We start from the raw sequence: 112,989 nt of genomic DNA on the forward strand, positions 1-112,989 counted from the left end.
CCTCGATGTGGTGTACCCCTGCCGGGGTTCCGCCGAAGGCCGCTGCGATGCAGCGGCCTTCGTCTTCACTGTGTCCGGAGGGGGACTTGAACCCCCACGCCCTAATACGGGCACTAGCACCTCAAGCTAGCGCGTCTGCCATTCCGCCACCCGGACCGGTGGTGCTCAGCAAGGTTATCGGATCGGGCCGCGCGGACCAAATCGGTCGATGTAGTGCGTGTTTGCCGAGCGAGAGGAGGCGGTGGGAGTGGTTGCCGCCGGGCCGGATGCCGGCCCGGCAGGCCACCCCCCGATCTCAAGCCTTCAGCGCCTCCAGCAGCGCGGCGCGCTGCCGGGAGCCCAGGCCGCCGATGCGGCGGTCGGCGGGGATCTCGGCCTCGTCCATCAGCTTGGCCGCCTTGACGGGGCCGATACCCGGCAGCGCCTTGATGACCGCCGCCACCTTCGTCTTCTTGACCAAGTCCTCCGCGTCGGCGCGCTTGAGCACCTCGGCGAGACTGACAGACCCCTTCTTGACCTGCGCGATGAGTTCCGAGCGGGCCTTACGAACCGCCGCGGCCTTCGCCAGCGCCTCGGAGCGTTGTTCGGGGGTCATGGTGGGCAGAGCCATATGTCCTTACCTTTCACTCGTTCGCTGGTATTTCGCCGACGATTCAACAGGACAGTGGGCCCTCCGCAAGTACGACACACCGCGTGGACGTGGCCGACACGTCGACCGACCGGCGAAATTTGGACACGGGAGGCCCGTCTCGAGCCTCCCACGACACCGGTCGACTGACCAGAAGTTTGCTGGCAGACGTAGCTGGCAAATACTCGACCCCACGCCGGGCATCGGTACTACGGTGGGCGCGAACATCACCGGGCACCGGCGAAGGGCGGGGCAGATGCAGGGGTCGTATCCGTACGCCGAACCGGCCGCGACCGTGCCGTCCCTGGCCGATCGATACGCCAGCGCGCACCCCGTGACCTGGAACGGAGCGCAGGTCTACCCGCTGCACTCGGAGACTCTCGGGGACTCCCTCGCCACCGTCCGGCTGACCCTGCGCGCGGCCGTCGCGCGGGCGGGGGTGCGCAGCCTCGGCATCGGGCTCGCCGTCGACCGGGGGAATGTGTTGCTGGGCGGCCGCCAGATCAGGGGGGTTGACGTCTGGAGTGACGCGATGGACGGCGGGATCGACCTCGAGGTGTGCCCCACCGACACCGACGCCGCGATCACTCTGACCCCCGTCTGGGTCGACGACAGCGGCGCGACCGTCTCGTGGGTCGGCAACTACGGGATGCTCATCACCCGCGAACCGACCATGACCGTCCTGCACTGTTCCACCGGCGTCGGACCGCCCGATTTCGGAGAACTCGTCGTCGAGCTCACCACTGCCAGGAAACTGCCGCGTCCCGATCTGCCCGCCGAGGCCAGTCGCTACCAGAACGCGCTCTACGAGCTGGGTGTGGCGATGCAGAGCCGCGGCGACGAGGAGCAGGCCTGCCAACTATGGGCGCAGGCAGCCGAATTCGGGCATGTGGGTGCGGCCTACGACCTGGGTGTGGTCCGCTACCGCCGCGGCGACTACTCCGAGGCCGAACACTGGTGGCGCACGGCCGCCACCCACGGCGACCCGCGCGCGATGGCGGGCCTGGCCGAGTTGCTCGGTCGCCGCGGCGGTGGCGGCGAGGCGCGGGTCTGGCGCACGGCCGGCGCCACCGACTACCGCTGAGGACCCCCGACGCGCGCTATGACGCAAGTCACCCGACCCGGAGTTGAATCTCCGGGTCCGCCCCCGATTGCGGGGCGGTCGCGCCCATCTACAGTGGCGGTCGATCGCGCGGCCGCCTCGGCCCCGCGCACGACCCACGAGGAACGCATGATGAACACCGCGCGATGGACGGCCGTGGCGGCCGCCGCACTGGCCGTAACCCTGCTCTCGGGTTGCTCGGATGTCGAGAAGGCGCTCAATCAGGGCGGCGACACCAAGTGCAGCGACTACCTGATCCAGAGCGGCGACACCCAGCGCATCACCATCACCAAGTTCATCAAGCAGCAGTCCGGCACCCAGAACGAGCCGTCCGGCACCCAGGTCGACCTCTCCATGGCGGCAGTCCAGAGCCTCTGCCAGATCCAGGCCAACAAGGACACCCCCATCAAGAACGCCAATCTCCTCGGCATCCTCCACTAGCCCCAAACCCTCCCCCGCGCACCCCATTTCGCCTGGCCCAGCCCCGATTTCCGTTTCCGCCAACCCCTCCGCTAATCTTGTCCAGCATCACCGGTCCGGGTGGCGGAATGGCAGACGCGCTAGCTTGAGGTGCTAGTGCCCGTATTAGGGCGTGGGGGTTCAAGTCCCCCTCCGGACACAGTTCGATCGAACGCCGTTGCCTACGCAGCGGCGTTCGTCGTTTCCAGGGTCTCTTTCGTCGCCGTGGGCCAGAAAAGCGGCCGACTACCAAGCGGGCAGTCGGTACCATGTCGCGTTGAAGGGCGTTGGCTGCTGACAAGGTGCGAGGGGCCTTGTGGCGGAACGGCCTTGGGGAGGACGTGGCTGCGGTGACGACGCGGGAGGGGTTCGAGCGGGCGGCTGACGGAGGGGACCCCCGGGCGATGTACGAACTCGGGGTGCTGTCGGAGACAGCGGATCCGCCGGACTACCCCGCGGCCCGCCGATGGTTCGAGAAGGCTGCCGCGGCAGGCGAATCCGCCGCGTCCTTCCGGCTCGGATCGCTGCTGTCGGAGAAGGTGAAACCGCGCGACTACGACGCGGCGGTGTCGTGGTACGAGAAGGCCGCCGACAGCGGCACGCCGGAGGCCATGCACAAACTGGGGTTCCACTACCTGTATCGGATGTATCCCCCAGATCGCGAGCGGGCACGGTACTGGTACGAGAAGGACGCGAACCAAGGTTGCGCCCTGGCCGACTTCGAGGTCGGTCTACTCGATGCGGCCGACGGGAACCTCGGCGACGCGATGCTGCGGTACGAGAAGGCCGCGGCCGGAGGACAGGCCGGGGCCATGAACAACCTGGGCCTCATGCTCGAGCGGACCATGACGGTGCCGAACCTGGTCGCGGCCGCCGAATGGTACGAGCGCGCTATCGCGTTCGGCGACCCGAACGCCCAGGCGAACCTGGAACGTCTCCGCGGAGCCGCCGAGCCGCGACTCGAACTGCTGAGAACCGTTCTGCCCGAGACTGTTCCACTCGCGGCGGAGCCGCCATCCGTGCCGGAGACCACCGCGTCGACGGGCGTGACCGCGGCATTGGACGCGGTGCTCGACGACTCCCCCTACCTGCGCAACCCATTCCGGCTCGCCGGATTGCGCACCGACGCGGACTCGCGCCGATTTCGTGCGCGGGTAACCGAACTCGAAGCGAGCGAGCGGCTCGGTGCGCCGGTGGCGAGCCCGGGCGTATTGCCGGTGTCCCCGGCCCCCGAAACCGCCGATGTCCGGGCCGCCCTCAACCATCTGCGCGACCCGGTGAATCGCCTGGTGCACGAGCTGTTCTGGATCTGGCCGGCGGACGACGCCGATCCCGCGTGGGACGCACTGGCCGCGGGCGACCTCAGCGGTGCGGAACAGATCTGGCTGAGTCAGCTCGAAGAGAACGGTATCGCGGCACACAATCTGGCCGTCGTGCGGTCCATCCAGGGTCTGGAGTCGCGCCGCGGGCGCGCACCGGAAACCTGGCTGGACGCGCTCACCGCCTGGGATGTCGCGCTCGCCGGCCCGGCGCTGTGGGAACGATTGCGAGCCCGGGCCCGCCGCATCGACGAGCGCAGGCTGAACGACTCGGCGCTGGCCGAACTGCGACGTGCGCTGCCGGCCGCGGTCCTGCGTCTCCACGCCGCGCAACTCGTGCACGCCGCCAAGGACGACGATGCCGCGACCACGATGCTGCACATCGACGTGCTCACGCGATTCGGCGAGCAAGTATCCCGGGCGCCGAGTTCCTTCGGCACCGCCGTCTTCGACGAGATGCGGCGTTCGACCGTCGGGATCCTCGCCTCCCACATCAGAACCATCGCCGGGGATGTAACCGACATCGAGGGGCGCGAGGCGTTGGCGGCGGCACATCGCATGCTCGACCGCGCGCGAGTGTCGTTGCTGGCGATGGACCGGCTCCGCGAGCCGACCGACCTGGAGGGCTTGGGCGCGCACGACGAACTCGTGTGGACCGCGGTCAATCTCGACATCAGATATCTGAACGAGACCGATGATTGGGCGGCGAGCGCAGCTCTGCTCGAGCGGCTCGCCGTCCCCGGGGCCGACTCGATGCGGCGGCGGCTCGCCGAGATCTGGGCCTACACCGCGCGCCGCCACCTCGCGGAACTGCTCGAACACGCGCGGACCAGCACCGCGGCCGATCGGCGCGCCGGTGCGGACGTGGCGCGATACCTGCTGGACCGTGCCCAGTTCATGCTCCCCAGGATGCGGGCCTACCTGGGGCCGGACGATGAGCTACTGGTGGAGTTTCAGGACGCGGTCGCCACCCGGGCCACCTACTGCCTGGCGGACTATTTCAATCAGACCGGTGATCTGGACGCCGTCGAGCCGTTGCACGCGAGGATCCAGCCCCTGCCCCTCGGCATCGTCGCGAAGAAGTATGTGGCCGACCAGACCGCCAATCTGGCGCGACTCCGCGGGCGGCGCGACGACACCGGCTCGCTGGAGAACATCTGCTGGTTCTGCCGGAAGGAACCCAAGGACGCCGGATCCTCCCTGGGGCTCGATCTGCATCGAGACATGAGCGACCAGCTAGGCGGCACGAGCAATTGGCGCTTTCGCACCGTTGCGGTTCCGAGGTGCGCGAAGTGCTGGGAGGCGCATCAGCCGGCGGCACGGCGGGAGAGACGCGCCGCCTCGGCCGCTCGGCTGGGCGGTATGACGACAATCGTCGGCTTCTTCGTCGGGCTGGTCATCCACCCGGCGTTCATCGTGGGCGGGGTCGGACTGCTGGTGGCGATTGTCGCCAGCAGTGCGGATTACGGCCGTGAGATCAAGGCCCACGCCTACACGTTTCCCACCGTCGTCGAACTGATGGCCAAGGGATGGATCAAAGGCAAGCGGTCCCTCCAGCAGTCTCCCGACAAGTGAGGTGTCATGGACGGCAAGGATTTTCGGCCGGTGCTGGTGGAAATGGCGACAATGGTGTGGCGGTTGCAGAGCAAGCTCGCCGCCAATTCCGCCGCTGACGGGGACGACTCGGCACGACTGCTGAATTCCCTGTCCCGCCAGGTCGATTCGATGGCGCACGCACTGGCGGATGCGGGCGTGCAGGTGCAGTCGCATACCGGTGAGGCGTTCGATCCGGGCCAATCGGTGGAGGTGATCGCCTTCGCGCCCACGGATTCGGCGGACCGCGAGACGGTCCTGGAAACGATCACGCCGACGGTGTATCTCGACGGCCGGCTCGTGCAGCGCGGCCAGATCATCGTCGCCACTCCCGAACTCGCGCAACAACTCTCGGAGGACCCCCATGGACAGATCGACCGTTGATTTCGGGATCGATCTCGGCACCACCAACAGCGCCGTCGCCGTGCTGCGCGGCGTCGAGGCCGACATCGTCAAGAACAACGAGGACGCCGACACTACCCCGTCGGCGATCTGGATCGATCGCCGCGAGCAGTTGCGGGTGGGCCGCGCGGCCAAGGAACGCAGTGAATCCGACCCGGACAACACCGCCGTGGAATTCAAGCTGCGCATGGGAACCGCGGGTGAATCGGTGCGATTCACCTCCAGTGGACGCGATCTCACTCCTCCGCAGCTGTCCGCCGAGGTGCTCAAATCGCTGCGCGCCGATGTGCAGCAGCGGCTCGGCGAGGAGATCGAGGCCGCGGTGGTGACGGTGCCCGCCGCCTTCGACATGGCGGCCTGCGACGCCACCCGCGCCGCCGCCGAGGCCGCGGGCCTGCGTTTCTCGCCGCTCTTGCAGGAACCGACCGCGGCCGCGCTGACCTACGGATTCCAGTCCGCGGACGAGGACGCGCGCTGGTTGGTGTACGACCTCGGGGGCGGCACCTTCGACGCCGCCGTCATCCAGTTGCGCGAAGGCGAATTCACGGTGCTCAACCACCGCGGCGACAACTATCTCGGCGGCAAGCTGATCGACTGGCGAATCGTCGAGGAACTGCTGCTGCCCGCTGTGCGTGCCGAATTCGGGCTGCCCGATCTGGCCCGCGGCACGGTGCGGTGGCGTTCGGCGGTCAACAAGCTCAAGCTCCATGCCGAGAAGGCGAAGATCCAGCTGTCGCGCTCACCGTCGGCCGATATCGAGGTCGAACTCGACGACGGCGCCGGGCGCAGATTCGAGTTCTATTACGAATTACGGCGTTCCGAGGTGGAGCGCCTGTCCGAGCCGCTGATCACCCGGTCGGTGAACCTGTGCCGCAAGGCGCTCGAGGAAGCGCATCTGACGCCCGGCGATATCGGCAAGATGATCCTGGTCGGCGGTCCGACTCTGTCGCCTTACCTGCGCGAGTTCCTCGGCGACGACCGGCACGGCCTCGGCATCCCGCTCGACCACAGCCAGGATCCGTTGACCGTCGTGGCCCGGGGCGCCGCGATATTCGCCGGGACGCAACGGATTCCGCAGACCGCCGCGCCCGTGGCCGCACCCGGCGGGTTCACCGCCCAGCTCGAATACTCGCCTGTCGGCCCGGACCGGGAGCCGCTCGTGGTCGGACGGATCGCCGCCGCCGATGGCGAGGTACCAGACGGTCTCACCATCGAGGTGGTCAATGCGGAGTCCCAGCCGCCCTGGCGCAGCGGCAAGATCGCCGTCGCGGACACGGGGGTGTTCTCCACTACGCTGTGGGCGGATACGGGCCGCGCCAACACCTTCGAGCTCGAGCTCACCGATGCCGCCGGTCGCCGCCGCGAACTCGTGCCGGATCACCTGACCTACACCTTCGGGGCGGTCGAGACCCAACCGCTGCTGACCCACCGGATCGGTCTCGGCCTGGCCGACAACACCACCGAAGAGCTGATCGAACGCAATACTCCGCTGCCCACCCGCGCCCGTAAGCGGCTGCGCACCTCGGTCGGGGTGCTGCGCGGCATCGCGAAGTCCGGGTTGATCCGAATCCCGGTGGTGGAGGGCGAGCACGCGCGCGCCGACCGCAACCGTGTCATCGGCCGGCTGGACATCACCGCCGAGGAGATCGAGCGCTCCGTGCCCGCGGGCAGCGAGATCGAGGTGACCGTCGAAATCGACGCCTCGCGCATCCTGGTCGCTCGCGCCTACCTGCCCTACCTCGACGCCGAATTCGAGAACGTCATCGACCTGCGCACCGAAACCCTGCCCGACGCAGACCAATTGCGCCGCGACACCGAGGCGGAGCTGCAGCGCCTCGCCGAGGTTCGCGAGCGCGCCGCCGGCTTCGGGAATCCGACCTCGGGGATGCTGCTGGAGCGTCTCGACCAGGAGAAGACGGTGAGCGACACCCAGCACCTGGTCGAGGCCGCCGCCACCGACCCGGACGCCGCGGTGGCGGGCGCCCAGCGCCTGCGCGACCTGCGCGCCGCCATCGACGAGGCCGAGGACGAACTCATCTGGCCGAGCCTCGTCGCCGAAGCCAAGGAGATGGTCGGCTATACCCGGGCCCGCGTCGGGGACGTCGGCCACGAGCTGTTCCGCCACGAGTTCGACCAGCTCGAGGAGGCGGTGTACAAGGCCATCGACAACCGTGCCCCCGATCTGCTCCGCCAGCGCGTCTCCGACCTCCGCAAGCTGTGGAGCCGACTGCTCGACCACACGGGGGAACTCCAGATCATCATCTTCGAGGAGCTCTGCGAGAACCACGCCACGATGACCGACGTCGCGCTGGCCGACACCCTGATCGCGCAGGGGCACCGCATGATCCGTGACGATGACCTGGCGCAGCTGCGCTTGGTCAACGCACGCCTGCGTCACCTGCTGGACGAGCCGCCCGCCGACCCCGACCCCTTCAGCACCATCCGCAAAGCATGATCGCCGAATCCCTGTCCGGTCAGGGAATTCGCGCGGATCGGCTGCCAGGGGTACTCAGTGAGTCGAGTCCGGGCTCGGGAGGTCGAGTCGGTTGCCGGCGAGTCGGTCGGCCAGTCCGGCGGCGAGGGCGGTGGCCGCGGGGCTGTGCGGTTTGCGGGCGGCTTGGTCGGTGAAGCAGCGCGTGAATTCTTCGGCCAGTCCCGCGCGCGGCCAGCGGGTGAGGACCTGATGGCGCAGTTGCGGGCTCAGCGTGTCGATTTCGCGGCCGGAGATGTCGATGCCGGTGGAACGTTCCAGCAGATGTCCTTCGGGGTCGAGGGACAGGTCGACCGACGGCCACATGTGGCGGACGATGATCTCCAGCAGGCGGGTGCGGCGGTGGGCGGACCAGCCCAGGCCCGCGGCGAAGACCTTGGCCAGGTGTCCGCCGGCCTCGTCGAAGGGCAGGTGGTGGTTGTCGAAGGCGGTGACCAGTCCCAAGTCGTGGAACATCGCCGCGACCCACAGCAGTTCGGCGTCGAAATCGATCTGTTCCTGGCGGGCCAGCGCCGCCGCCCACAGGTAGGCGCGCACCGAATGATGCAGCAGCGCTGTCGAACTGTATTCCGCCGCGATCTCGACAGCGCGTGCGGTCGCCGCCGACTCGGGGATCACCAGTTGCGCCATGTCGGTGACCACCGCGGCGGTGTCGCCCGGTGTCGCCGCGGCGGTGTCGCGCGGGGTCACTGCGGCCACGCCGAGTTCTTGATGACCTCGACGAAGTCGTCTCGGACGAATCCGGGCAGGTAGTGGGCGAGCACGTCGGCCTTGACGTTGCCGAACGTGGTGCCGGGACGGTGGGCGATGCCCTCGGTGAACGCTGCCAGGATCTGGTTCTTGAAGTCCGGGCGCGGATGCGCGGCAACGATCTGCTCGCGTTCGGCGGCGCTGATCGCGTCGTAGCCGATGCCGAGCACGTCCAGCTCCACGCCGTGCGTCACCAGCGCGATCTCGGCGCCCATGTGCAGCGGGATCTCGGGGGTGGTGTGCAGGGCGATCGCCGTCCAGACCCGTTGGGCGGCTTCACCGTTCACGCCGTGCGCGTGCAGGAACCGGCGTGCTTCGTCGGCCCCGTCGACCTCGAAACGCTGGTCGTCGCGCCGATAGGTCTCGGTCAGTCCCAGGTCGTGGAACATCGCGCCGATGTACAGCAGCTCCGGGTCGAAATCCACGTCCAGCTCACGCCCACGCAAGGCCGCGAACAGGAACACCCGTCGGGAGTGGTCGTACACCAGCGGGGTGGCGGCGTCGCGCACCAGCTGTTCGGCCTCGCGGGCCATGGCGCTGTCGGGGATCGGTACCCCCGCGATCGTCGTGCTCATGGAAGTTCGGCTCCTTCTCGGTCGGGTTCGCTCCTTGTTCACTGTGTCAGCGGGCGATAGCCTGCTGCCATGACAATTTCGACCGGGGAACCACAGATATGGACATGAGGCGTCGGGTGGCGATCCTGGTGTTCGACGGGGTCACGCTGCTCGATGTCAGCGGCCCGTCCGAGGTGCTGTCCGAGGCCACCACCCTCGGACACCCCTACGACGTCGAGGTCGTCTCCCCCGCCGGTGGCCTGGTGCGAACGTCGGGCGGCCTGGGACTGGCGAGCATCGCGGTGGGCGACGCCGCTCCCGCGCACACCGTGATCGTGGCGGGCGGCGACCGGCTCGCCGACGGGCGCATCGATCCGGCCGTGCTCGCGGCGGCCGCACGGCTCACCGATGGTGCGGTCCGGGTGGCCGCGGTGTGCACGGGTGCGTTCGTGCTCGCCGAACTCGGACTGCTCGACAGCCATCGAGCCACCACGCACTGGCGTCATGCCGCGGCGCTCGCACGTCGCTATCCGCGCGTCGATGTGGACGTCGACGCGCTGCACATCCGGCACGGCCGCTATCTCACCTCGGCCGGGATCAGCGCCGGTATCGACATGACCCTGGCCCTGGTGGAGGACGACCACGGTTCGGCCGCGGCCCGGGCGGTCGCCCAGGAACTGGTCATGTTCCTGCAGCGTCCGGGCGGCCAATCGCAGTTCTCGCACGCGATGAGCACCCCGCCCGCCCGAAACGTGGAGCTGCGCACCGTCATCGACGCCGTCCTCGCCGACCGCGCCGGCCCGCACACCACCGCCACCATGGCCGCCGCCGCGGGACTCAGTCCCCGCCACTTCACCCGAATCTTCCAGTCCGACATCGGAACCACCCCTGCCCAGTGGCTCGAGCGCCTGCGCGTCGAGAACGCGCAACAGCTGCTGCTGCAGGGCCACACCGTCACCGCCGCCGCGCACCGCAGCGGGCTCGGCAGCGACGAGACGCTGCGCCGCGCCTTCGCCCGCCACCTGGCCACCACGCCCACCGACTACCGCAACCGATTCACCAGCACACGCCCGACAAGGTAGGACGACGCCGAACCGGCCACACCGCAGACGCGGGCCCTGCCGGCCCGACACGCAACGAGCTGGCGAATCCCGTTCGGACAGACCGCTCTCCGACGAAGGTCTGGACACAACACCTCCGCCATGCGTTATGGTTAGGCTAACCTAGCCTAAAAGGAGATCTGCTCATGATTCGCAAGTTCGTCGTGGCCTCGATGCTGTCCGCCAGCTTGTTGGCGCCGGCCGTCGCCGTCGTCGCGACCGCTCCGGCCGCCGTGGCCGCGCCGGCCACGCCGTCCGCGGGTGAGCTGCAGGGCAAGCTGCAGGCGGCGCTGAACGGCTCGGCCGCCGAGTTGGAGTCCGGCGACGCGAGCCAGATCGCCAACGTGAGTCAGGTGATTCAGCGGATTCCGGGGTACAGCTGGGACGTGTCGGGGCCGATCTCGGTCGACGGTGACGTCCTGTCCGCCACGCTGAACAGCCGGCTGGGATCCTATGCCTTCCCGTTCTCGGTGACCTGGAAGGACGTCGGCGGCACCTGGAAGCTCTCGCGCGAGAGCGAGGAAATGCTCGCGAGCTACGCCAACATGGCCTGGTGACAGCGCGCAGCCTCGACTGAGGAAGGAAGTGGCCCGGCGTTCGGCGGGTGACGCCTCACACGCGAGCGCGCATGCGGTGCCGCCCTCCGGTGGCGGCACCGGTGTCGCGCATGGCGGGCAACTCGATCGTGGGTTCGTCGAGCGCGCGATGCAGTCGCGCGAGAAACTCGTCCAAACTGCCGTACCGGCATCGGATCTCGCTCAGCAGGTTCATGGTCACGTCCATCACCGGGCTCACTTCCCACCAGTGCCAGGTTCGCGCCAATCCGCGCGTCCTGGCAAACTGAACAGACAAGCGGCATGGTAATCAGACAGCAAACCGAAAGACCCAGTTTGCCTATGACAAATTGCGCCATTCTCATCATCAGCTAACTCCCTGCAGGGCAAAGCCGAGATGGTCCAGCGTCGGGAAGTGCCGCCGGCGGCGATAGCAGGGGTTCTCCGCGAGTGATTCCGAGGTCGCGGCCACGACGAAAGCCGCTGCGGCGCAGCGGCTTTCTCGACCGGGGGTGGGGGTCAGGCGGGTGGGGTGGTGGTGTTGCGGGCGAGGTCGGAGAGTTCGGCGAGGAAGTCGGCGGTGGGGACGGGTTTGCCTTCCTTGCCGATGGGTGAGGGTTCCAGGGGGACGAGGAGATCGTCGGTCGGCGAGTGGAGCCACAACGCCATCACGTAGAGGGCGGGGATGCGGAGGAGGCGGAGTTCGTAGCCCTTCTTCTCCAGCTGGGGCAGTTTGCGGAGGGTTTTGACGGCTTTGTCGGTGCCGAGGACGAAGGGGCCCTCGGTGAACTGGGAGACTTCCTGCGTGCCGTCGGGGGCCGGCACGGTTTCGGCGCTGGCGATGATCTGGGTGCCGTCGGTGACGAGGTAGCGCCAGCCGACGGGCTGGGCGTGGTCGAGGCCGGCGCCGGCGGCGAGGTCGTCGAGGCCCATGGTGAAAACCTCGTGGGGCGTGGACAAGTCGAGGTTCTCCTTGCGGGCGCCCTTGAGCGCTTTGGTGGAGAACTTGCCGCTGTCGGCGAAGGCGTGGAGGCGGCCTTTCACCTTGTCGGGGACCTCGGCGGGCGGTTCGGGCAGGTGCAACGGCATGACGGTCTCCTCAGCGCTTGGTCTTGTAGGAATGGGTCCAGGTGCCGGAGCCCTGGTAGGCGTTGCGGTAGGTGGCGTCGGTGACGTCGGAGTCGCCGTACCAGGGGTCGGCGACGCTCACATACTCGACGCCGTTGGACATGAAGCGGCCGCGCAACACCATGAAGTGCCCGCCGCCGCCCGCCCAGCCGACGCGCGTCCCGACCGGCAGTGTGGCAGCGAGTTCGAGGCCCAGTTGGGCGGTGGTCAGCTGGGCTCCGACGATCGTGTTGTAGTGCCCGACCCGCTGCAGCGCTCGATCCAGCCACCACGGCTGATTGCAGGGCGCGACCGATCCCGCGCCCCCGCAACAGTCGTTGCGGCCCACCTCGGCGTTCACCACCGTGCACTGCGTCCATGGGGTCCCGGGCTCGTAGTAGACCGCCACGCTCGTCGATGTCGCGGCCCAGCACCACTGCGTCTGCTGCTGATGCTGCATCTGGAAGTCCAGGCGCTGGTCGGCCAGTTCGAGGAAGAACTTCTCGTGCACGCCGCCGTCGGCGGCGAACTGGCAGTTGACCACGCCTCCCCCACTGCCGTTGAACGCGGTGACCCCGGTGCCGTTCAGTCGCAGGTACACCTTCGGGAACCCGATCGACTCGAAGGAGAACGAGCCGTCGGACTGCGGGCTCAGGTGGAACTTCTCGTACGGTCCCGGACCGCCGGTGCTGTACTGGCAGTTCACGGTTCCGCCCCCGGACCCGGTCTGCGAGGTCACCCCGCTGCCGTCCATCCGCAGAAAGACGTTCGGGAAGGTGGCCGACTCGAGGGCGTACGAGCCGTCAGCCATCGCGCGCGCCCGGAACCTCTCGTACTGCCCGGCGGTGTACTGGCAATTGACCGTCCCGCTCCCGTTGTCGGCGGTGCTGGTCGAGGCATACCCGTCCAAGCGTAGGTACACGTTCGCGAAGGCCGTCGATCGCAGCGTGATCGGTGTGTTCCCCAGGCTGGCGAGCTCGGCTGCTGACAATGGCATGGTGAGCCTTCTTCCGTCCGGCTTATCCCCTGCCCGGCCCGGAATCCGTTCCGCTGGTGGCGATTTCGTCCGAGCCGGTGAATTCAGTGGACGGCATCGGGTCCGGCTCGGAAAAGGGTCTTTGGTCCCGAATCGCGCGCGCCGGAATCCGCGAAACCGGTTGGCTTGCAAAGAAACTCGGGATCGCGAACGGGACCGATATCGCGGTTCCGGAGTGTCTGATCATGGTCGCCCGGACAATGGGGCCCAGAGCCGGCGCTCGCTGCCGAACTCGATGTCGAGCTCCCGGTAGCCGGCGGGGTGGGTTCCCGCTGACAGGAAAGTAGTGACCTGGGGTAATAAAAGTCAGTAGTCGACCGCTCCCCTTCCCGAAATTCGAGTACGCCACTACTCGATACGTGGAAATTCTCCGGCGAGACACTCGATGGGTGTTCAAAGAATCGGCGGCGAAGAACATCGTCATCTGTCTCGACGGGACAGGCAATCAACTCCGGGCCACCGGCAGCACGAATGTCGTCCGTCTGTTCGAGATGCTCGATCTGAGTGATTCCACCCGGCAGATCGCGTTCTACGATCCGGGCGTCGGCACCTTCAGCGCCCGGGGCGCGTGGTCGCCGCCCGCGCGCTGGGTGTCGCGCATGCTCGGCCTGGCCGTGGGCAGCGGACTGCGCTCGAATCTCGCTGAGGCCTATACCTATCTGATCGAACACTGGCGTCCGGGCGACCGGGTGTTCGTCTTCGGTTTCAGCCGCGGCGCCTATACCGCGCGGGCGCTGGCGGGGCTATTGCACGAGCCTGGCCTGCTGCGGCCCGGCAGCGAGAATCTCGTCCAATACGTCGTCAGCGCCTATACCCGCAAGACGACGGATTGGCCCGAACTGCGCCGCTATGCCCGCGCCTTCTGCTCGAAGACGCCCGAGGGCGAATTCTCGATACCCATCGAATATCTGGGGGTCTGGGACACGGTGAAGGCGGCCGGCTTGTTCCGCTGGAATCTGCACTGGCCATTCACCCGCCAGATCCCGAATGTCGAACGCGTCCGGCACGCCGTTTCCATCGACGAGAAGCGACGCCCCTACGAGCAGTACCTGGTCGTCCCGAAGGGTGAGCGGCCCGTCCTCACCGAGGCCTGGTTCGCCGGGGTCCATTCCGATGTCGGCGGCACCTTCGAGGACGATCCGCGCCTGGCCGGGATCGCGCTGAAATGGATAGCCGACGGCGCGATCGAGGCCGGACTGACCATCAAGCCCAAGGCCTATCGCGATGTCTGCGCCCTGACCGAGAACCATGCGAGCGGCCGAGTGCACCGCATGGGCTGGATCTGGGCACTGCTCACCTACCGTCACCGCCGCATTCCCGCGGATGCCCTGCTGCACGCGAGCGTGCGGACCCGGTGCGAGACGGATACGAACTACGGCAAGCGAATCCCGCGAGCAGTCCGGTGGGAGGACGAGCAATGGACGAAACCGCACCTGTAGTCGCCTACAGCATGGGCGGCATCTGCCCGCCCGCGCGCCGTCGACTCCGGACCTTCGCCTTCGACCCCATGTCGACGCGCCTGACCGGACGTTTCCTCACCCTGGACATCCCGTTCGAGAAGTTCAAGGGCCCCGGCCCGGACGGCGGACTCGTGCAGGTCGTCGACTACGACGCCAGCCGCGAGACGTGGTACGCCCCGATCGACCTCGACGACCCGTATCTGTTGGCGCAGGACGGAATTCGCCCGACCGAGAGCGATCCGCGGGCCCACCAGCAGGTCGTCTACGCCGTCGCGATGAGCGTCCTGGAACGGTTCGAGCGTTTCATGGGCCGCCGTTTCCGCTGGCACCGCGAGCAGGTCCTGCGCCTGGTTCCGCACGCCTTCGAAGGCGAGAACGCCTATTTCGATCCGAAGCGCCGCGCGGTCCTGTTCGGCTACTACCGGGCCGATGCGGAGAACCCGGGCGCGAATCTGCCCAGTCAGATCATCTTCACCTGCCTGTCGAGCGATATCGTCGCCCACGAGGTGACGCACGCGATCGTGCACCGAATCCGCCGTCTCTACAGCGAATCCACGCATCGCGACGTCTTCGCCTGGCATGAGGCGGTCGCCGATCTGATGGCGTTGTTCCAGCATTTCACCCACCGCGACGTCGTCGTCGACGCCATCACCAAGACCTCGGGCGAGCTCGGCAAGAGCGGCGGACTCCTGGATCTGGCACGGGAATTCGGCGAATCCACCGGCCGCGGCGCGGCCCTGCGGTCGGCGATCCGCAGCCCGGACCGGACCCCCAATCAGTTTCTGGCCGCGCAGGAGCCGCACGAACTGGGTGCGTGCTTCGTGGCCGCGGTCTTCGACGCCTACCTCGACTCCTATCAGAGCGCCATCGCGGATCTGCTGCGGATCTCGACCGGCGGCACCGGCGTGCTGCCGCCCGGCCACCTGCACCCGGATCTGGTGTCCCGCATCGCCGACGAGGCGGTCAAGACCGCGGACCGCTTGCTCGGCATGGTGGTGCGCGCCTTCGATTATCTGCCGGTGGTGGATGTCCGATTCGGCGATGTGGTGCGCGCGATCGTCACCGCCGACCGCGGCCTCTACCCCGAGGACCGCAGGCACCTGCGCGCCACCTTGGTGGAGGCGCTGCGCCGGCGCGGCATCTGGCCGACCAGCGTCGCCTCGCTGACCGATGAGGCGCTGGTCTGGCATCAGCCCGACACCGGTCTGAACCTCAGCCGGGGCAAGCACGCGGTGGATCTGTCGAAGGTCATCCTGTCGGCCTCCCGTGATCTGGATCCGGGCGGCGCGGCGGGCGAACTGCGTACGCCGCCGGTCCCGGACGGCAATGGCAGTCCCCGCGCCCTGGAGCTGCCGACGACGAGTTCGGTCTTCCGTGAGGTCGCCATCGGCATCACCGCGTGGGCGCGCGTGAACGCCCTGCAGCTCGGGCTCGATCCGACGTTGCCGATCAGCTGCGAGGGCATCCACGTCTCCTACCGGCAGGCGGGCGACCGGCTGCCGCGCCCCGAACTGGCCATCCAGCTGCTGCAGCGCCGCACCGATCTCGAGGACCGGAAGCAGTACAAGCCACCGGCGGTCCGCGCGGGCACCGCCCTGGTCGTCCGGGCCGACGGCAGCGTCGAATACATCATCGCCAAGCCACTGCCGCTGAGCGACCCGGCGCTGGCGACCGACGACAACGCCAGACAGTTCCACGAAGCCGGTAAACAACGGCTCGCCGAAATGACCCAATGGTTCGAGTCCCTCGAGGCCGCCGATCCGTTGAGCGCCTGGACGGCCGAGCACGCGATCCACCGTCTCGGCTTCGCCACGATCCATTCCGAGACCGGGGAGTAGGTGCGAGATGGCCACCCGGACAACGATTTCGGTCCGCATGTACAACGTGGGCTTCGGTGACGCGTTCACGGTGACCGTCCGCCGCGGCGACGACGCCTGGCGGATGCTGGTCGACTGCGGTGTCCACAGTCAGGGCCGGGCCCGGCCGATCCGCGACTCGGTGCGCGCCATCATCGCCGATCTCACCGAGGCCGCTCCCGACCACCGTCCGCACCTCGATGTCGTGGTCGCCACCCACCATCACGCCGACCACATCACCGGATTCGCCTGCGAGGAATGGGAGCAGGTGCTGGTGGACGAGGTGTGGGTGCCGTTCGTCGAGGATCCCGACGACGCGGACGCGCGTCGCATCCGCGGCGGTCAGGCCGAGGCCGCCAACGGCCTGCTGGCGCTGAGCCAACGGCGCGTCGCCGAACTCGACGGCCGCCTGCCCGCCGGTGTCGAACAGGCCCGCATGTTCGCGCTCAACGCCCAGGGCAATGCCGCCGCGACCGATCGTCTGCTGGGCCGTAATCAACGGGGGTTCGCCGCTCCGCACCGGGTGCGGTTCCTGCCCAGCCGGACCGAGGCCGAGAACCGGATCGCCGTGGACCGTGTGGGCGTGGTCGCCCACATTCTCGGGCCCTCCCGCGACATCAAGTTCCTCAAGCGCATGGATCCGCCCGCCCAGCAGACGTGGCCGCTGGTCCGCGCGGGCGCCGGCGCCGACTCCGCCGGACCGCTCACGCCGCTGTTCCACGCGCGCTACATCACCTCCGGTCAGCTGCCGGGCCGGCTTCCGGAGGCGAAAACGGATCTGGCGCTGGAGAATCTGGTGCACGATGACGACCGATTGCTGCGCGCCGCGGCGATTCTGGAGAACGCCGTGAACAACACCAGTGTCTTCTTCGTCCTCGATGTGTCCGGAACGCGGCTGCTGTTCCCCGGGGACGCGCAGCAGGGGGCGTGGGAGTACGTGTTCTCCGACGCCCGCAATGTCGACCTGCTGACCGACCTGGCGCTGTACAAGGTCGGCCATCACGGGTCGCACAACGCCACTCCTCGTCGATTCGTCGAAAAGGACTGGCAGACATCGGGATACGCGATGGTCCCGTTCGGGCCGGTGCAGCGATGGGTGAAGACCATACCCAAGAAGTCGCTGGTCGAGTCGCTCGAACAGCACCATCACACGGTGGTCCGAGCGGACCAGCCGCCCGAGGCCGTACCCGGTCACCTGGCCGTGCACGGCGACCTCTGGACCGAGGTCACCCTCACCGCAACGAATCACCATCAGGAGTGAAAGACATGTCCACCGGAGACGCCATCATCGTGTGCACGCCGCGCAGCCTGCCCGGCGACACCCTGTTCGCGGCCGCCAAGACGGCCGTGGAGATCAATCCCGCGAACCGCCCGTACCTGCGCCCGGTCACCGGATTGGTCGCCCCGGGGACGGTGAACAAGGCGTTCATCTCCGCCCTCACCACCAAGTACTGGCGCAGCGGCGGCGTCCACCTCGCCGTCCGGTTCCTCGACACCGACGACGCCGACCTCAAGAAGCGCATCGTCAGCCACATGAACGCGTGGTCGCCGGGCGCGAACATCAAGTTCTCCGAAAGCCGCAGCAAGGACGCGGAAGTGCGGATCGCCCGCACCCCCGGCGACGGCTACTGGTCGTATCTGGGCACCGACATCCTGCACATCGCCGCCGACCAGCCGACCATGAACCTGGACTCCTTCTCCATGGACACCCCCGAGAGCGAGTACAAGCGGGTCGTGCGCCACGAGACCGGCCACACCCTGGGCTTCCCGCACGAGCACCTGCGCCGCGAGGTCGTCGATGACATCGACCCCAAGAAGGCGATCAAGTACTTCCAGGCGACCGACGGCTGGAGCCCGGACACCACCCGCGCCCAGGTGCTGACCCCGCTCGAGGACGTCAGCCTCATCGCCACACCGACCGACACCCTGTCGATCATGTGCTACCAGCTGCCGGGCTCGATCATGCGCGACGGCAAGCCCGTTCCGGGCGGCCTGGACATCGACGCCCAGGACCGCAAGTTCGCCCAAACGCTCTACCCGGCGACCCTGGTGGGCACACCCCACCCGGCCGCGAAGGCCACCGCGCACGCACGGTGACCGCTTCGATAAGAGGGGACGGCCGAAGCCGTTGCATCGCAACGGCTTCGGCCGATCGAAGTCGGTGAGCGCTGGGAACGTCACGCACTCGTGCGCTCGATCAGCGCACGCAGTGCGGCGAGATCGCGATCGAGATTGCGCTGCAGCATGCGGGCCAGTAGCGCGCCGAACGGCCGCTGCAGGCCATGCGGAGTGACCCGCAGTTCCAAGCGAATCCGGGATCGATCCGTACCGTGCGGGGTCACGGTGCGTGCGCCGTCGGCATCGGCTCCCGAGGTGGTGTGCCAGGTCATCCGGGTGCCGGGGTCGACCGTGAGGACTTCGCCGGCATTGCGCCAGGTGCGTCCGGCGAATCGGAGTTCCTCGGCGGTGCGGGTGCCGGGCGCGACGAGGCCGGGCGGGTTGGCGGTCATGGCGACGACGCCGGTGCGCCAGGCGGTGTCGTTGGCGTAATCGGCGAGGATCGCCCAGCCCTTCGAGGCCGGGCAATCGACGGTGGTCTCGGCGGACAGGTCGAAGGTGGTCACCGGTTCACCGTCGCCGAAGGGTGTTTCAAATCCGCTACAACGGCTTCCCGGCGGCATCGTGGACGAGATCGACCATGTCCGTCCAGCTCATCCGCTTCCCGGCCTGTTCGGCGGCCGCCGCGTCCGCCTCGGGCAGCAGCCGGTTCATCCGCTCGATCAACGCCGGATGCGCGAACTGCGCATAGCGGCGCGGGTCGGCTCCGACACGCTCGGAGTGGTGCAGCGCGGCCGCCCGCAGCTGAAGTGCCGCTCGGGGTTCGGAGGTCACCATGAGCGCGTGCGCGGCCGCGTAGATCGCGCCGAGGGCATCGGAGACGTTCGACTGCTCGGCGAACACGCCCAAGGCCCGGTCGAGCGCGGTCAGCGCCTCTGCGGCGGCGTCCCTGTCGTCACCCGGCGAGAGCACCGACCAAGCGACCACCACGTCGGCCATGCCCTCGCACCACAGGTGACCGCAGTCGGCGCTGAGCTCCCGCGCACCGCGCAGCCATCGGAGGGCCGCTGCCCCGTCGCCCTCCAGCAGCAGGGTGATGCCGTGGCCGAACTGCGCGCAGCCACGAATCCACTCGGGGGTGGGCAAGCGCTCGACCTCCGCGATCAGGCGGTCGACGGCCTCCCGGGTGGTTCTCGGGTCGCCGAGCGCGGTCAGCGCCAATGCCCGAAACATCAACGCGTGCAATACCAGATCACGCTCGGACTCCGGGGCGGTCAGGAGATCCAGGGCGGCGTTCGCGTGCGCGAGCGCCTCGGCGGGATCCCCGGCGTGGAACGACACGATGGACAGGGCGGCCAGCCCGCGCGCCCGATCCATGCGGTCCGCCGGTGCGGCGCGGTCCAATGCTGTCCGCAGCCGGTGGCGACCGTCCGCCAGCACCCCGAGGGTCGTCCACGCGAATTGCAGTGCGGCAGTGGACCGCAGCGCGCGCACGGGATCGTGATCGAGGTCGTGGTCGATGCCGGTGCGAATGTTGGGCAGCTCCCCCGCCAAGGCGCGGTAGGCGGGCCCGGCGCCGTGCCCGGTCAGCATCGCGGCCTGCGCTGTCACGAAGTCGTGCACCCACGCGGCGTGGGCGGCGCGACTGGCCTGCGGATCGGGATCGATGTCGCGGCAGTAGCGGCGAATGGTCTCGAGCATCCGATAGCGGGTCGGGCCGGTGGTGGTGGTGTCCGCGCTGATGACCGACCGATCCAGCAGCGACGCCACGGTGGCTAGCACCGCGGTTCCGGCGGCCGCGGGCCGGACCGCCTCGGCGGCCTGCCAGGTGAATCCGCCCTCGAACGGCCACAGCCGCAACAGCATCGCGCGATCGGCGTCCGCGAGATGCTCGACGCTCCATCCGATGGCGGCTTCGAGTCCCGCATGCGGTGAAAGCGATCCCCGCGGTGTCGGTCCGAGCACGTCGAGCCGATCGCGAATGTGGGAGGCGATGTCGCGCAGCCCGAACGCACGCTCCCGGGCGGCGGCCAATTCGATCGCCAGTGGCAGCCCGTCCAGGGTCGCGCAGATCTCCCGCGCGCACGCCCGATCATCCTCGGCCGGTTGCCAATTCGATCGTCCAGCCCGAACCCGGTCGATCAGCAGCTGCACCGCGTCGCCATCGGTGCCGTCCGGGCCGGTCACGGGCAGGGGTTCGACCGCCAGCACCTGCTCACCGTCGATGCCCAACGGCTGGCGGCTGGTCGCGAGAATCCGCAATCCAGGGCAGCCGGCGAGCAGCAGCACGCTCAGCTCGGCGACGGGCTCGATCAGGTGCTCGCAATTGTCGAGCATCAGCAGCCCCGGTCGCGCCGTGAGCGCGCGCCGCACCAAGGCGGCGGGGTCTCCGGCGTGATGGATGAGCCCGAGCGCGGATGCGACCGCCATTGGGACCGCATCGCCACGGCGGACATCGCCCAGCCGCACGATCCAGCGGTCGTCCGCAGCGTCCCGCGCTGCGCAGTATTCGACCGCCAGCCTGGTCTTGCCGACTCCGGCGGGCCCGATGAGGCTGACCATGCGGTGCTCCGCCATCAGTTCGGTCAGCAGCCGTAGTTCCCGGTCACGGCCGACGAAAGACGTGAGCAGCCTCGAAACGGGCTGCGGCACAGCGCGAACCACGCCGTCGACCGGTGTCCGAGGACGTGCCGTGGTCGCGGCCAGCAGTGCGGGATCGTGCGCGAGCATCCGCTGCTCGAGCAGGCGTAGCGCGGGCCCGGGTTCGACGCCGAGCTCCTCGACCAGTAGTTCCCGCACCCGCCGTAGCTCGGCCAGCGCCTGCGCCTGCCGCCCGCTGCGATACAGCCCCAGCGCCAGCAGCTCCCATCGCCGTTCCCGGAACGGTGCTCGAGTCACCGCCTCGCTCAATTCCGCGACTGCCGCCGCGGTCTGCCCGCAGGCCAGCCGCGCCGCCTGCAACTCTTCGACCGCGACATCGCGCAGCTCGGCGAGACGCGTCCGCTCGGCGGGCAACGCGGGCGCATGATCCAGCTCAGGCCACGGTTCTCCGCGCCACAACGCCAGCCCGTCCGTCAGGAGCCGCTCGGCGCTCGCCGTCTCACCGGCCGCCAGCGCCCGGACTCCTTCGGTGACCGATGCCGCGAAGCGCCCACTGTCGGTCCACTCCGGCGGTACGTCCAGGCGATACCCGGATACGCTGCGCTGCAGGAGATCCCGGGCGGCCGGACCGAATGCCGACCGCAGCCGTGAAGCCACCACCCGCAGCGCGCCGCCCACCTGCTGCGGCCGATCGGCGCTCCAGATCAGCTCACCGAGCGCTTCGTCGGACATCGCGGAGCCGAGCGTGGTCGACAGGGCCGCGAGGAACCGCCGGGGAACGGGCCCGCCGATGTCGGCGAGCCGACCGTCCACCTCGACCTCGATCGGGCCGAGCACCCGGAGGAACAGCACCCGGAAGAGCCTAGTCGTGCCCCGGGGTGCCGGTCACGGGGTCGGGAAGGGCTGGCACGCGATCAAGGTCGTGTAGTCGATGCCGGACTCCCGGTGCCGGTGGATCTCCTCGTATTCCGGTGCCGTCACCATGTCCAGAAACGCTTGGCGACTGGGGTATTCGACAAGGGCGACATAGTCCCAGTCCGCGTCGCCGATCAGCGTCTGCTGGGGTTCGCCGTGCCAGAGCAGGCGGCCCCCCTGCTTCTCGACCATGGCCAGCACGGCTGCGCCATAGCTCGCGTATTCGGCGCGATCCCGGAATTTGATGAGGTTGAGCATTGCGATCGGCCCCTCGCCGGCGGTTTCGGTGAAGCGGGTGAACTGATCGGCGTCGGGCACGATGGCCATGGCGATGTTCCTTCTTGACGGCTCAGGTGAGCATGCGGGTCAGGACCGCGGTCACGGCCGCGCGGGCGGCATCGACCGGGAGGGCTTGATGGCGGCGCAGGACGTCCCAGGTCTCCCAGGAACACATCGCGAAGACGGCCTCGCGGGAGGCCGGTTCCAGCGCGTCGAGTTCGGGCAGATTGGTGCGCAGATGGGCGCGTAGCGCCGCGCGGCTCTCGTTCAAACGTTCGGAGAGGACCACGGATTCGTGTTCGCGCAGCAGCGCGGCCCGGCGGGTGCTGGTGACGTTCTCGAACAGGTCGGAGCGCAGGGCGACGAGGGTCTCCATGCGCTGCTCCAGGTCGCCGGTCACCGGTTCCAGGAGTGCGATCCAATGCCGGGCGATCTGGGTCTGCGCCGCGTCGAGGTACAGCGTCTCCAGGTCCTGGAAGTGGTGGTACACCGACCGTGTGGCGACGCCCGCCCGCTCGGCGACCGCCTGCGCGGTCGGTTGCAGATTGCCCTCGTCGATCAGCGCCAGGGCGGCCTCCAGAACCGCCTGGCGGTTCTTCGCTGCTCGTGCGGTACGTCCGTCCATCACGGTCAACCCTACACAGGAAAATTGATTGTTGCACTCCACGTGCAAATAGTTTTAGGGTCGCAGCATGCACGCACACCGGACACCGGACGACCGGTTCGCCGATCTGCCGGACTACGACTTCGAACCCCACTACGCCGACGTGGCCGCCGGGGACGGCAGCGCGACCCGGCTACGGCTGCACTACCTCGACGAGGGCCCCCGCGACGGGGACGTCGTCCTGCTGCTGCACGGCGAGCCGTCGTGGAGCTTCCTGTACCGGACCATGATCCCCCTGCTGGTGAAAGCCGGATTGCGTTGCATCGCACCGGATCTCATCGGCTTCGGCCGCAGCGACAAACCCGCCGATCGCGCCGACTACACCTACGCCCGCCACGTCGAGTGGCTCCGCGAGGCCCTGTTCGACCACCTGGACCTGACCGGCATCACGCTGGTCTGCCAGGACTGGGGCGGCCTCATCGGCCTGCGGCTGGTCGCCGAACACTCCGACCGGTTCGCCCGCGTGGTGGTCGCCAACACCGGATTGCCCACCGGCGACGCGAAACTCACCGACGCCTTCGCCGCCTGGCAGCGCTTCTCCCAGGAGACGCCGACCTTCCCCGTCGGCGGGATCATCGCGGGCGGCTGCCGCACCACCCTGTCCCCCGACGTGGTGGCCGCCTACGACGCGCCCTTCCCGGACGAGACCTTCAAGGCGGGCGCGCGAGCGTTCCCGCTCCTGGTCCCGACCCGCCCCGACGATCCGGCCGCACCGGCCAACCGGGCCGCGTGGGAACAGCTGGCGCGGTTCGAGAAACCGGTACTGACCGCCTTCTCCGACGGCGACCCGATCACCGCCGGCGGTCACCGGCCCTTCCAGGAGAAGGTGCCCGGCGCTGCCGGTCAGGCCCACACCACCATCACCGACGCCGGTCACTTCCTCCAGGAGGACCGCGGCCCCGAACTCGCCGCCGTGGTGAGCGCGTTCATCGCCGCCACCGGCACCACCACAGGAGCGATCGAATGATCAGCAGGAGAGGGTTTTTCGGCACCGGCGCCATGGCCGGCGCCACCGCGGCCGCGGCCGCGGTCGCGGGCCCGGCCGTCGCGGAACCCGACCGCCGGGACAACGATCCGGGCAAGCCGAACATCCTGGTCGTCATCGTCGACGAGATGCGGGCCCCGATCTGGTTCCCCGAGCAGTCCGTCCTCGACACGATCCTGCCGAATATCGCCGCGCTGCGGAACAAGTCGGTCTCGTTCGAACAGCACTACACCGCCGCCAACGACTGCACCCCCTCCCGCGGCGCCCTGGTGACGGGCCTGTACGCCCACCAGACCGGCTGCCTGTCGACCTCCCAGTCCGAGCTGGCGGCGGGCTTCCCCACCTGGGGTTCGATGCTGCGCGAACAGGGCTACCGCACCGCCTGGTGGGGCAAATGGCATCTGGGCCACTACGCCGACACCACCCCGGGGGGCCTGGACCGCTACGGATTCGACGGCGGCACCTACCCCTCCCCCAACGGCGCGCCCGAACAGGGCCTGCAGATGGACGGCCGCATCGTCGACGAATTCGTCCAGTGGCTCGACACCGATGCGGCGCAAGGCCCGTGGTGCACGACGGTGTCGCTGGTCAATCCGCACGACATCCAATGGTGGCCGCGCTGGACGCGACGTACGTTGGCCAACAACAACATTCCACGCTGGATCAACGACCTGCCCGGAAATTTCGAGACCCTCGACCAGCTCTCCCGTAAGCCGCGACTGCAGATGGCGCTGGTCGAGGTGTCGGCGGCGACCTTCGGCCTGGCCCCCTACGGCACGCCGGGCGCCGACCAGGAGTGGATCGACCTGCGCAACCTCTACCTGTGGTTCCAGCAGCAGGTGGACATCCAGATCGGCCGCGCGATCGCCGCGGTCGAGTCCCGGCCCGAGGTCGCCGCGAACACGGTGGTGGTCTTCACCTCCGACCACGGCGACTACGCGGGCTCCCACGGCCTGCACGGCAAGGGCGGCGGGGCGTACGACGAGGCCCTCCGGGTACCGCTCTACATTCACGACCCGCGCGGGCTGCTGACCCCGTCCCCCGGGGTGCGCGACCAACTCACCTCCAGCGTCGACCTGGCAGCCCTGCTGCTGACCATCGGCACCGGCGGCGCGGGCTGGCGTTCCGACGACCGCTACGCGCACCTGGCCGGGCGTCACGACATCGCCGCCGTCGCACGCGATCCGCGCGCGCCCGGACGGCCGTGGATCCTGCACACCACCGACGAGCACTCCATCGAGGAGGCCGCGGTCCGATTCAACGGTGACGCACCGGGACACGTGATCGCGCTGCGCACCGCCGACGCCAAATTCGTCCGCTACTCGCACTGGGCCGCGGGCACGTCACGCATCGACCCGGCGCAGCAGGAGGAGTACGAGCTCTACGACTACTCCACCCCCGACGGCCGGCTCGAACTCGACAACACCGCGGCCATCGGCGGCGCCCTGCGCGACACCATGAGCCGACTGCACGACGAGGCCGTGCGGACCGAACTGCAGCAGCCGCTACCCTCCTACCTGCAGCAGGCCCAGCAGGACGGATGGAACGATTACTTCACCCAGACCGCGAAACCCTTCGGGGAGCAGCTCGCCGACTTCCTCCGGGACGGCATCGGTGCGAGATAGCTATCGCGGCGGCGTCATCGGCGCCGCCGCCACCCTGTTCGCCGCGGTGGCCGGAACCGCGGCCGCTCTGCCCGTCCCGGCCGTGCCCGGCGCACCACCGGTGTTCCTCGGCAATCCGGCCGTCGCGCAACCGATCACCGGTCTGCAGCCGGTTCCGCAGCACCCCTACCTGGCGCCCAACGGCAGCTCCGGCATCCACGACGACGGCTGGATGAGCAACACCACCACCCGCCCCGGACCGCTCGGCCACGACATTCGCGTGGTGTCGGCGGTCATCGGCGGCGAGTGCGGATCGCTCACCTTCGATCACGCCGGTCGGATCATCACGACCTGTATCGGGCCGTCGCCCGCGCTGTACCTGCTCGACCCGGTCACCCTGAATGTGCTGGGCCGCAGCCCACTTCCCGGTGACCCGGGCGCCTTCCTGCGGCCGGGCGCGTTCGGCAACTTCACCGGCGGCGCGTACTTCTACCTCGACGATCAGGATCGCGCCGTGGTCGCCTCCCGCGACGGCCACATCCGCGTCTTCGCGGTGAACGGCGCCGGTGACGGCTTCACCGTCGTGCACGACCACGATCTGACCGCACTGCTGCGGCCCGGCGAGACCTTCAATTCGGCGCTGCCCGACAGCAACGGGCTGCTGTGGTTCGTGGCCCGCACCAACGGCGTGGTCGGCACCCTGGACCTGAACACCGGTGCGGCGCAGGTGATCCGCCTCGGCGACGGTGCGAACGGCGAGATCGAGAACTCCTTCGCGGTGGGCAATGACGGCGACGTCTACATCGCCACCAACCGCGAACTGCTCCGCTTCGACTCGGGACCCGACGGTGCGCCCGCCGTCACCTGGCGCACCACCTACGCCAATAGCGGACAGCGCAAACCGGGCCAGGTCGACGACGGCACCGGCACCACGCCGACCATCCTGTCGGGCGGCTATGTCGCCATCACCGACAACGCCGATCCGATGAACGTCGTCGTCTACCGCACCGCACCCGGTGCCGCGCAGCGACAGGTGTGCGCCGTCCCCGTGTTCGGCGCGGGCGCGAGTGACACCGAGAATTCGTTGATCAGCGCGGGCAATTCGCTGATCGTCGAGAACAACTACGGGTACACCAGTCCCGAGGCCACCCTGCTCGGAAAGACCACCACTCCCGGTTTCGCCCGCATCGACATCGACGCTGACGGCGCGGGCTGCCACCAGGTCTGGGCCAACACCACCGAGGCCGCCCCCACCGTCGTCCCCAAGCTGTCGCTGGCGACCGGTCTGATCTACAGCTACACCAAGGGTTCCGAACCCAGCGACCCCTGGTACCTCACCGCGCTGGACTTCCGGACCGGGGCCACGGTCTGGAAGCACCTCGCCGGCACCGGTCCCGGCTTCAACAACAACTACGCCGGAATCAGCATCGGCCCTGATGGCACCGCCTATCTGGGTGTCATCCCGGGATTGATCGCCCTGCGCGACAACTGAATCGCCACTACGGTGGTTCGGGCACACGCCAGCCCGAACCACCGTGGGAGTCCCGCATGCCCGTTCCGACGAGGGGCGACGCGGCCTCCGTGAATCCGGTCGCACCACCCGGGCGGTCGGTGCCGTTGCCCTGGGTGTGGCTGATCGCAGCGCTGGGCGTCCTGGCCGTCTACGGGTACCTGCGCCAGGCCCTGCTGCCGCCGCGCGCGATGTTCCCGCTGGACGATCTCGACGTCTACCGGGTCGCGGCCGACCGTGTGGTGCACGGGGTTTCGGTCTACGACACTCCCTTGCGTGGGCATACGCGCGGCGAATGGGAATTCGTCTACACGCCCTTCGCGGCTCTGTTGTTCGTGCCGCTGGTGGTGCTGCACGGTACGTCGCTCACCCTGGCCGGTGCGCTCGGCAATATGGCACTGCTCGCCGGATCGGTGTGGGCCGCCTTGTCGCTGCTGGGTTTCCGCCGCGACCGGCGACTCCTGATCGTCATCCCCGCCGCCACGGCGGTGCTGCTGTGGTGTGAGCCGACCCGCCAGACCATCGGGCTCGGCCAGGTCAACCTGCTGCTCCTGCTGCTGGTCCTGGCCGATATGACGCTGCCCGACTCCTCCCGCTGGAAAGGCGCGCTGACCGGCATCGCCGCCGGAATCAAACTCACACCCGCCTTCTTCATCCTCTACCTGCTGGTGACCGGTCGCTTCCGCGCGGCCGCCGCCGCGGCGGGCGCCTGCGCCGCCACCCTGGCAATCGGTCTGGCCGTCATGCCGAAGGACTCCCTCACCTTCTGGAGCGGCGCCTTCGCCGACCCGGCCCGCGTCGGCGTCCCCGGCAACCCCGACAACGAATCGCTGCGCGGCCTGCTCGCCCGCTCCCTCGGCTCCGGCGGCCTGGCCCAATTGCTCTGGCCCGCAGCCGCCCTCGCCACCGCCTTGACCTGTCTCGTCGTGGCCCGCCGCCTCTCCGCCACCGGCCAGGAACTCGCCGCCCTGACCCTGTGCGGCATGACCGCCGCCGCCATCTCCCCCTACACCTGGATTCACCACTGGGTCTGGCTCGCACCCCTGCTGATCTGCGCGGCCGACCTCACCGTTCGCCGCCGTTCGCCGCTGACCGCCGCGGCGCTGATCGCGATCTTCCTCCTCTGCTCGGGCGGCGTCTTCCCGTTCCTCGGCCTCCCCTCCGAAAGCGTTCTGCGCCTGGCGGACCCGGGCCATTTCGCGGTCATCGTTCACAATGCCTACATCTGGCTCACCGTGGCGCTCCTGGTCACCGCCGCGATCGCAACCCGTCACCGCCCGCGGCCGACGGCCCGAGGGCTTGTGAAGACCGGTCCGGTCGCGAGCAGTAGCCGGGTGAGTTCGGCCTGACGGTGGGTTCCGGTCTTCTGGAAGATGTGCTGCAGATGCACCCGCACCGTGGGCAGCGTGACCGCCAGCGTGTCGGCCACCGCCTGCAGCCCCTCCCCGCGTAGCACGCCTTCGGCGATGGCCGCCTCGCGCGGAGTGAAACTGTAGAGCATCCGCCAGCTCTCCACCGGAGACCGTCGCAACGCGTCCTCCGGGTCCACGATGGTGATCAGCGCGAGCCGGGGGCACCGAAACGCACAGTCGCCCAGTCGAATCGGTACCGCGTGGAGGACGTAGTACTGCCCGGGCCCGGATCCGGGAACACGCAGGCTCCCGGCGGCGGGTACCGCGTCGTCCCGGCCGCAGGCCCGCGCGATCAGGGCCCGTAAGGCCGTCCGAGTTCCCGGTGCGGCGGCGCTGAGCTCGCCGACCCCGTCCACCGACAGCCCGTCCCGACGCGTCAGGATCGCGTGCGCGGCCGAATTCATGTGCTGCACGAACCCGTCCTGGTCGATCAGCAGCCCGCCTCGATCGAGCTGTTCGAGGATGTCCGTGGTCAGCCGCAATTGCCGCGCCTGCTCGGACACCATGCGCTCGATCCCCGCCGCGGCCCGCAGATGCGGAACCAGTTGTCGCATCAGCTCGGTCGGCCACGGCTCGTTGTACCGACGCGTCGATTCCGAGGGCAGGCACAGCCAGGTCGGACCGTCGCAGTGCTCGGAGAAGCGGGCGAACACCGCGTCGCGGACACCGGTGGGACGGGCCCAGTCGACGAAGAACTCGCTCTTGGACCGTTCGGTCGTCGTGATCGCGTCGACCACCCGGCCGACCGTCCCGGCAGGACTGCGCTCGACGAGCTCGGCGACCGGATCCAACGTGCGGTAGTAATCGTTCCAGCGCGCCGCGGCTCCGAGGTCGAGCCCGACCCCCTGGACGATCTCGCGATCCGGTCCCGGTGCCTGCACGACGACCGCCGCGTAGGCGCCGAAGACGCCGATCATCTCCCGCAGCGTGACAGGCCATGTCGACGGCTCGACCGCGGAACCGTAGATGGAGGCGACCAGGCCCGAGAACGGCTCGAGCCCGGCTGGCTCGTACGCCATGTATCGAGTCTGACGCTCCCTCGCTGTCGGTGTCACCGAGTTTCGGCCTAATCCGTTCGGATGATGCCCGGCCGTTGTACTCCGTGCTCTGCTGGAGACGAACCGGAGGAAGGCGGGGGGCCGACATGACCGATATCCAGTTGCGCGAACCACCGCGGGCCGCGGGCTCGTGGTTGCTCGGATCTGCCCTGGACATGCTGCGCGACCCACTCGGACTGGGCTTGCGCAAGTTCGAGCAGCACGGGGACGTGGTGCGCTACGACCTTCCGTCGATCGGGTCGCGGCGCAGATACTACGTGGTCAACCACCCTGATGGGGCCGCCAAGGTCCTCAGCGCGGCCACCTACCGCGACTATCGCAAGGACAGCCGTTTCTTCGGCCCGCTGCGTGAGCTGTACGGTGACGGCCTGCTCACCAGTCAGGACGACACGTGGCTACGGCAACGGCGATTCGTCCAGCCGCTGTTCGTCACCCGCAGCGTGGACGGATACTCCGCCGCCATGGCCCGCGAAGTGGAGGCGGTCGCCGCGGAGTGGCGGGCACGACCCGATGACGAGGTGGTCGACCTGCACGCGGAGATGGTCCGGCTCACCCTGCGCATCGTCGCGGCGGCACTGTTCGGTGCGGACGCCGAGCGCATGCTGCCCGTGGTCCGAGCGGACTTCCCGGTCCTCGGCCGCGCCGCGCTACGCCGATTCGCTGTGCCCTTCCCGGCTCCGCTGACCTGGCCGACGCCCGCGAACCGGCGGATCGCCCACGCCCAGGCCGATATCCGCGAGGTGTGCGACGACATCATCGCCGCCCGGCGTGCGGCCGCCACCCCGGGCCAGGACCTGATCGGCCGGCTGATTTCGGCGCGCGACGGCTCGGAGGCGCTGTCCGACAGCGAGATCCGGGACCAGATCAAGATCTTTCTGTTCGCTGGCCACGACACCACCGCCACCGTGGTCACCTTCGCGCTGTACCTGCTGGGCCGTGACGCGCAGGCCCAGGATCGGGTCCGCCGGGAAGTCGACGAGCACCTCCCGCAGTCACCGCCCACGTGCGCCGACATCGCCGCGCTCGACGAGACGACCATGGTGTTGAAGGAGGCCGCCCGCCTCTACCCGCCCGCGCCCTACCTCTCCCGGGTGGCCATGCGCGACAGCGAGATCTGCGGTTATCACATCCCAGCACACTCCGATGTCACGATCGCTCCCTGGGTCATCCACCACCGCGCCGACCTGTGGCCGGACCCGTTCCGGTTCGACCCGCACCGCTTCGCTCCCGGCGAGGACGCCGCCCGCCACAAGTTCGCCTGGCTGCCCTTCGGCCACGGCCCACGCGGCTGTATCGGCGAACGCTTCGCCATGCTCGAGGCCGGCATCGCGGTCTCGATCCTCATCCGGGACTTCGAATTCACCACTCCCCCGGGCGAAATCCCGCTCACCACCGACCTCGTACTGCACCCGGTCGGGCCCGTGCCCTGCCGGATCCGCTGCCGGGTTCGGGAACAGCGGTGATCGCCGCTCACTCCCGGTAGCGGGCGACGAAGCGGCGCAGGATCTCCTGGGGCACGGTGATGTGCTCGCGGTGGCCGAGTTCGGTGAGGTAGTCGGCCTCGGCGGGGTCGAAATAGCCGTCGTGGCGGTAGATTTCGATGCGCAGCGCCAGGCCGCGGCCGTCGAGTTCGGGGTGGAACTGGGTGGCGTAGACGTGCTCGCCGACCCGCACCGCCTGGACCGGGCAGCCGGCGGACCGGGCCAGCAGGGTCGCGCCGGGCGGGACGTCCTGACAGGACTCCTTGTGGCCGACGAAGGCGCGGAAGGCGTCCGGCAGGCCGCGCAGCAGTGGATCGTCCTCGGCGTCGCCGGTCAGTTCGATGGTGGTCGCTCCGGGCGATTCGGCATAGCGTCCGGGCCCGACCTGCCCGCCGAGGGCATCGGCCAGTGCGCCCAACCCGTAGCAGGCACCCAGGTAGGGGAAGTCCCGGCGCACCACCTCGATGAGCAGCTTCCGCAGTTCGGGTTCGAAGGCCCGCTGGTAGTCGTACTTGCGGTCCTCTGGGTAGCTGATATTGCTGGGCCCACCGCCGACGATGACGGCCCAGTAGTCGTCGAGGTCGAGATCGGGCATGCCGCGATTCATCTCGACCCGGGTCACCTCCGCCGGCGCGAGACCGCCCGCGTCGAGGATCGCTTCATACTCCTGGTCGGAGGCCGCTTGCTCGGGTCGCAGCTGCAACAGCAGACAAGGCTTCGCCATCACCACATTGTCGATGGCTCTGATACAGTCGGCGTACCTCATCAGATATTTCCCAAAAAACAAAGTACGTGTAACCGCCGGTTACACGTACTTTGTTTTTCAGGCCCCGCCCGCACGGCCCCACTCCGGATCAATGATCGCGATGGGCGACCAGCTGGGCCAATGCGGCCAGATCATCCGACACCAGATCACCGGGCAATGCCGCGAAAGCCGCTTCCAGCGCCGTCGACGCCCGCCGCAGCGTGCGCTGCTTGCCACCCGCCCGCTCGACCAGCTCCGCGGCGCGCGCCGCGCGTGCCGTGGTCAACGGATGGCGGGTGCGGTAGAGCCGAGCCAACTCTCGCCCCGCGGCCGTGCCCGATTCCAGTGCGCACACCACCGGGAACGACTGCTTGCGATGGATGAGATCGCTGTGCGCGGGTTTCCCGGTGACCTCGGGATCGCCCCAGATGTCGATGAAGTCGTCGACCAGCTGGAAGACCAGGCCCAGTTCCGCGCCGAAGGTGTGCATCGCCGCCACCACGCGCTCGTCGGCCCCGGCGCACAGCGCGCCCAGCGCGCAGGCGCAGCCGAGCAACGCGCCGGTCTTGCTGGCTGCCATGCCCAGGTACTCGTCGACGGTGACGGCGGTCCGGGTCTCGAAGTCGCAGTCCGCGTACTGCCCGTGGCACAGGTCGACCGTGGCCCGGGTCAAGCGGATGACCGCCTCCGCGGTGACCGTCTCCGGCACGCCGTCGCACAGCGCGCCTAGCGCCACCGCCTGCAGCGCGTCGCCGAGCAGGGTCGCGGTGGTCTCACCCCAGACCCGCCACACCGTGGGACGGCCGTGGCGGAAGGCATCGCTGTCCATCACGTCGTCGTGGACCAGCGAGAAGTTGTGCAGCAGTTCGACCGCGGCCGCCGCGTGCACCGACTTGCCCGGATCCCCGCCGCACGCGGTCGCGGCCGCGAAGGTGAGCGCCGGGCGCAGTGCCTTGCCCTGCACCCCGGTGACGGCCGCTCCCTCGGGATCGCACCAGCCGAAGTGGTACCCGGCCATCAGGTCCAGCGGCTCGGTCAGGCCACTGACCGCGGTCCGCAACACCGGGTCTATGGCCGCTCTGGCCTCGCTCAATTGTCTACGGGCTCTTCGCTCCGCGGTCGCGTCGAGTGGCCGCGTTATGGATTCGGCTGCCCGGGCACGGGATTCGTCGTGCCCGGCGTGGGCGGCCACGGCCGGGCGGGACAGCCCCCACCGGCGCTTGCCCTCCCCGTGCGCTCCCACGGTGAAACGGATCGGTTTCGACGCTCGCATAATCGGCCCCGCTCTCTCGGACACGGTTACCGCAGCCACCCGGTGGCAGCTGGGTAGCAATGCTCAGAAGAACCCCATAGTCCCATCGGAAACTGAAACCCGGGGGTTGCCTGCGAATTTCAGTTCGGCAACGGTGCGCGGTTGGGCGTGGTCAGGTCAGCGGCAACCCGTGTTCGAGCGCCTCGGCGGGCGCGCTGGTGTAGCGGGCGGCCTGGTAGTGGTAGTCGTGGTTGGCGCGCACGTAGACGGTGTAATTCGCGGCGGTGGCGAGGGCGTCGGCGCGTTCGCGGCCGGTGATGCCGGCGTCGTCGAGTTCGGTGGGCAGGCGTTCGACCGCGTCGGTCATGCGCGCCACGCACTCGGACAGCATGCCGTTCACCAGTTGCCGGGCCTGAGCTCGATCGTGGCCGTGGTGATACTGCGCCAGCAGCACCGAGTTGTACAGATAGCCGGACGCCTCATCGGAGGCGACCGACAGCACGTCGTTGAACAGGCCCATGTGCTCGACGGCCGCGGCGCGCAGACTACGCATGGCGGGCAGATGCCGGGTCGCCGGACTCAGGTCGACGCCCTCGGCGCGCTCGCTGATATCGAGGAACACGAACAGCGCCACGCCGTCTCGCCGATGTGCGCGGTAGTCCTCGAGGTCGGGGAGATTGCCGGAGAGCCGTCCCACGCTCTCGGCGTAATAGGTCCACAGCCAGTCCCGGATCTCGCCGCGCACGCTCTCCCGCCACGCCGGGGACCGGCCGTGGCACAGCCGTTCCCACAGTTCGGCGAACGCGATCGCGAGCACGCCGGACGGCTTGTCGACACCGTCCAGTACGGCTTCGATGGCGAGGATCGCCGCCAAACACCGCTGCGGCTCGGGGATTTCGATATCGAACTGGTCGTCCACGATGAAGGCCCACGCGGTGTACTGGCTCAGCAGCGTGAGCTCCTCGACGCCCGCGCGCGGGCACCACAGCGCGTACATACGGGCCGGTCGGGTCCGTTCCATGCGCCGTCGAGTGGGCTCGGTCGGCACCAGTGAGTAGGCTTCCAGCCAGGCCCACATTCCCGCTTCCGCCTGCGGCTCCGCGGGATTGAGCCCCGCCGGGTCGAACGGCATGAAGACTTCGAGAGCTTCCATACGAAACTGCCTACCCCCCAACTGATTACCTGAGGACATCGTAACGATAACGGCATTTCGGACGTTTGCACTCGCATCTGGAATCCCAGTCATTAGGAATCTGCGGGCCGCCTGACCTCGCGCGGCCCTCCCACGATCCGTTCAGCTACTCGGGCGTGGCGTCGCGAACCCCGGTGATCCGCCGCAGCCCCTCCGCGAGTTCGCTTCCGCTGGGCGCGGTCTCGCCGTCGATCAGCGATTGCGCGGCGATCCCGATGAGCAGTGCCTGGTACAGCGCGCCGACCGACCGTCCGGCATCGTCCCCCGCGTCGCCCTCGAACAATCGGGCCAGTCCCGTCCGAGCGTCCTCCGTCCGCTCCGCCAGCTGGGCCCGGGTCTCCGGATGCGAGAGCGCGTCGAAGGTCGCGGCCCAGAGCCCGCGATCGGCCGTCACCGATTCGCGAATGGCATCCCAGTGGGAGGCGAAGCGCCGCAGAGGATCCGGACTCGGGTCCGCCGCCGTCACCGTCCGCGCCAACCGATCTCCCCACTCCTCGGTGGCCTCGGCCAGCGCGGCCGTGAGCAGCGCTTCCTTGGATCCGAAGTGGTAGCCGATGGCCGCCATGCTCACCCCCGAAGCGGTGGCGATGTCGCGCACGGTGGTCCGGGCATAGCCCTTGTCGAACAGGCACTGTCGCGCACCGGCGAGCAGATCCTCACGGTTTCCCATGCCCACACTCTAGCGCAATCGCCTGAGACAAACGTCTTGCGCATTTGCCCAAATCGGATCTATGGTCGAGACATGCGGCAGATGAGCACCAAGAACGTCCTGATCTCCGGCGCGAGCATCGCGGGGCCCGCCCTCGCGTTCTGGCTGCGGCGCTACGGATTCGAACCGACCGTGGTCGAGAAGGCGCCGGCCCTGCGTCCGGGCGGCCAGGCCATCGATGTCCTGGGCAGCGCCACCGAGGTGGTCCGGCGCATGGGTCTGCTCGAGCAGGTCCACGCGCGCAGCACGGGTAAGCGCGGAACCTCGTATGTCGACTCCGAAGGGAAGGCTCGCGCCTCCATCTCCAGCGAGGTGTTCAACGGGGTCGGGGCCCATGGCGACACCGAGATTCAGCGCGGCGATCTGGCCGAGGTTCTCTACGAGGCGACCCGTGAGAATGTGGAATACCTGTTCGGCGACTCCATCGCCGCGTTGCGTGAGGACGAATCAGGCGTGCACGTGACGTTCGAGCACTCCCCCGCCCGCACGTTCGATCTGGTCATCGGCGCGGACGGCGTCCATTCCCACACCCGCAAACTGGTTTTCGGCCCGGAATCGGAATTTCTCCGCCACATGGGCTACTACATTTCGATCTTCACGACCCCGAACCTGCTGAATCTGGATCACTGGGAACTGGACCACAACACGCCCGGCAAGATCGCGGGCTCCTACAGTGCCCGTGAGAACACCGAGGCCAAAGCGATTTTCGCGTGGGCGTCCGATCCCCTCGACTACGACTACCGCGACACCGACGCCCAACGGCGCATTCTCACCGAGACCTTCGCCGACCAGAGCTGGGAAGTGCCGCGCCTGCTCGCGGAACTGCCGAACGCCCAGGACTTCTACTTCGACGCCATGGCGCAGATCCGCATGGACCGGTGGTCGAAGGGCCGGATCGCGCTGGTCGGGGACGCCGGATACTGCGCGTCCCCGCTGTCGGGCCAGGGCGCGGACCTGTCGCTGGTCGGAGCGTATGTACTGGCCGGTGAATTGGCCGCGGCCGCGGGCGATCACCGGGTCGCCTTCGCCCGCTACGAGGCGGAGCTGCGGCCGATGGTGGACGCCTGTCAGAAATTCGCCGAGGGCGTGGGCGGCTGGTACGCCCCGAACAGCAAGGCGATGATCGCGTTCCGCAATCTGAACGTGCGCCTGCTCCCCTACCTGCCCTGGCGCGGACTGATCGGCGGCGCCCCGCAGAAGGTGGCGCGGACCATTGCGGTCAAGGATTACCGGATCGGGGACCCCGTGGCCTGACCTGGGTGCCGTGAGTGGCCGATGTGCGTCGCGACCGTGAACGAGATCAATTGCATCCCCTCGTCTTTCGGAAATGGCAAGATCAACGACGACCCTGGGCGTACGGTGGCCCACCGTCCCTGAAGAGTTATCGGCCATACCCGGAGGCAGCATGTTGTCCCTGCAGGAGATTTCGGATCGCATGGAAATAGAGGACCTCATGGTCCGCTATTCCCACGCCGTGGACACCCACCAGTGGGACATGCTGGACGAGATCTTCACCCCGGACGCCCACATCGATTACACCGCCATGGGCGGCCCGGCCGGTGACGTGGAATCCACCAAGAAGTTCCTCGCCACGGTCATGCCGAACTTCTCGGCGTTCCAACACATGATCAGCAATTCCTCCATCCGCGTCGAAGGCGACAACGCCACCGCGCGGACCATGTGCCACAACCCGATGATGGTCGGCGCCGCCGACGGCGAACGCCGGCTGATGCTGTGCGGCCTCTGGTACCACGACACCTTCGTGCGGGTCGACGGCGAGTGGCGGATCAAGCAGCGCGTCGAGGAGAAGAGCTACATGTTCGTGGCCGCGGACGCGGTGCCGCCCGCCAGCTGAACCTCCTGGTGGAGTCCGTTTCCCCATTGGCGTCATGCCTAGGGAACGGCACTTCGAACCCGGTGGGCCGCCACCGGCGAAGGCTGCGAAGCGACGCCGGACGATTTACTCCGCGGACTGCGGCGAATGCGGCCCGCGCGGTGCGACCGCGCGCCATCATGGGATATCGCTCGGTCCGGAGGCACCGCGAGGAGTTTGCGCCATGACACAGCTGCCCGCCGCGTCGCATCAGCGTGCGGAGTTGGAGAAGGCCTGGGAGCGCTGGACCACGTCCACCCCGGGCCATCCGCCCGGCGCCCAGGTGGCGTTGCGCGGCGAGGTGGCCGCGTCGTGGGAGCGGTCGCTGCGCACGGTGGATCCGACGCGGGCCGTGGCCCCGGGGACCGACCGCGACGAACTGGGTTCGCGCTGGGCCGAATCTCCGCTGCGCACCCCGGTCACCGAGATGGCGGGCGAGCTGCGTGCGCTGACCGAGGACTCGGGCATGATCGCGGTGGTCACCGACGAGGCCGGGACCGTGCTCTTCAGTTGCGGCGACCGGTCGGTGCGGCGGCGGGCCGAATCGGTGAACCTCGCCCCCGGCGGCTGCTGGGACGAGCCCTATATGGGGACCAGCGGCATCGCGCTGTCCCTGCACAGTGGTCGACCCTCCCAGGTGTGGGCCGCCGAGCATCTGGTCGAGGCGCTGCACGGCTGGGTCTGCTACTGCGCGCCGATCCGCGCTGCCGACGGCCGCCAATTGGGCGTGCTCGATCTGTCGACGTACTGGGACCGCTCGCATCCGCTGATCCTCACCACCGTCCGAGCCCTGGTGACCGCCATCGAATCCCGAGTGCACGCCGAACAGCGACGCCCCGTGGCCACGCCCCGCCTCGAAGCGCTGGGTGTCCCCCGGCTGTATCAGCAGGGCCGCCAGGTGCCGATGCGGCCGCGGCAGCTCGAGATCCTGACCCTGCTGGCGCTCGAACCCGAGGGCTTCACCCCGGAACGCTTGCACGAGGCCATCTATGGCGACCGGTCGGTGTCGTCGAGCACGCTCAAATCCGACGTCTCCCGGCTGCGCGCCGCCACCGACGGCCGCATCGCCGACCGCCGCTACATGCTCACCGAACCCCTCGCCTGCGACGCTGTCGAACTGCTGGCCGCGCTCGAGGCGGGCGACCTGACCACGGCGGTGCGGCTGTATCGCGGTCCACTGCTGCCGGATTCGGATGTCCCGGGCATCGTGCAGTGGCGCGAGCACCTCGACGTCTGCCTGCGCACGGCCGTGCTGGCCGACCACAATCCCGAGCACGCCCTGCGTTTCGGCCAGCGCTGCCCCGACGACATCGAGATCCACGAGCACGCCCTGCGCCTGCTCCCCCACGGCGACAGCCGCCGCGCGCTGGCGACCGCGCGTCTGCACACCGCGCTGCGCTAGCGGCACCGCATCGAGTGCAAGGTTGCACAGCGTGTCTCGCATCCGAAATGTCCGGTACCGCAGCTGATTCCGCAGGTACAGACGCGGCAACGTTCCGCCAACCCGGCGCCAACCACCCGCCAACCTTCGCGGTTCATAGTGGCCCCCGTCACCGCAGATAATGCGATCAGGAGCCGCGCCATGATCTTCGCCAAACCAGGCACAGAAGGCAGCATCGTCAGCTTCAACCGCCGCTATGACAACTTCATCGGTGGTGAGTGGAAAGCGCCGATCGAGGGCCGATACTTCGAGAATCCCTCCCCGATCGACGGCGAGACCTTTTGTGAAGTAGCGCGTTCCAGCGCGGCGGACATCGACATGGCCCTGGAAGCCGCGCACCGGGCGGCCGAATCCTGGGGTGCCACCTCGGTGACGGAGCGTGCCAACATCCTCAACAAGATCGCCGACCGGATCGAGGCGAACCTGGAGCGCCTCGCCGTCGCCGAAACCTGGGAGAACGGCAAGCCGGTCCGCGAAACCCTCGCCGCCGACCTGCCTTTGACGGTCGACCACTTCCGCTACTTCGCCGGCGCGGTCCGAGCGCAGGAGGGCCACCTCTCCCAGATCGACGCCGACACCGTCGCCTATCACTTCCAGGAACCCCTCGGCGTGGTCGGGCAGATCATCCCGTGGAACTTCCCGATCCTGATGGCCGCCTGGAAGCTGGCGCCCGCGCTGGCCGCCGGCAACTGCGTCGTCATCAAGCCCGCCGAGCAGACGCCCGCATCGTTGCTGCTGGTGATCGAGCTCATCGCGGACCTGCTGCCGCCCGGAGTCGTCAACGTGGTCAACGGTTTCGGCGTGGAGGCGGGCAAGCCGCTGGCGTCGAGCCCGCGCGTGGCCAAGGTCGCCTTCACCGGCGAGACCACCACCGGGCGGCTGATCATGCAGTACGCCAGCGAGAACATCATCCCGGTGACCCTGGAGCTGGGCGGCAAGAGCCCCAATATCTTCTTCCCCGACGTGCTTTCGGCCGACGACGACTTCCTCGACAAGGCCGTCGAGGGTTTCGTGATGTTCGCGCTGAACCAGGGCGAAGTGTGCACCTGCCCGTCCCGGGCGCTCATCCATTCGTCGATCTACGACGAGTTCATGGCCCGCTGCATCGAGCGGACCAAGGCCATCAAGGGCGGCAATCCGCTCGACGACGCGACCATGATCGGCGCGCAGGCCAGCAACGACCAGTACGAGAAGATCCTCTCCTACATCGATATCGGCCGTCAGGAGGGCGCGAAAGTGCTCACCGGCGGCGAGATGCGCAAGGTGGAGGGTTTCCCCAATGGGTACTACATCGAGCCGACGATCTTCGAGGGCCGCAATGACATGCGGATCTTCCAGGAAGAGATCTTCGGACCGGTGGTAGCGGTGGCCCGCTTCGACAACGAGGTCGAAGCGGTAACCATCGCCAACGACACGCTCTACGGCCTCGGCGCCGGCGTGTGGAGCCGCGACGGCGGCATCGCCTACCGGGTGGGCCGGGCATTGAAAGCCGGTCGGGTGTGGACGAACTGCTACCACGCCTATCCCGCGCACGCGGCCTTCGGTGGCTACAAGAAGTCCGGCATCGGCCGCGAGAACCATCGCATGATGCTCGACCACTACCAGCAGACGAAAAACCTGCTCGTGTCCTATTCCCCGAAGAAACTCGGATTCTTCTGAACCGGGGGGCGATATGACGGCGGGTCCGGTATCCCGGGTGACCATCACCGAGGCCGCGGCGGAGGTGCTGCAACGGCTCATCGACCACAACGGCCCGGTGATGTTCCATCAGTCGGGCGGCTGCTGCGACGGCAGCTCCCCGATGTGCTACCCCCTGGGCGAATTCCGGGTGGGCGCGGCCGATGTACTACTCGGCCGCGTCTTCCCGGACACGTCGTTCTGGATGAGCGCCGACCAGTTCGAATATTGGCGCCACACCCACCTCACCGTCGACGTGGTCCCCGGCCGCGGCGGCGGCTTCTCCCTCGAAGCGCCCGAGGGCGTCCGATTCGTCATCCGGTCACGCCTGTTCACCGATGCCGAGACAGCGGTGCTGGAAGCGGCTCCCGCCCCGCTCCGCGGCAACGAACTGGCCGGATGAAGGAGGGTGGCGCGGCCGGTTTCTCCGGGTCGGCCGCGCCACCGTACAACCTGTTGTAGCCCTGTGGTTCCCGGGTCAGCGGCCGGGGAGGAAGCGGAGGCTGCGGGCGATTGTCATGAGGAAGGGCTGCCACGTGTCCTGGGGGACGAAGGGCGGGGCGTCCAGGTTCAGGAAGCGGGTGACCACGATGGACTGGGGTTCGGTGAACTTCAGGAGGCCGTCGGGGCCGTGGCGGCGGCCGACGCCGGAGATGCCCATGCCGCCCATGGGGGCGCCGGTGGAGCCCCAGGCGGGGGCGTAGCCCTCGTCGACATTGACTGTGCCGGCGTGCAATTGCTCGGCGATGCGCTCGCCCTCGGCCTTGCTGCCCGCCCAGACGCTGGCATTGAGACCGTACTCGGTGTCGTTGGCCCGGGCGATGGCCTCGTCGACCGAGTCCACCGGGTAGATGGAGACCAGGGGGCCGAAGGTTTCGTTGCGGCCGCACTCCATGGCGTCGGTGACCTCGGACAGCACCGTCGGCTCGAAGAACAGCGGGCCCAGGTCGGGGCGGGGGTTGCCGCCCGCGAGCACCTTCGCGCCCTTGGAGACCGCGTCGGCGACGTGCTTGGTGACCGTCTCCAGCTGCGATTCGGAGATCAGGCTGCCGATGTCCTTCGAGAAGTCGTACGCCGCACCGAGTTTCGCGGCCCGGACCGCGGCGGTGAACTTCTCGGTGAACTGCTCGGCGACCGCGCGCTCGACGTACATGCGCTCGATGGAGATGCACAGCTGGCCCGCGTTGGAGAAGCAGGCGCGCACCGCGGCCTTGGCGGCCTTGTCCAGGTCGGCGCCGCGCGTGATGATCATCGGGTTCTTGCCGCCGAGTTCGGCGGAGAAGCCGATGAGGCGGCGGCCGCACTGCTCGGCCAGGGTGCGGCCGGTGGCGGAGGAGCCGGTGAACATCAGATAGTCGCAGTCGTCGACGATGGCCGTGCCGACCACCGTGCCGGGACCGGTGACCACGGCGAACAGATCCGCGGGCAGCCCGGCCCGGGCGAACAGCTCGGCATTGGCCAGCGCCGAGTACGGGGTCTGGCTGTCGGGCTTGACCACCACCGCGTTCCCGGCCAGCAGTGCCGGAATCGAGTCGCCGACCGCGAGCAGCATCGGGTAGTTCCAGGGTGCGATCACCCCGACGACGCCCTTGGGCACCGGGCGTACCGAGGCCCGGTTCAGGACCGGGAACGCGCCCGGCACGCTCTGGGCGGCCAGTAGTTTCGGCGCGACCCGGGAGAAGTAGCGGGCCGCGAGGAACAGGCCCATCACCTCCTCCTGCGCCGCCCAGCGTGCCTTGCCGGTCTCGGCCTGGATGACGTCCATCAGGTATTCGCGGTTCTCGATCACCAGCGCGCGGTAGCGGTCCAGCACCTCGGCCCGCTGTTTGGGGGTGCGCCCGGCCCAGTCCGCCTGCGCGGCGCGGGCTTTGGCGATGGCGGTGGCGACATCGGCGGCGGTGCCGACCGGCACCTCGCCCAGGGTGTCACCGGTGAACACCTCGGTGATCGCTCGGGTCGCGTGGTCCTGCGTGGTATCCACGGCCGCGAACGAGCGCAGCCGTTCGAACACCGCGGCAGCCGGCACCGGCATCATCGCCTCCTACTTGTGAGTAACTTCGGGATACACACAATCTACCCCCTGACCTCGGTGCGGGGCCCGGACTGGGAAATCTGGTGATTGCCACAAAATTGCCAATTCGCCTGGCGATCCGAGAGTAATGTTCTCGGCGGGGTGCCCTTTTCGAAGGAGTGCCCACAATGACCAAGTTCGTTCAGACGATCGAGTTCACGACCACTCACATCGATGAGTTCAACGAGAAACTCGACGCGTGGCTCACCGCGACGGCGGGCAAGCGCACAGCTGTCCGCGGTCTCGAGGCCAAGGATCGCGATCACCCGAACACCTATATGCAGATGGTCGAGTTCCCCTCCTACGAAGAGGCGATGAAGAACTCCGACCTGCCCGAGACCACCCGCTTCGCCGAGGAGATCGCCGCACTGTGCGACGGCCCCGCGGTCTTCCACAACCTGGATCTGCTGCGCGAGGACAATATGGCCGACGGCCAGGGCCGCAATATGGTCGTGCGCAGCCTCGACACTCCGGACGAAACCCGCCCCTTCGAGGCGGGAATGGGCCGGATGGACCTGATCGAGACGCCGTTCGGCGCGCTCGGCCGCGCGGTCTTCGAACCGGGCTGGCGCTGGTCCACCCACGTCAAGCCGATCGCGGGCACCGACACCTGTCAGGCCATGCACGTCGGCTACTGCATCTCGGGCCGGCTGCGGATCCGGATGGACGACGGCGTGGAATCCGAGATCGGCCCCGGTGACTACCTGTTCTGCCCGGCCGGTCACGACGCCTGGGTCCTGGGCGACGAGCCGTGCGTGATGCTCGATTGGGCCGGTGCGGCCCAGTATGCGAAACGCACCTGACGACAAGCACATCGGTGACCGCCCGGTGGTGGGCGAATGCGGCACTCCGTCTCGGACGGAGTGCCGCATTTATTTTGTCCGTATTGCCGGAATTCCAGAATTTTGCTGTGAATTCTGTAACCGATCGTGATCGGCGAGCGAAGAAACAGCCAGTACTACCCCGGGCAGGGAATCTCCCGCCGGTGAAGGCAGCACCGGCGGGTCGGGCCCCGATCCCGCGCACGTACGAGGGGTGCGTGCGCGGGATCACCGAACGACGTGCGGCCCAACCTTATTCGTTCACCAGCACCGGAATCGACAGCACCGCCGCCGAGACCGGGGCATCGGCCGGAGCCGACACGATGGTGAACGGAATGCCGTTCACACTGGGTACGTGCGACCCGCCACCGGTGGGTTCCTCGTCGGCGTGCTGGAACATCCCCGTACCGACCAGTCGGCCATTGGCGTCGTAGAACGCCGCACTCACCTCCAGCGCCAGTACATCGCTGACATCGGAGGTGATCGCCAGAGTGCCACGCACGGACGACCCTTCGAGGCGGGTGCCGCTGAGCCGCACCCGGTCGGTGAACGGCCCGGCCGCCAGGCGCACTTCCCCCGCCGGGATCGCGAGCGTCGCGGCCGGCGGCTCGGTCGTGCGCGGGGCGGCCACCGGAGCGGCCGCGGGCGCCGGACTCGCGGGCTGCGGCGCGGAGGAACATCCCGTGCCCAGGCCCGCCACCGCCAGCAGACCCGCGATCATCGCTCCGGTTCGCCGCGTCACGGCAGCAGCGCCTTGTGCATCTTGGTGTACAGCGAGGTGTTGTCCTGGCTGGTCGCGAACACCTGCGCGCCCGGGCCGTAGGCGTAGATCTGCACGTCGGCGCCAGTGTGGTTGCCCGACAGGTAGGTCAGCCACAGGCTCGCCTCGGGCGTGCCGTCCTTCACCTCGGCCGGGTCGTCGGGCGTGCGGAAGGTAGCGGGGGCGAAGTTGCGCGGATCCTGTTGTCCCGCACCGTTGACCAGGCCGGGCGAGCGGACCGGGTCCTTCACGTTGTCCTTGCCGTCACGGCCGGGCTTGCTGTTGTTGGCCGGGTTGGTGGCGTCCACGTTCGTCGGCGGCGCGACGGCCTCGGCGTTGGTGAAGGTGTTCTTCTCGATGATGTTGAAGCCCGCGCACTCGTGGTCGGCGGTCACGATCACCATGGTGTGCCCGTCCTTCTTGGCGAAGTCCATGGCGGCGGCGACGGCGTCGTCGAACGCCTTGACCTCGTCGAGGGTCTGGGCGGCGTCGTTGGCGTGCGAGCGCTTGTCGATGAGCGCGCCCTCGATCTGGAGCAGGAAGCCCTTGCCCTTGCGCGCCGACAGCAGGTCGATCGCCTTGGTGGTCATGTCCTTGAGCGTCGGCTCCTGCTTCTGCGGAGCCGAATCCGGCAGCGCGTTACGCGCATTGGTGACGGTCATGTTCCCGCGGTTGAACAGGCCGATCACCTTCTGCCCGGTCACCGACTTCAGGTCGGCGGCGGTGGCCACCTTCTGGCTCTCGGCGGTCTGCGCCTTCAGCGCGGGATCGCCCATGGAGCCGAGCACCTGATAGCCGTTGTCCAGCATGGCCTTCTGGTCATCGGGCTCGAAGCGGGCCAGGCCGCCGCCGAAGATGATGTCGGCGGTGTTGTTGCGCGCGATCTGCTCGGCGATCGGGGTGACCAGCGTCTTGTCCGCCGGCTGCGCCTCGTAGCTGCCGTCGGCCTTCTTGGGCAGGCAGGTCGAATCGCTGAAGGTGGGGCCCTGGCAGCCGCGCAGCAGCGCGTGGCTGAACATGCCCGCCGGGGTGGCGTCGGTGATCTCGGCGGTGCTGACATTGCCGGTCGCGAAGCCCGCGGCCTTGGCCTGCTCCATGAGCGTCGGCACCGACTTGCCGTAGGCGTCCACGCCGATGGCGGCGTTGTAGGTCTTCACGCCCGACGACCACGCGGTGGCCGCGGACGCGGAGTCGGTCACCAGCGACGGCTTGGCGCTGTTCGGCTCCACCGCGTAGGTCGCGACCGCGCCCACATACGGCAGCTTCTCGAGCTGCAACTGCCCGCCCGCGCCCTCGAACCGCTGGCGCGCGGCGGTGACATGGGTGCGCCCCATACCGTCACCGAGCAGGTAGATGATGTTGTGGACCTCGTTGTCGCCCTTGCTGTCCGACCCGCATCCGGCGACCAGCGTCGCGGCCGCCGCCGCGGCGGTCGCCGTCGCGATCGCGACCGACCACGCGCGTTTCCTGTGCTGCACTTCGTCTCCTCCGTCGTCGCGTCCCCCGAGGTCCGGCGGCGCGGCCCGCGAATCCGGGCGCGGCTGAAGCTAGTGCTGCCGGTTTGCTGGTTTCCGACTCGCAGAAATCTCACAGTTGGCTCGCAGGTTAACGGATGCCCCGCGGCCAGGGCCTACGGGACGCGCCGGAGCGCTGTCAAACACCATCCCGCACAAAAGGACTCGCGCCGACGGCGGATCCGACGCCCGGCTACGTTGCGGCGATGCATTTCCCGAAGCTCGGCGTCCGGACTCGCATTCTGGCCATCGCACTGGTCCCGAGTCTGGCGCTGGCGGTCAGTGGCAACAGTGCCGCCGGTGTTCTGGTGGACCGCGCTTCGCGTGCTCGAACGTGGGCCGGTGAGATGCAGGCCGGCATCGCGCCCACGCGCGAGCTGATCGAGGCGGTGCAGGCCGAGCGGCAGCTCACATTGTGGCGGCTGGCCGGGGTGGATGTCGAGGTGCGGCAGCTGACCACCGCGCGGCAGCGACTCGATACCGCGGTGCGGTTGCTCGCGCCGGCACAGTCGGAGTTGTCGCGGATCGGGCCCGATTCCATGGGGCAGGCCACGACGGCGCTGGGGCAAACGAGTAAGCAGCTGGCGGGGATTCGGTCCGGGATCGACGCGGGCACCGTGTCCCCGGCGGACGCTTACGCCTTCTACAACCGCATCCCGCAGTCGGTGATGGCGGGTGTGGAGGTCGCGCAACGCACCGCCCCGGACTCGGCCACCGCCGTGGAGCTCACACAGGCCTCGGAGGTGCTGCACTGTCTGGAGGCGATGAGCCGCGCCAACGCGCTCGCGGTGTCGCTGCTCGACGGGAACCATCTGTCCCCCGAGCTCGGGGCCGAATATCTCAGCCTGGTCGGCTATTACCGCACCGGGGTCGCCGCCATCGTGGCGGCGCCCGACGAGGCTCAGGCCGCCGCGGCGCGCGCCCTGGTGTGGAGCGCCGCCTGGCTGCACCTGGGCCAGGTGGAACCGGTGCTGGCCCAGCGCACGCTGGCCGTGCCGGAGGGGTCGGCCAAACGGTCCGCGCCGCAACCGCTTCCGGTCCCGGTCGACCAGTGGCAGCGCAGCGCCGCGGAGGTGGCCCACAGGCTGGCTGAGCTCTGGCAGGCCGAGAACAACGAGGCCCAGCGGCTGGCGGTGGCCGCGGCCTCCGACACCACCCGAAAATCCGTATGGGCCGGGGCGGGCATGGTGGGGCTCGGCGCGATCTCGATCCTGGTCGCGCTGGCGCTGGCCAACCAGATCATCCGCAGACTGCGGCGGCTGCGGGACCGCACCCTCGCGCTCGCCGACGACGAACTGCCCGAGACCATGCGACGCCTCGCCGCGAGCGAGCACCTCGAGATCGAGGCCGCCGCACCGGTCCTCGACTTCGGCCACGACGAGATCGGGCAGGTGGCGCGGGCGTTCGGGCACGCGCACGCCGCGGCCGTCGGCGCGGCGCTCACCGAGGCCCGCACCCGCGAGGGCGTGAAGTCGGTGTTCCTCAATATCGCGCACCGCAGCCAGGTCGTGGTGCACCGCCAGTTGGAGATCCTCGACGCCGCGCAGGCGCGACAGGAGAATCCGGCGCTGCTGGACATCTACTTCCGCCTCGACCACCTGGCCACCCGGGAACGCCGCAATGCCGAGAACTTGATCATCCTGGCGGGCGGACGCCCCGGCCGGCAGTGGCGCAACCCGGTTCCCCTGCTCGAACTGGCGCGTTCCGCCGCCGGGGAGACCGCCGACTACCAGCGGGTTCGAATCGGCCGTCTGCCAGCGGTTTTCCTGGTCGGTGCGGCGGTCGCCGATGTGGTGCACCTGCTGGCCGAGCTGGTCGACAACGCCGCCTCCTTCTCCCCGCCGCAGTCCTGGGTGGAGATCACCGGCACGGCGGTGGCCCGCGGCGTGGTCGTGGAGATCAGCGATCAGGGCATGGGCATGCCCGCCGAGGACCTGGACCGCCGCAACGAGCTGCTGAGCGCCGCACCGGACTTCGCGGTCACCCGGCTGTCCGAGGACTCGCGGCTGGGCCTGTTCGTGGTGTCCCGGCTGGCCGCCCGCCACGGCATCTCGGTGCGTTTGTCCGATTCCGATCATGGCGGCGTCCGCGCGATCGTGTTGCTGCCCACGGTCCTGATCGAGCGCGAACCGCCGGACGCCACGCCGGATTCGTCCCATGCCGTCGATTCGCGGCGACACGCCTGAGCGGCGCGAATCGTCCTGTGCCGCCATCTATTAGGGTAGCTGCTAGATTGCTGTCCGACGGCTTCGAATGCGATGCACCGGCATGCATGACCCGGGCTGTCAAACGCACTCCCGCCCAACGGGATCGATGCGGCATATGTGACCTACGTCCCGTTACCTTTGCCCGATGTTCAGAGCAAGGCTCGGGGTCCGCACCCGCGTGCTTGCCATCGCACTCGTCCCGAGCCTGGCGCTGCTCGCGATCGGCGTGGGTGGCGCGGGATACCTGGTGGTCGAGAGCAAGCAGGCGCGGGAATGGGCGGACGCGTTGTCCGCGGCCGGAGCGCCCACCGGAGAATTGATCGCCGCGGTCGAGCAGGAGCGCCAGCTCTCGCTGGCGCAGATGGCCGGTGGCGACGACGCCAACCCGAAGGCCCTCGCGCAGGCGCGAACCCGGCTCGACAACGCGTTGCTGGGGATGGCGCCGGTATCGGCGTCCATGCGCGAATCCGGTCCGGAATCGGTCACCGGAGACGTCGGCGGGTTCCTGACCCTCACCCGCCAGCTGGCCGGACTGCGCACCGGGATCGACACCAACGGCGTGTCGGTGTCGGACACGTACTACTTCTACGGCAAAGTGCTCGAGTTCATCTGGATCGGCACTCGCATCGTCGCCGACCGCGCGCCCAACGCCGCGGTCGCCATGGAGATGATCAACGGCCTGCAGATCGTGCAGTCCGCCGAAATGCTCTCCCGCGAGGCCGCTGTGGCCGAGGTGCTGCTCTCGGGCGGTGCGCTGCCGCCCGAGCTGGCCATCGAGTTCTCGCGTGTGGCAGGCACCTACCGCGTCAACCTCGGCGTGCTCGCCGGTGGTGACGGCGGCGCCGGCAATGCCGACATGCAGGCCCTGATGAACGATCCGGACTGGACGAAGGTCGTCATGATGGAGAACGTCCTGCTTTCGCGGGCTCTCGATCCCATGACGCTGCCTCCGGTCAAGCCCGGCACTCCCCCGGTGGTCGCGCCGCTGACCTTCACCCCGCAGGAATGGCGGGACACGGTGTCGCGCCTCAACGCCCAGGTCCTGAAGCTGTGGGACAAGAACAGCAAGCACAACGAGCGGGCCGCGGCCGAGGTCGCCGACACCGACGCCCGGAACTCCGCACTCGTCGGTGGCGCCATGGTGGCGGTATCGGCGCTGGCCTTCCTGGTCTCGCTCATCCTCGCCAACCGGATCATCCGCCGCCTCAAGGGCTTGCGCAACGAGACGCTGGTGCTCGCCGACGAGCGGCTGCCCGAGATCATGGCCAAGCTGCGCGACGGCCGTCCGCTGGACCCGGCCGACGAGAAGGCGATCCTGGACTTCGGCCACGACGAGATCGGCCAGGTGGCCAAGGCGTTCACCCACGCCCACGCCGCCGCCGTGTCGGCCGCCATCACCGAGGCTCGCACCCGTGAGGGCGTCAAGGCGATGTTCCTCAATATCGCCCACCGCAGCCAGGTCATCGTGCACCGCCAGCTGGAGATCCTCGACGCCGCGGAGTCGCAGCAGGAGGATCCGGCGCTGCTGGACATCTACTTCCGCCTCGACCACCTCGCCACCCGCGAACGCCGCAACGCCGAGAACCTGATCATTCTCGCGGGCGGTCAGCCTGGCAGGCAGTGGCGAAACCCGGTGCAGCTGCTCGAGATCGTGCGCTCCAGCGTCGGCGAGACCGCGGACTACACCCGCGTCAAGATCGCCCGCCTGCCCGAGGTGTCGATCGTCGGCAGCGCGGTGGCCGACCTCGTGCACCTGCTCGCCGAGCTGGTCGACAACGCCGCCCACTTCTCGCCGCCGCAGTCGCAGGTCGAGGTGCGCGGCAACGTGGTCGGCAAGGGCGTCGCCATCGAGATCATCGACCAGGGCATGGGTATGCCCGAGGAAGAGCTCGCGCGGATCAACGAGGTGCTGCGCGAGGCCCCGGATTTCGGTGTCGCCATGCTGCCCGACGACTTCCGCCTCGGCCGCTTCGTGGTCGCCCAGCTGGCATCGCGCCACGGAATCACGGTGCGCCTCACCGAATCCGACTACGGCGGCGTGCGCGCCATCGTGCTGGTGCCCACCATTCTGACCGTGCAGGCCTCCGGCCGCACCGGTGAGATCCCGGTGGCGCCGCGTCAGCTCGAGACGGGCGGGCTGTCCGCCGCGTCGGCCGCGGTGGCGGCGCTGCCGCAGCTGCCCGCTGCCCCGGCGGTCCCGCCGTCGATGACCTCGAGCTACGACCTGCCGCTGCTGAACTACGATGCGCCGCTGACGACTCCGCCCGAGGCGCCGGTCGCCCCGGCCGAGCCGGAACCGGAGCCTTTCGGTCCATCGACGGGCTCGTTCGCCCCGTCGGCCGGATCCTTCGGTCCGACAACGGGTTCCTTCACCCCGCCGACGAGTTCGTTCGCCCCGCCCACCAGCACCTTCGGCCCCACGACGGACTCGGCCGTGCCACCGGTCATGTCCTTCGGCGCGGCGACGCCGTTCGACCCGCCCACCTCGCCGCCGCGGCCCGAACCGCCGCAGCAGCCGCGACTGGACCTGCAGAACGGCGCGGTCCCGCCGTCCGAAAACGGCTTCCGTGCTCGCGAACACGATCGGTCCCATTACACTGGCTCCGACGCCCGGCCCGCGCTTCCGCGACGGCACCGGCAGGCAAGTCTCGCACCGGAATTGGCGAAGGAGCAGTCGACCCCCGAGTCGGCGGTCCAGGCCACCCGCACGGCCGAGCAGGCCCGAGACCTTTTCTCCGCCATCGAAAACGGAACCAGGCAGGGCCGGCAGGCCGATCCCGGTTCGTTCGGGCCTGAGTCCCAGGCCTTCTTCGAAGGCACCCAGCAGGAACGACAGGAAGGCGACGGTGACCACCTCAAACGCTGGTGATCTCAACTGGCTACTCGATGATCTGGTCGACCGGCTAGCGGGCGTCCGTCACGCGGTGGTGCACTCCACCGACGGACTGCTGCTGGGCCGCTCATCCGCCATGAGCCGCGAGGACGCGGAGCACTTCGGTGCCATGTCCTCCACCCTCTACGGGCTGGCACGCAGCGCCGGTGGCCGCTTCGACGGCGGTGGCGTCCGCCAGGCGGTCATCGAACTCGAGCGGGCGGTGCTGTTCGTGACCGCCGCCGGCAGCCATGCCTGCCTCGCGCTACAGGCCACCGAACAGGCCAACCTGGGCATGGTCGCCTACGAGATGAACCTGACCGTGCAGCGGGTCGGCAACTACCTGTCCACCACACCGCGCCACAACCTGGCCGGACAAGGCAATCCGCGGCTGTCATGAGCGCGGGGCCGGGGGAACAGTGGTTCGATGACGCGGCCGGTCCGCTCGTGCGTCCCTACGCACGGACCGGTGGCCGAACCATGGGCGCGGGGCACGATCTGGACATGCTGACGGTGGTGGTGGTGCCGAACGCGGCCCCACCGCTGCGGCGTGCCGAGCCGGAATACACGGAAATCGTGCGGTTGTGCCGGCTTCCGCTGACCGTGGCCGAGGTCTCGGCCGCACTGCGGTTGCCATTGGCGGTGACGAAGATTCTGGTGGGGGACCTGATTTCCGACAACATCCTCAAGTTCCGGGCCCCGGCCTCCCCCGAAGCCGCACCCGGTGACCTCAACATTCTGCGAGCGGTACTCGATGGCATCCGAAAACTTTGATTCCGCCGCGCCCATGGCCGCCTCGGTGAAGATTCTCATCGCGGGCGGTTTCGGCGTGGGCAAGACCACGATGGTCGGGGCGATCAGTGAGATCACTCCGCTGCGCACCGAAGAACTCATCACCGAGTTGTCCGCGGGCGTAGACGATCTGCGCGGGGTGGAGGGCAAGACCACCACCACGGTCGCGCTCGACTTCGGCCGTATCACGATCGACCAGAACCTGGTCCTCTACCTGTTCGGCACCCCCGGACAGGATCGCTTCTGGTTCCTGTGGGACGAGCTGGCCCGCGGCGCCCTGGGCGCGGTCGTGCTGGCCGACACCCGCCGGCTCGAGGGCTCGTTCGCGGCGATCGACTTCTTCGAGCGTCGCGGCGTAGCCTTCACGGTGGCCGTGAACTGCTTCGAGGGCGCACCGCTCTACACCCCGGCCGAGGTGCGCGACGCCCTCGACCTGGACGAGCGAATCCCGGTGCTGCTCTGTGACGCTCGTGATCGCGGCTCGGCCAAGAACGTGCTGATGACGCTCGTCGAGTACCTCATCGAGCGGGCCGCCACCGCCGGGGTGCGCTGAGCGGTTCTTCGGCGAAGACGGATCGAGCCCGTCCGGCGTGTGCCGGGCGGGCTCGATTTCGGTCGTGGCCTGCGTCAATGCCGTTGCGGCGCCGCTCAGTTGGGGGCGACGTCCGCGAAATCGCTGATCCAGCGGTGCGGGCCGCGCGGGCTGTTCGGCTCGCCCGGGCGGGTCACGCCGACGGCCTGCCAGCCCGCGGCCGCCGCCGCGTCCACCTCGTCCGGGTGATCGGACAGGAACAGGATCTGTTCGGCCGGAACGCCGATGGCGCTCGCGATCTTCTCGTAGGACGCGGCCTCGCGCTTCGGTCCCGCGGTCGACAGGTCGAAATGCCCGCTGATGAGCGGGGACAGATCGCCGCCGCGCGCGAATTCGAACCAATCCTTCTGATTGCGCACCGAACCCGACGAATAGATGTAGAGCTCCAGCCCCGCGTCACGCCAGGCCCGCAGCACCGGGGCGACGTCGGGGAAGAATTCGCCGTGCAGCGCGCCGTTGCGGAACCCCTCGGCGCAGATGATGCCCTGGGCGGCCTTGAGCGGCTCGGACTTCACATCGGTGTTGAGCCACTCGATGAGAATCCGGGCCACCTCGGCGACGTCGGCGTCCGGGCGGTCCGCCTGAGCGCGGGTGGCCTCGATGATGGGATCGGCTTCGCCGCCGAAGCGCTGGGAGGTGGAGCGGTTTTCGGCCAGCCAGCCCGGGAGCCGTTCCCGGGTGTAGCCGTAGAGCTCCTCCCGCACCGAACTGGTCGGGCTGGTAGTCCCCTCGATATCGAGCACGACCGCCTTGATCATGCCGGGGCCAGCAATTCGTCCAGGGTCGGGAAGCCCGCGGAGATCTTGTCGCCGCTGAAATCGCCGATCCAGCCGTCCTCTTCCTCGAAGAACCGCACGGCCACGAACTCCGGGCGGGTGCCCATGTCGAACCAGTGCAGCGTGCCCGCGGGCACCGACACCAGATCGCCCGCGGTGCACACCGTCGCCAGCACCTCGTTGCCCAGGTGCAGGTAGAAGCAGCCGGCGCCGGCGGCGAAGAACCGGACCTCGTCCTCGGCGTGCCGATGCTCGTCGAGGAACTTGGTGCGCGCGGCGACCGCCTTGGCGGGCCACTCCGGGTCGGCGTCGTCGGGATGGATGCGCGCCACGTCGATGAACTTGTAGCGGCCGTCGGCGTTCAATTCGTCGATGCGGCCCTGGTATTCGGCCAGCAGCTGCTCGGTCGTGGTAGCGGCGCTGAAGCCCTCCAGCAGCGGCCAGCGCTCGAAGGTGATGCCGCGCTTGCCCAGTTCGGCGGCGATCACCGCGTCGTCATCGGTGCGCAGGACGACCTCACCGGCGTCGGTGTCGGACATGATCTGCAACAGGGTCATCGAAGGTTCCCTTCTCGGAACGCGGTATTCGTTTCACACATGGTCGCGCACCGGGAGCTCCTGGTGCCCGGTCAGAGTGGTCAGTTCGCACATCGCCTCGAGGCATTCGGCGCGGTCGCGGGCCTGCGCCAGCGACGCGCCCCAGGTGGTGATGCCGTGCCCGGCGATGAACAGCACCGGCGGGGCCTCCGGGTGCTCGGTCAGATACTTCTCGATGTCCGCGCCGATCCGCGGCACATCCGCGTGATTCGGGAAAACCGGGATGTCGATGAGATCCGGGCGGGCCGAGCCCAGGCCCTTGATCAGCTCGTATCCGGCGAAACGTGCGGTGGTGACGCCGTTCCCGCCGGTCCGGATCGACACGGCCGTGGCGTGCGGCGGGTGCACGTGCACGACGGCGTCCGCGCCGCGGGTGCGGTAGACGGCGGTATGGATCGTGGTCTCCGCCGACGGCTTCCGGCCGGAGTCGTCCACAGGCCGGGAGTCGACCACGGCGACCGTGACCACGTCCGAGGCGGTGAGTTCGCCCTTGGACAGCCCGCTCGCGGTGATGACGGCCGTATCGCCCTGGCGCACAGAGATATTGCCCGCGGTGCCCGGCATCCAGCCGCTCGCGTACAGGCCGCGCGCGATGTCCGCGATCTCGGTTCCGGCGGCGTCGGCCGATCCCGGCGTGGTCGTCGCACCGGCGGAGGTGCGGGCGGTGGCCGGGTCCTCGAGCACGCCGAACTCGGTGACCACGGCGGTGACCAGCTCGGCCGGGGTGACGTCGAAGGCCGGATTGAAGGTGGCCGTGCCCTCGGGAGCCGTTGCGACACCGCCGAATCCGGTCACCTCGGCGGCCGCGCGCTGCTCCACCACGATGTCGGAGCCGCGCGCCGTGGAGATGTCGCGCGTCGACTCCGGCGCGACCACGATGAACGGAATGCCGTGGTGCGCGGCCGCGATGGCCAGCATGTAGGTGCCGATCTTGTTGGCCACCGCCCCGTCGGCGGTGATCCGGTCCGCGCCCACGACCACCGCGTCCACGCCCTCGGTGGCCATGGCCCAGGCCGCCGCCGAATCGATGGTGAGCCGGTGCGGGATCCCGGCCTCGGCCATCTCCCACGCGGTCAGGCGCGCGCCCTGCAACAGCGGGCGGGTCTCGTCGACGATCACCTCCGCCAGCGCGCCGCGCTGATGCAGCACCCGCAGCGCGCCGATGGCGGTTCCCCACGCGGTGGTGGCCAAGCGACCGGTATTGCAGTGGGTGAGCAGCCGCAGCGGGCGGTCCCCGCACAGCCGCTGGATCAGATCGGCGGCCTCGGTGGCGGCGGCCAGATTCACCCGGCCGTCCTCGGCCAGCAGCTCCAGCGCCTCCGCCTCGAGGGCCTCGATGCCGCCGGCCAGCTTGGTCAGCGTCCGCTGCACACCCCACGCCAGATTCACCGCGGTCGGGCGGGCGTCCGCGATGCGGGCGGCCTCGGCCTCGACCAGCGCTTCGTCGAGGACGCCGTCGGTGGTGGCGGCCCGGGCCGCGATCACCACACCGAACGCCCCGCACACGCCGATGGCGGGCGCCCCGCGCACGGCCAGCGTCTTGATGGCGTCGATGACCTCGTCGACCGTCGTGAGCCGCAGCTCCCGCACCTGGTGCGGCAGGGCTCGCTGGTCGATGGTGACCACGGCACCGTCGGCCCACACGATCGAACTCTGATCCATCGAGTTATGTCCTCTTGACTGGAGATTTGCGGCGATGCCCACGGCGGTGGGCACACTCCACCGTATCGAACCCGCCCCCGTGCCTGACCGGCAGGTTTCCGATCAGGCCGATCCGAATAGCCCGATTTCGTGCGGGATTGCGCCCCTGCGGTTCCGGTGCTCGGCGCGGTGTCAGCTTTTGCCCGCCGCGCATACCGCTTTACTATCGCGGTATGGCGAGACCGCGTCGCACCCGCAAGATAACCGTGACGATGCCCGAGGAGATCGCCGCCACTCTCGATGACTGGCGCAGCTCCGGACGCATCGCCTCGATCTCCGCGTTCGTCGCCGAGTCGGTGAAGGCGCGCGTCGACCGCGCCGACTCACTGGCCCGCCTGGAGAACGCGCTCGGCGGCCGCCCGCCGCTGGATCTGATCAATCGCGCCCGGGCGGTGCAGGGGTTGCCACCTTTATCCGATGACGAGGAGGCCCCCGGCGATCACGCCGGCGCGGCATGAGCCCCGCCGCCCCGACCCTGGGCGGCGTCGTCTTCGACACCGCCGCGCTGACCGCCTGGGCCCACCGCGTGGCCTACGTGCAATCGGTGGTGTGGGCCACCGCGGACGCCGGGCACACCATCATCGTCCCGGCCACCGCGCTGGCCGCCGCCCGCGCCCTGATCCCGCCCGGCCGCTGGGACATCCTCACGGTGCTGCTGGACCTGCCCAATACCGTCATCCAGCCGCTGGACCGTCCCGCCAGCGATCAACTGGGCGACACCCTGGCCGATCGGCCCGACGCCGACGCCCTCATCCCCGCCGGGCACGCCACTCTCGAAGCGGTGAGCCGGGATTGGCCGTGCCTGACCGACCGGCCCGACACCCTGCGCAAACTGGACCCGCGCGTCCAGACCGACAAACTGCCCTGACCTGCCCGAATCGTATTGTGCCGAGCGAATTTCCGCTCAGGCGGGCGCGAGGGCCAGCGTGACGTTGTGGCCGCCGAAGCCGAACGAATTGCTCAGGGCGTACCGCAGCCGCTGCTCGCGCGGCTTGTCGGCGACCATGTCGAGCTCGATCCCCGGGTCCGGATTCTCGAAATTCAATGTGGGCGGCACGATCTGCTCAGCCAGGGTGCGTAGCGTGAGGATCGCCTCCAGCGCGCCGACCGCCCCGATCGAATGTCCTAGTGCCGATTTGGGCGCGTACACCGACGCGTGCGGCGTCACCGCCATGACGGCCTTGGCCTCCGAGGCGTCACCGACCGGAGTGCCGGTGGCATGCGCGTCGACGTGGTCGACGTCCGCGCCCGTCAGCCCCGCCGTCGCGAGCGCCTTGCGCATGGCGCGGGCCGCACCGTCGCCGTCGGGCGAGGTTCCGGTGATGTGATAACCGTCCGAGGTGATGCCCGCGCCCAGTACCCGGCCGAGCACCCGCGCACCCCGCGCCCGCGCGTGCTCGGCCGACTCCAGCACCAGCAGCGCCCCCGCCTCGCCGAAGACGAAGCCGTCCCGGTCCCGGTCGAAAGGCCGTGAGGCGCGCTCGGGTTCGTCATTGCGGGTGCTCATGGCCCGCATCATGGCGAAACTGGCGATCGGGACCGCGTCGATATGGCCCTCCACGCCGCCCGCGACCGCCACGTCCGCCTCACCGGTGGCGATCAGCCGCCACGCGTGGGCGATGGCCTCCGCGCCCGACGCACACGCCGAAACCGGCGCGTACACACCGCCTTTCGCGCCGATCTCCAGACCGACGGTGGCGGCCGGTCCGTTCGGCATGACCATCGGCACCGTCATGGGCGGCACCTTCCGGTAGCCCCCGGACTTCATCAGGTCCACGGCATTGATGAGGGCCTCCCCGCCGCCGAGTCCAGTACCCACGGCGACGGCCAGTCGTTCCGGCTCGGCCTCCGGTGTCCCCGCGTCCTGCCACACCTGCCGTCCCAGCACCAGCGCCAGCTGCTGCACGAACGACATCCGCCGCTGCTCGATCCGGGTCAACCGCTCCCCCGGCTGTGTCACCAGCCGTCCGCCGATCCGCACCGGCAGCTGATTCTCGGTGACGAAATCGTCGGTGAGCGTGCCGATCCCGCTGTCCCCCGCCAGCAGCCGCGACCAGGTGGTGTCGAGGTCGGCGCCCAGACAGGTGGTCGCCGCCATCGCCGTCACCACCACATCCCGTCGAGTTTCTGTACCAATCGTTACACTCATGGAGACATGAATACCTGTAGCACCCGCTACAGTCAACCGGTGCCCCGCCCACTCGACCACGCCCGCCGCGCCCAGCTCCTCGAAGGCGTCATCGCCTACATCGCCGACCACGGCCTCACCGAACTCTCGCTGCGCCCCCTGGCCGAATACCTGGGCACCAGCTCCCGCATGCTCATCCACTACTTCGGCACCAAGGAGGCGATGTTGATCGCCGCCTTGGAATCCCACCGCCCCGACATCGGCGCGATGTTCTCCGGCATCGACGACACCGCCACCCTCGCCACCCGCCTCACCAGCTCCTTCGACCGCAATACCGCCGGAGACAGCGCGGTGAGCCTGCGCGCCCTGCTCCAAGTCCTCGGCGCCGCAACGGTTCCCGGGAGCCCCTTCCGGCCCTACGCGACCGACGCGATCACCGCGCTGGTCACCCCGATGGCCGAGTCCCTGCACCGCATCGACCCGACCCTGCCCGACCCCGAAGCCTCGGCGACACTGCTCGTTTCGGGTATCCGCGGCCTCATCATGGATTGGTGGATCACCGGTGACACCGACCGCGTCGAACGCGCTGTCGCCCTCCTCGTAGCCGGGGTGGTGGCGCGGCCGACTGCCGGACGCTGAGAAGTTGTCTGTCAGTCTGTGCGGGAGCGGTCCGTTGGACCGAGTCGGTCGCGCCGGGCGAGCAGGAATGTGCGCTCCGACTGGTTCTCGGTGAGCTGCGCCGCGGCGTCGAAGGCCTGACCGGCTGCTGTCGTGTGCCCGAGGCGGGCGAGCAGGTCACCGCGGATAGCGTGAAACAGGTAGTAGCTCCGAAGATTCAGATCATCCACCACCGGTAAAGCCGCTGCCGGGCCCTGGACCTCGGCGAGCGCGACAGCGCGGTGGAGTGCGACCACCGGTCCGGTGTCGAAGTGCACGAGTTGGTCGTAGAGCGCGAGGATCTGGGTCCAGTCGGTGACGGGGTCGGTGTGCACGGCGTTGATCGCGGCCAGGATCTGGTACCGGCCCGGCTGATCGCGGCGCAAGCAGGCACGGGTGATCGCCCGGCCCTCGGTGACCAGATCCGCGTTCCAGCGGGAGCGGTCCTGCTCGGCCAGCGGGATCAGAGTGCCCGCGGGATCGGTGCGGGCGTCGCGGCGGGCCTCGATCAACAGCATCAGTGCGAGCAGTCCCGCGGCCTCCGGCTCGTCGGGCATCAGCTCGACCAGCAACCGCGCCAGGCGGATCGCCTCGGCGCAGAGTTCGGCGCGCGCGAGTTTGGTGCCGGAGGTGGCGACATAGCCCTCGTTGAAGATCAGGTAGAGCACCGCGAGCACCGCTCCGAGGCGGTCGGGCAGATCGGCGTCTCGGGGCACCCGGTAGGGGATCTTGGCGTCGCGGATCTTGGCCTTGGCTCGGACGAGGCGCTGCGCCATGGTTGGTTCGGGCACGAGGAAGGCGTGGGCGATCTCGGTCGTGGTGAGCCCGCCGAGCAGCCGCAAGGTGAGCGCCACCCGCGCGGGGAGAGCCAGGGCCGGGTGGCAGCAGGTGAACATCAGCCGCAGACGGTCGTCGCGCACCGGGCCCTCCTCGGCGGGTTCGTCCAGGTCGCGGAGGCGCTGCGCCTCGGCGTGTTTGTGCGCGCGGACCGATTCGCGGCGCAGCTCGTCGACGGCCCGGTTGCGGGCGGTGGTGATGATCCAGCCGGCCGGGCTGGGCGGCATGCCCTCGACCGGCCAGCGTTGCAGGGCGGTGGTGAACGCATGGGCCACAGCGTCTTCGGCCGTGCCGATATCGCCGAGTCCGCGCACGAGTACGGCGACGGCTCTGCCGTACTCGGCGCGGAACACGGCCGCGATCTCCTCCGGTGTCGGACTCAATACGGTTCGACGTCCTGGAACGGGCGGACTTCGATCGGCAGCGTGGTCGCGGCGGCCGCCTTGCGGCCCCAGTCGAGCGCTGCGTCCAGATCGGGTGCGGTGATGATCCAGATCCCGCCGACGTGTTCCTTGCCCTCGACATAGGGACCGTCGGTGAGCAGGCCGTCGGCCCGCACGACGGTTGCCGTGCCGGGCGCGTGCAGGCCGCCGGTGAACACCCACGAGCCGCTCTCGCGCAGTTCCTCGTTGAACCGGTGCAGATCGGCCACGATCCGGACCATGGCCTCGGGATCCGCCTCGCCCTCGGGCTGGTAGATCGACAGCAGGTACTTCTGCATGGATTCCTACCTCACAGCCGGCTGTAGTGGGCGATGATCACGCCCTTGGTGGTGGTGACGCTGCCGGTGAGCTCGAATTCGGTCAGCGGGGCACCGCCCTCGAACAGTCGCATGCCGGTGCCGAGGGTGAGCGGATGGATCAGCAGCGTGTAGCTGTCGACCAGGCCGGCGGCGTGCAGGTCGCGAACCAGCGAGGCGCTGCCGATGATCGTCAGGTCCCTGCCCTCCTCGGTCATCAGCTTGGCCACTGACTCGGCGGCATCGCCCGGCAACAGGATCGAGTTCTGCCAGGCGTCCGCGTTCTCCAGAGTCCTGGAACAGACGTACTTGGTGGCGGCGTTCATGTGCGTGGTGAACGGGTTGTCGTCGGTGCGGGTGGCCCAGGCGCCGATGAAGTCCGTCCAGGTCCGGCGTCCGAACAGCATGTCCGTGGGCTCGGCCATACCCTTGCCCATCTCCGCGGCCATGACCTCGTCGTTGTACTTGCCGCCCCAACCCCCGTGGGTGAAGCCACCGCGGGTGTCCTCGTCCGGGCGGCCCAGGCCCTGGACGACTCCGTCGAGAGTGATGGACAACGTGGCGTTGACCTTGCGCATGAGATGCTCCTTCGCTCGGGCGGACCGCTCTTCCGCGACCGTTCACCTCCTACACGAAAAGCCACAGGCGAAATCGACACCGGCGCCGAACTTTTTCCCAGCAAGGGTATTCCGGTGCGGTTCCGTTCAGGCGTTCGGACGCGTGAGTTCCACCGCCAGCTTCAGGAGTTCGGGGAGGTAGTGGCCATCGGTGCGGGCTCGGCGCAGGGCTTCCGGGAGAGTGAACAGTCCGACCTCCTGGATCTGTTCGGCATCCTCGGGATTGGTCGGTGTGCCCACCAGCCGCACCTCGGCGGTGCACCACAGCCACGCCTTGTGCGGATGGGGCTGCCAGGGGCGATACGGCTCGAGACGGTCCGTCGTCGCGTAATGCGCGCCGAATTGCCGGAGAGGCCCGGCCAGTTCGGCTCCCGCCTCCTCCGCGAGTTCCCGGATGACGCAGGACACGATGGATTCTCCGGCCTCGCGGGTGCCGCCGGGCAGGATCCAGACGTCGCGGTCATCGCGGCACAGGACGATACGGTCGCCGGAGAAACAGACGACGTGGATATTGGTGACGAGGTCGTCGGGTGGCAGCGCGGTCGAGAACTGGACGTCGAGCCCGCCCCACTCCCAGCGGGCGGGGGCGTGCAGCAGTGGGTAGCGCTCGGCGAGGGTCATCAGTCGACGGTACGGGGGCTGGGGCGTAAGTGGCCGGGGCCGTAGGTGATTGCGCGGAGCAGGTATTCGATCGGGCCGTAGCGGTGCCGCCGGGTCCAGCGGGATGCGAGGGCCAGCTGTGCCGTGTACAGGACGACCGCTATCGCCAGGACCGTCCAGTCCGTCATGCGGCCCGCCAGGGCCACTCCGTAGCCGGTGAAGATCAGTGACGTGATCAACGATTGGCCGATGTAGACGGTGGCGGCGATCCGGCCGGCGGGTGCGAAGACATCGGCCACCCGGGGGTGGCTGTGGCTGATCCGCAGCAGCGTGGCCCCGTACGCCGCGGCCACCAGCGGACCGGCGATCGTGGCGGGACCCGCGAGGGGCGGCCACTGCGTCAGTGCATTCGATGCCGAAATCGGCAGTCCGGCACCGAGACCTACCCACTGCACGCGAGGCTGCCACGGCAGATAGCGCTCGGGTGATTCGAGCAGCCGCGCGGTGCCCGCGGCGAGACCGACCAGAAACAGCGGCAGGACGTTGAACAGTCCGAACAGCAGGAAGGTCGGCAGCCGACCCGCGAACAACTCCCACCGCCACGCGGCCGCCGTCCCCCAACCGGCCCGTGCGATCTCGAGCAGCCGGTCGCGCTCCGCGAGCGAGACTCCGTCATCCCGGCCTGCCGCCGTCATCACCGCGATGACCAGTGTGCCGATCCCGTACAGCGCGGCCGCGACCCAGAGCGCCGCCCGTGGTCGCAGCCGCCGGCCGATCACGAGCAACACCAGCCCGATTGCCCCATAGCCGAACAGCACGTCCCCGGTGAAGAAGAACACCGCGTGCACCACCCCGATGGCCATCAGCGCCAGGCATCGCCGAACCGTGCGCCCGCGCCCGCTCGCCCCAGCTCGTTCAGCGGATCGGAACTGCATGGTCAGCGAGTAGCCGAAGAGGAACGAGAACAGCACATAGAACTTGTTGTGGAACAGCGCCTCTGACAGGGTCCTCGCGGCGCCGGGCGCGAATCCGCTCGGGTCCGACATGATCTCGATATTGACCAGCAGGATTCCGCCGAGGGCGAATCCGCGCAGCGCGTCGAGTTCCCGCAGTCTGGGCACCACGGGAGGGGCCTGCTCAACCGTCATGCCCGGACCGTAGGGTCACCTCCCGGTCGCCGGGATCCCCCGCCGGAGCGAGATCCGGGTGGCTCCACGGAGTGAGACCCACCCCACGATCTAGAACTGGTGTCAGTATTGTTCCCCCATGGCCTTCGTCATCGACAAAAGCGTGGAGATCGACGCACCCGCCGAGCTGGTCTGGCAGGTGCTCACCGATGTGGACGCGTACGGGGAATGGAATCCCTTCGTCCTGGAGTGCAAGACCACCCTGGAACCCGGCTCCCCCATCGACATGCGGGTGCAGCTGGTCGGCCCGCCCAAGCAGCAGCGCGAGTTCGTCCGCTCCTGCACCCCGGGACGCGAGTTCAGCTACAACATGAAGCCGGCGCCGCTCGGTGTGCTCAGCAGCGAACGCTCGCACCTGATCACCGATCTGGGTGACGGCCGCACCCGCTACGACTCGCACTTCCAGCTCAACGGCCCGCTGTCGGTGGTGGTCGGCGGCCTGCTCGGCGGCGCGCTGCGCAAGGGCTTCACCGGCATGACCGATGCGGTCAAGACGCGGGCCGAGGCCCTGAAAGCCGTGCGCGACTAGCGTTCACGCCTCGAACGGCGTCACATTGCCCGCGGCGTCGCGGCCACCGCTCTCGTGTTCGATAGCGGTGGCCAGATCCTGCACGCTGGTCCAGCTGCGCGGCTCCTCGTCCTCCAGATTTCCGATGGTGTACCAGGTGGCGGTACCGCGATAGCGCACGAGCCCGTGGCCCGAGTAGTCCAGCGTCACATCGAGATCCCCGGAGACCGTTCCCTCTTCCCGGGTCATGACGGCTGCCTCGCTCTGGATTTCGACGATGGCGACTATGTGAACTCTCCCTTGCTGATGCAGTCCTTCACGGCTGTCTGCAATGCGGACTGTTCCTTGGTGTCGACGTTCAATCCGTACTTTAGTTTCACCTGGATGTAGTGCCCGATATAGGCGCACCGGAAGTTTCCGGGCGGCAGGTAACTCGACGGATCCTGGTCGCCCTTGGAACGGTTGGCGGTGGGATCGGAAATCACCAGGTTCAGCGCGTCATTGGCGATATGGCGGCGGGTGTCGTCGTCGAGTTTCGCCGCGCCCGACCGCCACGCCTCGGCCAGCGCCACGATGTGGTCGATGTCCAGGCCCGACGAATCGGTGGTCCACTTGTAGGGCTTGAGGGCATTGGTCTTCTTGTCCATGACCCCGTACTGATCGCGCCAGCCCGCGTCGGCGCCGAGACTCAGTTTGCAGCTGCTCGGATCCAGCTTCACCGGTCCGGTCCCGTCGCGCAGCAGCACCACCTCGCGGGTGGTGCAGCGGCTGTATTGCGCGAAGCTGTCACCGAATCCGTGCTCGGGCTTCTCGCTGTCCCAGTGCGGGAAGCGGTCGCGCGAATAGCCGGTCATCGGCAGTTCGTCGGCCACCTCGAGTTTGCCCAGCAGCGCATTGATCTCCTTGGCCGATCCGGCCGGTTGTGCGCCGCGATCGGGAATCGGCGGGCCACTCGATTCCGGTTTGTCTGTGCCGCCGCGTTTTTCGAGGACGGTGATCGCGACGGCCAGTGCGACCACGATCAATAGCGATACGACCGCTTGCAGCAGGCGGCGCTGGGCCGGGGAGAGGCGGTCCGACAGGCGTAATGGATTTGTGCGCAACATATCCCGCAAACCTTCGCAATCGGCGACCCGAAACGGCAAGTCGCGCGCGAGGTTCGGAGACCTGTGTCACACCCGCCGTCACTCCATGGTGGGTCCCGCGAAGATCGAAAACAATGGCGGCGCAGCCTCTCCCGCGCCGCCACCTGCGGATATACGACGGCGCGCCGGGTAGTAGCTACCCGGCGCGCCGAATTGTCCTGAGAATCAGGCGGTGTGGATCAGGCGTTGTTCAGCTTGTTCAGCCGCTCGCACGCCTCGAGGTACTCGCTGATGAGGCGCTGCACCACGTCCGCGGAACGCTCCATCTTGTTCATCATGCCGACGACTTGGCCGACCGGGTTGAAGTTCACGTCCTTGGCCTGCTCGGGGTAGCGGTGGCCGCGCTTGACGCCGTCGAGGGCGACCATCATCTGCAGCGGCATGCCGAGCGGGTTCGGGGTGTCCTCGGCCTCCCAGGCCTCGGTCCAGTCGTTCTTGAGCATGCGGCACGGCTTGCCGGTCCACGAGCGCGAACGCACGGTGTCGGAGCTGGTGGCGTCGATGTAGGTCTGCATCTGCGCGGGCGGCACATTGGCCTCCTCGACGGTCAGCCACAGCGAGCCGGTCCACGCGCCCGCCGCACCCATGGCCAGGGCCGCCGCGACCTGACGGCCGTCGCCGATGCCACCGGCCGCGAGCGCCGGCATGTCGCCGATCGCGTCGATGACCTGCGGCCACAGCACCACCGAGGAGATCTCGCCGCAGTGGCCGCCACCCTCGGTGCCCTGCATGACCACGAAATCCAGTCCGGCGTTCTTGTGGTTCATGGCGTGCTTGACCGAACCGCACAGCGCGCCGATCAGGCGGCCGGAGTCCTGGATCTGCTTGATCACGTCGTCGGGCGGGGTGCCCAGTGCGTTGGCGACCAGCTTGGCCTTGGGGTGGTTGAGGATGACCTCGATCTGCGGGGCGACCGTGGTGGCGGTCCAGCCCAGCAGCTGGTTGTGCTTCTCCTCCGGCGGCAGGTGCGGCACGCCGTGGTCGTTGAGGATCTTCTCCGCGAAGTCGCGGTGGCCCTGCGGAACCAGCTTGGCCAGCTGGGCTTCCAGCTCCTCGGGGCTCAGGCCCTCGACGCCCTTGCCCTCGTACTTGGACGGGATGACCAGGTCGACGCCGTAGACGCCCTGCACGTGCTCGTCCAGCCACTGCAGCTCGACCTCGAGCTGCTCGGCGGTGAACCCGACCGCGCCGAGCACACCGAGACCGCCCGCGTTGCTGACCGCGGCGGCCACGTCCCGGCAGTGGGTGAAGGCGAAGATGGGCACGTCGATGCCGAGGCGATCACAGATCTCGGTACGCATGGTGTGGTGGGCTCCTCTGAACTTTCCGACACTGGAAATGTTGTGCCCACCACACTAGAACATGTTCTACATTCGGACCAGTCTCTCGATGCCTACCCATAGGCCACTGTCAACAACATGTTCTAGTTGCCGGGAATGTCAGCCGTGCGCGAGCAACCCGTCGGCATGCAGATCATCGAAAAGGAGCTGGTCCACGGGCGGCACGTGCGGCCGGTCCGCGTAGCTGAACCAGGCGATCTCCTCGATCTCGCTGCTGACCGCGATGTCGCCGGAGTACTCGGCCGTATAGCAGGCCATGCGTACGACCGCGTCGGGAATCAAAGCCTCGTAGGTGCCCACGTGAGCGACCGTCTCCGGGGTGATCTCCACGGTCAGCTCCTCGCGGATCTCGCGCACGAGCGTCTGCAGATCCGTCTCGCCCCCTTCGCGTTTACCGCCCGGGATATAGAAGACGTCCTTGCCACTCGGCCGCGCGCACAGAATCCTCCCGCCCTCGATCCGCACCCACGCCACCGTGTCGATCAGCCGCTGCTCCCGCTCCGTCCGCATTCGCGCACCCTAGCGCGCCTGGTGCCGACGCCCGGGTGCGCGGCGTCGGCGGGGGTAGGCTGTCGGCATGTCAAAGTCGGGCCAGGAGCCGCCTCGACTCGTGACGGTCGAGGAGTTTCTTGCCGGCCCCGCCGATGCTTTCGGTGAAATTCACGATGGCGTGATGCTCGAGTGCATGGCACAGAGCCCGGTGCATGATCGGGTCGTGCACCGGCTCAGGTCCGCTCTCGAGTACGCCATCGACCCGGACGGGCCCTGCCGGGAGGTGCACAGCGATACGCCGATGCGACTGGCAGACAACGATCAGGGCGATCTGCGACGTCGATTGCGGGCGCGCTATCCGGATTTGATCCTGCGGGATTGCTCCGACGGTCCTTATGACGTGGGCCATGTCGCCGACCAGACCTTGCTGGTTGTGGAGGTGACATCCGACAGCACGATCGACGACGACATCGGCATCAAGCGTGAGTTGTATGCCCGCGCAGGCATTCCGGTGTACTTGATCATCCATTTCGACAAGGACTGGCAGCAGATCAGCGTGATCGAGGAGCTGCGACTGGATTGGTCCGGCCGTCGGTACGTCGGCTGGAACAAGCACACCGAAGCGCTGGTGCTGACCGAGCCCGTCAAGCTCGCGGTGATGTTCGAGGATCTGCAAAGTCAGCTGCCGCGCCGCTGGTAGCGAAAGGCCGCCTGGGGTCGCGCCCTGATTCAAGCCTGGCGTGGGTCAGCTCTCGGGTGGTGTGATGCGTTGCGCCCATGCAGGCAGCCAGATCTGTTGATCAGCCACGACCGTCCGCCGCGAATCGAGATGGTCGCGGAGTTCGGTGAGCGCGGGGTGCGGATTTCCGGTGCGCCAGATGATCGACAGCGGGTAGACGAGTGCGGGGGCGCGCACGGGGATTCGCCGCAGGTCGTAGCTGTCCGGCCACAGGTACCGGGTGCCTTGGCCGATCAGGGTCGCAAGGCTCGGCGAATCGGCGATCTCTTCCAGCAGAGCCTCTTTCGAGAAGACCGGACCGAGCCGGTCGATCGTGAACCCGAACGTGTCGGTGAGTTCGGCGAAGTACTCGGCCACTTCGCCCTGTGTGGGCAGACCGGGCATCCAGATGCGGTGTCCGGCCAGTTGCGCCGGTGTCACCGCGCGAGCATCGGCGAAGGGGTGACCGGGTCCGACCAGTAACTGGTGTGGCTCGTCGATGATCCGGGCCGTGCTGATCGCGCGGGGCAGCCGCTGCCGCGTCCGGACGGCATGGAAGGTGGCGTCGATCGTCCCCGCCTCGACGGCCGCGATCGCGGCTTCGGCATCGCCCTCGAGGGTGACGATGTCGAGCGCGATATCCGGGTGGGCGCGATGGAATTCCTGCAACAGCGTCGCCATGACCACGCGCCGGTTCACCACATCCACGCGCAGGGCACGCCGACCGGGCCGCACCGAGGCGTCGGCGCGGTCCGCAACCCGCAGCAGTTCCCGCGCATGCGGCAGGAACGCCCGTCCGTCGATCGTCAGCTCGGCCCCACGCGCCGTTCGGGCGAACAGGCGCACATCCAGATACTTCTCCAGCGCTGCAATGCGTTTGGAGACCGCCTGCTGGGTGATCGACAACGCGTAGGCGGCTTCCTGGAACTGGCCCGCATCCGCGACCGCAATGAAGGTGCGTACACCGATGAGATCCACCGGCACACCCTACTTGCACAACGTTCGGTTGTGGCTCGCCGATAGAATGGTTGTTTGATCTTGCCTTTCCACTCTTGATTGGATCTCCACGGTCAACGAGGAGTTGTTCAGGAGGTACGGAGCGTGATGGCAAGACGAGCACTGGGCCACGAGTTCGGATGGCTGTGGGCGTCTTACGCGGTCAGCGCCTACGGCTCCGGGCTGGGGTTCGGGGCATTGCCGTTGATCGCCGTCACGGTCTTGCAGGCCAGTCCGGTTCAGGTGTCCACGCTGGCGGCGGTCGGTCCGGCGGTGGGCGCGTTGATCGCGTTGCCGCTCGGGCCGTGGGTGGAGTTCCAGCGCAAGCGGCCGGTGATGATCGGGATGGATCTGCTGCGGTTCGCGGTGATGCTGAGCATTCCCGTCGCGTATGCCTTGGGCGGTCTGAGTTTCGGTCAATTGATGGCGGTGTCGGCGGTGGTGGCCGCGGCCAAGATCGCGTTCGGGGCGGCGAGTGGCGCGTACCTGAAGTCGTTGGTGCGGACGGACGATCTGCTCGTGGCCAATGCGCGATTCGAGTCCACGAACTGGAGTTCCATCGCTGTCGGGCCACCGCTGGGTGGCGCGGCGATCGGGTTGCTCGGGCCGGTGGTCACGGTAATTGCAGACGCGGTGAGCTATCTGCTGTCGGCGTTGGCGTTGGGGGCCATTCGCGATCGAGAAGAGCGCCCGGTGCGCAGTGGGGCACCGACCCCGCGCATGGATGAGCTCCTCGACGGGTGGCGGCATCTGTTGCGGCACCCCGGACTACGCGGCCTCTATCTCAATCAGCTGCTGGTGAACGGTTCGATCATGGCCACCGAGCCGCTGCTCGCCGTGCTGCTGCTCCGTGAACTCGGGTTCTCCCCTTGGCAATACGGCCTGGCCTTCGCCGCGCCCTGCCTCGGCGGACTCCTCGGATCACGCCTGGCCGGTCGAGTCGTCGCACGGTACGGCCAGTTTCGGATCCTGCGGGTGGTCGGCACGCTGCGCGCGATCTGGCTGATCGGGCTCGTCTTCGTCCAGCCCGGGGTGATCGGTCTGGTGACGGTGATCGTGGTGGAGCTCGCGATCATCATCAATATGAGCCTCTACACCCCGGTACTGGCCACCTATCGACTCGAACACACACCGAAAGACCTTGTCGCCCGCACGCTTTCGGCGTGGTCGATCAGCAGCGGCCTCGCGATCGCCGGGCTCAGCGCGCTCGGTGGGCTCCTCGCGAGCGTGACGAGCCCGCGCACCGCCATCGCGGTCGCGGGCCTGGTGATCCTGGTCAGCCCCCTTCTGCTCCCCCGGGAGGAGCGCCCGGGCGGTGCCACCGACCCGGGCGTCTCGGAAACCGCGCGGTCTCGGGTCTAGCCGGGCGTGCTTGCGGGCTTCGGCATTCGCACCGCCAGGCCCAAAGCCCCCGCCGCGACGGACACGGCCGCGACGACGTACCACCCGTGCTGGAACGCGGTCAGGGTCGCCGGTCCGCCGTGCGGCGAACCGAGCACGGCGATGAGAACCGCCACGCCGACCGCCATACCGAGCTGGCGGGCCATGGTCAATACCGCGGAGCCGGTCGCGAATTGCTGCGGCGGCAGGCCCGAGGTGCCCGCGGCGGTCCCGGTCGGCAGAGTCAAGCCGACGCCGAGACCGGTCAGCAGCATGCCGCCGAGGATTCCGCTCGCGTAGTTGGCATGCAGCGCCACGCCTTGCGCCCACCACACGGTTCCGGCCGCGAACGCGACGCCGCCCAGCGCGAGCACCCGGCCTACGCCGACCCGGCCGATGAAACGCCCCGCCGAGATCGCCACGATCGGCACGATCAGGGGGCCGGGCGCGATGCCCAGGCCGGTCTTCAACGCCGACCAGCCCCAGACGTTCTGCATCCACAGCACCGCCGACAGCAGCATCGCCGCGAACGCCGTATTGAACAGCAGCGAATTGGCGAGCACGACTCCGAAATTCGGAGCCTTCAGCAGGCCCGGGTCCACGACCGGGCTGTGATGCCGGCGCGACGAGGCGACGAAGACGGCCGCGAACACGACCGCCGCCGCGACCGCACCGAGCACACCGGCCGAGGCCCAGCCCCAGTCCTCGCCCTTGACCACCGCGAGGATCAGCGAGGCCACCGAGGCGATCAGCGCGAGCGCGCCCACCCCGTCCGGCAGCGGTCCCCCGGTGCCGGCGGGTCGCGGCAGCAGCCGGGCGCCGATGACCAGCGCGATGATCCCCAACGGCACGTTCACCAGAAACACCCAGCGCCAGTGCAGTTCGACGAGCAGTCCACCCGCGACCGGACCCAACGCCGCGCCCAAGCCGCCGAACGCGACCCACAGCCGCACCGCCGTCGCCCGCTTCTCCGCCGGTGTCGCGGCCAGCAGCAGACCGAGCGAGGACGGAGTGAGCAGCGCGGCGCCCGCCGCCTGCACCACCCGGAACGCGACCAGCGCCGCGCTGTTCGGGGCGACGGCGCACAGCGCGGACCCGAGTACGAAGACGCCGAGTCCGGTCAGGAAGGCGGTCTTGTGCCCGTTCCGGTCGCCGAGCCGCCCGGCCGGCACCAGCAGCGCCGCGTAGACGATGGCGTACGCGTTGAGCACCCAGGACAGCCCCGAGATCCGCGCGCCGGAGAAGTCCTCCGCGATCCGTGGCAACGCCACATTGACGATGAACAGGTCCAGGCTCGACAGCAGCACCGCCACCGCGACGATGCCGAGCACCATCCGTGGATCGGTCGCCCGCCGATCCTCCTGCACAACTGCCGTATTCATCGGGTCTCCCCCTGTGCCTCGCGGACGGTCCTAGTGAGTTGCTTCATAGGACGGACCATAAAGCAGTGAGTTCGTTGAAGCAACCGACTATGCTGGAGTCATGCGGCGAACCAGCTTCGAGGACATGAACTGCTCCATCGCCCAATGCCTGGAGGTGGTCGGCGAGTGGTGGACGCTGCTGATCGTGCGGGACGCCCTGTTCGGGGTGACCCGCTTCGACGACTTCCGCTCTCGCCTCGGCATCGCCCGCAATGTACTCACCCAGCGCCTGGAACACCTGGTCGAGCAAGGGGTCCTGGAAAAGACGCCCTACCAGGACAATCCGGTCCGCTACGACTACGTGCTGACTGACAAGGGCCGCTCCTTGTGGACGATCCTGGCCGCCATGCGGCAGTGGGGCGACGAATGGGCCGCCCCCGACGGCCCGCCCATCGAGGCCGTCCACAAGGAGTGCGGGCATGTCACGACCGTGCGCCCGGTGTGCTCGGAATGCGGCGAGCATCTCGCCTCCCGGGACCTGCGACTCCAGCTCGGCCCGGGCGCTCACGATCCGGCATTGCTCCCGGGCCGATGACGGTCGACCGATGGGAAGCCGCGCAGGGGAAAACCCTCCGGGCCGTGGACGGGCGCGTGCCCTAGACTCCGAGGGCGGCGATCGAAGTAGGTCGCGCACAACGGATTCGGGGGCTGGTTCCCGCGACAGCGGAAGAAGGGTGGTGGCGGTGCGTCCCGCTGAACCGAGTGAATCCACCGGGCCGAGCCCGGAGACCGTCCTGTCGGTCGGCGGCTGGCATCCGCGACATTCGCGCGTGCTGGCGCTGGCGAGCAATGGCGCGTTCGCGTTCGCGCTCGTCGACACCAATGGCGACGGTTCCGAGATCGACCTCGACGAGCTGATCCTCGACGACGGCGAATGGCAAGCCGGGATGAGCCTCGGTGCGGGCGAATTCATCGCAGTGGGCAGTCGCGGCTCGGTCTACGTGCTCGGCTACGGCTCGAACACGAGCGGCGTGCGCTGGGCCTACGGCCGCGCCGACCGCCCCGGCCCCGCCGAGGTCGAGGTGGACGGACGCGCGATCACCGTCACCATCGCCGACACCGGGTGGTGGGTGTGGGTCGACCCGGAAGTCGAATCCAACTGAACCACACCCCCATCGGCGCGAACCGTCACAACAGATGCGCGGTCAGGAAGCCGATCTGGTCGGCGAGGATCTTCTCGACTGCCGGTGGGTGGTAGACGGTGAAGTGGTCGGCGTCGTAGTGCTCGACAACGGCACGCGGCGCGGTGTCGGCAACCCGTCCGGCGATCGCAGGGTCGATGAGGTTCTCCCTGTCGCAGGCGCAGACGAGTAACGGGCAGCGCACACGCGGCGCGGCGGACGCGGCGTTGTAGAAGAGCATGTCCAGGCCCGAGGCCGCGGTGATCCGATTGTCGAACTCGTAACCGGAGGGCATCACCGACTGCCAGCCTTCGAGCGCACCGGGCTGGTTCACGAAAGCCAGTTCACCGGGGCGTCCGACAAGCGGCACATAACGACGGGGCAGACCCAACGCGGCACGCGCCAGGTCGGAGACAATCGGGAATGTCAGCCGCAACAGGTGCCGTATGCCCGCGCGGGAAACGACGGCGCGACCACTGAAGACCGGACACTGGACGACTGCGGCGCGCAGGCTGTGGTGGCGGGCGGCTGCGGCCAGGACGTGGCTGGCGCCGAATGAGGTGCCCCACAGTGCGATTCGGTCCGCGTCGAGTTCGGGCCGGGAACGGGCGAAGGCCAGCGCGGCATCGACGTCCTCGGCGTACCGGCGTTGATCGACGAGTTGCCGTGGCTCGCCGCCAGACTCACCGAGATGGCGGAAGTCGAAGGCCAGCACGGCCAGCCCGACGTCCGAGAACGCCTGTTCGTACTGCGCGAGCATCATCGCGTGGGTGGCCCCGCCGCCGTGTACGAGCACGACGACCGGGTGGGGGCCGGGTGTCTCGGGCAAGGTCAGCCACGCCGCGCATTCGTCTGGGCCGGAAGAAAAGCTGGTTCGGATGGTCATGACACCTCGTTTAGGTACGTTGTACGTTAACGAGCTCGAGCTAATCACGTACAACGTACTTAATCAAGGAGAAGAATGCCGCCACCCAGGAAGTTCAGTCGAGACCAGCTGCAAACAGCCGCCTTGGCCCTGGTCGACGAGCACGGGCTCGGCGGCCTGACCATGCGCAACCTCGCCACCGAACTCGGCACCGGGGCGATGACGATCTACAACTACGTCGACGGTCGCGAGGGACTCGAGGAACTGGTGGCGGAGGCGGTGATGAGCCAAGCGCGATGGACCGAGACCGGCGACGACTGGGTTGCGCAGGTGGCGGCGATCGCCGAAGGGATGTGGCGGGCCGTGCGTGCACACCCCCACGCGATCTCGTTGATCCTGACGCGCCGCACCGTCGACATCGCCACCCTCGCGCCGGCCGAAGCCCTGCTGCAGGCGCTATCCCGCAGCGGCAGATCAGGATACGACCTACTCGTCGCCTTCCGTGCGGTATCCGGATACGTCGCGGGCATCGCCCAAGCCCAGCTCACCAGCCCGCTATCGGCAGCGTCGGCAAACGCCGACATCGCCCGTATCGCAGCCCTGCCCGAGCCGCGATTCCCGAAGCTGATCGAGATAGCCGAGGCGGCCTCCGACAGCGATCCGCAGGACGAGTTCCGAGACGGGCTGCAGCTGATCCTGAACGGGCTGAGGGCGTGACGGGCGCAGCCCACCAGGCAAAGCGCCACTCCAGCAGGTATCTACGTCATATCTGCCCGATATTCGACGGATTCTCCTGGTCCCCCGTGTCGGGCGAGCCTTTTCAGAGGCGTTCGATGATGGTGGCGTTGGCCAGGCCGCCGGCCTCGCACATGGTCATCAGGCCGTAGCGACCGCCGGTCTGCTCGAGGTGGTTGAGCATGGTGGCCAGGATACGGCCGCCGGACGCGCCGAGCGGGTGGCCCAGGGCGATCGCGCCGCCGCGCGGGTTGAGCTTGGCCGGGTCGGCGCCGAGCTCTTGCGCCCACACCAGCGGCACCGGCGCGAAGGCTTCGTTCACCTCGTAGACGTCGATGTCGTCGATGGACAGCCCGGCGCGCGCGAGCACCTTGCGGGTGGCGGGGATGACGGCGGTGAGCATGAGCAGCGGGTCGTCGCCGGTGACGGCGAAGGAGTGGAAGCGGGCGCGCGGCTTCAGACCGAGCTGGGCGGCCTTCTCCTCGCTCATGATGAGCGCGGCGGAGGCGCCGTCGGTCAGCGGCGAGGAGTTGCCCGGGGTGATCGACCATTCGATCTCCGGGAAACGGGCCTTGAACTCGGCGTCCACGAAGGCGGGCCGCAGCCCGGCCAGGCCCTCGACGGTGGTATTGGCGCGAATGGTCTCGTCGGCGCTGATCGTGCCCGCGGCCACCAGTTCGTTGTCGAAGCCGCCGGCCGCGGCGGTGGCGGCGGCCGATCGGTGCGAGCGCGCGGCGAATTCGTCCAGGGCGGTCCGGTCCAGCTTCCAGCGCGCGGCCAGCACCTCGGCCGAGATGCCCTGCTGCACCAGGCCGTTCGGGTAGCGGTGCGCGATCGGGCCGCGGTTGGCGTCCCGGTCCTGGGCATTGGAGAACATGGGCACCCGGGACATGGACTCCACGCCGCACGCGATGGCGATGTCGTAGGCCCCGGCGATGACGCCCTGGGCGGCGAAATGGGCGGCCTGCTGTGAGGATCCGCACTGCCGGTCCACCGTCGTGGCGGGCACCTCTTCGGGGAAGCCGGCCGCGAGCACCGCGGTGCGGGAGATATTGAAGGCCTGCTCACCGCTCTGGGTGACGCAACCGCCGATCACATCGTCGACGAGTGCGGGATCAATTCCGGTGCGCTCGATCAGGCTGCCCAGCACTCCCGCGAGCAGGGTGGCCGGATGGACTTCCGACAGGCCGCCACCGGCTTTCCCCTTGCCGGACGGGGTGCGGATGGCGTCGACGATGACGGCGGAAGTCATGACTTCTCCCTGTTCCCAATGGACGATCCGGATGCGAATTCCGGTTAACATACGCACTGTACCGCACGACCGGCCACGCCGTCAGCAGCCGGATTTCACGCTCCCGACCGCCGAGTTTTCGATTGCTAACCTGTTGCTGTGACCGCGACCAGCAAACCGACCACCGCCCCCTTCTGGGGTCTCGAGATGCGGCTGTCCGCCGTGCTGTCGATGCTGGCCGGATTCATCGGCGCGGCCGCGTACGCCCATTCCGAGGGCTACTTCGTCACCTTCATGACCGGCAATACCGAACGCGCCATCCTCGGCAACTTCGCGGGCGACCACACCATGGCCGTGGGCGCGGCCTCGATCATCTTCTGCTTCCTGGCCGGCGTCTTCGTGGCCTCGATCTGCCGCCGCTACTGGTGGACCAACCACCCGCACGGCGCGACCATGCTCACCACCGTCGCGCTGGCGGGCGCGGCCATCGTCGACAACATCCTCGACGAACGCGGCATCGGGCTGGTCCCGATTCTTTTCGTCGCCTTCGGCATGGGCGCGCTGAACACCTCGTTCGTGAAGAACGGCGAGGTGTCGATCCCGGTCAGCTACATCACCGGCACGCTGGTGAAACTCGCGCAGGGCATCGAGCGGCACGCCTTCGGCGGCGGCACGGTTCGCGACTGGCTCGGCTATGCGACGCAATACTTTTCGTTCAGTCTGGGTGCGCTCATCGGCGGCCTGGTCGCGGTGGTCGTGGACGGCGCCTACATGCTCAACGCCGCCGTCGTGGGGTCGCTGCTGGTGGCCGCTTACACCTGGCGAGCCGACATCCGCTGGGTGCGCCGCACGGTCCGCCGGGCCGTAGACGAGAGCTGAACCGCGCGACACGGGCAGGTCACAGCAACACAACACATGGCTAATTGACCGCAAATGCGGCGAACTGGTCATATTCTGCAAAACATGACAACCAGCAAAGAGGGAGTTTTCGAGGGGCCGGTTCAAACACTGGCCCGCAGCGCGTGGCAGTCGATCCTGGTCACCGGCATTCTCTCGGTGGTGCTGGGCATCCTGATCCTGGTGTGGCCCGGACCTACCCTGGTGGTCGCGGGTGTCCTGTTCGGTATCTACCTGCTCGTGTCCGGCGTCTTCCAGCTGATCGCGGCGTTCGGTCTGCATGTCAGCGCCTGGATGCGGGTGCTGTCGTTCATCACCGCCATCCTGTCGTTCATCCTGGGCTTCTTCTGCTTCCGCAACGAGTTCCAGGCGATCGGCCTGCTCGCGTTGTGGATCGGTATCACCTGGATCTTCCGCGGCACCGCGGTCCTGGTGGCCGCGATATCGGACTCCGCGCTTCCGGGCCGGGGCTGGCAGATCCTGTTCGGCATCCTGCTGATCGTCGGTGGCGGTCTGCTGATCGTGGAGCCGTTCCGCTCCATCACCACCCTGGTCGTCGTGGTCGGCTGCTGGCTGATCGTGATCGGCATCTTCGAGGTGATCTCGGCGTTCCAGGTCAAGAACACGGCCAAGCGCGTCGCGGCGAACCTATAACCCTTCGACAGTGAGAATGGCGGCCACTCCGGATTCGGGGTGGCCGCCATTCTCGTTGCGGGGCACACCGTTTCAGCGCAGCGGCCGCTTGGGCCGCTTGTCCATCAGCCGCAGGATCAGCGGCGTGAAGATGAGCTGCATGGCCAGATCCATCTTCCCGCCCGGCACCACGATGCTGTTGGGCCGCGACATGAACGAGTCGTGCAGCATGGACAGCAGATACGGGAAGTCGATCACCTTCGGGTCGGCGAAGCGGATCACCACGAAACTCTCGTCCGCGGTCGGAATGGTCCGGGCGGTGAAAGGATTGGAGGTGTCGACCGTCGGCACCCGCTGGAAGTTCACATAGGTCCGCGAGAACTGCGGGCAGATGTGTTTCACGTAGTCGGGCATGCGCCGCAGAATGGTGTCGATGATGGCCTCGCTGGAGTAGCCGCGTTCGGTCTTGTCGCGGTGCACCTTCTGAATCCACTCCAGATTGATGATCGGCACCACGCCCACCAGCAGGTCGGTGTACCGCCCGACATCGACGTCCTCGCCGACCGCGGCCCCGTGCAGGCCCTCGTAGAACAGCAGGTCGCTGCCCGGGGGCAGCTCCACCCAGGGCGTGAAGGTGCCGGCGGGCTGTCCGTAGGGTTTGGCTTCCTCGTCGTCGTGCAGGTAGCGGCGCACCGCCCCGACGCCGGTGTCCCCGTAGTCGCGGAACAGCGTCTCGAGTTCGGGGAGCAGATTCGCCTCCGGCCCGAAATGTGAGAACGTGAGATTGCGCTGCTGTTCGGCCTCGGCCATGGCCAGTTTCATCTCGTTGCGGTCGTAGCGATGGAACGAATCCCCTTCCACAATGGCCGCGTTGATTCCTTCGCGGCGGAATATCTCCTGGAAGGTTCGCGTGACGCTGGTCGTCCCCGCACCGGACGACCCGGTGATCGCGACCACGGGATGTTTGACCGACATGGCACCTCCTCGATTGCCGGACAGCGGGTTTCGCGCGCCCGGCCGTTCAATGACGGGCCGCGCGGAACAGTGAGCGGGAACCGAAGAGCGAGGCGTCGAAGCTGGGCCCCTCCTCCGGTTCGCGGTGATAGCGCTCGATCCGCTCGACCTCGTTGCGGGAGCCGAAGATGAACGGCACCCGCTGATGCAGTTCCTCGGGCCGCACGTCCAGGACGCGTTCGTGTCCGGTGGAGGCCGCTCCCCCGGCCTGTTCGACCACGAAGGCGATCGGATTGGCCCCGTACAGCAGCGAGACCCGGCCCGGCCGTTCGGGATTGCGGGTGTCGCGCGGATACATGTAGAGCCCGCCGCGGGTGAGGATGTGGAAGGTGTCGGCCACCAGCGAGGCGACCCAGCGCATATTGAAGTCGCGCCCGCGCGGCCCGTCCACGCCTTCGAGGCATTCGTGGACGTAACGGCGCACCGGGCGCTCCCAGAACCGCTCGTTGGCGGCGTTGATCGCGAATCCGGAGGTGTCGTCGGGGATGCGCATGCGCGGGTGGGTGAGCACGAACGCGCCCACCTCACGGTCGAGGGTGAACCCGTCGACGCCGTTGCCGGTGGTCAGCACCAGCATGGTCGCGGGCCCGTAGAGCGTGAAGCCCGCGCACACCTGCTGCACGCCCGGTTGCAGGAAGTCGTGCCCGGCCGGAACACGCCCGTCCTCGGGCGCGCGCAGCACACTGAAGATCGTGCCGACCGGCAGGTTCACGTCGATATTGCTCGACCCGTCGAGCGGATCGAAGGCGAGCAGGTACTTGCCGCGCCGGATCTCGGTGGGCACCTGATGGCATTCGCGCATCTGCTCCGACACCAGGGCTGCCAGCGGTCCGGTCCACTGGCTTTCCGACACCATGATGTCGTTGGCGATGGCATCCATCTTGCGGTGCACCGTCACCGGCAGGTTGTCGGCATCGGAGGCGCCCAGGGAGCCGACGATCGCTCCCCGGGTCACTTGATTCCCGATGATCTTGGTGGCGGTGGCGAGCACGTTCAGCAGCGCCGAGAACTCCCCGGAGGAGCCGGGATGCTTGTGCTCCTGCTCGATGGTGTACCGGGTCAGGGTCTTCAATCCTTCGGGCACAATCCCTCTCATTCCCTCATGGAGATGCCCCCTCGTCGGCGAGGGCGTCCGTGAACACACTGCTGCCGAGGACGTCGCTGTCCGTCAGGGTGATCAGATCGGTGCGGCCGACCGGCCGATGCAGTTCGACCAGGCGTTTGGCCTGCCGCAACCGGCAGCGGTCGAGGGCATTGCGCACGCTGCGGGCATTGGCGAAGCGGGGGCGGGCCATCCGCAGCTCCAGGTAGCGCGAGAAGGCCTGCGCGGCTTCGGGATCGAAGCGGAAGTTCTCTTGGCGCACCATGAGCTCGGCGATGGCCAGCAGCTCCTCGTGGGTGTAGTCGGGGAACTCGATGTGGTGGGCCACCCGCGAGGACAGGCCGGGGTTGGCGGAGAAGAAGGTGTCCATCCGGTCCGGATAGCCGGCGAAGATGACCACCAGGCTGGTGCGCTCGTTCTCCATCTCCTGCAGCAGGATCTCGATGACCTCCTGCCCGTAGTCGCGCTCGTTCTCGGGGCGGAACAGGTAGTAGGCCTCGTCGATGAACAGCACTCCCCCGGCCGCCTTCGCGAGCGCCTCCTTGGTCTTGGGCGCGGTGTGACCGATGAACTGGCCGACCAGGTCGTCGCGGGTGACGGTGTGCACCTTGGGCTTCCGGATGTAGCCGAGGGCGTGCAGCATCTCGGCCATGCGCAGCGCCACGGTGGTCTTGCCGGTGCCGGGGCCGCCGGTGAAGCTCATGTGCATGGTCGGGCGGGTGGCCTGCAGGCCGAAGCGCTGGCGGGCGCGATCGATGAGCAGCAGGGCCGCGATCTCGCGGACCCGGCGTTTGACATTGGCCAGGCCCACCAGTTCGGCGTCCAGGCGGGTGAGGGTGTCCTCGACGTCCTTGCCCGCGACGTCGGTCGACAGATCCAGCACGGCGTCGTCGGCCAGCGGTTCCAGTAGGTGGCCGGCCGCCACGGAGTCCTCTGGTCCAGGAGACGCGTCGGCGGCCGTACCGCGCAGCGGGCCGGGGCTCGTGGCCCCGGGCCGATGCATCTGGAACCCGCCCGCCGGGCGGCCGGCTGCAGGCTGCCGGCCGTCCGATGCCACGGGGTGTTCCGAGCTCACGATAACCTCCTGATCCGAAAGGTGTTCAGCCGCCGTACCTTTGGCCGGATCGCTGATCCGACGAGTAGGCGTGGAAGCCGTAGCGCTGGCTGCGGTCCGCGCCCTCGGTGCGGTCGAGGCGGAAACCGGGTTCGTCGGCCGGGCGCTGCACGATGAAGCTCAGCGCCGTGGTCTGGCGGCCGTAGGAGGCGTCGTAGGCGTTGACGCGAATGTAGTGCCGCGGGAACGTCGCCCGGCAGGCGTTGATCTCGGCGAGCACCCCGTCGGGCTCGTCCAGATCGAACAGGGGCAGGCCCCACATCTCCCAGTAGTTGTTGCGCGGGTGCGGATCGTCGGTGTACTCGATCGACACCGGCCAGTTGTTGAGCAGCGCGTAGCGGACCTGGGCGGCGATCTCGGTGTCGTCGAAGTCCGGCAGATGCGAGAAGGTGCCTTGGCGCAGATGCATGGGTGGCTCGACTTTCAGCGGGAGGCCGTGGGGACGGCGTCGGGGGCGTCGGTGGAGGTGTAGTCGAAGGTGACGTCACCCCAGGTCTGCAGGGCGACCTCGAGCGGGCGGCAGCTCTCGGCGGAGCGGCGCAGCACGTCCGGGCCCTCCTTGAGCAGATCGCGACCCTCGTTGCGTGCCTTGACCACCGCTTCGAGCGCGACCCGGTTGGCCTCCGCGCCCGCGGCGATGCCCATCGGGTGGCCGATGGTGCCGCCGCCGAACTGCAGGATGGCGTCGTCGCCGAACAGGTCCAGCAGCTGGTGCATCTGGCCGGCGTGGATGCCGCCGGAGGCGACCGGCATGACGCCGGGCAGGCTGGCCCAGTCCTGGTCGAAGAAGATGCCGTTGACCGGATTCGCCGGGATGTGGTTGTCGCGCAAGGTGTCGTAGAAGCCGCGCACGGTGTGCGGGTCGCCTTCGAGCTTGCCGATGACCGTGCCCGCGTGCAGGTGGTCGACGCCGATCAACCGGCACCACTTGGCCAGCACCCGGAAGCTGACGCCGTGCGTCTTCTGGCGGGTGAAGGTGGAGTGCCCGGCCCGGTGCAGGTGCAGCAGCATGCCGTTGGTGCGCGCCCACTTCGAGATGGACTGCATGGCGGTGTAGCCGACCGTCAGGTCGATCATGATGATGCAGCTGCCGAGCGATTTCGCGAACTCCGCGCGCTCGTACATGTCCTCCATGGTGGCGGCGGTGACATTGAGGTAATGGCCTTTCAATTCACCGGTTTCGGCGATGGCGCGGTTGACGCCCTCCATGGCGAACAGGTAGCGGTCACGCCAGCGCATGAACGGCTGCGAGTTGATGTTCTCGTCGTCCTTGGTGAAATCGAGTCCGCCCTTGCAGGCCTCGTACACCACACGACCGTAGTTGCGTGCGGAGAGGCCGAGTTTCGGTTTCACCGTCGCGCCCAGCAGGGGGCGGCCGTATTTGTTGAGATACTCGCGCTCCATCACGATTCCGTGCGGCGGACCCTGGAAGGTCTTGACATACGCCACGGGAATACGCATATCCTCCAGCCGCAATGCCTTCAGCGGTTTGAAACCGAATACATTGCCGATCACCGAGGACGTGAGGTTCGTGATGGAGCCCTCCTCGAAGAGATCCAGATCGTAGGCGACGTAGGCGAAGTACTCGCCCGGGCGGCCCGGCACCTCCTCGACGCGGTAGCACTTGGCCTGGTACCGGTTGTGCGCGGTGAGGCGGTCGGTCCAGACGACTGTCCAAGTGGCGGTGGAGGATTCACCGGCGACGGCCGCCGACGCCTCGATCGGGTCGACGCCGTCCTGGGGCGTCACCCGGAACACCGCGAGGACGTCGGTGTCCTTCGGCTCGTAGTCCGGGTTGTAGTATCCCATCGACGCATACGACTGCACGCCCGGATCCCACCGGCTGCGCTGATCATCGTCAGATCCGGCCATCTTTCCTCCTGCGAACCGGGTTGGGTCACTTGCGATTCCCAGGATGACGGGCCCGTTAACGACAAACAATTCGATTGTTTCTGTTCTCGCTCAACCTTTTCGTCGGGTTTGCTACCGTTGAGTATGGGTACGGTGAGCGCGGTGCGCATGGAAACGTTTCTCGCCGTTGCCAAGCACTCCAGCATTCGCCGCGCCGCCGCCCAGTTGCACATCACCGAGGCCGCCGCCTCCGCGGCCGTAGCACACATCGAGAAACAACTCGGCGCGAAACTCGTGACCAAATCCGGGCGCGGCATCGCGCTCACCGAAGCCGGGCGCGTGTACGCCGATTACTGCCGCAGCATCCTCGGTCTGATGAAGGAAGCGCACGCAGCCGTTCGGGAGGCCGAGACCGGCCGGCTGCGCATCGGCGTCGTCGCCACCGCGGGCGAATACGTCCTGCTCCACCTGCTGGCGTCGTTCCGAACCCGGTATCCCGACATCGAACTGGGCCTGTCGATCCACCCCCGCGACGTCCTGTTCCTCGAACTCACCCACCACGAAACCGACCTCGTGGTCGCCGGTCGCCCGCCCCGCGACACCGGCCTCGTCACCCGCGCCCGCCGCCCCTGCCAACTCGTCGTCGTCGGCGCGCCCTCCCGCTGGCCCGACCCCTGTGACGCCACCTGGCTCCTGCGCGGCAAAGGTTCGGGCACCCGCGACACCACCCTCGCTCTCTTCGACCGCCTCCAAATCCATCCGCCCACACTGACTCTCGGCACCCACGGCGCCGCCCTCGCCGCCGCGCGTGAGGGCCTCGGCATCACCCTCATCCACTCCGACGCCGTCGCCGCCGACCTCGCCACCGGCCGCCTGGAGATCCTCCCCGTCGAGGGCACCCCCCTCACCCGCCCCTGGCACGCCGTCACCACCCGCACCCCCACCCCCGCCGCGCGCCTGTTCCTCTCCCACATAACCGACCCGGATCGAGTCGGCGACAAAGCATTTCGTGGTGTCTGAGGTCCTCGGCGACGGATGTGCCGCGGTCGGATGCCGGGCGCGGGAAGCGTGTCGGTGATGGAACATGCGGAGGTCGGTGCAGGTGCGTAGAATCCTGTTGTGTCAGAACAATTTCGAGTGCAGCGGGCCGTTGCCGCATCCGCGGCCGACATCTTCGCCATCCTGAGCGATCCGCAGGGCCACGTTTCCATCGACAGCTCCGGCATGTTGATGGCGGCCAGCGGAGACCTGGTCACCGCCACGGGCGACACGTTCGTCGTGCACATGGATCGCGAGGCTCTCAACGACTACCCGCTCGGTCTGTACGACGTGACCGTCGAGATCGTCGCATTCGAACGGGACAAGCAGATCGCCTGGACCGTTCGCGGCCGAGTCGAGCCGGGCCACGTCTACGGCTACTACCTCGAGCCCATCGAAGCGGGCACTCTCGTGACGTCCTATTACGACTGGTCGGCCGTCCCCCAGGAATTCAAGGACGCCGATATCTTCCCGGTGATCCCCGAATGCGCCCTCCGTGCGACCCTCGGCATCCTCGCCCGCACTGTCGCCCCGGGAAAGCCCCGGCCGGAACTGCCCTCACCGTAGGGCGGCCAGCCGGTTCAGAAGGTGAATTGGTCGCCGTAGGCGGTGGTCTGCACGACGCCCTGCGCGGTGGACACCGTGGTGGTGACGAAGGGGACCGCCGACACCGGCGAAGCGCATTGCGCGACGTTCAACGCGGCGTTGTTGAACATGATCTGGAACGGGAACACGGTGGCACCGTCCAAGGCGGCGGTCGCCGTGGTCGTCGTGGTGACCTGGCCGGGCCCCATGGTGGCCGTCAAGACTTCCGTCAGGCCCAGCGCCCCGCCCACGCTGGGTCCGAGACTGATGTCGGGCGGGGTGACCGATGCGCTGGGCGCGACCGTCCCGCTCGGCGGGCTGGCGGAGACGCTCCCGGGGGTCACCGACGGGGCGATGGCGGCGGCCAGACCTTGGTTGGGTTCGATGCCGACGGTGACGCCGCCGGCCACGCTGATTCCGCAGCCGAGGATGAATCCCGCGACGGCCTGACCGGATGTGATCGGGCCACCGTCCACGGTGACCGAGTAATTGCCCGACATCTGCGCGGCATGGGAGAACGTCATCAGGTAGTTCGGTGTCCGGTTTCCGGGCGGATTCACCTCGACGCTGTCGACCGACGCGACGATATGCACTCCCGCGCCGGATACGTCCCCGGCGGGCGGCTGAGCCCCGACCGGATCGGCACCCCAGGCCCATAGGCTCGCCAGGGTGACACCGGCCACGGCTGTTACTGCCGTGGCGGCCATGAGCGCATGTCGCATAACCAGATCCTGTTCTCGTTCTCGAAGAGGTGTACGAGCTCGATACCGCAGGCGCAGGTCCCGAATAGCAGCGTAACTGCAAATCGTGCCGGACTGGTGCGCTGCGGCTCGCGTGTCGACCGGCCGGGATCGGTGGTTTCACATTTGCGATCAGGCTGGGAATTCTTGCCGCACAGGAGGAGTCGGCTCGATGCGTATTCCGCTTGCTCGCTGCCGGGTCCGAGGGCTTCCGGCTGGACCGTCGACGGCGGGTGACTGCGGGAGGATGCCATGGTCGAAAGTGTCTGCGGGGCAGAGGTCTTGGAACCGGTTATCGCGAACGGGGCGTCTTGGGTGGCGGTGAGGAAGGCGCTTCCGGGGGTGGGAAGCCGCGGTCCGCTTCGTCCACGAAAACCGGACAATGCTCCGTTTTGAGACGTACGGCATTCCACTGAGTGAGGTAGACCCGATTTCATTAGTTAGCAACATGCAACTATATTGGGGAAGTTCGTTCGTAGACTCGCGGGAGGCTCTGATGGCTGCGGCCCCTACCACCGGATTGGATGCCGGTGACGTCCAGACCATTCGGAGACGACTCCGGATCGAGCACGATCACCCCCGGTACAAGTGGGTGGCCCTGTCGAATACGACGCTGGGCATGCTCATGGTCACCATCAACTCCTCGATCGTGACGATCTCGCTGCCCGACATCTTCCGCGGCATCGGGCTCAACCCCCTGGAACCGGCCAATGTCAGCTACCTGCTGTGGCTGATGATGGGGTTCCTGCTGTCCTCGGCCGTGCTCGTGGTCATGTTCGGGCGGCTCGGCGACATGGTCGGGCGGGTGAAGATCTACAACTACGGGTTCGTGGTGTTCAGCCTCGCGGCCGTGGCGTTGTCGTTCGATCCGTTCACGCACGGCGGCGGCGCGGTGTGGCTGATCGCCTGGCGCGTGATCCAGGGCGTCGGCGGCGCGATGCTGATGGCCAATGCGAGCGCGATCCTCACCGACGCCTTCCCGGCCGACGAACGCGGGTTCGCGCTCGGAATCAACCAGGTCGCGGCGGTCGCCGGCTCCTTCCTCGGTCTGCTCATGGGCGGCGTACTGGCGCAGTGGGATTGGAAGGCCATCTTCTGGGTGAGCGTGCCGTTCGGCATCATCGGCACCATCTGGTCCTACCGCTCGCTGCACGACAATGGCCAGCGCAATCCGGGATCGCTGGACCTGCCGGGCACCATCACGTTCGCGCTGGGCTTGACCGCGCTGCTGACCGGCATCACCTACGGCATTCAGCCGCATGGGGATTCGAAGACCGGCTGGACCAACCCGTGGGTGCTGGGCGCGGTGATCGGCGGCATCATCCTGCTGGCCGTGTTCTGCGTGATCGAGTCCAAGGTCGCGCAGCCGATGTTCAATATGTCGCTGTTCAAGAACCGGGCGTTCGCGCTGGGCAATGTCGCCGGGCTGATGTCCTCGCTGGGCCGCGGCGGTCTGCAATTCATGCTGATCATCTGGCTGCAGGGCATCTGGCTGCCGCTGCACGGCTTCTCCTTCGAGCAGACGCCGCTGTGGGCGGGCATCTACCTGCTGCCGTTGACCGTCGGATTCCTCATCGCCGGACCGGTTTCGGGCAAGCTGTCGGACCGGTACGGGGCGCGGCTGTTCGCCACCGTCGGCATGCTGATCACCGCGCTGACGTTCGTGCTGCTCGTCGTGCTGCCGGTCGACTTCGACTACTGGGTGTTCGCGCTCGTCATCGCCCTCAATGGTCTCGGGTCGGGCATGTTCGCGTCGCCGAACACCGCCGAGGTGATGTCCTCGGTGCCCGCCGCGCAGCGCGGTGTGGCCTCCGGTATGCGCGGCACGCTGTTCAACGGCGGTATGGCGCTGTCGATCGGCCTGTTCTTCTCGCTGATGATCGTCGGCCTGTCGAATACGCTGCCCGACGCCATGAATTCGGGCCTGCAGGAGCAGGGTGTGCCCGCGCCGGCCGCCCAGGCCATCTCGGACATGCCTCCGGTGGGCAGCCTGTTCGCGGCCTTCCTCGGCTACAACCCGATCAAGGAATTGCTCGGCCCCACCGGCACTCTCGACCACCCCGGCGTGCACGGCGATGTGCTCACCGGTCAGGAGTTCTTCCCGCACTTGATCTCCGGACCGTTCCACTCGGGTCTGGTCGTGGTCTTCCTGGGAGCCGCGATTATGATGCTGATCGGCGCGGCGGCCTCCTGGTTCGCCGGTAGCCCGACTGTCACGGACGAGGCGGCCGAACTGCGTGAAGCCGCCCGCGAGGGAATCTGAGGGAGAGATCACGCTGTCCGAGCCCACGAGCGTCGCCGACCCCGGCCAGCTCACCGAGGCCGCCGACCTGTACCACACCATCGGCCGCCTGCTGCGCTTGTTGCGCCACTCCGGCGACCTCGGGGCGCTCAGCCCCGGCGCGGCGTCCGCCCTCGCGACGGTCGCCCGCTCGGGTCCCCTGCGGCTGGGCGACCTGGCCTCGATCGAGCGGGTGAGCGCACCGACCATGTCCCGCATAGTGACGGGTCTGGAAAAGGGCGGCTACCTCACCCGCGACGCCGACCCCGAAGACGGCCGGGCCCAGCTGCTGACCGCCACCGAGGCGGCCCACAACCTGGTCACCGGCCTCACCTCGGCCCGCATCCAGCGGTTCGCCGTCGCCCTGGAAACCCTCACTCCCGCCCAGCGCGAATCCGTCAGTTCCGGCCTCAACACCCTCATCCAGGCCCTCGACCAGTAGCGGGGACTCCCCCGCCCCGGAGGGCGGGGTCAGGCGGTCAGGACCGAGCGGATCCGGTTGTTGGGATCCACCAGGCTGCGGAGCTTGGCCAGGCGCGGGTAGTTGGAGCCGTAGTAGCGGGACAGCGGGTCGCCCGGCTCGAGGTAGTTGATGTAGGCGCCGACGGAGTCGGGGGCCATGGTGGCGTGCGCGTCGGCCAGCCAGGCCAGGGCAGATTCGTGCGGGATGGGTTCGTACGCGCCCCATTCCACGAGGGCGGCGTGGTCGCGCCAGGGGAAAGCGGTGGCGTCGGGGGCCAGGTCGCGGATCGCGCCGTCGAGGGCATTGATCTGGACCCAGCCGGTACCGCCGACGCTGGAGAAGCGGGTGACCACCTCGAGGATGCGTCCGATGGTGTCGGGGGTGAGGTCGGCGACGATGTCGGAGCCGTTGGTGAAGGCGGCGCGCGGCTGATCGGCGGTGCCGCCCGCCAGGTACAGGACCGCTTCCATGTGGGACAGGGTGCGGGGTTCGACGATGCCGGGGGCGACGCCGATGGCGTCGACGAGTTCGGCGGTGACCGTTTCGGAAGTCCCCGCGGGACAGACCAGCTGCATCCAGCAGTGCATGCCGCCCTCGCCGTCGGCGTCGATGCTGACGTCGGCCCACTGCTCGCGCGGGGCCGAGGCCAGCCACTGTTGCCAGCCCGCGATGACGGTCGCCGCCTCGTCGCCTTGGAAGGTCAGGCGCACTACGTCTTTCGGTGTCGCCGGGATGGTTTCGAAGGTGAACGAGGTGACGACGCCGAAGTGCGGGCCGCCGCCGCGCAAGGCCCAGAACAGATCCGGGCGGGTGGTGGCGGAGGCCTCGGTGATGGTGCCGTCGGGCAGGACCACGGTGGCGGCGGTGAGCCGGTCGCCGGTGAGGCCGTGGGCGCGGGACTCGTTGCCGAGTCCGCCGCCCAGGGTGAGACCGGCGATGCCGACGCCCGGGCACATGCCGGAGGGCAGGCTCAGCCCGCCGCGATCCAGCTCGCGATAGATGTCGTAGAGGGTGTGGCCGGGCGCGATGACCGCCTGGCCGCGCTCGGCGCGAATGCCCTGCATGCGCCGCACGTCGATGACGAGTGTGCCGGTCGCCGTGGACATTCCCGCATAGGAGTGGCCGCCGGCGCGGGCCGCCACCAGGAGGTCGTTCTCGGCCGCGAACTCGAAGGTGGCGGCGGCGTCCTGGGCGTCGGCGATCTGCACGATCGCTTCGGGCATCTCGTTGTCGAAGCGCGTATTGAAGACTTCCTTCACGCCCGGATATCCGTAATCCCCCGGCAGGACGACCCGGCCGCGCAGTTTCCCTTTCAGCTCACGCCATTTCGGGTCGGCGCTGCCGCTGCTCGATCCGGAAGCACTGCCCAGGTCTCCGGCGTTCGCGCCGGACGACCCGGTGTCCGGTGTCGCAACCGAGTTCGGCAGCCGGGTGGCGCCCGCGAAACCCACACCGGCGACGGCGATTCCGAGTGCTCCGCGCAGAAACACGCTGCGCGAGAACTGGGGTCTCACACCAGCCCCCTCGGTCTGCCGGAGATCCGCTGTGCCGCCGAGTTATTCGCTTTCGATATCAAAGTTCGCGACCCACCTGTTTCCATCGAACGACACGGCACCAATTGATCATGGTTCACCCACCGTTCATTCGTCGAAACGGGTGCTGGCGTGTCCACCGCATGCCACCTACCGGGACCACATGTCGGCCGCCGCATCCGGCGGAACGATCCACCGCGCGAACGTCTCCTCCGGACTGACGGTGATCACATCCGCCCGCCGCACCAGCTCCCCCGGCACCTCCCCACCCTCGAAATGCTCCAGACTCGGCACGATCACCGCATCCACCCCCAAATTCGCGACCAGCACCCGCAATCGATGCACCGGCCGATCGGTATGCGGCCCGAACACCGCCGTCCGCCGAAGGTCATACCCCAACCGTTCCGCCAACGCCCGAATCCGCCGCTCATCCCACTGCCGTCGCGAGCCGGACACGTCTTCGCGGAGATATCCCAGAGCCCCGGGGTTCATTGCTCGCCCTCTCGATCGTCGAGTGTGCTTCCAATGGATTCCGAATAAGGATCGGGCCGTGGAAATTCTGTGGCAATGGCACTTTCCGGGGTCCGACAGCGGAAGTGCCACGCAGCGATCAGTATTCGAGGTGGATGAGATCGGCGAGGGCGCGCATCTCCGGAGTGAGTGTTCGGCGTCTGCCGATCAGCCTGGCCAGGAGATCCTTGGCCAAACGCTGCTCGATCAGCCAAGGGCGGGCCTCGCCGGAGAGCCGAAGCAGGATGTCCAGGGCCGGATCTGGCCGGGCGAGGTCGAGGTGGGCTTGGGCGACGTCGAGGAGATGCCGATTGCGGTTGTCGGAGGTGGGCCGCAGTCCGGGCGGCACGTCATGGGCCAACCGCAGCGCCAGGTCGGGTCGGTCGTCGATGACCGCGTTCTCGACGCGCTTCATCGCCACGGTGGCGGGACCGAAGACCGTCCAATAGTCCTGATAGCCGCGCGGTTCGCGTTTGACCGCCACTGCGGCGGACTGCGCAAACCGCATCATGTCATCGGCGTCGTCGGGCCGGTTGTCGCGGATCGCCGCCGCCGACCCACGCAACAGCAGCCAGCCCCACGTGGAGAGCTCGCGTTCGGTAGCGGTCGAGATCCGTGGCTCGATCCGGTCGGCCCAGTCGATCGCCAGGTCGTCGACCTGCTGAAATCGCCGCTCCACCAGGAGCAGCCAGCACAGCGTGACGACCACGGACGCGGCGTCGAGTAGATCATCGCTTGCCTGCGCCGCCGCCAGCGCCCGATCGAGAACTTCGCGCGCCGTTCCCAATTGCCGCGTCTGCACCATGACCGAGCCGGTCAGCTGGAGAATCCGCGCCCGCAGCACGGGCGAGACATTGCCACTCGCGTCCAGCAGATCGGGCAGGACTCGCGCCAGCAGCTCATACCGGTTGTCGTGGTAGAGCCGCACGGCCGCCGCAAGGGATTCGGCCACAGCCTGTTCCATGTGCGTCTCCACCGCCACGTCCGGCGGAGACGCATCGATCGCTCGCCGGGTGGCGGCCCACAACTCGCCGTCCCTGCTCTCCGGCGCCTCGGGCGCGGGGCCGATGAGCGCGGTCAGTGGGCATCCCAGGGCCACTGCCAACCGCCGCAGCGTCTCGATCCGAGTGTCGTCCCGCTCCCCCTGCTCGATCTTCCGGATCAGAGACACCGAGACAGCCGAATTCGCGGCCAGCTCCCGCTGAGTGAGCCCCCGCCGCTTCCGAACCGACTGCAGCCGCTGACCAAGGTCGCCGCTCATCGCTCCAGACTAGGTCGGCCACCCCGGCATTCGCAGCCTGGTGGCGGAACGTCCTGAGCGCCAAGCGGTCCGGCCGCTGCCGGATTTGTCGGACCCCCGTGCTGAAGTATCGTGTGGCAGCCCGGCCAGTCGGTCTTACCTGAGACCGTCGACCGGGCTCTTTCGTGAAAAGGAACACCATATGAAGAAGCTCGCAACGACCTCCCTGGTCGCCCTCGGCCTGATCGCCGCGATGGGCACCGCCCACGCCGGCAAGGACACCGAGTGGCAGGTGGACGGCAACTACCCCACCGAGGCCGCCTGCGACGCCGACGGCGAAACCGGCACCTTCACCCGCCCCGACGGCACCCAGCTCGTCCCCGGCGACGACATCTACGAATGCACCCTGGGCGCCGACGGCCTCTGGTACCTGTCCATCTGGACCGACTGATCCGTCCGGCACCAGCCCGAGCACCCAGCTCGGGCTGGCCCCGCCCGCCGATGGCCCGCGAAAATCCGTGGCTGACCGCGCCGATTCGTGATCTGGTGTGGGGATGACGGATTCGGTTGCGGACAGACTGGCAATCCACGAAGTGATCGCCCTGCACGGACATCTGAGCGATTCGGGCGAGTTCGACCGATGGACCGAGGTATTCACCGAGGACATCACCTACGACCTGACCGCTTTCGGCGCGGGCACCGTACCCGGAGTGGAATCCCTCCGCGACATGGCACGCGAACTGGGCGACGCCAACCCCCTCGCCCACCATGTCACCAACGTCGTGGTCACAGCCCTGGACGGCGACACGGCCCACGCGATCTCCAAGGGCCTGGCCGTCAACACCGACGCCACCACCACCAGCGTCACCTACGAGGACACCCTCCACCGCACCCGCCACGGCTGGCGCATCACCCACCGCCGAGTGATCCCCCGCCGAAAGCCCTTGACCCCGTAGACAGCCCGCCGAAACGGCAACCAGCCCGCTTCTGGCCTTCTCCGCAGGTCACCGGAGCGCGGAACGCACCTGCGCCAGCAACTCGCACTGCCGCCGCCAGTCGCCTCCGGCAATACCGATGACGAGGCGGCGGGCGCCGGCGTCCCGGTAGGCGGCTATGCGTTCGGCGGCTTGCTCGATGGATCCGGTGATCGGAATCGGCAAGGTCTCCTCGATCGACTTCCCGTAGTTCTGGCTGATTCCAGCGGCGATCTCGGCACGCGTGGGCAGATCCGCTTCGGTGCCGAGAACTCCGGTCGCGCCGATGGTGACCGTGGGCGCCGGCCGCTGATACTGCGCGGCGAGTTCGGTGATTTCGGCGAGCCTGCCGTCACCTGGGCAGGTGGGATCAGCGACGGAAACCACCCGTCCCCCAGCTCCGCGGCCCGCCGCCGGGCGGGAGCCGAGTGGTTTCCGACCAACATCGGCGGAACCGGAACGGATGGCGCCAATTCGATCTCGATCGGCTCCGGCATATCAGGGAGAGCGACCCGCTTGCCCGCCAACAACTCAGGCAACACGCGCAGCGCGGTATCGGTGCGAGCACCCCGCTCCCCGAACGGAATCCCTGCCGCCGCCCACTGACCCGGACCGCCCCCGGACCCGACACCGAGGATCAGACGCCCACCACTGACCTGCTGCAAGCTCGCCACCTGCTTGGCCGCCCAGGCCAGCGGCCGCAGCGCCGGAATGTAGACACTGGTGCCGATCCGCACCCGCTCGGTCGCGGCCGCTGCGACCGCCAGGGCAATCGTGCAATCCAGCACAGGCACACCGATCGACAGGTGATCCCCGTGCCAAACCCCATCCAGCCCGACCTCCTCGGCATGACGAGCAGCGGCGCCTATATCAAGTTTCTGAGCCCGTTGCGTCGCCACCGAAGGCAGGATGACACCGATCTCCACAGGGATTGTCTGCACAATCCCCTACCCTGCAACCTCAACTCGTCTCGAGGTCAATGTTTTCCGGCCGAGGGTTCTTGTCGCCACCGCAGCATTCCGGGACCGTAGTTGCTGAAGTCGTGCCGTTCGCCCGGTTTCAGCGAGCTCGGAGATCAAAACCCGTCGGCCACTGTAGCTTCGGACCCGAATTGCTGCCTCTCATGCCGATCGCAGAAATCCAGCCTCGGTGCGCGGACCGGCGAACTTGCCGAGCAGGTAGCCGACTTCGCTGAGCACCGGGGTCGGTACGAGGATCGCGCGTTTGGCCATATGGAGGCCCGTGAACAACTCGACACACGGGTGGTGGTCCGGATCCTTGGCGAAGGCTGCTGCGACCAGTGGACCCGTATCGCAGACGATCATGGGCTACCGGCCGAAGTCGTCGGGCAGCAGATCCTCGCTGTTCGCGCCGTAGGGAGTTCCGTCGCCCTCGGCGCTAGCGAACCATGCCGGTGGCCAGGTGCGGGGAGCGACGACTCGCAAGTGGCGGCGCACGTCCTCGAGCACCTGTGGAACCCGATCCTCGGGGATTTCGTCCACCAGGCGCTTCAGTTCGTCACGCTCGGCGCTCATGATTCCCACGATAATGCACCTCCCAGATCCATGAGATCAGACACAACGACGACAAAGAATGCGAAAGAACGGCATGCACCGTCGGCCGTCGAATCTTATTGGCGCGGTGAGCCCGCCACAGCACTATCGGCGCATCCGCCGATGACGCTGCCTCGAGCCCCGGCGCGGCGCACGACACTGCGCCGCGGCAGCGAGGTTCGCGGTGTCGGTCAGCTGTGGAGGTAGCGGACGAGGGCTTCGCGTTCGGTTTCGAGTTCGGAGATTTGGCTTTTGACGACGTCGCCGATGCTGACGATGCCGATCATCTGGCCGTCCTCGAGGACGGGGAGGTGGCGGATTCGGTGTTCGGTCATGATGGCGTTGAGGGTTTCGACGTTGTCGTCCGGGGAGCAGGTGTGGAGGGCCGCGGTCATGATGGTGGAGACCGGGGCGTCCAGGAGGGGTGCGCCGTCGCGGTAGAGGCGGCGGACGATGTCTCGTTCGGAGACGATGCCGGCCATGGCGGTGCCGTCCGGGGAGACGATGGCCGCGCCGACGTTGTGTGCCGCCAGAATTCTGAGCAGTTCGCGCACGGTTGCATCGGGTGCAATCGTGACGACTTCGCCGCCCTTCCGGCGCAGGATTTCCGAGATTCGCATGTGCCCACCGCCCAACCAGCTAGGACTATCGATGGTTACCAGGATGCCGCTGTTGCACCGGTGTGAACAGCAACGATTGCGATTCGATGCCTAACCGGATGCGAGGGCATCGAGCGCCGATTCGATGGCGCGATGGAAGGTCGGGTAGGCGAGGATCATCTCCCGCAAGGTCGCCGTCGGGACCTGGGCGTGGACGGCTACCGACAGGGCACTGAGCACTTCGCCGCCCTGCGGCCCGGCGGAGCACGCGCCGACGAGCACCCCGCGGTCGGCGTCCTCGACCAGTTTGATGAACCCGGCATTGCCCGCTTTGTGGATCCAACCCCGCGTGGACGCAGGTACTTCGGTGATTCCGACCCGGACCGTCAGGCCTGCCGCCCGGGCCTGCTCCTCGGTCATACCGACCGCCCCGACCTCGGGATCGGTGAATGTCACCCGCGGTACGGCATGATACCGCGCGATCTCGTCCCCGCTACCGAGGATGTCCTGTGCCGCGATCCGCGCCTGATACATGGACACGTGAGTGAAAGCCCCCTGTCCGGTGATATCGCCGAGCGCCCACACCCCTTCGGTTGCCCGTAGCCGATTGTCCACCGGTATTGACCTGGCCGATTCGTCCAAGCCGACCGCCCCGATTCCCAAGCCCGCCAGCTCGGTTCGCCGCCCCGCCGCGACGAGCAACCGCTCGGCACGCAACACCTCGCCATTGTCGAGAGTCAGTGCGAACTCGCGCCCGTCATGCCGCACCGCCGTCCCCCGAACCCCGCCCCGGACCTCGATCCCCTCGTCCGCGAACACTGTCGCCAGCAGCTGCCCCGCCTCCGGCTCGTCCTGCGGCAACAGCCGCCGCGGCACGACCACGGTCACCCGTGCCCCGAACCGCGCGAAGATCTGTGCGAACTCCGCCCCCACGGGTCCCCCGCCCAGCACGATGAGCGACTCCGGCACCTCGGTAGCCGGGACCGCGTCCCGATTCGTCCAGAACGGCGTCCCCGCCAGCCCGTCGAGCGGCGGAACGGCCGGTTCCGTCCCCGGATTCAGCACAATCCCCCGCCGCGCCCGAAACACGCGCTCTCCGCTGTCGGTAGCCACGGTCACCTCCCCCGGCGCGGTGATCCGTCCCCACCCGCGCACGAACCGCCCACCCGCCTTCTCGAATCGTTCGACTGCCACCCGGTCGTCCCAATCGTCGGTGGCCTCCTCCCGGATCCGGGCCGCGACCGGCCGCCAATCCGCCTGCACGGCGGCCGACCCGGCGAGCCCGTCCACCCGCCGAGCCTCGGCCAGCACCCCCGCCGCCCGAACCATCATCTTGGTCGGCACACACGCGTAATACGGGCACTCCCCGCCCACCAACCGCCCCTCGACCCCGACGACGGCGAGCCCGCCGCGCGCCACCCGCGTGGCCACGTCTTCCCCTCCGGGCCCCATCCCGATCACCACGACATCAACGGATTCGGCAGTCACGCGTGCTCCTTCGCTCGTCAGCTCCCGGTGACGCTATCTCCATATCCGGCCGGATCGAACCACCCTCCGCCGTCAGCGTCCGTACGGCGAGTCGAAGGTGAACACCCGCCCGCCGAGCAGCAATTGGCTGCCGGGCGCCAGGACGGTGGGTCGGCCGGGTGCGGCGCGGATCCAGTCGGGGCGGCCGGGCGGGCGGATATGGGTGCCATTGGCCGACCCGCGATCCACGACCAGGACGTCCCAGTCCACGAGGCGGATCTCGGCGTGGACGCGAGACATACCCCCGGTGGCGTCGGGGATGCGGATCGCTTGCGCGCCACGTCGCACCTGCGGTGAGCGGGCGGGTTCGCGGCCGATCACGAGATCGCTGTGGAGGACGTAGGAGGTACCGTCGTCGAGCAGCAGAACACCCAGCGGCGGGCGGATGCCGGGGGCGAGCACGCAGGTCAGCTGCTCCATGCGAATCCCGCACGCGACGCAGAAGGACACGCGAGGGTCGTTGAGATGTCCGCGGGCGCAGGTGAATCCGTGCACCACGACACCGGTGGGAGCGGTCTCGATTCCACCGGGAATGGCAGTGGGTGCAATGGTGCGCACGCTGCCGGAAGTGTGTGGAACCGGGTCCCGACCTCGGGTCGCGATCGCGGCCTCGGGCGTATTCGCCTTCTCCCCCAACCACATCACCGCCCCCGAGCCCGGCACCCGCCCCTCGCGCAGCGACCACACGCTCGCCCTGGGCAGACTCTTCCGCGGCTCGCCGTCGTCGACGAAGACCGCGGCCGCGCGCCCCGGCGCGGGACTCCCCACCCGATCGACACTGAATCCGGCATCGCGGCCGTGCAGCACCTCCCGGTCCTCCGTGCCCTCGAGCATTGCCGTGACCCGGCCGTGCAGAAAGACCGCCAGTCCCCGCTTTCCTGGTGTCAGCACCCCGAATTCGATCTGCTCCTCGTCCGCACGACCCATCAGCCACGTGCTCGCCAGCCGTGCGAAGGTGCGCCCGGTGCGCCGAGTCTCCCGCGATGCCGCCTCCGCCACCATCTCCAACACCTTGTCCAGCACGGCGATAGCCTCGGACGCCGCCGTGATCACACTCGAATCCCGGTGCGCGACAACCACGACCACCCCGTCGACGCAGGCCACCAGGTGGCGGCCCGGCACCACCTCGACCCGCGCGGTCATAGCACCCGGCCCCCGGTATATCGCCAGCGCGGCAGCACCACACGGATCGGACCGTTGACGAATCCCCAGAACGCCAGCCAGGTCAGCGTGAAATCGATGCCGAACGCCGGCGCGGACGGCCGCAGATCACGGGGCACGACCGCTGACGTGTACCGCACCAGCAGCCACAGCAGCAGTCCCTCGTTCACGATGGTCACCAGCCCGAACAGGGTCGGCCAGTCCTTGTCCCACCGGTATTGCTGCAGACCGTGATAGGCCAGCTCCCACCCGACTCCGAGCAGGATGACCGCCACCAATATGGTCAGCGTGACCCGATAACCCTGCTCCAGCGACAGCTTCCCCATCGGCAGCAGTGGCGTGAGGAGCAGCGTGGTCACCGCACCGATCACCCCGAGCACGATCACGCGAGTCTGAATCCGCCCCCACAGCGTCGGCGTCATACCGGAATCCGCCGATCGGTGACCCACAACCACCACTGCCGCACCGACCGCAGCGTATCCAGTCGCCGGCAGAACCCGTTCGCCGCCAAGTCGTCGGCGATCTCCAGGGCCGCGTACTGCAATCCTGCGAACGAGTCCACGGGCGCGAAATATCCGCCCAGCGTCGCGCTACCCGAGGCGTACACCCGCCCGGCCCCGCTGCGGGTCCCGAACAGCTCGAAGGTCCGGTCCACATCCAGCCGCCCGAGCGGATTGCGCCGGGCCCCGGTGTGATCGAGCAGATCGGCGAGCAGCCGATGTTCCCGAATATCGGCTTCGAGTCCGGTGCAGTCGATGACGTAATCGGCATGCACGTCAACCGGCCGGTCGGTCGACGCGAAGCTGCCCGGCCCGTCCGGCTCGGGCGCCACCGTCGTCACGACGCCGGGCCGGGTGCGATCGGGTCGCAGATTCCGCGCCGATCCCACCAGGATCTGATACCAGCCCTGCGCCCGCCCCCGCGCCAGCTGTTCCTCCCACCGCTTGCGCCGCGGCGTCGTCGTCCCGCCCAGCGTCTTCAGCAGCTCCGCCCGCTCCCGCCCCTCGAGCGTCCGCAGCCGCTGCCGGATCTGCCCGCCGAAGCTCGCCTTGGGAAAGTTGAAGGCTTGATACGCCCACCCGTTCGCACCCGCCCGCCGCCCGAACACGCTGTCCCCTTGCGGTCCCGCCACATAGGTCCGGAACAGATGCAGGATCTGGGTGTTCAGCCGCAGCCGATCCCGATCGTCGATCAGTCGTTGCAGCACACGGCTGGCAACTATCCCGCTGCCGCGCACCATGACCGTCCCGGGCCGCCGTTGCAACGCCTCGTACACGTGCTCGTGCGGCTCGTAGGCGTTCACCACCCGCGTCGGATCCCGGTACCGCTCGCGGTACTCCTGCAGATCCGGCAGCAGCCGCAGTCCGGGGTACCCGACGGCGATGTGAACATGACTGCTGCGAAACGCGATTCGTTTGGTCGCCGATGTCCCTTCCGGTGGCGTGAGGATCGTGAAGTACCCGCCGCCGCTCCGTTTGCGCACCATGCGAACCTGCCCTTTGTGCAAGGACCGCGCGTATTCGACCCGCTGGAATTCGCGCTCCAGCGCCGCCAAGACCTGCCCTGCCCGAGGCGTGTGGTGCTCGGCGAGAACGGGCTCCACCAGCACATTCCATAAAGCCGATAGCGACTTTTCGGCTATTGCCTCGCGAAGGGCATAGGACGGAAATCCCCAGATATTGTCCGGCGTCGCGCCCGAATCGCTGCGCAGCCGTTCCTCCCGCGGAATCTGCGACACCCGAGTCAGATACTCGAACGACCCCCACGGCAGGTCCTGCGGTCCGAGCACCGCCATCGCCGCCCCGGGCACCCCGTAGATCCGCAAGGTGTCGAACAGGGTGAACGAACCCAGCCCGCTGCCGACGCTCACCAACGGCACATCGAAGACCGGAATCCCGGCCCGCCCCACCAACTCGTCGGTCCACACGTCGGTTTCGATGAGGCGTTGGGTGACGTCTCCCCTCATTCGCGGGATCGTACCGGTCTCGGATTACGAACAACCGGCCATCGACGTATTGCGCGACAGGGGATTCCGCGACGCGTGCGCGGACTTCTCGCGAAGCTGCCCCGCGCCGCCCCATCTGCGACGTAGCATGCGGAACGTGGCCGATGCCAAACGTCCCGCCGCCGTGCGGGTCCTCGTTTACAGCAGTGATGCCGATACCCGGAGCCAGATCATGCTGGCGCTGGGCAGACGGCCGCACCCCGATATGCCGCCCATCGACTACGTCGAGGTGGCCACGGGCCCGGTGGTCCTCGAGAAGATGGACGCCGGTGAACTGGATCTGCTGATCCTCGACGGCGAGTCTGCCCCGGAGGGCGGTCTCGGCCTGGCCAAGCAGCTCAAGGACGAAATCGCCGACTGCCCACCGATTGTCGTGTTGACCGGTCGGCCCGATGATGCCTGGCTGGCGAATTGGTCGCGCGCGGAAGCGGCGGTGCCGCACCCCATCGACCCCATCCGGTTGACCGGCGCTGTCCTGGGTGTGCTCGGTAATAGCTTCGTGGCCTGATCTTCCTTCGCCCGTGTGAACAGGGCAAACCCGTGTCACGTGACATTCGGGATTACGTCCAATCGGTCATAAAAGACCGTTCCGAATTCGATCAAACGCGATCGCGAATCGTCATGTATCTTCTCGTCCGAGTTGTAATCTGTGCCGTAGCTCACAGGAGCGCGGGGAGATGCATGACTGCCATGCACCACTGACATCATCCCTCCGCGCCCGCTGCCGTCCGTAGTGCGTCGTCCAGCTCGCAGGAGGGGTAGTGCTGAAGTGAATATCGAGGTACCGACCCTGGTTCTCGGCGCGGTCGCCGCCGCGTTCGGGGTGTTCTCCATTTTCCTGGCGGCCCTGATCGGCCCCAAACGCTACAACCGGGCCAAACTCGAGGCCTACGAATGCGGCATCGAGCCGACCCCGCACGCGGTCTCGGGTGGTCCGGGAAACGCTGCGGGCCAACGTTTTCCGGTGAAGTACTACCTCACCGCCATGCTGTTCATCATCTTCGACATCGAGATCGTCTTCCTCTACCCGTGGGCCGTGCACTTCGACGCACTCGGAGTGTTCGGGCTGGCCGCCATGGCGTTGTTCATCTTCAACGTCTCGGTCGCCTACGCCTACGAGTGGCGGCGCGGCGGTCTCAGCTGGGATTGATCGGCGCACAGGGGATTTCCATTCACACACCCCGTGCGAGGCGGGGTGTCCCGATCCGGGAGAAGTAGTCCGACATGGGTCTCGAGGAGAAACTGCCCAGCGGGTTCCTGCTGAGCACGGTGGAAGATTTGGCCGGCTATCTGCGCAAGAGTTCGCTGTGGCCGGCGACGTTCGGCTTGGCGTGCTGCGCGATCGAGATGATGGCCACCGGCGGCGGGCGGTTCGATATCGCCCGTTTCGGCATGGAGGCGTTCCGCGCCTCGCCGCGCCAGGCCGATCTGATGATCGTGGCGGGCCGGGTGAGCCAGAAGATGGCCCCGGTGCTGCGCCAGGTCTACGACCAGATGACCGAACCGAAATGGGTGCTGGCCATGGGTGTCTGCGCATCCTCGGGCGGCATGTTCAACAACTACGCCATCGTGCAGGGCGTCGACCACATCGTCCCGGTCGACATCTATCTGCCCGGCTGCCCGCCGCGGCCGGAGATGTTGTTGAACGCGATCCTGAAGCTGCACGAGAAGATTCAGGAGATGCCGCTCGGCGTCAATCGCGAAGAGGCCGTGCGCGCGGCCGAAGCCGCCGCGCTCGCCAGCACCCCGACCATTCAGCTGAAGGGGCTGCTGCGATGAGCTTCGATGCACCTGTCGGCACGGAGAGCCCCCCGGAGGCGGCCGTGGAACCCACTGAGAAGACGACGGACACAACGGAATCCGCTGCCGCCGAGTCTCCGGCCGCCGAGCCCGCCGACGATGTGATCGGCGTGCGCCAGGGCATGTTCGGCGTGTCCGGCACCGGCGACACCTCCGGCTACGGCCGCCTGGTCCAGACCGTCTCCATGCCCGGCGGCACCCCCGCCCCCTACGGCCCGGTCTTCGACGAGGTCATCGCGCATCTGCGCCTGGCGCTGGCCAAGACCTTCGACGAGGCGGTGGAGAAGATCGTCGTGTTCCGCGACGAACTCACCCTGCACATCCGCCGCGAGCACCTGGTGCTGGTCGCGAAGACCCTGCGCGACAACGAAGCCCTGCGCTTCGAGTTGTGCCTGGGCGCCAGCGGCGCGCACTACCCGGAGGACACCGGGCGCGAGCTGCACGCGCTCTACCACCTGAACTCGATCACCCACAATCGCCGCCTGCGGCTGGAAGTCTCGGTGCCGGACAGCGATCCGCACCTGCCCTCCCTGTACTCGGTCTACCCGACGGTGGACTGGCACGAGCGGGAGACCTACGACTTCTTCGGCATCCTCTTCGACGGTCACCCGTCGCTGACCCGCATCGCCATGCCCGACGACTGGCGTGGCCACCCGCAGCGCAAGGACTATCCGCTCGGCGGAATCCCGGTCGAATACAAGGGCGCGCGCATCCCGCCGCCCGACGAGCGGAGGACTTACTCCTAATGAACGACATCGACACCAAGTCCCGTCGTGACACCCGGGAACGGCCCGAACGCTCGGTCACCGTGGTGGGAAACGACTGGGACGAGATCTCCGCGACCCTGGACGGCATCGCCGAGGAACGCATCGTCGTGAACATGGGCCCGCAGCACCCCTCCACGCACGGGGTGCTGCGCCTCATTCTCGAGATCGAGGGCGAGACCGTCACCGAGGCGCGCTGCGGCATCGGCTATCTGCACACCGGCATCGAGAAGAACCTCGAGTACCGCAGCTGGGTGCAGGGCACCACCTTCGTCACCCGCATGGACTACCTGTCGCCGTTCTTCAACGAGACGGCGTACTGCCTGGCGGTGGAGAAGCTGCTCGACATCACCGATCAGATCCCCGAGCGCGTCAATGTCATTCGCGTGATGCTCATGGAGCTGAACCGCATCTCCTCGCACCTGGTGGCGCTGGCCACCGGCGGTATGGAGCTGGGCGCGCTGACCCCGATGCTGTTCGGTTTCCGCGAACGCGAACTCATCCTCGACGTGTTCGAGACCATCACCGGTCTGCGCATGAACCACGCCTACATCCGCCCGGGCGGCTTGGCCCAGGATCTCCCGGATGACGGCGTGCAGAAGGTCCGCGAGCTGCTGGACCTGCTGCCGAGCCGCCTGCGGGACATGGAGATGCTGCTCAACGAGAACCCCATCTGGAAGGCCCGCACCCGCAATGTCGGCTACCTGGACCTGACGGGCTGCATGGCGCTCGGGATCACCGGCCCGATGCTGCGATCCACGGGTCTGCCGCACGATCTGCGCAAGTCCCAGCCGTACTGCGGCTACGAGAACTACGAGTTCGAGGTGCAGACCGACACCGGCTGCGACTGCTACGGCCGCTACCTGATTCGCGTCAACGAGATGAAGGAATCGCTCAAGATCGTCGAGCAGTGCCTCGACAAGCTGCGGCCGGGCCCGGTCATGGTGGAGGACAAGAAGATCGCCTGGCCCGCCGACCTGGAGCTCGGGCCGGACGGTCTGGGCAACTCCCCCAAGCACATCGGCAAGATCATGGGTTCCTCCATGGAATCGCTCATCCACCACTTCAAGCTGGTGACCGAGGGGCTGCGCGTCCCACCCGGCCAGGTGTACACGGCGGTGGAGTCCCCGCGCGGCGAGCTGGGCGTGCACATGATCAGCGACGGCGGCACCCGCCCGTACCGGGTCCATTACCGGGACCCTTCGTTCACGAATCTGCAAGCGGTGGCGGCGATGTGCGAGGGCGGCCTGGTCGCCGACGTGATCGCCTCCGTCGCCTCCATCGACCCGGTGATGGGAGGCGTGGACCGATGACAGAGATTCTGTTGAACCTGACCGCGCGGCCGATTCCGTTCCCGCCGGAGGCGCACGACCGGTTGCAGGCGGAGGCTCGCGAGATCATCGCCCGGTATCCGCATGCGCGGTCGGCGCTGCTTCCCCTGCTGCACCTGATGCAATCGGTGGAGGGCTATGTGTCCGGCACCGGCATCGAATTCTGCGCCGAGCAGCTGGGATTGACCGATGCCGAGGTCACCGCGGTGGCCACCTTCTACTCCATGTACCGGCGCACGCCGACCGGCGACTTCCATGTCGGCGTCTGCACGAACACGCTGTGCGCGGTCATGGGCGGCGACGAGATCCTCGCGGACCTGAAGCGGCACTTGGGAATCAAGAACGGCGAGACGACAGCGGACGGCATGGTCACCCTCGAGCACATCGAGTGCAATGCCGCCTGCGACTATGCGCCGGTCATCATGGTGAACTGGGAGTTCTTCGACAACCAGACCCCGGAATCGGCCAAGGAGCTGGTGGATTCGCTGCGCCGCGACCAGCCGCCGACCGCCTCGCGCAGCGGCATCCCGCCGTGCACGTTCCGCGAGACCGCCCGCATCCTCGCGGGCTACCCGGACCAGCGGCCCGGCGCCACCGACGGTGCGGCCGGGCCCGCGTCGCTGGCCGGTCTGCGTGCCGCGGAAGAGAACTCGACCGACGGAGGCGCTCGGTGACGACTGCTCTGACTCCCGTCTTCACCAAGCACTGGGCGGACCCGGACAGCTGGACCCTGGCGTCCTACCGCCGTCAGGGCGGCTATCGGGCGCTGCCCGAGGCGCTGCGCATGCGCCCGGACGACGTCATCGCCACCATCAAGGATTCCGGCCTGCGCGGCCGCGGCGGCGCGGGCTTCCCGACCGGTATGAAGTGGGGCTTCATCCCCCAGGGCCCCGGCCCCGACGGCGTCACCAAGCCGCACTACCTGGTGGTCAATGCCGACGAGTCGGAACCCGGCACCTGCAAGGACATTCCGCTCATGCTGGCCACGCCGCACACCCTCATCGAGGGCGTGATCATCGCGGCCTACGCCATCCGCGCCTCGCACGCGTTCATCTACGTGCGCGGCGAGGTGGTGTCGGTGCTGCGGCGATTGCAGGCCGCGGTGCAGCAGGCGTACGAGGCGGGCTATCTCGGCCGCAATATCCAGGGCTCGGGTTTCGACCTGGAGATCGTGGTGCACGCCGGGGCGGGCGCCTACATCTGCGGTGAGGAGACCGCGCTGCTGGATTCGCTCGAGGGCCGCCGCGGTCAGCCGCGACTGCGTCCTCCGTTCCCGGCCGTGGCCGGTCTCTACGCCTGCCCGACCGTGGTCAACAATGTGGAATCCATTGCGTCCGTGCCCCTCATCCTCGCGAATGGCGTGGAGTGGTTCCGGTCGTTCGGCACCGAGAAGTCGCCGGGGTTCACCCTCTACTCGCTCTCCGGTCACGTGACGCGACCGGGCCAGTACGAAGCGGCCCTCGGAATCACCTTGCGCGACTTGCTGACCTACGCCGGAGGCATCCGCGAGGGGCACACCCTGAAGTTCTGGACCCCGGGCGGTTCGTCGACCCCGCTGTTCACCGCCGAGCACATCGACGTCCCCCTCGACTACGAGGGCGTGTCGGCCGCGGGCTCCATGCTCGGCACCAAGGCGCTGCAGATCTTCGACGACACCACCTGCGTGGTGCGGGCGGTGCTGCGCTGGACCGAGTTCTACGCCCACGAATCCTGCGGCAAGTGCACCCCCTGCCGCGAGGGCACCTACTGGCTGGTCCAGCTGCTGCAGCGCCTGGAGAACGGCCAGGGCCACCAGACCGACCTGGACAAGCTGGCCGACATCGCCGACAACATCAACGGCAAATCCTTCTGCGCCCTCGGTGACGGCGCGGCCAGCCCGATCTTCTCCTCCCTGAAGTACTTCCGCGACGAGTACGCCGAGCACATCCGCCTCGGCGCCTGCCCGTTCGACCCGGCCCGCACCACGGCCTGGGCCCCCCAAGGAGCACGATGACCTCGACAGTGAGCTCCACAACCGGTGGCGGGGTGACCCCCACCGACATGGTGACCGTGACCATCGACGGCACCCAGGTTTCGGTGCCCGCCGGAACCCTGGTGATCCGGGCCGCCGAACTCATCGGCGTCCAGATCCCCCGCTTCTGCGACCATCCGCTGCTCGACCCGGTCGGCGCGTGCCGGCAGTGCCTGGTGGAGGTCGAGGGGCAGCGCAAGCCTGTCGCCTCCTGCACCCAGACCGTCGCCGAGGGCATGGTGATCAGCACCCAGGTCTCCTCCCCCGTCGCCGCCAAGGCGCAGGAGGGCGTGATGGAGCTGCTGCTCATCAATCACCCCCTCGACTGCCCGGTGTGCGACAAGGGCGGCGAATGCCCGCTGCAGAACCAGGCCATGTCGGCGGGGCGCGCCGAATCCCGTTTCGACGGCGAGAAGCGCACCTACCCCAAGCCGATTCCGCTGTCCTCGGCGATCCTGCTGGACCGGGAACGCTGCGTGCTGTGCGCCCGCTGTACGCGGTTCTCGCAGCAGGTGGCCGGTGATCCGTTCATCGAACTGATGGAACGCGGTGCGCTGCAACAGGTCGGCACGGCCGCCGGGGAGCCACTGGACTCCTATTTCTCCGGCAACACCGTGCAGATCTGCCCGGTCGGCGCGCTCACCGGCAGCACCTACCGCTTCCGCGCCCGCCCCTTCGACCTGGTGTCGAGCCCCGCGGTGTGCGAGCACTGCGCGGGTGGCTGCGCCCAGCGCACCGATCACCGGCGCGGCAAGGTGATGCGCCGCTTGGCCGGTGACGACCCGCAGGTCAACGAGGAATGGAACTGCGACAAGGGTCGTTTCGCGTTCACCTACCTCACCGAGTCCGACCGGCTCACCACGCCGCTGGTGCGCAGCTGGGACGGCAGCCTCCAGCCCGCGTCGTGGTCGGAGGCCATCGGTGCGGCCGCCCGCGGACTGGCCGCGGCGCGCGGCAAGGCGGGTGTCCTGGTCGGCGGCCGGGTGACCCTGGAGGACGCCTACGCGTACTCCAAGTTCGCGCGAGTCGCGTTGAACACCAACGACATCGACTTCCGGGCCCGCGAGCACTCCGCCGAGGAGGCCGACTTCCTGGCCGCCCGGGTGGCCGGGCAGGGCATCACCGTCGACTACGCCGCCCTCGAACGCGCGCCGTTCGTGCTGCTGGTGGGATTCGAGGCGGAAGAGGAATCGCCGATCGTGTACCTGCGGCTGCGCAAGGCTGCACGCCGCAACGGCACACCGATCTACTCGCTCGCCCCGTATGTGACCCGCGGCTTGCAGAAGCTGTCCGGCACCTTGCTGAGGGCCGCACCGGGCGCGGAACCGCATGTGCTGGAAGCGATCCGGACCGGTGATACCGACGAGCTGACCGCCGGCTACGCCCGGCTGGGCGAGGTCGCGGACCTGCTGCGCGAGCCCGGTGCGCTCATCCTCGCCGGTGAACGCCTCGGGGGCATTCCGGGCGGCCTGTCCGCGGTGGCGCGGCTGGCCGACGACACCGGCGCGGCGCTGGCCTGGATCCCCCGCCGCGCCGGCGAGCGCGGCGCGCTCGAGGCCGGGGCACTGCCGGTGTTGCTGCCCGGCGGGCGGCCGGTCGCCGATCCCGCCGCGCGCAATCAGGTTCGCGACGCCTGGAACGTGGACGAGCTGCCGGGCACGCCCGGCCGCGACACCGCTGCCATCCTGGCCGCCGCACCCAGCCTGGGCGCACTGCTCATCGGCGGCGTCGAGGTCGGCGACATGCCCGACTCGCACGCGGCCCTGCAGGCCATCGACGCGGCGGGCTTCGTGGTGTCGATGGAGTTGCGCCGCAGCGACATCAGCCAGCGCGCCGACGTCGTGTTCCCGGTCGCCTCCGCCATGGAGAAAGCGGGCACCTTCCTCACCTGGGAGGGTCGCCACCGCCAATTCGAGGCCGCCCTGCGCGATTCCACCGTCCGCCGCGAGGCCGCGCCGTTGCCCGAATACCGGGTTCTCGATGCCATCGCCAACGAGATGGGGGTGCGGCTGGGCCTGCGCGACGCCGCCCGCGCCCGCGCGGAACTGGCCGACCTCGGAGTCTGGGACGGCGCGCCCGCCCCGACGCCGGTGCACCGCCCGCATCCGCTGGCCCAACCCCATTCGGGCACAGCGGTTCTCGCTTCCTGGCGGATGCTCATCGACCGCGGTCGTCTCCAGGACGGCGAACCCAACCTGGCGGGCACCGCCCGCACCCCCGTGGTGCGATTGTCCGCCGATACCGCCGCCGAGATCGGCGCCACCACCGGTGATCCGGTGACCGCCGCGACCGACCACGGCCACATCACCCTGCCCCTGGTCATCACCGAGATGCCCGACGGCGTGGTGTGGCTGCCCATGAATTCCCCCGGCTCCGACGTGCTGGTGCAGCTCGGCACCACACCCGGCCACCTCGTGCGTATCCGACGGGAGGATCACCGTGAGTGACCTGAGTATGTTCGGCCACGATCCGTGGTGGCTGGTGCTGGTGAAATCCATCGGGATCTTCGTGTTCCTGCTGCTCATCCCGATGCTGGCGGTGTACGCGGAACGAAAGATCGTGGCGTTCATGCAGATGCGCGTCGGACCCAACCGGGTCGGGCCGCGTGGCTCGCTGCAGTCCATCGCGGACGGCGTGAAGATGCTCCTCAAGGAGGACATTCTCCCGGCCATCGTGGACAAGCCGATCTTCATTCTCGCGCCGGTGATCTCGCTGATCCCCGCCGTGATGGCGTTCGCGGTGATCCCGTTCGGGCCGCAGGTCAGCATGTTCGGGCATCGGACCATGCTGCAGCTGACCGATATGCCGGTGGCCGTGCTCTACATCCTGGCCATGGCCTCGGTCGGCGTGTACGGCATCGTGCTGGCGGGCTGGGCGTCCGGGTCCACCTATCCGCTGCTGGGCGGGCTGCGCTCCACCGCGCAGGTCATCTCCTACGAGATCGCCATGGCGCTGTGCTTCGCCGCGGTGTTCCTGCTCTCGGGCACCATGGCCACCTCGGGAATCGTCAAGGCGCAGGAGGGAACCTGGTACGTCTTCCTGCTGCTGCCGTCGTTCCTGATCTACGCGGTGTCCATGGTCGGCGAGACCAACCGCGCGCCCTTCGACCTCCCCGAGGCCGAGGGCGAGCTGGTCGGCGGCTTCCACACCGAGTACTCCTCGCTCAAGTTCGCCATGTTCATGATGGCCGAGTACATCAATATGGCGACCGTGTCCGCGCTGGCCACCACGCTGTTCTTCGGCGGCTGGCACGCGCCGTTCCCGATCAGCCTGTGGGCGGGCGCGAACAGCGGCTGGTGGCCCATGCTGTGGTTCACCGCCAAGGTGTGGACGTTCCTGTTCGTGTTCATCTGGCTGCGCGGCACGCTCCCCCGCCTGCGCTACGACCAGTTCATGAACCTGGGCTGGAAGCTGCTGATCCCGGTGTCGCTGGCCTGGGTCATGTTCGTCGCGACCCTGAAGGTGCTGCAGAACAACGGCACCCACATCCAGACCGCGGGCATGGTGATCGGCGGGCTGGTGGTCGCGGCGGTGCTGCTGGCGCTGGTGATCCGGGCCGGGCACGCGGGCTACGACCGCGCCAAAGCCTCGCCGGATCCGGATTCGACACGGGCGTACTCGGACTTCCCGGTGCCGCCGATGCCCGCGACCCCGATGGCGTCCACGCCGAAGCCGGATCTGCTGGCCCCGCTGGGCGGATTCGTGGTCACCGCCTCGACCATGTTCAAGAAGCCCAATACCGAGCTCTACCCCGAGGTCAAGACGCCCACCGCGCCGCGCTATCACGGCCGGCACCAGCTCAACCGGCATCCGGACGGGCTGGAGAAGTGCATCGGCTGCGAGCTGTGCGCCTGGGCCTGTCCCGCCGACGCCATCTACGTCGAGGGCGCCGACAACACCGAGGACGAACGCTTCTCTCCCGGTGAGCGTTACGGCCGCGTCTACCAGATCAACTACCTGCGTTGCATCGGGTGCGGTCTGTGCATCGAGGCCTGCCCGACCCGGGCGCTCACCATGACCAACGAGTACGAGATGGCCGACGACAACCGCGCCGGGCTGATCTACGAGAAGCAGGATCTGCTCGCCCCGATGCAGCCGGGCATGGTCGCCCCGCCGCACGCCATGTACCCCGGCGCGGACGAGGGCTCCTACTACCGCGGCGAAGTCCCCGGCGCGGCAAGCGAACTCGCCGGAGCGGAAGGGACCAACCAATCATGATCACCGACCGGATCGCGCAGCCCGCCCAGCAGATCGTCACCCACACCTCCACCGGCGAGGCCGTCCAGTTCTGGATCCTCGCCGTGGTGGCGGTGCTCGGCGCGCTCGGCATGGTCTGCGCACGCAAGGCCGTGCACTCGGCACTGTGCCTGGCTGCCACCATGATCACGCTGTCGGCGTTCTACATCGCGCAGAGCGCGCTGTTCCTGGGCATCGTGCAGATCGTCGTCTACACCGGCGCGGTCATGATGCTGTTCCTGTTCGTGCTCATGCTCGTCGGCGTTGATTCCGCGGAGTCGCTGCGGGAGACGCTGCGCGGGCAGCGGCTCGCGGTCGTGGTGGTGGGCATCGGCTTCGGCATGCTGCTCATCGGCGGCATCGCCCGCGGCATGGCCGACCCGAGCGTCGCCGAGACCGGTCCCGGCCTCGGCGGCACCTACTCCATCGGGGCGCTGGCCGAACTCATCTTCGTGCGCTACGTGTGGGCGTTCGAGCTGACCGGCGCGCTGCTCATCACCGCGACCATCGGCGCCATGGTGCTCGCGCACCGCGAACGGTTCGGGCCGCCCACCGATCAGCGCACCCTGTCCAAGGAACGCTTCCGCGCGGGCACCCGGGTGACGCCGCTGCCCACGCCCGGCGTGTACGCCCGCCACAATGCCGTCGACGCGCCCGCGCGGCTGCCCGACGGCTCCTTCGAGGAGCTGTCGGTCAGCACCATCCTGCGGCACCGCCGCAATCGCGCCCACACCGAAGCGGTCGTGCTGACCGTCGGCGACGGCAGCGACGTTCCCGGCGACGACACTCACGAGGAAGGCCAGCGGTGAATCCGGACAACTATCTGTACCTCTCGGCCCTGCTGTTCACCATCGGCGCCGCCGGAGTCCTGGTGCGGCGCAACGCCATCGTGGTGTTCATGTGCATCGAGCTGATGCTCAACGCCGTGAACCTGGCCTTCGTCACCTTCGCGCGCACGCACGGCAACCTCGACGGTCAGGTCTTCGCGTTCTTCACCATGGTGGTGGCCGCCGCCGAGGTCGTGGTCGGCCTGGCCATCATCATGAGCATCTTCCGTGCCCGCCGCTCGACCTCGGTCGACGACGCGAACCTGCTGCGGTACTGACATGGATACCGCACAGATGCTGTTGTGGCTGATGCCGGCGCTCCCGCTCGCGGGAGCCGTCTTCCTGCTGCTGATCGGCCGGATCGGCGACACGTGGGGCCATATTCCGGGCACCGCGCTGGCGCTGGCCTCGTTCGTGGTCGCGGCGTGGGCGTTCTCCGACATGCTGGACCGGCCGAATTCCGAACGGGCCGTGCACTACACGCTGTTCGAGTGGGTGCCGGTGACCGGGCTGAAGGTCGACTTCGCGCTGCAACTCGACCAGCTGTCGATGTGCTTCGCGTTGCTGATCACCGGCGTCGGATCGCTGATCCACATCTACTCGATCGGGTACATGAACGGCGACGCGGGACGGCGGCGATTCTTCGCCTACCTCAACCTGTTCCTGGCCGCCATGCTGGTGCTGGTCCTCGCGGGCAACTACCTGGTGCTGTACCTCGGGTGGGAAGGCGTCGGCCTGGCGTCCTACCTGCTGATCGGATTCTGGTACCACAAGCCCTCCGCCGCGACCGCGGCCAAGAAGGCGTTCGTGGTCAACCGGGTCGGCGACATGGGGCTGGCCATCGCGCTCATGGTCATGTTCGCGACCTTCGGGAGCATCGACTTCCAGACCGTGTTCGGGTCGGCGAGCCACGCGGGCACCGGAACCCTCACCGCCATCGGGCTTCTGCTGCTGCTCGGGGCCTGCGGCAAGTCCGCGCAGGTGCCGCTGCAGTCCTGGCTCGGGGACGCCATGGAGGGTCCGACGCCGGTGTCGGCGCTCATCCACGCCGCCACCATGGTCACCGCGGGCGTCTATCTGATCGCCCGTTCGAACCCGATCTTCGATCTCGCGCCGGGCGCGCGGGCGGCCGTGATGGCTGTCGGCGCGGTCACTCTGGTGTTCGGCGCGGTCGTCGGTTGCGCCAAGGACGACATCAAGAAGGCGCTCGCCGCCTCGACCATGAGCCAGATCGGCTACATGGTGCTGGCGGCCGGACTCGGCCCGGTCGGGTACGCGGCCGCGATCATGCACCTGCTGACCCACGGCTTTTTCAAGGCCGGGCTGTTCCTCGGCGCGGGCTCGGTCATGCACGCCATGAACGACGAAACCGATATGCGCCGTTACGGCGGACTGCGCAAGCTGCTGCCGATCACCTACGTCACCTTCGGGCTCGGATACCTTGCCATCCTGGGCGTTCCGCCGTTCGCGGGATTCTGGTCCAAGGACCGGATCATCGAGGCGGCGTTCGCGTATGGCGGCGTCGGCGGCATCGTCACCGGTCTGGCCGCGCTGTGCGGCGCGGGCATCACCGCGTTCTACATGACCCGCGTCATGATCTTCACCTTCTTCGGCGAGCGCCGCTGGAACGAAGGCACGCATCCGCACGAGGCGCCCGCCTCGATGACCGGGCCGATGATCCTGCTGGCCTTCGGATCCGTCTTCTCCGGCATGCTCTTCGCCTACGGTTCCTCGCTCACCAACTGGCTGGCCCCCGTGGTCGGCGAACACCACGGCGAACCGGTGATTCCCGCCTGGGCCATCACCTTCTTCGCGCTCGCGGTGGTCGCGGCCGGTGCCTGGGTGGCCTACGACCAGTACGCGAAGTCCCCGATCCCCGAGACCGCGCCGGCCGGCAACCCGCTCGTCGAGGCCGCGCGCCGCGACCTGTACGGCGACGCCGCCAACGAGGCCGCGTTCATGCGTCCCGGCCAGCACCTGACCCGGTCGCTGGTGTTCGTCGACAACCGCGGCATCGACGGCCTGGTCAACTCCACGGCCGCGGTGATCGGCGGGCTGTCGGCCCGGATCCGGCGCGTGCAAACCGGATTCGTGCGCTCCTACGCCCTGTCCATGTTCACCGGCGCGGCCCTCGTGGTCGCCGCCCTGCTGGCGGTGAGGTTCTTGTGAACGAGCTTGCGAACGCACCGATGAACTCCGTGAGCGACTTTCCCTGGCTCACGCTGCTGTGGGCGGTGCCGCTCGGCGGGGCGGCGCTCGCGCTGCTGTTCCCGGCCGGACAGCGGGCCGCGGTGCGGGCCTTCGCGCTGATCGTGTCGCTGGGCACGCTCGGCATCGGCATCTGGCTGGCCACCCAATTCGAAACCGGTGGGGCGCAATACCAATTCGTGGAGGACCGGAAGTGGATTCCGGCCTTCGGGGCGGCCTACACGGTCGGCCTCGACGGGATCGCACTGGTACTGGTCCTGCTGACCGCCGGACTGGTGCCGCTACTGCTGATCGCGGGCTGGCAGGACGAGCGGGAGGTCGGCACCGGGCCGCGGGTCGCGCACTACTACGTGGCGCTCACCCTGGTCGTGGAATCCATGGTGCTGGTCTCGTTCACCGCCTTGGACATTCTGCTGTTCTACGTGTTCTTCGAGGTCATGCTGATCCCGATGTACTTTCTCATCGGCGGCTTCGGCCCCCGCACCGGGGATATGGCGCTGCGTCAGCAGCGGGCGCGGGCCGCGGTGAAGTTCCTGCTGTACAACCTGTTCGGCGGACTCATCATGCTGGCCGCGGTGATCGGGCTCTACGTCATCACCGCGCGGGAGAAGCTGGGCAGCCACGGCGGCGGCACCTTCGACTTCCGGACCGTCATGGAGGCCGCCAATTCCGGGCAGCTCGGGGCGACGCCCGCGGTGCTCAACGCGCTGTTCCTCGGATTCATGTTCGCGTTCGCGGTGAAAGCCCCGCTGTGGCCGCTGCACACCTGGCTGCCCGACGCCGCGGTGGCGGCCACTCCCGCCAGCGCGGTGCTCATGATGGCGGTGGTCGACAAGGTCGGGACCTTCGGCATGCTGCGCTACTGCCTGCTGCTGTTCCCCTCGGCCACATCGACATACGCGCCGCTGATCAGCGTGCTCGCGGTGATCGGGATCCTGTACGGGGCGCTGCTGGCCATCGGGCAGACCGATGTGATGCGGCTGATCGCCTACACCTCGATCTCGCATTTCGGATTCATCATCCTGGGCATCTTCGCGCTCACCACCCAGGGCGGCACCGGGGCCACGCTGTACATGATCAACCACGGCATCTCCACCGCCGCCCTGTTCCTGATCGCCGGATTCCTGGTGTCGCGCCGCGGATCTCGGTTCATCGCCGACTTCGGCGGCGTCCAGAAGGTCGCGCCGATCCTGGCGGGCACCTTCTTCATCTCCGGCCTGGCCACGCTGTCGCTGCCCGGGCTCGCCCCGTTCATCAGCGAATTCCTGGTCCTGATCGGCACCTTCACCCGCTACCCGGTGGCGGCCGTGTTCGCGGCCTCCGCGCTGGTGCTGGCCGCGGTGTACGTGCTGTGGATGTACCAGCGGATGATGACCGGCCCGGTGAAGGAGGGCAACGAGCGGCTCTACGACCTGCTGCCGCGCGAAATGGTCGTCGTGGTCCCGCTCATTGTCGCCCTGCTGTTCCTCGGCGCGTACCCCAAGCCGGTGCTGGACCGGATCGATCCGGCCGTCGCCCGCACCCTCACCACGATCGGACAGCACAATCCGGCCCCGGCGGTGCAGCCGGAAGCCGCCCAGACGAACACCGGAGGTGCCCACAAATGAGTGGAGGTCTGCTGCTCGCCGCGACGGTCCCGGCACCGAGCATCGAATACCGGTACCTGTCACCGATGTTGATCGTGTTCGGTGTCGCGGTCGCCGGGGTGCTGGTGGAGGCGTTCGCGCCGCGCGCGTCGCGCTATGTGATCCACCTGGTGCTCGGGCTCGGCGGGATGGCGGTCGCGCTGGGCGCGGTCATCGGGCTGCGCGATGTCCGGGCGACCGCCGTGGTGGGAGCCGTTGCCATCGACGGGGTTTCACTGTTCCTGCAGGGCACAATCCTGGTGGTCGGCATTCTCGGACTGCTCTTCATCGCCGAGCGGCGAGCCGACCGGATGCCGGTGCGCCGCGAGGGACCCGGCACCTGGAGTGTCACGGCGTCCCGCGGCGGGGTCGACGCCTTCACCCCGCAGGCCGCCTCGACGCCCGGCAGCCTCGACGAGATCGCCGCCACCAAAGCGGGAATCGCGACCACCGAGGTCTTCCCGCTCACCATGTTCGCCCTCGCCGGGTTGATGCTCTTCCCCGCCTCGAACGATCTGCTGACCATGTTCGTGGCGCTGGAAGTGCTGTCGCTGCCGCTGTACCTGCTGTGCGGCCTGGCCCGCCGCCGCCGTCTCCTCTCCCAGGAGGCCGCGCTGAAATACTTCCTGCTGGGCGCGTTCTCGTCGGCCTTCTTCCTCTACGGGATGGCGTTGCTCTACGGCTACGCGGGAACCATCCGGCTGGCGGGTATCGCCGACGCGGTGGCCCGTGACGACGGGAAGTCGCACACCCTGGCGGTCATCGGCGTCGCCATGCTGGCCGTCGGCCTGCTCTTCAAGATCGGCGCGGTCCCGTTCCAGTCCTGGGTTCCAGACGTCTATCAGGGCGCCCCGACCCCGGTCACCGCGTTCATGGCCGCCGCCACCAAGATCGCCGCAGTCGGTGCGCTGCTGCGCGTGCTGTACGTCGCGGTCCCGAACCTCCGCAACGACTGGCGTCCGGTCTTCGCGGCGGTCGCCATCGCCACCATGGTCGTCGGCGCGATCCTCGCCATCACCCAGACCGACATGAAGCGCATGCTCGCGTATTCCTCGGTGGCGCATTCCGGTTTCATCCTCACCGCCATCGTCTCCGCAACCACCGCCGGCATCTCCTCCACCCTCTTCTACCTGGCGGTCTACGGCCTCGGCACAGTCGGCGCCTTCGCCCTGGTCAGCCTGGTCCGCGACGAAAACGGCGACGAGGCAACAGCTCTCCCCGCCTGGGCGGGGATGGGCCGCCGCTCCCCCTGGCTGGCCACCACCTTCTCCCTGTTCCTCCTCTCCTTCGCCGGCATCCCCCTCACCAGCGGCTTCATCGCCAAATTCGGCGTCTTCGCCGCAGCCACCGGCGGCGACGCGGCAACCCTGGTCATCGTCGGTGTCATCTCCAGCGCCATCGCCGCCTTCTTCTACATCCGCGTCATCGTCCTGATGTTCTTCACCGACGCCCCCGCCACCCCACCGACCGTCGTCTACCCCACCCTCACCAGCACCGTCATCGCCCTCACCGCCGCAGCCACCCTGGCCCTCGGCATCTTCCCCCAACCCCTTCTCGACCTGGCGAAGAACGCCGCGACTCTCACCCACTGAGCCCCAGCCGAAAGACCGATAGGCCCGCCGCGAATCTCGCAGCGGGCCTATCCATTTCGCCCGGATGCCCGGGAAGTCACTGCCCCGAACACTCGGGGCAATCGATCTGAAATGTACATGGTTCAGAGCTGTTAGCCTCGGGACCCTCACACCTACCAACTCGGGGGAACCGTGTCCAAAGTCGACACTCGAACCAGGCTCCGCGGAGCACTCGCCGTCGCAGTCCTTTTCACCGGCCTGGCCGCCGCCAAGGGCGTCGCCGTCGCCGCCCCGAACGCCCTTCAGCCCGTCGCGTCGACTGGTTCGTCCAGTCTGTCGTCGTCGGTATCGTCGGACCCGATGCCGTGGATCTACGCCGGGAACTCCGCCTTCTGGAGTTCGCCTCTGGCACCGCTCCTCGGTGCCCTCTTCGGATGCAGCGGTTCTGCGATACAGCTGCTTTGCACCCCCGTTGTCGGGGCCGGCGGCGGATAGCCGAAATCCCTTACCC

109 protein-coding genes, 2 tRNA genes and 2 pseudogenes are annotated in these 112,989 nt (G+C 68.3%); 60 read left to right on the plus strand and 53 right to left on the minus strand.

All coding sequences use genetic code 11. The features are described from left to right. Positions 1-71: 71 nt before the first annotated feature. Positions 72-156, minus strand: a tRNA-Leu gene (locus tag ABZ382_RS00005). Positions 157-295: 139 nt separating this feature from the next. Continuing rightward, positions 296-610: an integration host factor, actinobacterial type gene (mihF, locus tag ABZ382_RS00010; protein ID WP_357081650.1), complete on the minus strand. Its 315-nt coding sequence runs from the start codon at positions 608-610 to the stop codon at positions 296-298. 274 nt (positions 611-884) lie between these two features. On the opposite strand from mihF, the gene ABZ382_RS00015 reads away from it, so the two are divergent. The 6 genes from ABZ382_RS00015 (at position 885) to ABZ382_RS00040 (ending at position 7,958) form a co-directional block, all read left to right on the plus strand. After that, positions 885-1,712: a hypothetical protein gene (locus tag ABZ382_RS00015; RefSeq protein WP_357081652.1), complete on the plus strand. Its 828-nt coding sequence runs from the start codon at positions 885-887 to the stop codon at positions 1,710-1,712. Between the two features lie 150 nt (positions 1,713-1,862). Continuing rightward, positions 1,863-2,171 (plus strand): hypothetical protein, encoded by a 309-nt coding sequence (locus ABZ382_RS00020; protein ID WP_357081653.1) that lies wholly within the window; start codon positions 1,863-1,865, stop codon positions 2,169-2,171. A 93-nt stretch (positions 2,172-2,264) separates the two neighbouring features. After that, positions 2,265-2,349 (plus strand) — tRNA-Leu (locus ABZ382_RS00025). A gap of 244 nt (positions 2,350-2,593) precedes the next feature. After that, positions 2,594-5,083, plus strand: a complete 2,490-nt coding sequence (locus tag ABZ382_RS00030; protein ID WP_357081655.1) for a tetratricopeptide repeat protein — start codon at positions 2,594-2,596, stop codon at positions 5,081-5,083. Between the two features lie 6 nt (positions 5,084-5,089). After that, positions 5,090-5,485 (plus strand): hypothetical protein, encoded by a 396-nt coding sequence (locus tag ABZ382_RS00035; protein WP_357081657.1) that lies wholly within the window; start codon positions 5,090-5,092, stop codon positions 5,483-5,485. Next, positions 5,466-7,958, plus strand: coding sequence for an Hsp70 family protein (locus ABZ382_RS00040; RefSeq protein WP_357081659.1), 2,493 nt, complete (start codon positions 5,466-5,468; stop codon positions 7,956-7,958). The genes ABZ382_RS00035 and ABZ382_RS00040 overlap by 20 nt, the downstream gene beginning before the upstream one ends. Before the next feature lie 54 nt (positions 7,959-8,012). Here the strand turns inward: ABZ382_RS00040 and ABZ382_RS00045 are convergent, their stop codons facing one another. Both ABZ382_RS00045 and ABZ382_RS00050 read right to left on the minus strand, forming a co-directional pair. Then, entirely contained in the window at positions 8,013-8,693 is a 681-nt protein-coding gene (locus tag ABZ382_RS00045; protein WP_357081661.1) for an HD domain-containing protein, read from the minus strand. Further along, complete coding sequence (locus tag ABZ382_RS00050; protein WP_357081663.1) at positions 8,681-9,319, minus strand: HD domain-containing protein; 639 nt, start codon at positions 9,317-9,319, stop codon at positions 8,681-8,683. The genes ABZ382_RS00045 and ABZ382_RS00050 overlap by 13 nt, the downstream gene beginning before the upstream one ends. Before the next feature lie 104 nt (positions 9,320-9,423). Here ABZ382_RS00050 and ABZ382_RS00055 point away from each other — a divergent pair, with 104 nt between their 5' ends. Beyond that, a complete protein-coding gene (locus ABZ382_RS00055; RefSeq protein WP_357081665.1) occupies positions 9,424-10,380 on the plus strand; it encodes a helix-turn-helix domain-containing protein in 957 nt (318 codons plus the stop codon). Positions 10,381-10,544: 164 nt separating this feature from the next. Continuing rightward, entirely contained in the window at positions 10,545-10,955 is a 411-nt protein-coding gene (locus tag ABZ382_RS00060) for a hypothetical protein (RefSeq protein WP_357081667.1), read from the plus strand. Positions 10,956-11,010: 55 nt separating this feature from the next. Here the strand turns inward: ABZ382_RS00060 and ABZ382_RS00065 are convergent, their stop codons facing one another. From ABZ382_RS00065 to ABZ382_RS00075, 3 genes are all read right to left on the minus strand, one after another. Further along, entirely contained in the window at positions 11,011-11,220 is a 210-nt protein-coding gene (locus tag ABZ382_RS00065) for a hypothetical protein (RefSeq protein WP_357081669.1), read from the minus strand. Between the two features lie 251 nt (positions 11,221-11,471). Then, positions 11,472-12,041, minus strand: a complete 570-nt coding sequence (locus ABZ382_RS00070) for a hypothetical protein (protein ID WP_357081671.1) — start codon at positions 12,039-12,041, stop codon at positions 11,472-11,474. Between the two features lie 10 nt (positions 12,042-12,051). Next, entirely contained in the window at positions 12,052-13,056 is a 1,005-nt protein-coding gene (locus ABZ382_RS00075; protein ID WP_357081673.1) for a papain-like cysteine protease family protein, read from the minus strand. Between the two features lie 428 nt (positions 13,057-13,484). Here ABZ382_RS00075 and ABZ382_RS00080 point away from each other — a divergent pair, with 428 nt between their 5' ends. The 4 genes from ABZ382_RS00080 to ABZ382_RS00095 are packed head-to-tail and all read left to right on the plus strand — an operon-like array spanning position 13,485 to position 18,508. After that, on the plus strand, positions 13,485-14,534 hold the full coding sequence (locus tag ABZ382_RS00080) for a DUF2235 domain-containing protein (protein ID WP_357081676.1): 1,050 nt from the start codon (positions 13,485-13,487) through the stop codon (positions 14,532-14,534). Beyond that, on the plus strand, positions 14,513-16,393 hold the full coding sequence (locus tag ABZ382_RS00085; protein ID WP_357081678.1) for a hypothetical protein: 1,881 nt from the start codon (positions 14,513-14,515) through the stop codon (positions 16,391-16,393). The genes ABZ382_RS00080 and ABZ382_RS00085 overlap by 22 nt, the downstream gene beginning before the upstream one ends. 7 nt (positions 16,394-16,400) lie before the next feature. After that, on the plus strand, positions 16,401-17,672 hold the full coding sequence (locus ABZ382_RS00090; RefSeq protein WP_357081680.1) for a hypothetical protein: 1,272 nt from the start codon (positions 16,401-16,403) through the stop codon (positions 17,670-17,672). 5 nt (positions 17,673-17,677) lie between these two features. Beyond that, positions 17,678-18,508 (plus strand): M12 family metallopeptidase, encoded by an 831-nt coding sequence (locus ABZ382_RS00095; protein WP_357081682.1) that lies wholly within the window; start codon positions 17,678-17,680, stop codon positions 18,506-18,508. Between the two features lie 80 nt (positions 18,509-18,588). Here the strand turns inward: ABZ382_RS00095 and ABZ382_RS00100 are convergent, their stop codons facing one another. Genes ABZ382_RS00100 through ABZ382_RS00115 form a run of 4 tightly spaced genes read right to left on the minus strand, consistent with a single transcriptional unit; the run spans position 18,589 to position 22,889 of the window. After that, a complete protein-coding gene (locus tag ABZ382_RS00100; protein WP_357081684.1) occupies positions 18,589-19,035 on the minus strand; it encodes an SRPBCC family protein in 447 nt (148 codons plus the stop codon). A 34-nt stretch (positions 19,036-19,069) separates the two neighbouring features. Then, on the minus strand, positions 19,070-21,922 hold the full coding sequence (locus ABZ382_RS00105; protein ID WP_357081686.1) for a BTAD domain-containing putative transcriptional regulator: 2,853 nt from the start codon (positions 21,920-21,922) through the stop codon (positions 19,070-19,072). Positions 21,923-21,955: 33 nt separating this feature from the next. After that, complete coding sequence (locus tag ABZ382_RS00110; RefSeq protein ID WP_357081687.1) at positions 21,956-22,312, minus strand: DUF1330 domain-containing protein; 357 nt, start codon at positions 22,310-22,312, stop codon at positions 21,956-21,958. A 22-nt stretch (positions 22,313-22,334) separates the two neighbouring features. Continuing rightward, positions 22,335-22,889: a helix-turn-helix domain-containing protein gene (locus ABZ382_RS00115; RefSeq protein ID WP_357081689.1), complete on the minus strand. Its 555-nt coding sequence runs from the start codon at positions 22,887-22,889 to the stop codon at positions 22,335-22,337. 67 nt (positions 22,890-22,956) lie between these two features. On the opposite strand from ABZ382_RS00115, the gene ABZ382_RS00120 reads away from it, so the two are divergent. The 4 genes from ABZ382_RS00120 to ABZ382_RS00135 are packed head-to-tail and all read left to right on the plus strand — an operon-like array spanning position 22,957 to position 28,376. Then, positions 22,957-23,895 (plus strand): haloalkane dehalogenase, encoded by a 939-nt coding sequence (locus tag ABZ382_RS00120; protein ID WP_357081691.1) that lies wholly within the window; start codon positions 22,957-22,959, stop codon positions 23,893-23,895. Then, entirely contained in the window at positions 23,892-25,538 is a 1,647-nt protein-coding gene (locus tag ABZ382_RS00125) for a sulfatase-like hydrolase/transferase (RefSeq protein WP_357081693.1), read from the plus strand. The genes ABZ382_RS00120 and ABZ382_RS00125 overlap by 4 nt, the downstream gene beginning before the upstream one ends. After that, positions 25,528-27,009, plus strand: a complete 1,482-nt coding sequence (locus ABZ382_RS00130; protein WP_357081695.1) for a hypothetical protein — start codon at positions 25,528-25,530, stop codon at positions 27,007-27,009. The genes ABZ382_RS00125 and ABZ382_RS00130 overlap by 11 nt, the downstream gene beginning before the upstream one ends. A gap of 56 nt (positions 27,010-27,065) precedes the next feature. Continuing rightward, the gene (locus ABZ382_RS00135) at positions 27,066-28,376 is read left to right on the plus strand and encodes a glycosyltransferase 87 family protein (protein ID WP_357081697.1); all 1,311 of its coding nucleotides are present in this window, start codon (positions 27,066-27,068) and stop codon (positions 28,374-28,376) included. Here the strand turns inward: ABZ382_RS00135 and ABZ382_RS00140 are convergent. Next, on the minus strand, positions 28,298-29,458 hold the full coding sequence (locus ABZ382_RS00140; RefSeq protein WP_357081699.1) for a helix-turn-helix transcriptional regulator: 1,161 nt from the start codon (positions 29,456-29,458) through the stop codon (positions 28,298-28,300). The two genes, ABZ382_RS00135 and ABZ382_RS00140, sit on opposite strands and share 79 nt — an antisense overlap. 125 nt (positions 29,459-29,583) lie before the next feature. Between ABZ382_RS00140 and ABZ382_RS00145 the strand changes: the two genes are divergently transcribed. Further along, on the plus strand, positions 29,584-30,960 hold the full coding sequence (locus tag ABZ382_RS00145) for a cytochrome P450 (protein WP_357081702.1): 1,377 nt from the start codon (positions 29,584-29,586) through the stop codon (positions 30,958-30,960). Between the two features lie 7 nt (positions 30,961-30,967). Here ABZ382_RS00145 and ABZ382_RS00150 read toward each other — a convergent pair whose 3' ends face one another. The 4 genes from ABZ382_RS00150 to ABZ382_RS00165 all read right to left on the minus strand — a co-directional run bounded on the left by ABZ382_RS00150 (position 30,968) and on the right by ABZ382_RS00165 (position 34,837). Continuing rightward, positions 30,968-31,702, minus strand: coding sequence for a glutamine amidotransferase (locus tag ABZ382_RS00150; RefSeq protein WP_357081704.1), 735 nt, complete (start codon positions 31,700-31,702; stop codon positions 30,968-30,970). A 130-nt stretch (positions 31,703-31,832) separates the two neighbouring features. Continuing rightward, positions 31,833-32,816, minus strand: coding sequence for a polyprenyl synthetase family protein (locus tag ABZ382_RS00155; RefSeq protein WP_357081706.1), 984 nt, complete (start codon positions 32,814-32,816; stop codon positions 31,833-31,835). 331 nt (positions 32,817-33,147) lie between these two features. Continuing rightward, positions 33,148-34,128, minus strand: a complete 981-nt coding sequence (locus tag ABZ382_RS00160) for a terpene synthase family protein (RefSeq protein WP_357081708.1) — start codon at positions 34,126-34,128, stop codon at positions 33,148-33,150. A 145-nt stretch (positions 34,129-34,273) separates the two neighbouring features. Next, complete coding sequence (locus ABZ382_RS00165) at positions 34,274-34,837, minus strand: helix-turn-helix domain-containing protein (protein WP_357081710.1); 564 nt, start codon at positions 34,835-34,837, stop codon at positions 34,274-34,276. 72 nt (positions 34,838-34,909) lie between these two features. Here ABZ382_RS00165 and ABZ382_RS00170 point away from each other — a divergent pair, with 72 nt between their 5' ends. The 5 genes from ABZ382_RS00170 (at position 34,910) to ABZ382_RS00190 (ending at position 40,270) form a co-directional block, all read left to right on the plus strand. Continuing rightward, positions 34,910-36,130 carry an FAD-dependent monooxygenase gene (locus ABZ382_RS00170; protein WP_357081712.1) on the plus strand — a complete coding sequence of 407 codons (1,221 nt, stop codon included), beginning with the start codon at positions 34,910-34,912 and terminating at the stop codon, positions 36,128-36,130. A 151-nt stretch (positions 36,131-36,281) separates the two neighbouring features. Continuing rightward, a complete protein-coding gene (locus tag ABZ382_RS00175; protein WP_357081714.1) occupies positions 36,282-36,731 on the plus strand; it encodes a nuclear transport factor 2 family protein in 450 nt (149 codons plus the stop codon). Positions 36,732-36,933: 202 nt separating this feature from the next. Continuing rightward, the gene (locus tag ABZ382_RS00180; RefSeq protein WP_357081716.1) at positions 36,934-38,151 is read left to right on the plus strand and encodes a transcriptional regulator; all 1,218 of its coding nucleotides are present in this window, start codon (positions 36,934-36,936) and stop codon (positions 38,149-38,151) included. 180 nt (positions 38,152-38,331) lie between these two features. After that, complete coding sequence (locus ABZ382_RS00185; protein WP_357081718.1) at positions 38,332-39,849, plus strand: aldehyde dehydrogenase family protein; 1,518 nt, start codon at positions 38,332-38,334, stop codon at positions 39,847-39,849. Positions 39,850-39,862: 13 nt separating this feature from the next. After that, complete coding sequence (locus ABZ382_RS00190; protein ID WP_357081720.1) at positions 39,863-40,270, plus strand: DUF779 domain-containing protein; 408 nt, start codon at positions 39,863-39,865, stop codon at positions 40,268-40,270. A gap of 75 nt (positions 40,271-40,345) precedes the next feature. On the opposite strand, the gene ABZ382_RS00195 is transcribed toward ABZ382_RS00190, so the two are convergent. After that, a complete protein-coding gene (locus tag ABZ382_RS00195; protein WP_357081722.1) occupies positions 40,346-41,899 on the minus strand; it encodes a succinic semialdehyde dehydrogenase in 1,554 nt (517 codons plus the stop codon). A gap of 167 nt (positions 41,900-42,066) precedes the next feature. Here ABZ382_RS00195 and ABZ382_RS00200 point away from each other — a divergent pair, with 167 nt between their 5' ends. After that, positions 42,067-42,741 (plus strand): cupin domain-containing protein, encoded by a 675-nt coding sequence (locus ABZ382_RS00200; protein WP_357081724.1) that lies wholly within the window; start codon positions 42,067-42,069, stop codon positions 42,739-42,741. Positions 42,742-43,012: 271 nt separating this feature from the next. On the opposite strand, the gene ABZ382_RS00205 is transcribed toward ABZ382_RS00200, so the two are convergent. After that, complete coding sequence (locus ABZ382_RS00205; RefSeq protein ID WP_357081726.1) at positions 43,013-43,501, minus strand: hypothetical protein; 489 nt, start codon at positions 43,499-43,501, stop codon at positions 43,013-43,015. Then, positions 43,498-44,997: an alkaline phosphatase gene (locus tag ABZ382_RS00210; RefSeq protein WP_357081728.1), complete on the minus strand. Its 1,500-nt coding sequence runs from the start codon at positions 44,995-44,997 to the stop codon at positions 43,498-43,500. Before ABZ382_RS00210 ends, ABZ382_RS00205 begins: the two co-directional genes overlap by 4 nt. A gap of 242 nt (positions 44,998-45,239) precedes the next feature. On the opposite strand from ABZ382_RS00210, the gene ABZ382_RS00215 reads away from it, so the two are divergent. The 5 genes from ABZ382_RS00215 (at position 45,240) to ABZ382_RS00235 (ending at position 51,457) form a co-directional block, all read left to right on the plus strand. Beyond that, on the plus strand, positions 45,240-47,219 hold the full coding sequence (locus tag ABZ382_RS00215) for a nitrate- and nitrite sensing domain-containing protein (RefSeq protein ID WP_357081730.1): 1,980 nt from the start codon (positions 45,240-45,242) through the stop codon (positions 47,217-47,219). Positions 47,220-47,385: 166 nt separating this feature from the next. Beyond that, positions 47,386-50,109: a nitrate- and nitrite sensing domain-containing protein gene (locus ABZ382_RS00220; protein WP_357081732.1), complete on the plus strand. Its 2,724-nt coding sequence runs from the start codon at positions 47,386-47,388 to the stop codon at positions 50,107-50,109. Continuing rightward, positions 50,087-50,512, plus strand: a complete 426-nt coding sequence (locus ABZ382_RS00225) for a roadblock/LC7 domain-containing protein (RefSeq protein WP_040857697.1) — start codon at positions 50,087-50,089, stop codon at positions 50,510-50,512. Before ABZ382_RS00220 ends, ABZ382_RS00225 begins: the two co-directional genes overlap by 23 nt. Next, positions 50,509-50,886 carry a DUF742 domain-containing protein gene (locus tag ABZ382_RS00230; RefSeq protein WP_357081734.1) on the plus strand — a complete coding sequence of 126 codons (378 nt, stop codon included), beginning with the start codon at positions 50,509-50,511 and terminating at the stop codon, positions 50,884-50,886. The genes ABZ382_RS00225 and ABZ382_RS00230 overlap by 4 nt, the downstream gene beginning before the upstream one ends. Continuing rightward, entirely contained in the window at positions 50,867-51,457 is a 591-nt protein-coding gene (locus ABZ382_RS00235; protein WP_357081736.1) for an ATP/GTP-binding protein, read from the plus strand. Before ABZ382_RS00230 ends, ABZ382_RS00235 begins: the two co-directional genes overlap by 20 nt. Positions 51,458-51,552: 95 nt before the next feature. Here ABZ382_RS00235 and mtnC read toward each other — a convergent pair whose 3' ends face one another. From mtnC to mtnA, 3 genes are read right to left on the minus strand one after another with little or no spacing between them, the layout of a single operon-like run. Next, positions 51,553-52,254: an acireductone synthase gene (mtnC, locus tag ABZ382_RS00240; RefSeq protein ID WP_357081738.1), complete on the minus strand. Its 702-nt coding sequence runs from the start codon at positions 52,252-52,254 to the stop codon at positions 51,553-51,555. Continuing rightward, entirely contained in the window at positions 52,251-52,829 is a 579-nt protein-coding gene (locus tag ABZ382_RS00245) for a cupin (RefSeq protein ID WP_357081740.1), read from the minus strand. Before ABZ382_RS00245 ends, mtnC begins: the two co-directional genes overlap by 4 nt. A 33-nt stretch (positions 52,830-52,862) precedes the next feature. Then, complete coding sequence (gene mtnA / locus ABZ382_RS00250; protein WP_357081742.1) at positions 52,863-54,530, minus strand: S-methyl-5-thioribose-1-phosphate isomerase; 1,668 nt, start codon at positions 54,528-54,530, stop codon at positions 52,863-52,865. A 212-nt stretch (positions 54,531-54,742) separates the two neighbouring features. Here mtnA and ABZ382_RS00255 point away from each other — a divergent pair, with 212 nt between their 5' ends. Further along, the gene (locus ABZ382_RS00255) at positions 54,743-55,027 is read left to right on the plus strand and encodes a hypothetical protein (protein ID WP_357081744.1); all 285 of its coding nucleotides are present in this window, start codon (positions 54,743-54,745) and stop codon (positions 55,025-55,027) included. After that, complete coding sequence (locus ABZ382_RS00260) at positions 55,024-55,437, plus strand: hypothetical protein (RefSeq protein ID WP_357081746.1); 414 nt, start codon at positions 55,024-55,026, stop codon at positions 55,435-55,437. Before ABZ382_RS00255 ends, ABZ382_RS00260 begins: the two co-directional genes overlap by 4 nt. Before the next feature lie 36 nt (positions 55,438-55,473). Here ABZ382_RS00260 and ABZ382_RS00265 read toward each other — a convergent pair whose 3' ends face one another. Next, positions 55,474-56,718 carry a KasA/KasB family beta-ketoacyl-ACP synthase gene (locus tag ABZ382_RS00265; RefSeq protein WP_357081748.1) on the minus strand — a complete coding sequence of 415 codons (1,245 nt, stop codon included), beginning with the start codon at positions 56,716-56,718 and terminating at the stop codon, positions 55,474-55,476. Positions 56,719-56,757: 39 nt separating this feature from the next. On the opposite strand from ABZ382_RS00265, the gene ABZ382_RS00270 reads away from it, so the two are divergent. Then, the gene (locus ABZ382_RS00270; RefSeq protein ID WP_357081750.1) at positions 56,758-57,336 is read left to right on the plus strand and encodes a TetR/AcrR family transcriptional regulator; all 579 of its coding nucleotides are present in this window, start codon (positions 56,758-56,760) and stop codon (positions 57,334-57,336) included. A gap of 11 nt (positions 57,337-57,347) precedes the next feature. Here ABZ382_RS00270 and ABZ382_RS00275 read toward each other — a convergent pair whose 3' ends face one another. The 5 genes from ABZ382_RS00275 to ABZ382_RS00295 form a co-directional block, all read right to left on the minus strand. Then, positions 57,348-58,574, minus strand: coding sequence for a sigma-70 family RNA polymerase sigma factor (locus ABZ382_RS00275; RefSeq protein WP_357081752.1), 1,227 nt, complete (start codon positions 58,572-58,574; stop codon positions 57,348-57,350). Further along, entirely contained in the window at positions 58,571-58,912 is a 342-nt protein-coding gene (locus tag ABZ382_RS00280) for a YciI family protein (RefSeq protein ID WP_357081754.1), read from the minus strand. The genes ABZ382_RS00275 and ABZ382_RS00280 overlap by 4 nt, the downstream gene beginning before the upstream one ends. 11 nt (positions 58,913-58,923) lie before the next feature. After that, a complete protein-coding gene (locus ABZ382_RS00285; RefSeq protein WP_357081756.1) occupies positions 58,924-59,508 on the minus strand; it encodes a dihydrofolate reductase family protein in 585 nt (194 codons plus the stop codon). Between the two features lie 126 nt (positions 59,509-59,634). Beyond that, a complete protein-coding gene (locus tag ABZ382_RS00290; protein ID WP_357081758.1) occupies positions 59,635-60,168 on the minus strand; it encodes an NUDIX domain-containing protein in 534 nt (177 codons plus the stop codon). Beyond that, entirely contained in the window at positions 60,168-61,295 is a 1,128-nt protein-coding gene (locus tag ABZ382_RS00295) for a DUF418 domain-containing protein (RefSeq protein ID WP_357081760.1), read from the minus strand. Before ABZ382_RS00295 ends, ABZ382_RS00290 begins: the two co-directional genes overlap by 1 nt. Positions 61,296-61,413: 118 nt before the next feature. Between ABZ382_RS00295 and ABZ382_RS00300 the strand changes: the two genes are divergently transcribed. Further along, a complete protein-coding gene (locus tag ABZ382_RS00300) occupies positions 61,414-61,863 on the plus strand; it encodes an SRPBCC domain-containing protein (RefSeq protein ID WP_357081762.1) in 450 nt (149 codons plus the stop codon). Between the two features lie 3 nt (positions 61,864-61,866). On the opposite strand, the gene ABZ382_RS00305 is transcribed toward ABZ382_RS00300, so the two are convergent. The 4 genes from ABZ382_RS00305 to ABZ382_RS00320 all read right to left on the minus strand — a co-directional run bounded on the left by ABZ382_RS00305 (position 61,867) and on the right by ABZ382_RS00320 (position 64,837). Beyond that, entirely contained in the window at positions 61,867-62,091 is a 225-nt protein-coding gene (locus ABZ382_RS00305; RefSeq protein WP_357081764.1) for a hypothetical protein, read from the minus strand. Between the two features lie 35 nt (positions 62,092-62,126). Further along, positions 62,127-62,948, minus strand: a complete 822-nt coding sequence (locus tag ABZ382_RS00310) for an HNH endonuclease family protein (RefSeq protein ID WP_357081766.1) — start codon at positions 62,946-62,948, stop codon at positions 62,127-62,129. A 218-nt stretch (positions 62,949-63,166) separates the two neighbouring features. Beyond that, entirely contained in the window at positions 63,167-64,288 is a 1,122-nt protein-coding gene (locus ABZ382_RS00315; protein ID WP_357081768.1) for a nitronate monooxygenase family protein, read from the minus strand. A gap of 138 nt (positions 64,289-64,426) precedes the next feature. Continuing rightward, the gene (locus ABZ382_RS00320) at positions 64,427-64,837 is read right to left on the minus strand and encodes an NUDIX domain-containing protein (RefSeq protein WP_357081770.1); all 411 of its coding nucleotides are present in this window, start codon (positions 64,835-64,837) and stop codon (positions 64,427-64,429) included. Between the two features lie 100 nt (positions 64,838-64,937). On the opposite strand from ABZ382_RS00320, the gene ABZ382_RS00325 reads away from it, so the two are divergent. After that, a complete protein-coding gene (locus tag ABZ382_RS00325; RefSeq protein WP_357081772.1) occupies positions 64,938-65,519 on the plus strand; it encodes a Uma2 family endonuclease in 582 nt (193 codons plus the stop codon). A 45-nt stretch (positions 65,520-65,564) separates the two neighbouring features. On the opposite strand, the gene ABZ382_RS00330 is transcribed toward ABZ382_RS00325, so the two are convergent. Continuing rightward, a complete protein-coding gene (locus tag ABZ382_RS00330) occupies positions 65,565-66,515 on the minus strand; it encodes a LysR family transcriptional regulator (RefSeq protein WP_357081774.1) in 951 nt (316 codons plus the stop codon). A gap of 126 nt (positions 66,516-66,641) precedes the next feature. On the opposite strand from ABZ382_RS00330, the gene ABZ382_RS00335 reads away from it, so the two are divergent. Further along, positions 66,642-67,895: an MFS transporter gene (locus ABZ382_RS00335; protein WP_357081776.1), complete on the plus strand. Its 1,254-nt coding sequence runs from the start codon at positions 66,642-66,644 to the stop codon at positions 67,893-67,895. Here ABZ382_RS00335 and ABZ382_RS00340 read toward each other — a convergent pair. Beyond that, a complete protein-coding gene (locus tag ABZ382_RS00340; RefSeq protein WP_357081778.1) occupies positions 67,892-69,295 on the minus strand; it encodes an MFS transporter in 1,404 nt (467 codons plus the stop codon). The genes ABZ382_RS00335 and ABZ382_RS00340 overlap by 4 nt on opposite strands. A 100-nt stretch (positions 69,296-69,395) precedes the next feature. On the opposite strand from ABZ382_RS00340, the gene ABZ382_RS00345 reads away from it, so the two are divergent. Both ABZ382_RS00345 and ABZ382_RS00350 read left to right on the plus strand, forming a co-directional pair. Beyond that, positions 69,396-69,869 (plus strand): helix-turn-helix domain-containing protein, encoded by a 474-nt coding sequence (locus ABZ382_RS00345; protein WP_357081780.1) that lies wholly within the window; start codon positions 69,396-69,398, stop codon positions 69,867-69,869. Positions 69,870-70,017: 148 nt separating this feature from the next. Then, positions 70,018-70,437 (plus strand): hypothetical protein, encoded by a 420-nt coding sequence (locus ABZ382_RS00350; protein WP_357081782.1) that lies wholly within the window; start codon positions 70,018-70,020, stop codon positions 70,435-70,437. Between the two features lie 25 nt (positions 70,438-70,462). On the opposite strand, the gene ABZ382_RS00355 is transcribed toward ABZ382_RS00350, so the two are convergent. Continuing rightward, positions 70,463-71,341 (minus strand): alpha/beta fold hydrolase, encoded by an 879-nt coding sequence (locus tag ABZ382_RS00355; RefSeq protein WP_357081784.1) that lies wholly within the window; start codon positions 71,339-71,341, stop codon positions 70,463-70,465. Between the two features lie 123 nt (positions 71,342-71,464). On the opposite strand from ABZ382_RS00355, the gene ABZ382_RS00360 reads away from it, so the two are divergent. Then, complete coding sequence (locus ABZ382_RS00360; RefSeq protein ID WP_357081786.1) at positions 71,465-72,037, plus strand: TetR/AcrR family transcriptional regulator C-terminal domain-containing protein; 573 nt, start codon at positions 71,465-71,467, stop codon at positions 72,035-72,037. 103 nt (positions 72,038-72,140) lie between these two features. On the opposite strand, the gene ABZ382_RS00365 is transcribed toward ABZ382_RS00360, so the two are convergent. Further along, entirely contained in the window at positions 72,141-73,307 is a 1,167-nt protein-coding gene (locus ABZ382_RS00365) for a thiolase family protein (RefSeq protein WP_357081788.1), read from the minus strand. A 138-nt stretch (positions 73,308-73,445) separates the two neighbouring features. Here ABZ382_RS00365 and ABZ382_RS00370 point away from each other — a divergent pair, with 138 nt between their 5' ends. Both ABZ382_RS00370 and ABZ382_RS00375 read left to right on the plus strand, forming a co-directional pair. Beyond that, complete coding sequence (locus ABZ382_RS00370) at positions 73,446-74,165, plus strand: YoaK family protein (RefSeq protein WP_357081791.1); 720 nt, start codon at positions 73,446-73,448, stop codon at positions 74,163-74,165. Positions 74,166-74,249: 84 nt separating this feature from the next. Further along, on the plus strand, positions 74,250-74,837 hold the full coding sequence (locus tag ABZ382_RS00375; protein WP_357081792.1) for an HdeD family acid-resistance protein: 588 nt from the start codon (positions 74,250-74,252) through the stop codon (positions 74,835-74,837). Positions 74,838-74,909: 72 nt separating this feature from the next. On the opposite strand, the gene ABZ382_RS00380 is transcribed toward ABZ382_RS00375, so the two are convergent. The 5 genes from ABZ382_RS00380 to ABZ382_RS00400 are packed head-to-tail and all read right to left on the minus strand — an operon-like array spanning position 74,910 to position 79,918. After that, positions 74,910-75,791, minus strand: coding sequence for a phosphoribulokinase (locus tag ABZ382_RS00380; protein ID WP_357081794.1), 882 nt, complete (start codon positions 75,789-75,791; stop codon positions 74,910-74,912). Positions 75,792-75,837: 46 nt separating this feature from the next. After that, a complete protein-coding gene (locus ABZ382_RS00385; RefSeq protein WP_357081796.1) occupies positions 75,838-76,914 on the minus strand; it encodes a class 1 fructose-bisphosphatase in 1,077 nt (358 codons plus the stop codon). A gap of 16 nt (positions 76,915-76,930) precedes the next feature. Beyond that, positions 76,931-78,007: an AAA family ATPase gene (locus tag ABZ382_RS00390; RefSeq protein ID WP_357081799.1), complete on the minus strand. Its 1,077-nt coding sequence runs from the start codon at positions 78,005-78,007 to the stop codon at positions 76,931-76,933. A gap of 25 nt (positions 78,008-78,032) precedes the next feature. Next, positions 78,033-78,455 carry a ribulose bisphosphate carboxylase small subunit gene (locus tag ABZ382_RS00395; RefSeq protein WP_357081801.1) on the minus strand — a complete coding sequence of 141 codons (423 nt, stop codon included), beginning with the start codon at positions 78,453-78,455 and terminating at the stop codon, positions 78,033-78,035. Between the two features lie 14 nt (positions 78,456-78,469). Then, on the minus strand, positions 78,470-79,918 hold the full coding sequence (locus ABZ382_RS00400) for a form I ribulose bisphosphate carboxylase large subunit (RefSeq protein WP_357081803.1): 1,449 nt from the start codon (positions 79,916-79,918) through the stop codon (positions 78,470-78,472). A 147-nt stretch (positions 79,919-80,065) separates the two neighbouring features. On the opposite strand from ABZ382_RS00400, the gene ABZ382_RS00405 reads away from it, so the two are divergent. Together ABZ382_RS00405 and ABZ382_RS00410 are read left to right on the plus strand one after the other, a co-directional pair. After that, entirely contained in the window at positions 80,066-80,917 is an 852-nt protein-coding gene (locus ABZ382_RS00405) for a LysR substrate-binding domain-containing protein (RefSeq protein WP_357083953.1), read from the plus strand. Between the two features lie 99 nt (positions 80,918-81,016). Beyond that, positions 81,017-81,502, plus strand: coding sequence for a polyketide cyclase (locus ABZ382_RS00410; RefSeq protein ID WP_357081805.1), 486 nt, complete (start codon positions 81,017-81,019; stop codon positions 81,500-81,502). Positions 81,503-81,516: 14 nt separating this feature from the next. On the opposite strand, the gene ABZ382_RS00415 is transcribed toward ABZ382_RS00410, so the two are convergent. Continuing rightward, complete coding sequence (locus ABZ382_RS00415) at positions 81,517-82,242, minus strand: MspA family porin (protein ID WP_357081807.1); 726 nt, start codon at positions 82,240-82,242, stop codon at positions 81,517-81,519. Between the two features lie 514 nt (positions 82,243-82,756). Between ABZ382_RS00415 and ABZ382_RS00420 the strand changes: the two genes are divergently transcribed. Together ABZ382_RS00420 and ABZ382_RS00425 are read left to right on the plus strand one after the other, a co-directional pair. Beyond that, positions 82,757-84,523 carry an MFS transporter gene (locus ABZ382_RS00420; protein ID WP_357081809.1) on the plus strand — a complete coding sequence of 589 codons (1,767 nt, stop codon included), beginning with the start codon at positions 82,757-82,759 and terminating at the stop codon, positions 84,521-84,523. Continuing rightward, the gene (locus tag ABZ382_RS00425) at positions 84,498-84,983 is read left to right on the plus strand and encodes a MarR family transcriptional regulator (protein ID WP_357081811.1); all 486 of its coding nucleotides are present in this window, start codon (positions 84,498-84,500) and stop codon (positions 84,981-84,983) included. Before ABZ382_RS00420 ends, ABZ382_RS00425 begins: the two co-directional genes overlap by 26 nt. A 29-nt stretch (positions 84,984-85,012) precedes the next feature. Here ABZ382_RS00425 and ABZ382_RS00430 read toward each other — a convergent pair whose 3' ends face one another. The 3 genes from ABZ382_RS00430 to ABZ382_RS00440 all read right to left on the minus strand — a co-directional run bounded on the left by ABZ382_RS00430 (position 85,013) and on the right by ABZ382_RS00440 (position 88,307). Next, positions 85,013-86,518, minus strand: coding sequence for an FAD-binding oxidoreductase (locus tag ABZ382_RS00430; RefSeq protein WP_357081813.1), 1,506 nt, complete (start codon positions 86,516-86,518; stop codon positions 85,013-85,015). A 168-nt stretch (positions 86,519-86,686) separates the two neighbouring features. After that, the gene (locus ABZ382_RS00435; protein ID WP_357081815.1) at positions 86,687-86,881 is read right to left on the minus strand and encodes a hypothetical protein; all 195 of its coding nucleotides are present in this window, start codon (positions 86,879-86,881) and stop codon (positions 86,687-86,689) included. 265 nt (positions 86,882-87,146) lie between these two features. Further along, positions 87,147-88,307: a helix-turn-helix transcriptional regulator gene (locus ABZ382_RS00440; protein ID WP_357081817.1), complete on the minus strand. Its 1,161-nt coding sequence runs from the start codon at positions 88,305-88,307 to the stop codon at positions 87,147-87,149. Positions 88,308-88,488: 181 nt separating this feature from the next. Here ABZ382_RS00440 and ABZ382_RS00445 point away from each other — a divergent pair, with 181 nt between their 5' ends. Both ABZ382_RS00445 and ABZ382_RS00450 read left to right on the plus strand, forming a co-directional pair. After that, a complete protein-coding gene (locus ABZ382_RS00445) occupies positions 88,489-88,737 on the plus strand; it encodes a hypothetical protein (protein WP_357081819.1) in 249 nt (82 codons plus the stop codon). Positions 88,738-88,840: 103 nt separating this feature from the next. Beyond that, positions 88,841-89,242: a nuclear transport factor 2 family protein gene (locus ABZ382_RS00450; protein ID WP_357081821.1), complete on the plus strand. Its 402-nt coding sequence runs from the start codon at positions 88,841-88,843 to the stop codon at positions 89,240-89,242. Positions 89,243-89,290: 48 nt separating this feature from the next. Here ABZ382_RS00450 and ABZ382_RS00455 read toward each other — a convergent pair whose 3' ends face one another. From ABZ382_RS00455 to ABZ382_RS00490, 8 genes and pseudogenes are all read right to left on the minus strand, one after another. After that, positions 89,291-89,647: a hypothetical protein gene (locus ABZ382_RS00455; protein ID WP_357084076.1), complete on the minus strand. Its 357-nt coding sequence runs from the start codon at positions 89,645-89,647 to the stop codon at positions 89,291-89,293. A gap of 23 nt (positions 89,648-89,670) precedes the next feature. Further along, a pseudogene (locus ABZ382_RS00460) lies at positions 89,671-90,201 on the minus strand (LLM class flavin-dependent oxidoreductase); the annotation flags it as partial. Positions 90,202-90,588: 387 nt separating this feature from the next. Then, positions 90,589-90,795: a hypothetical protein gene (locus tag ABZ382_RS00465; RefSeq protein ID WP_357081823.1), complete on the minus strand. Its 207-nt coding sequence runs from the start codon at positions 90,793-90,795 to the stop codon at positions 90,589-90,591. 209 nt (positions 90,796-91,004) lie between these two features. Beyond that, positions 91,005-91,433 carry a CBS domain-containing protein gene (locus ABZ382_RS00470; protein ID WP_357081824.1) on the minus strand — a complete coding sequence of 143 codons (429 nt, stop codon included), beginning with the start codon at positions 91,431-91,433 and terminating at the stop codon, positions 91,005-91,007. Between the two features lie 90 nt (positions 91,434-91,523). Further along, complete coding sequence (locus tag ABZ382_RS00475; RefSeq protein WP_357081826.1) at positions 91,524-92,900, minus strand: NAD(P)/FAD-dependent oxidoreductase; 1,377 nt, start codon at positions 92,898-92,900, stop codon at positions 91,524-91,526. A 72-nt stretch (positions 92,901-92,972) separates the two neighbouring features. Then, a complete protein-coding gene (locus ABZ382_RS00480) occupies positions 92,973-94,082 on the minus strand; it encodes an FHA domain-containing protein (protein WP_357081829.1) in 1,110 nt (369 codons plus the stop codon). Then, positions 94,079-94,522 carry a hypothetical protein gene (locus tag ABZ382_RS00485; RefSeq protein ID WP_357081830.1) on the minus strand — a complete coding sequence of 148 codons (444 nt, stop codon included), beginning with the start codon at positions 94,520-94,522 and terminating at the stop codon, positions 94,079-94,081. Before ABZ382_RS00485 ends, ABZ382_RS00480 begins: the two co-directional genes overlap by 4 nt. Then, on the minus strand, positions 94,519-96,066 hold the full coding sequence (locus ABZ382_RS00490) for a hypothetical protein (protein ID WP_357081832.1): 1,548 nt from the start codon (positions 96,064-96,066) through the stop codon (positions 94,519-94,521). The genes ABZ382_RS00485 and ABZ382_RS00490 overlap by 4 nt, the downstream gene beginning before the upstream one ends. Before the next feature lie 127 nt (positions 96,067-96,193). Here ABZ382_RS00490 and ABZ382_RS00495 point away from each other — a divergent pair, with 127 nt between their 5' ends. From ABZ382_RS00495 to nuoN, 15 genes and pseudogenes are all read left to right on the plus strand, one after another. Next, entirely contained in the window at positions 96,194-96,613 is a 420-nt protein-coding gene (locus tag ABZ382_RS00495; protein WP_357081834.1) for a hypothetical protein, read from the plus strand. 261 nt (positions 96,614-96,874) lie between these two features. Beyond that, entirely contained in the window at positions 96,875-97,255 is a 381-nt protein-coding gene (locus ABZ382_RS00500) for an NADH-quinone oxidoreductase subunit A (RefSeq protein WP_213555296.1), read from the plus strand. A gap of 74 nt (positions 97,256-97,329) precedes the next feature. Then, positions 97,330-97,884 (plus strand): NADH-quinone oxidoreductase subunit B, encoded by a 555-nt coding sequence (locus ABZ382_RS00505; RefSeq protein WP_040808330.1) that lies wholly within the window; start codon positions 97,330-97,332, stop codon positions 97,882-97,884. A gap of 44 nt (positions 97,885-97,928) precedes the next feature. Then, complete coding sequence (locus ABZ382_RS00510; RefSeq protein ID WP_357081837.1) at positions 97,929-98,651, plus strand: NADH-quinone oxidoreductase subunit C; 723 nt, start codon at positions 97,929-97,931, stop codon at positions 98,649-98,651. Beyond that, positions 98,651-99,982 carry an NADH dehydrogenase (quinone) subunit D gene (gene nuoD, locus ABZ382_RS00515; protein ID WP_357081839.1) on the plus strand — a complete coding sequence of 444 codons (1,332 nt, stop codon included), beginning with the start codon at positions 98,651-98,653 and terminating at the stop codon, positions 99,980-99,982. The genes ABZ382_RS00510 and nuoD overlap by 1 nt, the downstream gene beginning before the upstream one ends. Continuing rightward, positions 99,979-100,674, plus strand: a complete 696-nt coding sequence (gene nuoE / locus ABZ382_RS00520; protein WP_357081841.1) for an NADH-quinone oxidoreductase subunit NuoE — start codon at positions 99,979-99,981, stop codon at positions 100,672-100,674. The genes nuoD and nuoE overlap by 4 nt, the downstream gene beginning before the upstream one ends. Then, positions 100,671-101,993 carry an NADH-quinone oxidoreductase subunit NuoF gene (gene nuoF, locus ABZ382_RS00525; protein ID WP_357081843.1) on the plus strand — a complete coding sequence of 441 codons (1,323 nt, stop codon included), beginning with the start codon at positions 100,671-100,673 and terminating at the stop codon, positions 101,991-101,993. Before nuoE ends, nuoF begins: the two co-directional genes overlap by 4 nt. Continuing rightward, complete coding sequence (locus ABZ382_RS00530; protein ID WP_357081845.1) at positions 101,990-104,458, plus strand: NADH-quinone oxidoreductase subunit G; 2,469 nt, start codon at positions 101,990-101,992, stop codon at positions 104,456-104,458. Before nuoF ends, ABZ382_RS00530 begins: the two co-directional genes overlap by 4 nt. Before the next feature lie 7 nt (positions 104,459-104,465). Then, positions 104,466-105,617 (plus strand): annotated as a pseudogene (gene nuoH, locus ABZ382_RS00535) (NADH-quinone oxidoreductase subunit NuoH); the annotation flags it as partial. A gap of 48 nt (positions 105,618-105,665) precedes the next feature. Further along, a complete protein-coding gene (gene nuoI / locus ABZ382_RS00540; protein ID WP_357083956.1) occupies positions 105,666-106,229 on the plus strand; it encodes an NADH-quinone oxidoreductase subunit NuoI in 564 nt (187 codons plus the stop codon). Continuing rightward, the gene (locus ABZ382_RS00545; RefSeq protein WP_357081847.1) at positions 106,226-107,056 is read left to right on the plus strand and encodes an NADH-quinone oxidoreductase subunit J; all 831 of its coding nucleotides are present in this window, start codon (positions 106,226-106,228) and stop codon (positions 107,054-107,056) included. Before nuoI ends, ABZ382_RS00545 begins: the two co-directional genes overlap by 4 nt. Then, positions 107,053-107,352 carry an NADH-quinone oxidoreductase subunit NuoK gene (gene nuoK / locus ABZ382_RS00550; protein WP_357010729.1) on the plus strand — a complete coding sequence of 100 codons (300 nt, stop codon included), beginning with the start codon at positions 107,053-107,055 and terminating at the stop codon, positions 107,350-107,352. The genes ABZ382_RS00545 and nuoK overlap by 4 nt, the downstream gene beginning before the upstream one ends. 19 nt (positions 107,353-107,371) lie before the next feature. Further along, a complete protein-coding gene (nuoL, locus tag ABZ382_RS00555) occupies positions 107,372-109,243 on the plus strand; it encodes an NADH-quinone oxidoreductase subunit L (RefSeq protein ID WP_357083959.1) in 1,872 nt (623 codons plus the stop codon). Between the two features lie 20 nt (positions 109,244-109,263). Next, a complete protein-coding gene (locus ABZ382_RS00560) occupies positions 109,264-110,889 on the plus strand; it encodes an NADH-quinone oxidoreductase subunit M (protein WP_357081848.1) in 1,626 nt (541 codons plus the stop codon). Then, positions 110,886-112,499 carry an NADH-quinone oxidoreductase subunit NuoN gene (gene nuoN / locus ABZ382_RS00565; RefSeq protein WP_357081850.1) on the plus strand — a complete coding sequence of 538 codons (1,614 nt, stop codon included), beginning with the start codon at positions 110,886-110,888 and terminating at the stop codon, positions 112,497-112,499. Before ABZ382_RS00560 ends, nuoN begins: the two co-directional genes overlap by 4 nt. Positions 112,500-112,989 lie beyond the last annotated feature (490 nt).

The sequence above is a fragment of the Nocardia sp. NPDC005825 genome (assembly GCF_040630175.1).
Lineage (GTDB): Bacteria > Actinomycetota > Actinomycetes > Mycobacteriales > Mycobacteriaceae > Nocardia.

Excerpts from the sequence above, each read along its gene's own strand:
- ABZ382_RS00190 (WP_357081720.1), top strand. The coding sequence starts at position 39,863 with ATGACGGCGGGTCCGGTATCCCGGGTGACCATCACCGAGGCCGCGGCG.
- ABZ382_RS00050 (WP_357081663.1), bottom strand. The coding sequence starts at position 9,319 with ATGAGCACGACGATCGCGGGGGTACCGATCCCCGACAGCGCCATGGCC.
- ABZ382_RS00230 (WP_357081734.1), top strand. The coding sequence starts at position 50,509 with ATGAGCGCGGGGCCGGGGGAACAGTGGTTCGATGACGCGGCCGGTCCG.
- ABZ382_RS00015 (WP_357081652.1), top strand. The coding sequence starts at position 885 with ATGCAGGGGTCGTATCCGTACGCCGAACCGGCCGCGACCGTGCCGTCC.
- ABZ382_RS00485 (WP_357081830.1), bottom strand. The coding sequence starts at position 94,522 with ATGACGCCGACGCTGTGGGGGCGGATTCAGACTCGCGTGATCGTGCTC.
- ABZ382_RS00140 (WP_357081699.1), bottom strand. The coding sequence starts at position 29,458 with ATGGCGTACGAGCCAGCCGGGCTCGAGCCGTTCTCGGGCCTGGTCGCC.
- ABZ382_RS00310 (WP_357081766.1), bottom strand. The coding sequence starts at position 62,948 with ATGTTGCGCACAAATCCATTACGCCTGTCGGACCGCCTCTCCCCGGCC.
- ABZ382_RS00055 (WP_357081665.1), top strand. The coding sequence starts at position 9,424 with ATGAGGCGTCGGGTGGCGATCCTGGTGTTCGACGGGGTCACGCTGCTC.
- mtnA (WP_357081742.1), bottom strand. The coding sequence starts at position 54,530 with ATGGATCAGAGTTCGATCGTGTGGGCCGACGGTGCCGTGGTCACCATC.
- ABZ382_RS00375 (WP_357081792.1), top strand. The coding sequence starts at position 74,250 with ATGACAACCAGCAAAGAGGGAGTTTTCGAGGGGCCGGTTCAAACACTG.
- ABZ382_RS00020 (WP_357081653.1), top strand. The coding sequence starts at position 1,863 with ATGAACACCGCGCGATGGACGGCCGTGGCGGCCGCCGCACTGGCCGTA.
- nuoD (WP_357081839.1), top strand. The coding sequence starts at position 98,651 with ATGAACGACATCGACACCAAGTCCCGTCGTGACACCCGGGAACGGCCC.
- nuoN (WP_357081850.1), top strand. The coding sequence starts at position 110,886 with ATGAGTGGAGGTCTGCTGCTCGCCGCGACGGTCCCGGCACCGAGCATC.
- mtnC (WP_357081738.1), bottom strand. The coding sequence starts at position 52,254 with ATGATCAAGGCGGTCGTGCTCGATATCGAGGGGACTACCAGCCCGACC.
- ABZ382_RS00530 (WP_357081845.1), top strand. The coding sequence starts at position 101,990 with ATGACCTCGACAGTGAGCTCCACAACCGGTGGCGGGGTGACCCCCACC.
- ABZ382_RS00340 (WP_357081778.1), bottom strand. The coding sequence starts at position 69,295 with ATGAATACGGCAGTTGTGCAGGAGGATCGGCGGGCGACCGATCCACGG.
- ABZ382_RS00220 (WP_357081732.1), top strand. The coding sequence starts at position 47,386 with ATGTTCAGAGCAAGGCTCGGGGTCCGCACCCGCGTGCTTGCCATCGCA.
- ABZ382_RS00305 (WP_357081764.1), bottom strand. The coding sequence starts at position 62,091 with ATGACCCGGGAAGAGGGAACGGTCTCCGGGGATCTCGATGTGACGCTG.
- nuoE (WP_357081841.1), top strand. The coding sequence starts at position 99,979 with ATGACAGAGATTCTGTTGAACCTGACCGCGCGGCCGATTCCGTTCCCG.
- ABZ382_RS00280 (WP_357081754.1), bottom strand. The coding sequence starts at position 58,912 with ATGCAGAAGTACCTGCTGTCGATCTACCAGCCCGAGGGCGAGGCGGAT.
- ABZ382_RS00255 (WP_357081744.1), top strand. The coding sequence starts at position 54,743 with ATGGCGAGACCGCGTCGCACCCGCAAGATAACCGTGACGATGCCCGAG.
- ABZ382_RS00285 (WP_357081756.1), bottom strand. The coding sequence starts at position 59,508 with ATGCGCAAGGTCAACGCCACGTTGTCCATCACTCTCGACGGAGTCGTC.
- ABZ382_RS00035 (WP_357081657.1), top strand. The coding sequence starts at position 5,090 with ATGGACGGCAAGGATTTTCGGCCGGTGCTGGTGGAAATGGCGACAATG.
- ABZ382_RS00490 (WP_357081832.1), bottom strand. The coding sequence starts at position 96,066 with ATGAGGGGAGACGTCACCCAACGCCTCATCGAAACCGACGTGTGGACC.
- ABZ382_RS00260 (WP_357081746.1), top strand. The coding sequence starts at position 55,024 with ATGAGCCCCGCCGCCCCGACCCTGGGCGGCGTCGTCTTCGACACCGCC.
- ABZ382_RS00440 (WP_357081817.1), bottom strand. The coding sequence starts at position 88,307 with ATGAGCGGCGACCTTGGTCAGCGGCTGCAGTCGGTTCGGAAGCGGCGG.
- ABZ382_RS00415 (WP_357081807.1), bottom strand. The coding sequence starts at position 82,242 with ATGCGACATGCGCTCATGGCCGCCACGGCAGTAACAGCCGTGGCCGGT.
- ABZ382_RS00505 (WP_040808330.1), top strand. The coding sequence starts at position 97,330 with ATGGGTCTCGAGGAGAAACTGCCCAGCGGGTTCCTGCTGAGCACGGTG.
- ABZ382_RS00180 (WP_357081716.1), top strand. The coding sequence starts at position 36,934 with ATGACACAGCTGCCCGCCGCGTCGCATCAGCGTGCGGAGTTGGAGAAG.
- ABZ382_RS00395 (WP_357081801.1), bottom strand. The coding sequence starts at position 78,455 with ATGCATCTGCGCCAAGGCACCTTCTCGCATCTGCCGGACTTCGACGAC.
- ABZ382_RS00495 (WP_357081834.1), top strand. The coding sequence starts at position 96,194 with ATGCGGAACGTGGCCGATGCCAAACGTCCCGCCGCCGTGCGGGTCCTC.
- ABZ382_RS00335 (WP_357081776.1), top strand. The coding sequence starts at position 66,642 with ATGGCAAGACGAGCACTGGGCCACGAGTTCGGATGGCTGTGGGCGTCT.
- ABZ382_RS00135 (WP_357081697.1), top strand. The coding sequence starts at position 27,066 with ATGCCCGTTCCGACGAGGGGCGACGCGGCCTCCGTGAATCCGGTCGCA.
- ABZ382_RS00560 (WP_357081848.1), top strand. The coding sequence starts at position 109,264 with ATGAACTCCGTGAGCGACTTTCCCTGGCTCACGCTGCTGTGGGCGGTG.
- ABZ382_RS00060 (WP_357081667.1), top strand. The coding sequence starts at position 10,545 with ATGATTCGCAAGTTCGTCGTGGCCTCGATGCTGTCCGCCAGCTTGTTG.
- ABZ382_RS00160 (WP_357081708.1), bottom strand. The coding sequence starts at position 34,128 with ATGGAAGCTCTCGAAGTCTTCATGCCGTTCGACCCGGCGGGGCTCAAT.
- ABZ382_RS00400 (WP_357081803.1), bottom strand. The coding sequence starts at position 79,918 with ATGGCCGGATCTGACGATGATCAGCGCAGCCGGTGGGATCCGGGCGTG.
- nuoI (WP_357083956.1), top strand. The coding sequence starts at position 105,666 with ATGGCGTCCACGCCGAAGCCGGATCTGCTGGCCCCGCTGGGCGGATTC.
- ABZ382_RS00470 (WP_357081824.1), bottom strand. The coding sequence starts at position 91,433 with ATGCGAATCTCGGAAATCCTGCGCCGGAAGGGCGGCGAAGTCGTCACG.
- ABZ382_RS00170 (WP_357081712.1), top strand. The coding sequence starts at position 34,910 with ATGCGGCAGATGAGCACCAAGAACGTCCTGATCTCCGGCGCGAGCATC.
- ABZ382_RS00235 (WP_357081736.1), top strand. The coding sequence starts at position 50,867 with ATGGCATCCGAAAACTTTGATTCCGCCGCGCCCATGGCCGCCTCGGTG.
- ABZ382_RS00120 (WP_357081691.1), top strand. The coding sequence starts at position 22,957 with ATGCACGCACACCGGACACCGGACGACCGGTTCGCCGATCTGCCGGAC.
- ABZ382_RS00030 (WP_357081655.1), top strand. The coding sequence starts at position 2,594 with ATGTACGAACTCGGGGTGCTGTCGGAGACAGCGGATCCGCCGGACTAC.
- ABZ382_RS00110 (WP_357081687.1), bottom strand. The coding sequence starts at position 22,312 with ATGGCCATCGTGCCCGACGCCGATCAGTTCACCCGCTTCACCGAAACC.
- ABZ382_RS00480 (WP_357081829.1), bottom strand. The coding sequence starts at position 94,082 with ATGACCGCGCGGGTCGAGGTGGTGCCGGGCCGCCACCTGGTGGCCTGC.
- ABZ382_RS00420 (WP_357081809.1), top strand. The coding sequence starts at position 82,757 with ATGGCTGCGGCCCCTACCACCGGATTGGATGCCGGTGACGTCCAGACC.
- ABZ382_RS00070 (WP_357081671.1), bottom strand. The coding sequence starts at position 12,041 with ATGCCGTTGCACCTGCCCGAACCGCCCGCCGAGGTCCCCGACAAGGTG.
- ABZ382_RS00085 (WP_357081678.1), top strand. The coding sequence starts at position 14,513 with ATGGACGAAACCGCACCTGTAGTCGCCTACAGCATGGGCGGCATCTGC.
- ABZ382_RS00365 (WP_357081788.1), bottom strand. The coding sequence starts at position 73,307 with ATGACTTCCGCCGTCATCGTCGACGCCATCCGCACCCCGTCCGGCAAG.
- ABZ382_RS00465 (WP_357081823.1), bottom strand. The coding sequence starts at position 90,795 with ATGAGCGCCGAGCGTGACGAACTGAAGCGCCTGGTGGACGAAATCCCC.
- ABZ382_RS00215 (WP_357081730.1), top strand. The coding sequence starts at position 45,240 with ATGCATTTCCCGAAGCTCGGCGTCCGGACTCGCATTCTGGCCATCGCA.
- ABZ382_RS00320 (WP_357081770.1), bottom strand. The coding sequence starts at position 64,837 with ATGCGGACGGAGCGGGAGCAGCGGCTGATCGACACGGTGGCGTGGGTG.
- ABZ382_RS00380 (WP_357081794.1), bottom strand. The coding sequence starts at position 75,791 with ATGTCGGTCAAACATCCCGTGGTCGCGATCACCGGGTCGTCCGGTGCG.
- ABZ382_RS00405 (WP_357083953.1), top strand. The coding sequence starts at position 80,066 with ATGGAAACGTTTCTCGCCGTTGCCAAGCACTCCAGCATTCGCCGCGCC.
- ABZ382_RS00145 (WP_357081702.1), top strand. The coding sequence starts at position 29,584 with ATGACCGATATCCAGTTGCGCGAACCACCGCGGGCCGCGGGCTCGTGG.
- ABZ382_RS00445 (WP_357081819.1), top strand. The coding sequence starts at position 88,489 with ATGAAGAAGCTCGCAACGACCTCCCTGGTCGCCCTCGGCCTGATCGCC.
- ABZ382_RS00450 (WP_357081821.1), top strand. The coding sequence starts at position 88,841 with ATGACGGATTCGGTTGCGGACAGACTGGCAATCCACGAAGTGATCGCC.
- ABZ382_RS00040 (WP_357081659.1), top strand. The coding sequence starts at position 5,466 with ATGGACAGATCGACCGTTGATTTCGGGATCGATCTCGGCACCACCAAC.
- ABZ382_RS00195 (WP_357081722.1), bottom strand. The coding sequence starts at position 41,899 with ATGCCGGTGCCGGCTGCCGCGGTGTTCGAACGGCTGCGCTCGTTCGCG.
- ABZ382_RS00345 (WP_357081780.1), top strand. The coding sequence starts at position 69,396 with ATGCGGCGAACCAGCTTCGAGGACATGAACTGCTCCATCGCCCAATGC.
- ABZ382_RS00115 (WP_357081689.1), bottom strand. The coding sequence starts at position 22,889 with ATGGACGGACGTACCGCACGAGCAGCGAAGAACCGCCAGGCGGTTCTG.
- ABZ382_RS00200 (WP_357081724.1), top strand. The coding sequence starts at position 42,067 with ATGACCAAGTTCGTTCAGACGATCGAGTTCACGACCACTCACATCGAT.
- ABZ382_RS00315 (WP_357081768.1), bottom strand. The coding sequence starts at position 64,288 with ATGCGTACCGAGATCTGTGATCGCCTCGGCATCGACGTGCCCATCTTC.
- ABZ382_RS00075 (WP_357081673.1), bottom strand. The coding sequence starts at position 13,056 with ATGCCATTGTCAGCAGCCGAGCTCGCCAGCCTGGGGAACACACCGATC.
- ABZ382_RS00150 (WP_357081704.1), bottom strand. The coding sequence starts at position 31,702 with ATGGCGAAGCCTTGTCTGCTGTTGCAGCTGCGACCCGAGCAAGCGGCC.
- ABZ382_RS00165 (WP_357081710.1), bottom strand. The coding sequence starts at position 34,837 with ATGGGAAACCGTGAGGATCTGCTCGCCGGTGCGCGACAGTGCCTGTTC.
- ABZ382_RS00295 (WP_357081760.1), bottom strand. The coding sequence starts at position 61,295 with ATGACGGTTGAGCAGGCCCCTCCCGTGGTGCCCAGACTGCGGGAACTC.
- ABZ382_RS00095 (WP_357081682.1), top strand. The coding sequence starts at position 17,678 with ATGTCCACCGGAGACGCCATCATCGTGTGCACGCCGCGCAGCCTGCCC.
- ABZ382_RS00090 (WP_357081680.1), top strand. The coding sequence starts at position 16,401 with ATGGCCACCCGGACAACGATTTCGGTCCGCATGTACAACGTGGGCTTC.
- ABZ382_RS00355 (WP_357081784.1), bottom strand. The coding sequence starts at position 71,341 with ATGACCATCCGAACCAGCTTTTCTTCCGGCCCAGACGAATGCGCGGCG.
- ABZ382_RS00175 (WP_357081714.1), top strand. The coding sequence starts at position 36,282 with ATGTTGTCCCTGCAGGAGATTTCGGATCGCATGGAAATAGAGGACCTC.
- mihF (WP_357081650.1), bottom strand. The coding sequence starts at position 610 with ATGGCTCTGCCCACCATGACCCCCGAACAACGCTCCGAGGCGCTGGCG.
- ABZ382_RS00545 (WP_357081847.1), top strand. The coding sequence starts at position 106,226 with ATGATCACCGACCGGATCGCGCAGCCCGCCCAGCAGATCGTCACCCAC.
- ABZ382_RS00290 (WP_357081758.1), bottom strand. The coding sequence starts at position 60,168 with ATGACCCTCGCCGAGCGCTACCCACTGCTGCACGCCCCCGCCCGCTGG.
- ABZ382_RS00185 (WP_357081718.1), top strand. The coding sequence starts at position 38,332 with ATGATCTTCGCCAAACCAGGCACAGAAGGCAGCATCGTCAGCTTCAAC.
- ABZ382_RS00300 (WP_357081762.1), top strand. The coding sequence starts at position 61,414 with ATGGCCTTCGTCATCGACAAAAGCGTGGAGATCGACGCACCCGCCGAG.
- ABZ382_RS00265 (WP_357081748.1), bottom strand. The coding sequence starts at position 56,718 with ATGAGTGTAACGATTGGTACAGAAACTCGACGGGATGTGGTGGTGACG.
- ABZ382_RS00125 (WP_357081693.1), top strand. The coding sequence starts at position 23,892 with ATGATCAGCAGGAGAGGGTTTTTCGGCACCGGCGCCATGGCCGGCGCC.
- ABZ382_RS00245 (WP_357081740.1), bottom strand. The coding sequence starts at position 52,829 with ATGACCCTGTTGCAGATCATGTCCGACACCGACGCCGGTGAGGTCGTC.